This window comes from Bradyrhizobium sp. USDA 4451, from assembly GCF_054822585.1.
On the sequence record NZ_JBTRCH010000001.1, the window covers coordinates 2,386,102 to 2,501,444 of the forward strand.

The following is a 115,343-nucleotide window of genomic DNA, read 5'->3' on the forward strand; positions in this document are numbered from 1 at the left end:
TTGGCTGGTGTTCATGCTTGCCGCCTCTGCGCTCCCGGTCTTCGTTGGCATGACGATCGCCATGTTGGGCTTCCATACCGGTGCCGGCTTGCTCGGAGGCGTCGCAATTGGTCTCGTGGCAGGCGGACTAACCTTCGGTGTCACCCAGCTTGCGCTCGCTCTCGCGCTATGGGCTTGGGAAGCTCGGTGTGCCCCGGCTAGAATTATTCGGCGCGGGCCTTGCAACCAGCCTCGTTAACTGTGGGGATGTTTTTTTCTAGTTTGGTGGTTCGTCAGAGTGCGGCGCACGTTTCGTGACTATCATTTGCTTACGCATGCTCTGTCCTTCGATTGGCCTCTAATGCGGCAGCTGATAATCGTGGGGGCCGATCTCAATAGCCTCTCTGATCGGCTATGGTGCAACCTCGGCCGCGGCTCTCCTCGCGGACCTGGTCAGCACTACCGCACTTTCCGCTCATAAGATCGCGCTTCAGGTCGCCGTGATCTTGTTCATGATCTCTTTCGGGATCAGCATGGCAACGGCTGTGCGCGTTGGCCATGCGATAGGCCGCAACGACGGCTCCGCGGTCAAGCGAGCAGGCTTAGCCGCCCTCCCGCTAGGGCCGATCGACATTCAGGATTCCCAAGTGGCTTGATCGCTGATTCATAGAGTTCCGTGATTCGACACGGAGCGATGATGACGGCGAAGCGCTATGAGCTGACCGAGGGGCAATGGGCGAAGATTTCGCCACTGCTGCCGGGGAAAGCTGGCGACCTGGGACGTACGGCTGCGGATAATCGTGTGTTCGTCAACGGATGTTTGTGGGTTTTGCGGTCGGGCGCACACTGGAGCGACCTGCCGGAGCGGTACGGCAAGTGGAAAACGGTGCACCAGCGCTTCAGCCGCTGGTGCCATGCTGGCGTCTGGGAGCGTGTGTTTGCTGCTCTAACTGCCGATCGCGACAACCAGTATCTGATGATCGACAGCACTATCGTTCGCGCCCACCAGCAGGCGACGAGCGGAAAAGGGGGGCCAAAGATCAGGCGCTGGGGCGTTCCCGAGGCGGACTGACCACCAAGATCCACATGCTGGCCGATGCGCTCGGCCGTCCGCTCCGCTTCATCGTCACGGCTGGGCAGGTTAATGACATCACCCAGGCGCCCGCACTGCTCGATGGCCAGAGCGGCGATGCCGTGCTCGCCGACAAAGCCTATGACAGCAACGCCCTGCGTACGCTTATCGCGGAAATCGGCGCAACGGCGGTGATTCCGTCAAACCGTACCCGCAGGATCATCATTCCGCACGACGCCGACGCTTACAAACAGCGCAACCGCATCGAGCGCTGCTTCTGCCAGCTCAAACACTTCCGACGCTTGGCAACCCGTTATGACAGGCGCACCGCCAACTTTACCGGCTTCATCCATCTCGCAGCTGCGATGATCTGGATGCAATGAATGTCGATCGGTCCTAGATGTCGCGATCATTGCAGTGCTGACGCTTGCGGTGACCGTCGTGCGCTTCGAGATCGCCAAATTATTTATTGCTGGCTCGACTGGCAACAGCCAGGTGGCCCGTGACTTTGCGACCAAAGCCAACTGACGTGAGGTGACTGGTCGAAGGAGCAACTTGCACAAAGATACGACGCAGGATCTGCAAGGGGCCTCCCCCTTCGAACGCCCGCCAAATCGAGTCCCGAAGGGCGCCCCCTCTATTCAAGCGCATGTTTTCGTAGTCGACGATTGCTTGGACTCTGGCTATTTGAACTTTGATCTCAGCGACGGAGCTCGCGCTGCGAACTACGATGGAACCAACGTCAACATTCGCGAATTGGGTGCCGTTTGGTGGCGCCGAGCAAATCAGAATCAGAAGGCAACTCCCGACCTGGATTCCGAGACGCATCAATTCATCTCGTCCGAGTGGAAGTTCGGACTTGGCTCCGTTTGGCAAAGTGAATTTAGCGGCAAATGGGTAAATTCGCCGGGGGCAGATCAAAGGGCCACTTCTAAGACGTTCCAGCTTCGCATTGCTAGGTAATGCGGGATGCAGCCGCTTTATCGAAGCACAGCAAGCGATGCTCGTTGTTCTTCACTGTTGCGCAATCCATCATTCGCATATTGGCCTGCGGTGCATCGGCTGCCAAGGCCGGCAAAGCTGAAGATAACATGATTGCGGAGCAATAAAGGTGCGAGAACCATCTCTGCTTTGGGGTTGCCTGCCTACGGTTCATCTGCACTCATTTTTCACCAATAAGAAGGCATGGACGCTGCGGAAACTGCGCCCTGGCCAGTTCGCCCTGAAGCAGCGATGCCGTCCAGTCAAAGCGCTGTAGGCTTTCACTGTTCATCGATTAGGTTGGCTATAAGACTTATGGGTCGGGAGCCGCGCTTGCAGACCAATTCACTCAAACTTGTAGGACGCCTCTAAGAAGGTGCCCCATCGCTCCATGCTGTACTTCGCGAGTGCAGGGATCTGGATGAGCGTGCCTCGGCCGCTGCAGCCGCTGCAGTTGAATATGACATCGCTGTCGTTCTTGGTCCACATTGCCCAGTACCGAGCGCCGACGCCAATACTGAAATTTCTGCTGAGGAAGTACGACAGCGTTCCTTCGATCTGTACGCCTCCGCCGCCTTGCCCGCGCTGTTCGTAGAAAGTTGTTTCAGGACGGAGGAGATGGTTATCGCGACCGTTGAAGTCGGTCCATGGCAGGTAAGCAACATCTGCGCTCACGCGCCAGTCCTCAAACAGCATAGTCTCGGCGCTAAGGCCGACGCGCAGCGCATCCCAATTGGCATCTTGACTGCCGATGATTTGCTGGACCGGAACCCCGCATGGCCCGTACGGAAAGGCTGTCTGCACGCATCCGATCGAATCCGACTTTTGGCCGAAGTAAGTCCCACCGATAAATGCGCCCAGCTTGTAGGTGCTACCGCGCATAAAATCGTAACCGACATCGGCGGTGTAGTACATGAACCTTCCGTTGGCCTGATCTGACAGAGTGTTGCTATAGGCCATGTTGCCGATACTCGAATCCTCGTCGTTCATCCTTCCGTTGTTGAAGCGTCCGATGCCGATGTTGCCCTTCAGGAATATCCCCCAAGGACTATCCAGGCGTGCGAAGAGCTCGCCGGAAATGCCATCCAAGCCCTGATAGGTGAGCCTTGAATTGGGAATGCCGCTATCTCCGGGTATCGGCGGCGGATTCGTGTAGTCCCACTGAAATGTTCCCCGGCTGAGCCAGACCCGCGAGCCCCCTTCGAACGACCAGTCGCCCGTATCGACAACAGGCTTCATTTTGGAATCCGCTCGTCCCGGATAGGCCGATGCGTCGAACCATGCCGGCCCGCTCGTGTCGCCGCCGAAATGGTAATTCAATCCGATCTTTCCGATGTGATAGTTGCTGGACAAGCTGGTTGTGTTAGCGGCAATGATGGCAGGGGGCGGGAACTGCACCGTCGGCGGGGTCGCCAGACGCGTCCCATCGAAGCCCATGTAGTCGTACTCGAATTTGACAGACCAAGCAGGTGTAAGGGCTTGCTCGAGGCCGACTCCGACGGTCCAACCGAAACGACTATAATCGAACTGCGTTGTATGCTGAGGGAAGCCGGCAAAGCGCCCCTCGAATTCGTTGTTGTTGGCGATGTTGCCGCGGTTGTGTTGCCAGGCCATGCCTGCCTTGATGTAGCCCAGCGTTTGGCCTGTTAGGCCGAAGGCGTAACCCACACGAGCAGTCCCCGTGACAAAGGCGTTTGGACCTGCCTTGCACGTGGCGATAACAACGGCGCCCGAGAAGGCAAGGCAGCTGTTTGTGCCATCGGAGACAGCATGGCTCGCATCGAGTTCGGTGCCGAAAATCCACCTATCCGTTTGCCAGTTGTAGCCGACCTGGCCTCCGGCCAAGAATACGGGGGTGCTGACGACGTTACCATAGATCGATGGGCCGTAGGGATCACTGAAGGATGTCCGGCCATAACCTCCGCCGCCGTACACGCCAATGTACCCTCCGGTCCAGCTCCACAGCGCAGGCGGGAGCCTCGCCATCGGATCGAGATCCGCAGAATGAGCAACACCGCGTGCGGCAAGTGCAATTGCCGCGGCCCAAACAAGAACTCCAGATCGCATACCACCTCACGAACACGACGTGCGCACCATTTCAACGAACATCAAACAGCCGATGTCGTGATGTCGCTTCCATGCCGTTTATGGTCTGCAGAATCCATGCCAGTGATCGCGGTGGGACATTCCAGAATCGTTTACGCGGCAAAGCGTAAGACTGTATGTCTGCTCTGTCGGTGAGTTTGTTCACCTACACTGCGCGTCCAAGTGGGGCGCGGGGCGAAGTCGCGCCGGTCATCATCACAGGATGACGAGCAATGACAGATCTGTCAGGCTGACTACTTGTAGTGCTGGGGTTCCGGACAGATGTGTAATCAACCGGACACTGAACGATCTTTCCATCAGAGGCACGAGCAGCAGCGCAGATAGGTACTTCAGCCGAAGTGGAGCGAGAGTTCATGGCACCCCGCGATGCCGTCTTGCTTTAGGTCGCCACTAACGGATGAATTGTGTGTCAAGCTGGGCGATGCTGAGGTTGCGCCCATCGCTTTCCTCAGCAAAGCCCCGGGGGCCGGTGCCCTATGGCGTCCCGTAAGATCACGGAACGGCCTTCCATAGTCCCGGCGAGTTGCGCTAGGCTCTCACAGTCATGGCGAGAGAGCTTCAACGGACCGATAGGATAGAGCTGCCCGTTCTGCCGCGCCTGCGTCGCATACAGGCATCGCGCCGGGTGCGGCTCCAGCGGCTGCTATCTGATCCCAACATTGCTCAGAATGATCCGGGGCGGCATAGGTCCATCAAGGCTGCGCAGTATTGCATGTCCGTATCAATGCGCGCGGAGGCCGTTCTGCGCGGCCTGATCGGACCGCTAGGCATACCCGACCTATTTTCCCGGGCTGTAGGCAAGCCCCGGCGCGCTCTACGCTGCCAACCGCCGACCATGCGTTGCGACACACCTACATAATCGCTGCGACCGCGCTGGGCGCTCCGGACATTCTGTCCAGCATTCTGCTCGGGCATGCCGCGCTCGTATCAGCGGGCGCTACATCGGTGAGTTGGCCGTGCTGCGGTCGGCGGAGCTACGCGAGGCGCAAGAAAAGATCGGGCGGGAAAGGCGAGGGCCGCATGATGAGCCGCCGCAACGATCCACAGCACCACGCCTTGTGGGTCCGCACCACGGGTAAGTCACAGGGGCTCCGCATCTTCGATAGCGTGATCGTGCTGATCACAACGCTTTCCGCCGCTGCGAAGGCTTTGCGGCGGGTTTCCCAGTAGGCAACCTACGTCGGCGGACGAAGTCCCGGCGATGTCAGCCATTCGGTCATATATGCCGCTACTTATTCTGACGAGCCTTCCGCAAGGCCTCTTCACATTTGGCATCGGGCGGCAATTCTCTTGCCTCCGCGCGGAGACCCCTTCGCTTCCTGCTCTAATCGCTGTTCTAGTGGGACCGTTTGCACGAAACGGCGGCGACGCTTTGTCATCTGCGCGTCCCTCGTCTGATGCAGGCGGGAGCGCTTCTCAGTCTCTCAGTCACCGACGCCCACGAAGAAGTCTAGGCCGGCGATGAGTGCTGAGCCACCTTTGGCTCAGGCGCAGATGGTACTGGACGATTTCCTGCGCCATGTCCTAATGCTCACCAAGATCCAGATGCGGTCCGATACGTCGAACGGGTTTGGGTCTTTGGCAGCTTGATGAGAGGTGAGGAGGCAGTAGGAGACATCGATCTAGCGCTCGAAACGAGTCGGCGCCCAGAAGATCTCGCGGATTATGCTTTGATGAAGCGGCATCTCAAGGAGCTTCTGTCGCGCCGCGACGACGTTCCGACCAGCCGCGGCCTGGTCTGGTCGGCAGAAGCATGGATAGCGGAACGCGCTCTTTATGGATCACGGCGGCATCCACTCCTCGCCGGGGTCCAATCCGATGTCGGCGATATCGTCGACCTAGGTGTCTGGTCCCGGAGTGTGGGGGAATCAGTCAAACTGGTCCTTCATTCCGGGAGGACCTATGGGCCAGATACTCCATGGCAGCGCCACGACCACGCACGCGATCCGAGCGGCAATACAGCGATCGAAGGCTCCGCTCAAAGAGCTAGCCGCCCAGCACGGGCTCAACCAAAAGACGGTCGCCAAGTGGCGTAAGCGCACCTTTGTCCACGATGCGCCGATGGGGCCAAAGACCGTGCGCTCGACCGTGCTTTCTGCCGAGGAAGAGGCGATGGTCGTCGCCTTCCGCAAGCACACGCTCCTGCCTTTGGATGACTGTCTCTATGCGCTGCAGGCGGCGATCCCGCATCTCACGCGCTCGTCCTTGCACCGCTGCCTGCAACGTCACGGGATCAGCCGCTTACCCGAGATCGCCGGCGACAAGCCCGCCAGGCAACCCTTCAAGCGCTACGCCATTGGCTACTTCCACATCGATATCGCTGAGGTCCGCACCGAGGAAGGCAAACTCTATCTCTTCGTGGCGGTGGACCGGACCGCCAAATACGCCTTCGCCCGGCTGGTGAAGAAGGCCACGGGTGCAGCAGCCAGGGCCTTCCTCGAAGAACTGGTGGCGGCCGTCCCTTTCCGGATCCACACTGTACTAACCGACAACGGTATCCAGTTCGCCCTGCCTAAGAATCGTGATGGCGCCACTGCAAGCTGGCGCGGCCATCCCTTCGACCGGGTCTGCCTGGGACACGGCATCGAGCATCGCCTGACCAAGCCCAATCATCCTTGGACTAACGGTCAGGTCGAGAGAATGAACCGCACGCTCAAGGAGGCAATAGTCCGGCGATACCACTACGAGACCCACGAGCAATTGGAAGATCACCTCGCTGCCTTCCTTGATGCTTACAACTTCGCCAGACGCCTTAAGACCCTGCTTGGTCTCACGCCCTATGAAGCTATCTGCAAAGCATGGGCCGACGAACCAAACCGCTTCAGGATCGATCCCATCCACTTGAATGAACACCTAGGGGTTCCCTGCCGCCTCATCTACGACCGAGCGAGAGGCCGACAGGTTAACGATCCGATATTGTCTCGCCATCCTCAGTCCAATGGGCGCCAAAATAACTTGGCCCCACCTGCCGAGATGCCGGATTTTACTCCGAACGGTTTGCGCCCGATGGATGGTCGGTGGGTGGCGGGGTTCTCCAAATGGGGCGGTGTTTCTCCGTACGACATCTTTCGCGGTTGGACAGACGATGCACACAAGTTGTTCCCTCGCTACCCCGAGGGATTGCGCATTGTCGGGGACAATCGCGATTTTTCTAGCTATCCGTGGGTCCCAAACGTCTGACAATCGGAGGATTCGATGGTCGGGAAGCGGTCGCGCTGGTCAATGCTACGCCCTTAAAGGGCACCAGCATTGTACTCCGACGCAAAGTTGAACAGGGCTCCGACAATTGGATCCTGCACGGTTGGTTCGAACATGCGGAATTTTATCGAAGCCGCAAGCGGGTTGACTATTCAACGCTTCCTGACCTCGCAGCCGCAGCAGCTTTGATCCTCGCGGTCGACGCTGAAAGGATGCTGCGCCGAGCTGCTCAGGAGGCAGCTGGGGCGGGAATCCAAATATCGTCAGACGTGATCTCGACGAAGATATGAACGCGCGCTTCATCGACGCCGTGCATAACGACTTGCAAGCGCGCAGGATCAGAATCGAACCGGCGGGATGGAGTAGCCCACTGGCCTCCGTTGTCCGCGCTTAGTGCCTGTTTTCCATTCACAGTCCCGGCCCTCGGCATGAGTTGCATCGTGTCGAGACATGATGCATCCGTGCCACGTCCGCGTTTCACCGCGCGAGTACATCTGATTGGCAGCTTCGTTCCACGAGGCGACCCAAGTGTGGCAAGGCCGCCGCTTTTGGGCGAAGAGACCGACGTCTGATTCGCGCATAAAACTTCAATTGGGCGCGACCGACTGTGTTCTGAGTGAGCGTTGACGGTGCGCTGAGGCGGCCGTAGCTGGCGGCAGGCAGCCAGAAATGCTGGAGCTTTCTGGCTGCGGGCGGGATTTGTGAGGAATCGCAAGGGAATAGACACGAATTTCAGGTACAATCGGTTGCCAAAACGTTAAAGTGGACAATGCTGGCAAATGCAACCAGGCCGGCATTAATCAATTAGACTGAAGACCCATGTCGACCGCTCGTCACATTGTCAGTTTGCTGAAGAGCCACATTGCCGGTGACGGGGAGCGTTTCCTCGCCACCGCAATGCAGCTTGCCGCGCATGAGGCCCGGCAGGGTCATGGCAAGCTGGCGCAGGAACTGAAAGAGCTGATTGACCAGGCCAAGATAGCCGGCGCTGCACTGACCAAAACGGCGCGGCCAGTTCCCTTGGTCCAGCCGAAAGGCGAATTGGCCGGGCTGCTGCACGCCGGTTATCCGGACCTGCGTCTGACCGACATGGTTCTACCGAACGAATTGCGGCTTCGGCTCGATCGTGTGCTGATTGAACAAAGGCAGCAGCAGAACCTACGTGAGCACGGTCTGAAGCCGCGCCGCAAATTACTGCTTGTGGGACCGCCTGGCTCGGGCAAGACGATGACGGCGGCCGCCTTGGCCGGCGAACTCCACCTCCCATTGTTCACCATCGTCCTGGATGGTCTGATCACGAAGTTCATGGGCGAGACGGCTGGAAAGCTACGGCTCGTCTTCGACGCCATGCAGGCAACACGCGGGGTCTACTTCTTCGACGAGTTCGACGCGATCGGCGCCCGGCGCGGCGAGCGCCAAGACGTCGGCGAATTCGCCGTGTCTTGAACTCCTTCCTGCAATTCCTGGAGCAGGATGAAAGCCACGGCCTCGTCGTAGCTGCGACCAACCATCCCGAGCTGTTGGACAAGGCGCTCTTCCGTCGTTTCGACGATGTCATTGAATACGCGTTGCCTGACTCGGTCCTGACTCAGGCCTTGCTGCAGGCGCGCCTCGACCGTTTTGACACTCGCGGTGTCACCTGGAGCCAGGCCGTCGAGCAAGCGCACAATTTATCTCAGGCCCAAATTGTAAGAACAGCGGACGACGCGGCCAAAACGATACTCTTGCGGGGCGGGAAACGGATAACATCGGAGGCGCTCGTTCAAGCGCTGATGGAGCGCCGACGGGCCTCGCTGTCTGATTAGCGACAGCACAGGTCGTAATGGCAGACAATTTTCCTCGGGACCGACCCCATATCCGTCTTCGCGACAACGGTGTTCGAGAACCGTATCGGCGGCCCAAGCAGAAAATCGAACCGCCTGCAGTACCTGAACGCGATCGTGCGGGCCATGCAGCGGCATTGATCCAGTCTGTTGGACAGGCCATTCAGGCGGCTCGCGTGCAGATCGACGCTCGCGAACTCGACCTGGCGGTAGGGGGGCCAGGGTTTTATCTCGATATCGAATTGCCGGTTCGCGAGCGCATCGCTCTAGATCAGTTAGCCGATCGACGGCAGAAGATGGAAGTTGTCGCAGTTCATGAACCGGTAGGAGAAGGGGAGCCGCTGCGCGCTTCCGTTTTCGTTCCGCAACAAGCGGAGAACTACTATCTGCGGAAGGTCGAGGCCTATCGCGACTCTGACACCAAGAAAGGAAGGCCGCGAAACGAGCCGCTTGTGTCGCGGATTCAGACCGTGCGTCTGGCAACGGCACGATCACTGTACACCGACGAAGATGCGCTTTTCCCGCAGCAACCGAACGAACAGGTCTGGTGGGAGATTTGGCTGCGCAAAGGGCGCCGAGAGAATTTCGAGCGCATAGCCCAAGCGCTGGACATCACCCTGCGCGCACATGCTGTCAAGTTTCCCGAGCGAGAGGTCATGCTTGCGCTCGCTAGCGTGGCAACACTGGATCGGCTTGTTGCTCACAGTGATGTCGTGGCCGAGTTGCGACGCGCGAAGGATACGCCATCCTTCTTCATCGGCCTCGGGGGCGCCGAGCAGCGGGATTGGAGTGATGAACTGCTCGAACGCGTGGCGCCACCGGACAACGATGTCGCGGTTTGTTCTTGATAGCGGTGTGCGTCGAACTCATCCCTTGATCGAACCCGCTCTTGCCGCGGAAGACTGCCACACAATCAAGCCTACCTGGGGCTGCGATGACACCCCGGCGTGGCAAGGTCACGGGACGCGGATGGCCGGTGTCGGGCTCTATGGCGACCTTGTCCCTCTGCTCGTCGGAAGCGATCCGATTGCCTTGCCTTGCCTTGCCTTGCCTTACCGACTGGAGAGCGTTCGTATTCTGCCGCCCGAGGACGAGGCGAACGATCCTGAGCTCTATGGAGCGGTCACCGGAGAGGCGATTGCTCGCGCCGAGATCCAGGCGCCGACGCGGCGCCGGGCCATAGCTATGGCGGTTACCAGCGCAAACCCGGCGCGTGAGCGACCGACATCGTGGTCAGCGGCGGTCGACCAACTCTGCTTTGAGGAGGATCAGCGGCGTCTGATTATCCTGTCCGCGGGAAACATCGCCGAGGATCTGACGCCTGCTGATCACCTCACACGCAATGATCTCGAGGCTATCGACGATCCGGCACAGGCGTGGAATGCGCTGACGGTTGGTGCTTACACTGAGAAACTGGATATCATCGATCCTGAGTTCGCCGGCTACGCGCCGATCGCTCCGGCAGGCGAGCTATCGCCGCGTAGCAGGACTTCTGTTGTTTGGGACCGGCAATGGCCTGTGAAACCCGATGTCGTGTTCGAAGGTGGCAACCTCGCGGCAGGAGGGACGAGTGCAAAGTGCTGCTCGATATGGGCGGACGGTTCGACGCGTACTGCCGCTGCAAGACTTGAAGACGCTGCCAGAGGATCAGCAGAATCGCCTTCGCTCTGCTGGCAGCTTAACAGGTCGAGCGGGAAGCTTCAGACAGGTTCGCGGTACGATGCGACAGTCCCACGATATGGTCACCACATGCTGGAGAGGAACAGGCGACGCGCAGGAAGCCACGACAACGCGACCGCGGGCGAGCAGCCGAGCGGAACAGTTAGGCAACTCGGCATGAACTTTCCAGGCATCTTGAAACTCTGGTGCCAGCAGGATCGGTGCTCTCAACAGCTTGTAGAGCGACCGCCGACGATAACGTGCCCGACGCCCTCGCGCCCCAAGAGGATGCTGAAGCCGAAGTGAGAAGCATCGGGGAGACCTGGTAGGCGAACTAGGCGTTCCGGTGGATCAATATGAATGTGATAATCCGCCTCTCGCTGACGCTTTTGCCTACATTGCTGTGAAGCTACCGAGATCTGATGAAGAGAGCTTTGGTGAATACGTGCGCTACCGATCGACGGACGTCACTCGCACATAGACAACGTCGACTCCCAGCGGGTCGGTAATCGGTTCATCGCTGGGAGGAGGAATTTAATCGAAAGTCTGAGGTCGCTCGGAGCCGAAGATAACCAAGGGCTGAATCGATGAGCCAGTCAATGAAGCACTCGGTCACAGCCACTCACCATAGTACTTCAACCACACCAGTCGAATTCCGAGAACTGCGCTGGGCAATCGCCGCGTCTCAGCACCGGAGCTTGCGTCAAACAGCAGAGACGCTTCGAATCAAGCAGCCTACCCTTAGTCGTCGCCTAAGAAACCTCGAATACAAGTTAGGTGTCACGCTTTTCGAGCGCACAAAAGGCGCCACCCGCCCGACCGTCGAGGGGTACGAATTCCTCGATGCCGCTCGGCGCATAGTGGATGATACCGAAAGGATCGCGGCTCGCCTCAAGAGCCACTCGCGCGGCGAGAGCGGTCGATTGACCATCGGCATCCACACATCCCTCTCAGCTGGAAATTTACGAGCCACGCTCCTTGAGCACCGGCACCGTTTTCCGGGTGTCGAAACGCATCTCGTAGATGGAGCGAGCGATCATCCAATTTCCGACCTCACCAACTCAGCCATTGACGTCGCCTTCGTAGCCACGCCCAATGCGGGGGAGAACGAGAGGTCATTGTTGCTCTGGAGCGAGCGTATAGTCGCCGCGCTGCCAGCGAGCCATCGGCTGACAGGCCGTGATGTGGTTCACTGGGGCGAACTAATGGGCGAACCGATTCTGACGTCACAACGCGGCCCCGGACCGGAATTTCACAAGCTACTCATCAGCAAATTGAAATCTTACGATCCTTGCCCGTTGCTACGCCATGATCTGTCGCTCGACCGGCTTCTCACCCTGGTCAGCGTAGACTGGGGCATCTTGCTGGCATTGGAAAGCGCAACGGGCGCAGCCTATCCGGGTGTCATCTTCCGCGAGGTTCATGATGCCGACGGGCCGACGCGGCTGAACTTCCACGCACATTGGCGCCAGGCCAATTCGAATCCATCGCTGCGTTCCTTCCTCGATTTGCTTCGGGAGCGCTATCCCGACCTCTCGGCTAATCTGGAGACGAATTGAGGCGCATTTCGCCGTGTTTTCGCGAACGCATCTGCGCACTGGATCGGTCCAAATCAGCTGCTCGATCCTCCCGTGCGCTTCCGCATCGTCCTGGCCAAAGGCGGTTGCGATGGAGGCAGAGGAGACCGCTCTTGCCAGCGTGGGCCAGCGCCTTACGCATAAAGTGCACGCGCCAGCACCGAGAATCTCGCGCCGGCAATCGCTGTCGACGCCGACCGCGACGTTATCGCGACCGACGCGATTGCGCCCCTTTGGCGCACCTTTACGTAGGTGGTGTCGATCCACAGATAGGGCCAGTCGCTCTCGATCGGGCGAGCGAGGAATGCCTTCGCCTTGTCGTCGATCTCCGCTCACAGCCGCGAGACCTGGCGCTTGGAGATCCTGCTAATCCCCATGACCTGGACAATTCGTCCACCGAGCGGGTTTGAGACGCCTTGCACATAGGCTTCCTGCACCACGGCGATGAGCGCCTTCTCGGCCATCCGGCGCGGCTCTAAAAAGCCGGGGAAATAGGAACCCCTTGCGCAGCTTGGGGAGACGAAGCTCGACCGCGCCGGCGAGGATCTCCCAGGTCCGGTCGCGGTAGCCGTTGCGCGCAGCTTTACGCTACCGAGCAACACCATCACTGGGGGACAAGACCCGAGCCCGAGACTGAAGTGGACCGGATTGATCTGCCATCGAGGATCAACGACCACCTCACACCGTCCTTTGCGGCTGCTCCTCAATAAGCGGCAGTCGAGTCTCCCCTGGCGCTGCTGCCTCTCTCGGCCAGCTTTCACGGCCCGCGTTGTAGGCGACTGCAGCGGCTCATCACGCATCACTTTCATATCTCTGAGCGAGTGCATCAGCCTTGGCACCGCATTTGACAGCGCCGTTTGGACTGCAAGGCGATCCTCTCTCTGAGATCGCCCGGTAAGGTCTCACAGTCGAGGTCTATCGAAACTTCTAGTTCTATCCATCTGCTTTTACCCAGGGAGGTGCTGCTTAGCCCCTATACGCCTTTGCGACATGCCATTTCGGATGTTTTCCCCATCTGGAAACCCTACTCTCCGCGACATAGCCCCGGAACCTCAAAGCATGACCAATGACCGCATGAGCGCTATCCTTGCGCATCAATTTTCGCAAAATCCATCACACCGTCTCGGCCGTCCAAATCGAGCTCCCCTTGAACTCGCCCATGCAACCGATCTCGCATCAACCTGCTGCTCCTGCCTCTCGAACCAATCGCTGATTGAGCGCGGTACGCCATTGTGGCGGCCTGCCGTTCGCGACCGACACAACTCGGCGATCAGCGATCTGCTTCCCCTCGGCTCGCGTTACTATCGCCGCAGAATTGCCATCGGGACACTTACCGGAATCTGGCAGACTGAATAATTCGCGGTCAGCACTGCTCACGTTGTATTTCGTCGTCAAGTCAGGTCCTTGCGATCGAAGCTACAAAAAGTGGCAGGTGTCGGATATTGAAGGTCGTGCTATCTTCTGCGGGTTAATCACAACTTTACAGTTCAGAGAGGAAAGCAATGGCATCGACCGTAGCTGAAGACGAGAAACGCCGCACACAACAAGGGCCGCCGTTGGCCCAAGCATCGGCTGCTGGGCCAAGTGGCGCCGCCGAACACACTAAGGAGTCGACGACAGCCACGCGCGCTTCATTCGTGTTTCCAGAATGGCAGAAGTCGATCGAAGCAACGACAAACTTCTTCGCGGCGGCTTTGAAGGACAGTTTGAGGTTGACTGCTTCCTCTTTGCACGATCACGCCAATTTTCTAAGAGTCGTTGCCGAGGTAAAAACGCCCTCCGAGTTGCTAAAAAGCTATCTGGACTTGGCAGAGCGATCTTGGTCCAGATCGTTCAGTGAAGGCTCGAAGTTATTGGATAATCTCAAGATACAACAACATCAGCGGTGAGCAGTTGAATCAATGGATGTGATATGAGTGACGACGAGATTGGGGCGGTCGCCTGTACTTTCCCAAGATTGCCTGATCGGCCAGTTCTGATGGCAACGCGCCTTCAGAATAAAAACGGCATTTTCGAGCGTCGGTGGTCAGCTCGTTGTCGCCGGTTGCTGAAGATACGGATACGGTTGTTAAAGGCAGCAAAGCCCGGCTAAGCATTGGTGCGCGCGCAGAGTCCGCTCCGCGGCTGCAGGCGCATCTCGAAAGAACTCGGAACCGCGAGAAGGTCGCTGGCGGGTGTTTTTTTTAAGCGGTAAGCTGAGGCCATCAGTTGGCGTAGTTCAGAGGCGTAAGCGCGTCGATTCCGCTGCTTGGCCAACCGTTAGCGATACGTTGAAGTTGTACGGCGCGCCAATCGAACGGATTGACGTTGTTCATTTTCGCCGTCTGCAGCAGCGTTGCGACAGCCGCCCAGTTTTGCCCGCCGCCGTCGCGGCCAGCGAAGGGGCAAATTTGTTTCTCGTACTCGTTTGTGGCCTGATGGCCCTTTCGACAATAACAATATTGGAGTCGAGCTAAATGCGAGTGTCGGCCAGCAAGTGTTCGAAGATGGCACGGCGTGAGACGGCATAGCGGATCGCCTCGGCCAGTTTTGATTTGCCGGAGATCCGCCGCAAGGTCTGCTGCTAGAGATCGAAGAGATCTGCGACGATCGCGGCGGAGGCTTGTCGGCGCGTGGCGATGCTTGCGTCGGGGCTTGGACGGCGCACGGTCTTCTCGACTTGCCGAAGCTTCGTCATCCGCTCGACCAATGTGATGCCATCGTTGCCGCGATTAGATCGCGCGAGCTTGTTATAGGCGGCATAGCCGATGGAGCGGAACGGCATCGATTGTGCCAAAATGTGGGTGTTCAAACCACGGCCAGGAGGACGTACGTGGACAAGGTCCGTGGACGAGGTTAGCATCATTAGTTTGGTTGGGCCAAAGTTCCCGATTCACGGAGCTGGGTACGCCGAGACGGACGGCACCGTCGAGCGTTACGATCTCTTGGGCGGCAAGTGCTACATCTACAAGCGAAGTGCCGACAGCAGTTCTGGCAGGTCGCCGCGGGCGTCGCGAACCGCAGCCATCGGACCAGCACTAAACTCGAAGGAATTTCGAACGCGAACCAATTCGCCGCGGAATGGTACCTTCGAAGACGCCGCGGAACATTTTCTCCACGAATTTCAGTGCTGACCGAGGGGCGTCGCAGCCCCTCTACATCGCGGGTCGCGAACAACGCCGCAAGTATCTCATCTCATCACATTCGGCGACCAAACTGCTCCATCACCTTCGGCATGATCGCGGAATACCGCATCGATCGCATAAGAAGGAGAGTTATCGCTATCAGGGCGAAGAAGGGTTGCGACTTCATCATCTTCATGGCGAATATCAGCTTGGGACCTGATGATGCAAAGCGACTAGAGTACCACGATGTTTCGATCGTCAACGATCGCGAAGCAGGTGAGCGCATTCTGGAAATTGAAGTCCGCGGCAAGCGCGGCGTCTGCTACTGCAAGAGCATGCCTAGCATGCCGTTGCGCCCTTCCTGCGGCTCCGCACGCGAAACAAGGCCAAGCCGACCACCGCTTGTTCCCGAACAACCAGTATTTCCTCCTAATACCATCCTTGAAAAGCAGGAGCTTAAGTTCGACCGCGAGGGAAGCGCCGCGCGGCCTGCAGTCCGCGGCACACGTACGTCTGCTTGCGGCTGATGGAAGGTGCCGACAGAATCGCCGTACCAGCGTCGGGATACTGTTACTTCGCACATAAAAAATCAGCTGAGCGCAGCGGCAATCAACCTCAAACGTGTTTCCCGACATGAAGAGGAAGAAGGTCGCGCCAGCAGCGACGCAGGGTGCAAAGCGGCGCGCGCGACATGACCGAGGCGCTCGGCTCGCACGACTTTTGCGAGTCGCAGAAACTCACGTCACTCACAAGAACTCGGCGTGCAGATAACTAGGTTAGCCAAAGCAGAGCTGCGACGCCAACAAGCGAAGCAGTTTCCGCAGGCTTTCACGGTGCGTTGCGACGCACCATATACCTTGCATATCTGTCGTAGGTAGCGAGCGCTTTGCTGAGAGTGGCGTCCTCGAACGTGTGGAAACCATGACGCTCCCAGAATTGTTCTGAATCATTCACCGCTACCAATGAGACATTCGGAAAGCGGGCTTCCGTTGCGTGGGCAATGAGTTGGCGCACTGCGTCGGAAGCCGCACCATTGGCCCGTGCCGCCGGCAACAGGGCGATGTCATGGACATAGTAGGTTGACCCAGGTACCGGCAGTTTCTTCAAAAGGGCGTTGAGCGCGGGTGGCTGCCTAAATTGCCACGGGTGGCTGACGACGTAGCCAACAATTCCGGCACGTCGGCCCCTTGAGAACGAAGCATCCCTTGGGATAGAGCCGCAGACGTTCAGCAAAAACCTCCGCGTCTTCGCGATAGTTCAGGTGAACACGACCCGCGACACTGTTCACCCCCTGAAGATCCCGAGTTTCCATCGCACGCCAGGGCATCTACGTGTGCTTCCAATGAAATTCCAAGCGCCGAATAATCCATTAGCTTGCAACGCCTGTCCAGATCGACGTCCATTGAGGTGCCACGGCCGCGATCCAATCCTAACACCTTGGCGACAGGCACAGACCGGGTTATGAAGCCCTTGGCATGCGGGCGTGGCGAAGTTGGTAGATGCAACGGACTTAGGCTAAAACTTGAGTGCTCCCAGGGGAAACCCGGGATGCAGAACTGCTCAAATTCGAGGAATCCTTCGCTAGTAATCCCGAGCCAAGCCTCGCACAACCTTGGCAAACCACTCTCCTCCACCTAATCGAAGTTTTGATGCTCAAAGGCGCTGCGCCGGAGCAGTCCCTAGTCAAGCATCAAGGTTCTCAGGTACCAGTTCTTCATCGAGATCCGCCTCAATTCCGGCCACTCGTTACCGTTCGACGTGGCCCTGACAATCCCAACAAGGTTGCCCGGACGCGCCACGCCCAAGGTGGCAGGCGATTGGTTGATGCCGGACGATCAATGGGACCATCCTGAACTGAGTAATGCCGAGGCCATCAAGTTGATGGATGGATGGCTCGACCTGGAGATTCTCAAGCCTTACGACTATCGCATGGCCATCACGTACTTTATGATGGCCCAGGGCGACTTCAGCGACGAGTTACAGCTCCAGAAATTCGAGATAGGCAAAGACGCCTATTGGAAGCCATTTGTGGCTTATCTGTTTGGATTTGACGAGTCCTCAGTTCAACGCAAGTACGAGCTCGACGCTTCGATTACCTGGAAGAGCAGCGCAAGAAGTTGACGTGGTGGTCGCCACCGCACGGGAGGTCCGTGAGAGTGACGCGAACGTGGTCAAGTTGTCGATGAAATCAAGGCCATGGTCGCGAAACCAACAACCATCTACGAGAACTTCCGGCGTGTTTTTAACGGCTATTACGCGTGTTAAATCACGAAGGCATTTTCTATTTCTACGTCAACAAAGCGGCAACTTTGATTACACCATCGGCCTGGGCCTGCCCGGCCAAACCGGCAACACTTCCAGTCAGAAAGGGACGAGCTACAAAAAGCTGGTCTGCGCTCTCTTCGATTTGGCTCTGCTGAAGGTGTAGAGGACGTCGGTTTCTTTCACTTTGTGTACCACGATGGCATTTTCGAGGCTTTGGACGACGGAAAGAAGCTAGCGCTGTTGGAGATCGTGCGTGTCTGACTGCGACGAAGAAAACGCAATACATAATGACACTGATAGCTTCAGATCTCCCGCGCATCGAGGAGAAGTCTCCCCCACCTTCTCACCGGACGAAATCATACTCCGCCTTCACGACGACGGAGCCGATGGCCTCCTCTTCAAGATGGCGGAGTTCTAGCTTCGGAAGAGGTTCCGCCGCAGCGGGAGTGCCAGCATGAGCGGCTACCAGCGAGCACGTGCAAACCGTGAAGGAACTGTCTCGCGCAGCCTTGCGAATGGACGATTTCGCCCGAGACCGGCTCCTTGCAACTCACGCCTACACGTACAGTTAACAATGCAGCCTTCCGGTTGCACAGGATAGGAGCAAAGCGCCTCGCTCAGAGAACGATGATATTTATCGAGCCGCTGTGCGGGCTTTCGTGGTGTCGAAGTGGTTCAGCATTAGCTCACCCAAAACCGCCGGGTTGAGGATTGGGACTTCCTTGCCGTCGCGCAGCCTGCCGATTGCCATAAGTAGCTTGCGTATGTCATAGGTCGAATTGAAGACCTCCGGCACACCACGTTCAACGTTCAGGAGCGTGTAGACGGCCTCCATCGCCGTGCGAACCGAATATTCGGTCGTGAAGATGCAATCGCGCTCCGCCGACTCGGCGAATTGGCCGATAAAAGCAAAGTTAGCAGCCCCTGTGGGCACAACGTTTGGCCGGTCCCCCGCCTGCCGCGGCATGAAGAAAGAGGTGACATACGGCATCATCACCGGCACTGTCCTGGCGGCGGTTGCGGCGAGTTCTGGTATGTCCTCGACCGGCGCGCCGAGGTGATACAGCCATTCCTGGGTGATTTCCTCGCCTGTGCAATCTTGCATCGGTTTGTTGACGTAGTCTCCAGGTTCGTCGACAAAAAGTGAGTAGACCCAAACGACGACCTGATCGCTGGGCTGGTGCTTGAAATGCGGCTGGCGGTTTACGGTCCAACTGAGGAGCCAGCTCGAATCCTTCGCCGTAACGATGCCTCCTGTGACGACCTTGCCGCTGAACGGATCGCGTTTGGCGATCTTGCGGATATATCCCGGAATGCGCGCGTCCAGAGTCGTGACAGTCGCCGATTCCCATTTGGTAGCGGGGATATTACCTCCGAAGACGTCCGGGCGGCCGAAGGCCGCGTCCTTGGCCGCTATGCGGCGCCACAGATCCCATGCAGGCGCCGGGCCTTCATCGAGTTTGGAGGGCGTGTGATGGTCTCCCTTGTCCGAGTTCTCGGTGAGCGATCCGATCGTCATGAATACAAGATCATCGGCGCCAAGGGAGACGCGGCCCGCGACACCTTCCTCCAACCAGTAAATGGTGGTGGCCTGCTTGCGTCCGGCCTTTAGGTCGAAATCGACATCAGTAACTTCGACGTCGTAGCGGAAGTTGACGCCTTCCTCGAGCAGCCATTTGCACAGCGGTAGAACCAGGGATTCATACTGATTGTACTTAGTAAACTTTAGCGCGCTGAAATCCGGCAGGCCGCCGATATGGTGGACGAACCGATGCAGATAGAGCTTCATCTCAAGTGCGGAATGCCATTCCTCGAAAGCGAACATTGTGCGCCAATAGAGCCAGAAATTGCTGATAAAGAAATCCGTTCCGAATACTTCGTCGATCCGCTTATTTTGCATCTCCTCGCGGGAGGCCAGAAAGATAGAAATCATTTCCTTCTGCGCGGCTTCGTTCAACGTGAAGAGGCCATCGGTATGGGCATCCTGTCCCTGGTTCACCGTCACCCGCTGAAGTGAATAGTTTGGATCATCCTTGTTCAACCAGTAGAATTCGTCGAGTACGCTGGCCCCCTCGATTTCGAGCGACGGGATCGATCGGTACAAATCCCATAGACACTCGAAATGATCTTCCATTTCACGGCCACCCCGGATCACGAAACCTCGCTTCAGGTCGTGGCTACCGTCGAGCGCTCCGCCGGGTATCTTCAGCCGCTCCAGTATAGTGATCCGATCGCCACGCATATGGCCATCACGGATCAGAAAAGCCGCGCCTGAAAGCGCGGCCAGACCCGAACCAACAAACCACGCCGTCTTGTTATCCACACCTTTGGGTTTGCGAGGGCGCGCGAATGCTTCGTAATTGCCGCTACAGTAATACATGGCGACATTCCATCCGACTGGATTAATCGACTAACGAGATGGCTCAGCAAAAGATGTTCTCGGGCGCCAGGCATTTACGCGGGACGCCGATCGTCAGACCGCCGTCGACGACGATCTCGGAACCGGTAACGTAACTCGACTCGTCGCTGAGCAAAAACAGGACAGCCTGCGACACCTCTTGCGGCTCGGCTGGTCGGCCAAGCGGTATGGGGAAAAGCGAGGAATCGAAGCTCTCGGTCATTGGGCTGGCGATAAGGCCGGGATGGATCGAGTTGACGCGTACGCATGAGGCTACGGCCTCCAACGCAGCGGACTTGGTTATGCCTCGCACGCCGAACTTGGAAGCAACATAGGCATGAAGCCCGGCACTGCCCCGCAACCCCTCAACCGACGAGATGTTAACGATCGAACCTCCGCCCGCACGCCTGATGGCTGGCAGAGCCGCCTGCATTCCCAGAAATACACCGGTGAGATTGACAGCCAGGGTCTCATTCCACCGATCGAGCGGGAACTGCTCTAGGGGCGCAATGTTGGCGATCCCCGCATTGTTGACTAGGCCATGCAGCAGGCCGAAGCCAAGCTCCGCGCTTGCAATTGCCTTGGCCCAGTCCTCTGGCCGGGTAACGTCTTGATGGACGTAGACGGCCGAGCTGCCGAGTTCAGCGGCGAGAGCCTCTCCCTCGGTATGAAGAATATCAGTGATTACAACCTTGGCTCCCTCAGCCACCAGCAGGCGGGCATGAGCCGCCCCCATACCGCGAGCCGCGCCCGTTACAATGATGACTTTGTTATTCACACGTCCCATGAGGGGTCCTTGGTTGGTGCTGCGGATCAATGGCGATGCAACGTCTTCCAGGCGTCGAAGAGGACGCGGGAATCGTGCTGGCCCTTGTAGAAGGGCGAGACCGGACGTTGAATATCGAGCAAGCCGAACACGGCGGTCTGTGCCGCGCGCACTGAGTATTCGACCGTAAAAACAACGTCGTCGGGAATCTCGCAGAATTGACCGATAAAGGCCAGGTTGCTCGATCCGTTCGGGATGACCTTCGGTCGGTCGGTCTTCGCGCGCGGCATGAACTGCGCGGTGATGTAAGGCATCATTGCCATAACCACACGCGACGTTTTTAGAACGTGCGGGATGATCTCGTTGAATCGCAGGTGCGAAAGCAGTTCGACGAGGATTTCACGCCCCGTGCACTCCGACATCGGCTTATGCACGAAATTACCAGGGTTGTCCGGGAAGAGCCCGTAGCCCCACCACACCCAGACATTCTTCGGCTGTTCGTAATAGTGCGGTTGACGATTAAGGACGATAGTCAAGAGCCAATTGGAGTCCTTGATCGTCACCAGTCCGCCCTTGCCCGCCTTACTGCCGGAGAAGGCCTCAAGCCAGTCGAAGAAGCACGCGTCGTCCGCCGTGACAGTGAACGACTCCCATTTGGAGCGATCGATTTTGGAGACGAAAACCGTAGGGTTACCGAAGTCTCGGCTTTTGCCGGCCAGTAGCTCCCAAAGCTTCCACGAACCTCCGCTTCGCTCCGTCTTCAGCACTGGAACCGTGTCCATCGAACCGTAGCTGGTATCGGATGTCATTGAACCATTGGTCACAAACACCAGATCGCGTTTAGCCAGATCGATAGCGCGGTCCTTGCCACCCTGCCGATAGTGCAACCGCGTCGCAATCTTCTGCGGGCCTTCGATCACAACCTCAATATCGATCACTTCCGCCGCCATCTCGAACTGTACGCCGCCGGCCTTCAACCATGCGACGATCGGGCGCACTATGGCGTCAAACTGATTGAACTGCGTCCGGTAGATCCCCGCCATGGTGTCGATTGTCGAGAACAAATGCAGGAACCGCAGACAGTAGCGCTTGAACTCGGTCGCGCTATGCCAAGGCTTAAACGCGAAGGTTGTGGACCAAATGAACCAGAAGTTGCTCTGGAAGAAATGATATCCGAACCAGTCCTGGATCGTCCGGGAGTTAAGCAACGACTCTGGTGCCCCGCAAAGCGAGATCAAGTCTAGTCGGTCTCTCTCGCTGAACCCTAGATCGGAAACATCGACGATCTGACCGCCAGATACCAAGCGCGCCTTGTCGTTCCAGAAGAACTCCTGATGGAATTCCTTCAGTTCTTCCATTACCGATCTGGACGGATCAGCAATCGACGGAATGAACGATAGCAAATCGTAGGTGCAATTGAACTTCTCCTCGAACATGCGTCCGCCGCGCATGACATATCCGTCCTTTGGGTTACCATGTGCGTCAAGGCTTCCGCCGAATTGTTCGAGCTGCTCGAACAAGACGATATGCTGACCTAATAGCCCGCCCTCCTTGAGGAGGTAGACCGCAGTTGCCAAAGAGGCAATTCCCGTTCCGACCAAATAGGCACGGCGAGGAGCTGCCTCCGTCACCGGATCACGGCGGGAGACCGGGAAAGAAGAGCACATCAAGTTCTCCGGCACATAGCAGTTAGAGCATTCAGTAACCAGCCTGTGCAATCCGCGCGCCGATAGCGGCGCGTGCAAACAGTGATTGCAAAGCACGGCTCCTCAAGGTGTCCACCGCTACCGTTATCCGGATCTGGTAGATTTTAGCCGCAGTGCTGCCCGGAGCGCTGTGAATGAAGGACAATTTTCGAGCATCGTCACGTCAGGTTTCGGACCAGCGCCGTCATTGACCAGACAAGACAGAAGGCAACCGCACAGGACGCTTGGTACAGGTTAGAGCAACCGGTTCCGGTAACCGCACGTCACCGACTTTGATGACGACGCCCGTTGAAGTTCTCTCACCAGCACCCGATGAGGATCGATATGAGGCGCCCGCGCAATCCGACTACGGTGCGCCCCGTCTCATCACACAAATCGTGTCGCACTTGCATCACCTCTGGCCGAGCAGTTGCGTCAAGAGATTACGCCGTCAACCGCCATTCCTATACTGGCATCAACCGCTTGCCGGCACGTCCGGCAAATTCCGTTTTCTATCTCCCAAACGGCCTGCTTCGCGGCAAGATCAACGGGAGTATTCCATGACACGCAAAGGTAAACCGAAGAACTCCAGTCACAAAGCCTTCATCGTGACGGGCGAAGCCGAAACTGCATTTTGGACAAAGGTCGGCGGTGTCTGGCCTCACGACGACGGGAAGGGGCTTTAACGTCAAGCCGATAGTACTACTCGTCGGTGGCCGGCTCGGCTCGTCATTCCGTGAACGCAAGGATGTAAGTGCGTGATCGTCTTCCCTGGTCCGAATAGCTCTGTGCGATCGTAACCGGGGCAGCGAAGAGGCACGATGGCGCGTCAAACGAGGCCATTCCGGTGTGGAGCAATTTCCATGACCTCGCCCACGAGCTGACCGTAGTCTTGCGCGACAAGGTTCTTCAAATATTGACTGCTCTTGGGCCGATGTCGCTACCGCGCATTTCCGAACCCTCGACGCGGCTAAAGCCTATGATTCGGCTTCGCCTGCGAGGCGCCCCAAACCCTGAGAGCCTGGGCAGTGAGCTCGGCGCTCGCCAGCTCTCTCCAGGACCGCCCCACTTCGATCCAATTGCTTTTCCGCGCGGGTAAGGTGGCCAATGTTTTTCGTGCAATCGGTGCGAGATGCGCGGCTTCGGAATCCGGATCGCGGTTCGCATCTTCTAGGATTTTGAAAGCTGCCTGCTCGGATCGTGCCCACCCTGCCTCTGTGAACCTGCTCTCGCCAAAATACTCGAGGCATGTGCGGAACGTCAAAGCACGGCCGATAACCGTATGGTTGGGGAGTGCGGGTTCGTTCAGCCACTTCCGAAAATAGTCACACCACTCTTCGCTGCTGAAGTCGAGGAGACCGCTTCCTTCAAAGATCAAAAGTGCCGCCATGCCGGCGATCTCGTATCGCACCTGTTCATCCTGCTTCTCGAACCAGTCGCGGATTGTCTGCAAGGGCGTCATAGGCCGCGTCACGACTGATGTCACTGTCGAGTCGGTGCGATTAAACGAAACAACGTTTTCCAGCGGAGGCATGCGCGGCCAGGGCTTCCCTTTCGCGTCCCATAATACCCACCGCTCTGCGATCGCTTTTGCCTCTTCGGGCGATCTCGTTCGCCAAAGCTCCTTAAGCGCCTCGTCGACGTAGTACGAAACATCCGCCTGCACGCCACACGTACGCGCGATTGCCGCGAGGCGCCCAGCGTCAAGGAGCCGCGCCGCGAAATTGTTCTCTGCGTTCATTTTCCGAGGCCTTTCGCGCCCTTTCCAGCGCGTCCCGTTCATTTCGCTCTATGTGATCGAACCAGGAGCCCGGGGGGAATGTCGCTATGCGCCGGGCAAAGAACGACTGCGGCTCCCAAGCTTGTCCCTCGCGCTTCTCGAAGATGATGACACCTTTTCGGGTGAAGTAATCGGGCCCCGGAATATTGCAGTTCACCAAAAGGAGAACCCGCCATAGATCGCCTTTGGTAATCCGCGTCTCATTCACCTTCGGTAAATAATTCACGCCCACAGGTTCTACGATGGTGCAACGGCCATGCCTGAGCAGATCGCCTAGCTTGCCTTGGGGGGTGGTCACGAAGTTGAAGTTGGCCGGATCATGCAGAAAGCGAAGGTTCACGTCCTTTATGCCGTCCGTGACTTCAGCGGCAATCAGCGAGAGAGCGAAAGCGCGCCAGCCCAGTTCCAGCGGCTTCGCGTATGTCGAGGCGATCTCTGGCGTTCCCTCAGAAGAGAACCTCCAAGTTATGACGTACACTTCGTGTGATCGATTGTCGCGGTGCCTGGTCCACGAAAAGAAAACATATTCGCTTCGGTCGGCTCCTCGAGCGACGCCCCAGCTTCGAGGGACCAAGTGCGCTACTTTCGAGACCTTGGAGAGGATTTGTTCGACGGTCTCGCCGTTTTGCGCCCGCCAGGTTGATTTGACGTTATGCACGAGCGGGATGTCGTTGGCGCGAACACTGCTGTTTGTGACGGCTAGGTCAGCGCAGCAGATCAGCAGAAGGGCGAGACAGAACGAGAGCGCGCATTTTCCAGCCATTTCTCACCTGCTGCCCGGATCTACCTGTTCTCTCTGGGCGGGCTCAATCCTAGGGGGACCGCGACTTCGCTGTCCTCAGCACTGAAAGTTAGCGGCGACGTGACGACGCGCCCGTCGGTATCGGCCGAGCAGACGCCGCCCTATCCTCATGTCACGCGCCGCTAACCTCAGTGGCCAGCCACGGCCTCAAGTTGCGATGGTAGCCATGCCTGAGGGAGGGCCCGCAGGCACGCCCAAGGATCTGCATACTTCGTGCCAGCCGATGGTCGGCGGTTCGTTGTGTTTTTGTGTTAGCTTTAGCGACTTTCCGACATGGTCAGGTCCCGATCCCTGCACAGGCCTGTCCACAGCCGCGTCTTATCGACGTTGTCATCTGGGTAACTATCGGACGCGAACCCTCGCTGCCAACCCTCACATGATGAAAAGCGCGCTTCAGTTATCGTCCTCGGCGTTGTTTGAGTTGGCGCCGTGGCAGCAAAGTCGACGCCAAATTCCGGCCGAGCCTTTGGGTAGATGCGATTAAGGCTTCCAACGCGGCCGCCTGGCGCTTTAACGCGGCCACGCTGCGCTCCTGGAGCTTGAGTGCGACATCGGTCAGCTGGACGTGGCGGCTCTACGGCGGTAACGACACGGAGCCTCTCTTTGGACGCAGGTCGGTATGGAGCAGATCTTCAGCCTCAAACAAGCGGTTGACACGTTCCCGCGTTCGAACCTCTGCACGCGCATTCGCGAGAGACCGCGCCAGACAATACGATCTCGACGGGGACCCATCATAGGAAGCGTCGGTTCAGTGGCCGTCGTCTTCGTTCGATGATTTCGTTAGCTGGGCGCGCCAGCAAATGGATCGCTGACCCGTGCGACCGATACCTACGCAAGCTGGTAGGTGTGGGCCTTGTATTTCCGTGTCAGTTGCGGAGCATAGATCGCTGGTTTGTGGAGCGCACGCTCCGTTTAGTGCTGGAGCTGTGTAGTGCGCGGCGACCTCCCGTACATAGCTTGCGTCATTTTGCTGGGACTGGCTTCGCTGGCCGTCCCTGCGGCTGAAACATTCATGCAATGAGGTGACCGAGGCGATCCTTTCCGGAACGCAGCAATATGGATGGTTGGTTAGTAACAGTCGCCATCAAGGAAGACGACGACGAGTATAGGCACAGAACTTACGCGGTCGCAGACCAAAGGAAAGCCGTGAAGCTAGCCTTGAAAGATAGCGGCGCAAAGGCCGCAATGGTCAACTGCCGCGCTCGAAAATGGGATGTTGTAAACTCTGGGCCTAGGTGGTGTGGACTCTAAGGATTCCCTTTTTGGAGCAATCAGATTCAAGGCTGCTTTTGGGGAGGCCGCCTTGGGTGTGATGGACCCGTTTGGTATTGAGCGACGCGGCGTGGAAGCGGATGGCGCCGTTGATCATAGGGCGCCCCGATCAGAAGGGCTCGACCGGGCGCGACAACCGAATGTTCGTTGAAGGAGTGCTGTGGATCGTGCGTACGGGGTCTCCCTGGCGCGATCTCCCGGAGGTCTTCGGCGATTGGAACAGCGTGTTCCGGCGCTTCAGCCGATGGAGCACCAAGGGTGTTTGGTGGCGGATCTTCGAGGCGATGTCCGATGATCCGGACTTCGAATATCTGATCGTCGATTCCACCATCGTTCGGGCGCATCAGCACGCTGCCGGCGCCAAAAAAGGGGGCTGAAGATCAGGCGATCGGCCGCTCGCGCGGGGGCCTGTGCACCAAGATACATCTGGCCGTTCGAGGCTTGGGATGTCCGGTGCGGTTCACGCTGACCTCGGGTCAGAAGGGCGATGTACCGCAAGCCGCCGCATTGATCGAAGGCTTGTCCGCCGAGGTCGTCATGGCCGACGCCGCCTATGACGCCGATCACTTGCGCCAAGCCATCGCCGCCAAAGGCGCGCTCGCCGTCATTCCCAACAACCCGTCACGCGCGCTCAAATACCCGCTCGACAAGCATCTCTACGCCCAGCGTCATCTCGTCGAATGCTGCTTCTCAAAGCTCAAGCAGTTCCGACGTGTCGCAACCCGCTTCGAAAAAAAAACGGCCCGGAATTACCGGGCCGTCGTCACTCTCGCTGCCATTGTTCTATGGATGCGCTAGTGTCCACACCACCTAGAGCCCGGAGAGTTCATCGTTGTGCATGATGAAGAGATTGATCCGATCCCTGGGGCGGCCTCGGCGCGACTAGGGGCGCGTTCGATCTCGTTCAACCGCGTCGGATTGACGGCATGCATGTCCGGAAGCTCCCACGAGCAGTAAGCTGGCGTGCCGAGATAGCGCGCAATTTGCTTTCCTCCTCTTTCTGATCTTCTGGCACGCGGGTTGCTGAGCCATGCATGGCTTGGTCTCTGACTGACTGACCTCGTGAGGGCCAAGCCGCGCATCGCAACTCGCACGGTCGGCGGTCCCCGCCCTCCGTGCGCTTCTTCTGAAGGCGCGATGATCAGCCGAGCCGTGGCATCATGATCGTCTGGCTCAGGAATTGCTAGGAGACGTACGGGCTTGGCTGCTCATGCATTCGCGCTGCACCTTGCGAGCCGTCAAGCCTGCGCGGGTGGACCTACCTCCACCCGCGCTTCCTTCTCCGTCGCCCTTGAGGCCGCATTAACAGCACGCCGTGGAGATCATGGCATGACCCGTGACGAGGCTTTGAAGAACGCTATAGCAGCGCTCAGAGGGTGCTCGGAGGGAAGATCGGAACCGGCGCCGTACTCGCCGCGATTGCGGAGCTATGGCGACTGGTTCGCCACCTAGAAAACAGAAGCTCTCCTCATAGGCTAGAACTGAGATGGCAGCAAGGTGGATGGTTTCGGTCGGCGTCGTCAAAGACGGCAAGCTTCGATATGTGACTTATGCCGTCGCTATGGCTGATCAGGCGGAAGCCGTGAAGGCCTCATTGGATGTTGATCTGAGGCCGGCAAACTGGACCATTATTGGCTAGAGTTTTTCGCACCGATTCCCCGGCTGGGAGGAGCGAAGGACGATGAAGGCCTCGAGGTTTTCGGACGCCCAGAAGGCGTTCATCCTAAAGCAGGGCAGTGACGGGATTGCGGTGGCGGAGATCTGCCGCAGGGCCGGGATCAGCCAGGCGACCTACTTCAACTGGAAGAAGAAATACGACGGGCTGCTGCCGACCGAGATGCGACGGCTGAAGCAGCTCGAGAAGGAGAACGGCAAGCTGAAGAAGCTGGTGGCGGACCTGTCGCTCGACAAAGAGATGCTGCAGGACGTGATCCGCCGAAAGCTATGAAGCCTGGCCGGAAGCGCAAGCTGGTCGACGAGGTCTGTGGCGAGTGGCAGGTGTCGATCCGCAGGGCCTGTGACGCTCTCGAGTTTGACCGCTCGACCTATCACTACAAGTCCCGCCGCTCCGGCCAGGCTGCCCTCGAACAGAAGATCAAGGAGATCTGTCATGTCCGCGTTCGCTACGGCTACCGTCGTGTTCACGTCCTGCTCCGCCGCGAGGGTTGGCGTCATGGCCAGAACAAGACGCGCCGCATCTATCGCGAATTGGGCCTGCAATTACGCAACAAGACGCCCAAGCGCCGGGTCAAGGCCAAGCTGCGCGATGACCGCAGGCCGGCCACACGATCGAACGAGACCTGGGCAATGGACTTCGTCCATGACCAGCTGGCGACCGGACACAAGCTTCGCGTGCTTACCATCATCGATACCTTCTCCCGCTTCTCGCCGGCGCTGGCGCCACGGTTCACCTTCCGCGGCAGCGACGTCGCGGAGGTGCTGGAGAGGGCCTGCAAGGAAGTGGGCTTCCCGGCAACGATCCGGGTCGATCAAGGCAGCGAGTTCGTGTCGCGCGACCTTGATCTGTGGGCTTACCAGCGCGGCGTCACGCTGGACTTCTCGCGGCCCGGCAAACCAACCGACAACGCGTTCATCGAGGCCTTCAATGGCCGCTTCCGGGCCGAATGCCTCAACGCCCACTGGTTCCTGTCCCTTGCGGACGCCCAGCAAAAAGTGGAGGATTGGCACAGATACTACAATGAAGAACGGCCCCACGGGGCGATCGGCAATCGACCGCCGATTTTGCTGCAAAACCACGTCGGCGCAACCAGCCCGCCAACGTGACCAAGGCGCAAAACTCTAGTTCTGGGTGGTCCAAACTTCGGTCTCGCTGCAAAAACCACCGAGACTCTAACTCCCGCTGGATGAAAGTTCAGTGGCAGGTCAAGCGCTTATGAGATGTATACACATGTGCCATGTAGCAGAACTTTGACTTTGTTTTTTGATCTACGACAATGGTCCCCTATTCGGGCATGATTATCGGTTCCACAGGATCGTTGGCCGATGACAATCAATCGCCTGCTCGCCGGAAGTACCTATACGGAAAAGGAGCGGAAATCGCTTAATTGGGCTTACCGGCTCACGCTGGAATCGCTTGGGTTGGTCGAGCGGGGAGACCCACTTTGCGAATTTGTCGCGCTCAAGGTCATTGAGGTCCGCGCGCGCGGCGTAACGAACGCATCAGCCATCTCGCGGCTTGCAATCAAAGAGCTGAAGCTTAATTAGGCCGCTTCAGTTGACGCCCGTTCGTCCCATAGTCCCAGTCGATGCGGGTTTCCTTGTACCAGGCCAGCATGGCGTTACAGGTGAGTTTGGTGCCGTTGTCGGAGACGATCAGGCCGGGTTTGCCGCGCCGCGCGACAACCGTCGTCAGTTCCCGCGCCACACGCCGGCGGGAGATCGACGTCTCAGGAATGGCACCCAGACATTCCTTGGTGACATCGTCGACGATATTGAGGATGCGCGCCGGCCCGACCTAGTTCAATAGCGATCGGGACATCCCGCGGCCCTTCCACCTCCAAGAATTGGTAGTCGCACTTCGTGATGAGTGCGCCTAGAGTTAACTGGGGTGATCCAACTCGTTGGATTGCACACATGGTAACCGATTGCCTGGTCTTAATTGGTCACCTGGAGAGCGTCGGCCTTCAGAACGTAACGTTTGCGGTTACCATGCCTGCTGCGACCGACGCTATGAGGCTTCGCTCGATTTCGGGGACATCCGTTCTGAACTCGACGCCAGACACGGCGGACTTGCCTTGGCGATTTCCGCACTCAGTGAACGGGCACCCGAGGGATCTCGGCATCGAGGAAGCGAGATTTGTCAGATCTGTGACGATGATTGGCAGATCTGGCCGCCCAAGCTCCATTAGGCGCCACAAAGTTGGCTTGCAGTTCGGCCTCACTTGCGAACGGTGCACCGGATGAAGGCGATAGGCAGTCCGACACAAGCAGCTCCGTTCAAAATCTACGCTGATCGCATGATCGAGATCGGGACCAACACCATCAACGTTCTACAGATGGCGTCGACTTTGCGGCTCAGGCGCAGCTGCGAAGACCCATTTTTTGTCTGTCCCAGCTCATGGCTTCACTCAACCGACCCTAACCTCCACCCAAGACTCGTCGTTCGCAAATCGGCACACTCTAGCAGCCAAGAATGCGGTCAAAGAACCAATCGACGATCACCGCGGCGGTCGGATTTTCGAGTCCTTCGACATCGTTTAGATGTCGGTGATCGACGAGTTTCAGCAGCGGCCGCACCTCAGCGTCCATCTCAGCGAAGTGGCGCCAATTGTGCTCTTCGACGGCGGGGCTCACGCCGTGACGCACGCCAACGAAACTAGGTTCGGAAGGATCTGAAGCGGGGTTTGCGACTGTCCGGCCAGATGCAGAGCGGCATGGTCGCGTTCAACAGGGGGCTCGCTTCCAATCCCGCGGCGCTCTTCGGCGGTAGCACGGCGAGCGGTCTTGCGCGGGAACGCGCGACCGAAGGCATCAAGGATTCCCTCGAAACGAAGTACATCGCAGTCTCGCTGTATCGAGCGGATGAACTGCACACAGAGAAGGCGCAGTGGCGCAGTTCACCACGAGAGATGAACAACGGACGTGTAGGAGGACAACATGGGCGCGGTCAAGAACGTTATCGTCGTGGGCGGTGGTATTGGTGGCTTGGCAGCCGCCCATGCGCTTCGACGCATCGGCGTGTTTGTTCGAGTCATCGAAATGGGAGATAGGAGCGACCGGATCGGGACTGGCATCACCCTACTTGGGAATGCGCTACGAGCGCTCGCCGAATTGGAATTGGTGGAAGCGTGTCTGCAAGGCGGTCACGGGTGGGACGTCGTATCGATACGCGACGCCGCCGGAAACCCGCTGCATCAGCAGTTCTTGCCAAGAATTTGGGATCCGGATCGTCCAGCCGCGCTAGGAATCATGCGGCCGCGCCTCGGGCAGATCCTGGAGGAGGCCGCCAGGACGAGCGGCGCCGAGATCGCCTTCAATACGACTGTCACTCGGATTGATCAGGACGCTGAGGGCGCGACGGTGCAGCTCTCGCACGGCGAGACAGATCGCGCAGACTTGTTGATCGCGGCCGATGGCGTTTATTCCAAGACGCGCGAGCAAATCTTCGGCGGAGAGTTCAAGCCGCAATACGCCGGCCAAGGAGTGTGGCGTTACACTGTTTCTCGGACCGAAGCTATGGACGGCTTCATCCTCTATCGCCATCCGACGGGGAGAGTGGTTGGCGCGCTGCCGCTGTCGAAGGAGCTGTGTTACCTATTCTTCCTGGAAAACACGGATGAAAAGCTTCGTGTCGCTCAAGATCAGGTTTGCGATTATGTTCGAAACCTGCTCGCCCCATTTACGGCGCCCGAACTGATCCAAGCGGCCGACTTGGTCGGCGAGGGCAATCATATAAGCTACCGCCCGTTCGACATATTGATGATGCCTGCACCATGGCACCGCGGCCGCGTCGTATTGTTGGGTGACTCGGTTCACTCGCTGACACCGCAGATGACGTCGGGCGGCGCCATGGCGATCGAGGATGCTCTGGTCCTCGCTCAGGAACTCCATAGCAGCCACGACCTGGAAACCGCGCTCGCAAGGTACTGCGTTCGACGTGAGGAGAGGGTCAAGCGCATATACGACATCGGATACGCCATTTGTAACGAAGAGCGCAATCCGATGCATAGCCGAGAATATCAGATAGGTCTTCTTCGTGAAGGCTACGCATTCCTGTCTGCGCCTGCCTGATTCGAAAACGGCCGCCGAAGTCAATTGGAGAACAACCAAGATTATGAAAAAAATAGCTCCGAGTGGGCGCCGTGTTCCGGGCAAACGTGCTTCTGCCCACTCGCTCAGAGGCAGCGTCTATTTCGGCCGCAACTACCGATTAAATGATTTAATATTACAGAGTTTGAGAGGAGGACTGGGCGGCACAGCTCGCGCCGACGACGCCGCGCTTCTGACCTGAAGTGAAGACGCGGCGGGGATTTCGCGCGTCGTGGCCGCCGGTAGTCGTTGTCGACATAGACCCGCTCGATCGCGCAGCCGGATCCTGATGCTCCACGGACTCCAGCCCCAACGGCAAACGACGCTTGACGCTACAGCATCAACATCGGATCGGGCTCCTACCTATTCTGGGGGAGGCCGTCGCTCCCTGGCCCCTCATCCTCTATTCATCCTAGGACGCCCGAGCTAAAGACGGGCTGAGATCGGTGACGGCGCTAGAAGAGGAGCGCGGCGGCATGTTCGAACAACCACCCTTCCATTCATATTCAACCGCGGCTCGCATCTGTATTGACATTACGGTCTTAGGCGCTGCTCTGCTGGTCGGGATAATAGTGATTCACGTCGTGCCGTAAGGCGGCCTCAATGGTTAGTCGGTTTCCTCGCAAACATTGCAGGATTGTCGGGCGCATTTGCGATGTTGGCCGCACTCATATGTCTGGTCCCCCGTCGGCGCGCTCGCGTCGCTTGTTCTGATAAGAAAGATAGACTTGTCGATGGCATCGATTGGCTGCTGCTCGACGTGTTGCATAGGCAACGACAGCCTTCGCCCAGCTTCGCGCGCGGGCACCATAAACCTTCGTATCGTTCCATGTCCCTTTAGATGCCTGACGTTTCCCTACGTTCAATTGAGCCGCCGATCGCGATCGTCCTATTTTCAGGTAATGCGGTCGCGCCCCGCTATCGCTGCCCTCCTTGGGCATTCCTCCCTAGACTTGGGTCGCTTGCGGCAACGTAGGCGGCACTTCTTTTGTACGCGGTAAGGCGATGCTGTCAGGCGGCGCGATTCCGCCGAGCGTCGATTTCGCTGCTCCGCGAGCCATAAGCAATGCGCCGAAGCATTTTGGCGAGCCAGGCGAACGGTTCGACGTTATATGGCGTCGCACAGTCGAGCATCGGCATCAGTGACCGTCAAGAACCGCATTCCGCTCGACAACTACTACCTGCCCGGCGACCTCGAACGACAGATCCGGGCTTTCGTTGTAGAGCGTGGCAGGTTTGTCTTGGGCCCTGCTCAGTTACTATTCGACATTCGCTACGTGCTGCAGATGAAGCCGCGGTTTGGTCCTAAAGTCGAGGATTACCGCAAAGTCAGAGGCAGACCGGCATCCAAACGCTGCAGATATCCAGGGTCCGCGTTGGAATTCGCTAAAGTTGCTGAAGCCCAGCTTCGCTAGGGCGGCGTTGTCGGGCGGGCCATGCACCTATGCAAGCCGGTAGTTGTTGGGACTCGGATTGCCGTGTCAAGCTGCCGAACGCAACGCGCCGAATTGTGCAGGTTGATCGTGTTGCCGGAGTGCACGCTCCGTCCTCGCGTCTGGAGCTGTGTGGTCCTCGGCGACCTACCGTACCTAGGCTGCGTGATTTTCATGGGCCTGGTCTCCATCGACATCATAGTAGTCGCAATACTTATGCAATGAGGTGAAGACAGCGCCTACTTCGCGTTCCCGGAGCGCAGCAGGATGGACGGTTGGTTAGTGACTGCTGCTGTCTTCAAGGAAGATGGCGACGACGAAGAATTCAGACACGTAGTATACGTGGTTGCCGTCGCTGACCCGGCGGAAGCGGTGAGGATGACGATAGCCGACTGTGACGCAAGGGCCGGAATGCTTAACTGTCCGCTTCAAAAAGAGCAGCTGCAAAAGCTCGGTTTGGAGCCCGGCGAACTGATCGCGATACACGACGGCAATCATCCAATCCCCGCGCCCTCTCGGCGTCATTAGCCACGTCTGGTTTCGTTCAAACGGCGTCGGGTTGACTGCGTGCATGTCTGAAAGTCGCACGAGAAGTGCACCGGGATTGCGCCGTTTACTCTCCGGTCGTCTGGCACGCGCGTTGCTGAGCAGTCGATGGCTTGGCCGCTTATTGATTGACCCTCGTGAGGGCCAGGTCTGTTTGAGGTGCGACGGCGTGCGGGCGGTCGTCAGCAGTCGCCCGCACGCTTTTCCGTCGCGTCGGCCTCACTGTGCTCTGTCGATACCGCGCCGTTTGGCTCTACTTCTGCACGGTGCCGTGGCATGCGAGTTGTTGAGAGGCTTATCGGCTTGGCTGTTTATCTTCACGCAACACGGACCAAGCTTGTCGTAGCAAACTCCGCGCGGGCGGTCTCCAAATGCTCGCGCGTTCTTTCGGAGTCGCAGGCCGCGCGGCCGGCCATAGGGGGGCTGTGGAGATTGTTCCGTGACCCGTGATGAGGCTTTAAAGAACGCGATAGAGGCGCTGAAGGGATGGTCCGAAGGGAAGGCCGATACGAGCGTCGTACTTGCCGCGATTGCGGAGCTTATGGCGACCAGGCCGCCACCAAGGCCGCCTTCAAAACCCGAGCTTTCTTCATAAGGAATGTGTTGCAATGGACAGGCTGGAATTTATACCGGGTTTCGAGGCAGCTATTCGCTCCGCCGACCCTGAGAAGCTGGCCGCACTTCGGGAGATCGTCCGCCAGCAAGGAGGCCCGGACGAGTTCGCGAAGACGCGCACAGAGCTTGTACGCAAACATCCGCTTACACTCTTTAGGTCTTCAAGATCATCTGCGACGCGGCGCATCAGGAGCCTCGCTCATGAGAGGGCAAGCCGATGAAAGGTAAGCTCGACAATCGCGCTTTGTTCGTTGATGACTTGGTCAGGGTGGCTGCGAGCGATGACAGATAGCAATGACAACATCATCCCGGACGTCGGACCGCCTTCCATCGACCTGACCGGGATTTACATGACAGCGGTTCAATTGGCCGCGCACTTCAAGATTACACCTGCAACGATCGTCCGTTGGGCGGAACGGCCCAACTTTCCATGCGCGAGCACTTCCGCCGGAGAGGCAGCTTGGCTTGTGACAGACGTGCAAGAATGGAACCGCCAGCGTAAACGCGCATACCGCGCCGCGCTGCGCGCCCAAGAGAAGGCGGTCGAGACGGCCGTGGAGAGAGCTCGTCACCGCCAGCGCTTAATCGCCGCGTTTGCTCGCACATGTCCGCCGCAGGTCGAGCGATCGGCTGTTCCGCTGTCGGGCGCGCCTCTTTCGCGCAAGATGATCGTCCAAGCGGATGGTTCCCTTGCGCCTGCGCCCAGTGAGCAGCATGACCGGCGCACGATGCCCAAAAATAGCCGCTGATCGTACCAGATCGGCGACCACAGAGAGGGCGCACGCAGTTAATCGCATGCGCTACAGTCGATCCACAACCCAACGCCGCCCGCTTGAAATACATGCGGACGGCGTTGGCTCTAGCCCTAGGAGGGTGTATGCAAAATCCTGACTTGGACAAAGTATGGATGAGGGGGCGCGCCTTCGCCATCCGTATGACTCCGGTACTCCCCAATGAGTAGGGGAGCTGTGCCGCGAGGTCTAGGGTCGCGGGCGACTAAGTTACTCCGGCCTCAGCCCATGCCGGGGCGACCCGGACAATTTTAACCGAGTCGAGTGCGGTAATTGATGGAGCCGGCGCGGAGATCGCCCCGCATGTCGTTGGTGGCGTGAAGCTCCATGGCTAAGCGTTCGGCGTTTAGGACTTTAGGCGCCGATTCAGCGCTTCAGCAAAGCGTCGTTCGAAATCAGCCTTACGCTCCGCAATGGGGCGATCGAAAAAGTTGTCACGGACAACAATTCCGCGACCCTCGTCTGCGTCGATATGATCGATGTTGCAGTCCTTGAACGTGCAGCCGGTGAAGGCGAGCTGTTCGGCGCTGCTATCGAGCACGATGGTGCATTTCACGAAGGTGCAGCCATCAAAGCGGGCAAAATGAACCTGGCCGCGGAAATCAAATAATTCGGCGTGAAAGGTATCATTCCAGAATACGCGTTCTTCGTGGATATCGGTCACTGTTTCGCCTTTTAGCCCTTCGTGCCGCTGAGTTGCCTTCCGTCGAGCCCTTCGACACGCACCGTCAAATACCTTGAACCGACCGCGAAGCTGTGGGCCAGCTTGACGCTCCCGGACTCCTCGGCGAAGCGTGAGGTTCGCGACGGCTTCAAACTCTTCGGCAGCGAGATTGCGGCCGCGATTCCTGTTCAATTCGCTGAGCAGGTCTTTACGGTCACGCCTCATGTTTCTTTAGCCCGTCAGTCATTGCTCGTGCGCTTCAACGGCCTAGTTTGCACGTCGTTCTCACCGGAAGATTGTCGATCAGTGAGCGGCGCCTTGAAGAGCGTTTTGGTCGATCCTGCGCCATTCCAGATCGACATCGGGAAGATCTCTCGGAACCAATCTGGCAGTGAGGCTCCGCAATTGCTATGCCGCACGCCTGTATGCCTCCGACAAATCCAGGGCGACGCGATGATCGTTTTCCGAATGCAGTTGCTTCCGCCAAAACTTGGTAGGTTGAAGTTTGTTGGATAGCGCCCTTTGATAACCAATGATCCGATGGCCTGCAGGCCGAACCTGCAGGCCGAAAGGCAAGCCCAGGTTTGCCGGAAAAGGCGGAAAAGGCGCGGATTTCGGCGAAAGTTGCCTCGGGCTGTTGCGACAATGGAAGCGGTAGGACACACGATGCTCCGCACTCTCTTTCTGATCGCCTTAACGTTTGTCGTCACGACAAACTCGGATGCTCAAGGCACCGACGCCAATCCCATCTATCTTGACCAGGGTGTGGATTGGACCGCGGCAGCGAGAGCTGACTTCTATTCGCGCGATCAGGGCTCGCGTTTGATTACGTTGTCTTGGATGCAGGCGCTGAAGCAAAGGAACGGACAGCCATTCCTCGCGCATGGTTTGTCACGGTACGGCTATCTACCGAATCCTGCAAACACGGCCAATCTTCCCGTCGGCTTTCACGCTTCAGGCCCTCAAGACTTCCAGGTCGTCGGAATGATCTGCTCAGCCTGTTACACGCGCCAGATCGAAGCTGATGGCAAGGTGTATCGGGTGGATAGCGGTCCGGCGTTTGTAGACTTCTACGCATTGCTTGGCGATCTGGACAAGGCTGTGGGCGACGTGATTGCCAGTGACAGCTCGTTCGCTCCGTTTGCTGCAGCTGTCCTGCGGTCCACAGCGCCGGACGCGGCCGACGCTGCGGATCTTCGTCGGCAGGTCGGGGGGTGGTACTTGCGGTTTCACACGCTTATTGTGCGCGCGCTGCCCAAGACCGGCTGGGGAGTTGGCCGTCTGGACGCTGTGGGGATGATTTTCAACCGCATATCCGGACTGGACATAGGCCCGCCGCCCGACTTAATGATCCCAGGAAACATGAAAACCGCGGACGCTCCCGTGAGATACCCATTCCTCTGGAATTCGCCGCGGCAAGATAAGACGCAATGGCCTGGATTCGCAAAAAATGGAAATGACATCTTGGGGCTGGCTCGGAACGTTGGCGAGGTTCTGGGAGTATTCGCTACGTTCGAGCCGAAGCGTCAGGGTGTGATCATCAATTTCCTTGACAATAATTCCACCAATTTCGACGGCCTGAGCCAGCTTGAAAACCTGGTGAAGCGGATCGGCCCTCCGAAATGGCCCTGGACGATTGACGCTGCTTTAGCCGCGCGCGGCAAAGCGATTTTTGAAAGGGATTCCGCTGAAGGGGGGTAGCGGTTGCCACGGGATAGAAGACGGAGAGCAACGCTTTCCATTTGTAAAAACATGGCGAACTCCGGTCCAGAACGTTGGTACCGATACACGAGAATACGACATCCTCGCCTGGAAGGCGAATACGGGCGTGCTGAAGGGAGCGTACATTCCCTTCGCGACCGCCCCCCTCAAGGAGAACGATGAGATTCTTAACATTCTTGCGACCTCGGTCATTGGTTCGATCGCGGAACACCTGTTGGCCGGCGGCGCCCCTTCAACCAATGCACGGGTAGCAGCGGCGCCAGATCCGGGATCGTCGGACACACCGGAGTCTCTGGGGCTGGTGCGGCTACCGCCAACGCTGCAGGATCTGCTAACGGCTTTCGATACTGTCAGCACCTCGGAAGCAATCAAAAAGGCTAGGCGTCAGGGAGCAGAACGAGCGTCTCACGCTCAGCTGCCTCCGTGGGGCTCCTACGAGGCCAGTGTTCTGCAGGGTATTTGGGCCGCCGCACCTTATCTCCATAACGGATCGGTCCCGACGCTGGCGGAATTGCTCAAGCCATCAGGGCAGCGCAGATCGCAGTTTAGCGTCGGACGCAAATACGACATTGAAAACGTGGTCTTGCTGTCACCAAGGAGCCGCTGAGCGATACTCTATCCGTGACGGATTGCAGCAATATCAACTCTGGAAATAGCCGATGCGGCCACGAGTACGGGACAAGTTTGAGCGATCAGGACAAAAAGGCGTTGCTTGAATACCTCAAGACACTGTGACCCTCTTAGGCTCCCCTCTTTGACCGGACTTCCAACATGCTGCCGGTCCCACTATCGTTTGCGCAAAACGACCCTCATTCGCCGAGTTCTCGCTGTCGGCGCGAGCATTGGAATGGACATCTGATCCAGCGCAGCTGCTCAAGGTCGCACGAGTGGTGACCCAACTCCTGCCCTTCTGCCGTATGCGTCGCTTGTGTGTAAGAAAAGAGGTTCCACATGCTCCCAATCTCAACAGCGCATGACAAAGAGTGCGTTCGCTGTGGTTCTGGATTAGTCACCCTCGAGTGGCACGAGCGCGTCTCCGCGAATGAAGCTCAGGATCTTTGGCGCTGCTGGAACTGCAAACACCAGTTTGTCTCCGTCGTCACTTCAGATGAGAGAGAGCCCTTAGCGGCAGAGATTACAAGACCATTCTTTACGAGCCTGCTCGTCTAACCAATGACGCCCGAGCAGGTCGACCTTATCAGGACATCATTTGACGCGATGTGGCCGATCCGCCGCGACCTCGCCGACCTGTGCTACAACAGGTTCGTCGAACTAGCTCCAGATGCAAGACAAATGTTCGGCGGCGATACTGAGAAGCAGCGGATGAAGGTGCTGGATATGATCACAGCGCTGGTCGCCTCGCTCGACGAAAGACCGATGTTCCGATCGCTGATCGCGATTTCCGGTCACAAGCACGCCAGACTTGGCGTTCAGCCGTCGCACTTTGTCGCAATGGGCGAGGCGTTGATGTGGAGCTTTGAGCGAAAATTCGGCGCTTCTTTCACCCCTGAGCTGACAGAGACCTGGCAAGCACTTTACGCCACCGCCCAGAACGAGATGCTCCGCGCGACTGGCCAGCATAGTTCGTTTTGACATTGGCGGATGCGGCACCCAGAGGAGTACGTCACGGCACAATGTCAAACGCCATCCGGAACTGCCCCCTTTGCGTCATGAAGAACTGCCCCACCATCGGGTTCATGATGTCGGTTGCAGGTTTGCTCCGCCTCTGACGGGAGGAAGGGAGGCGGAGCCGACCGGAGGGCCGTCAGCGGCGGGCGGCTTGATGAGGCCGCTCTTTCGCTGGGCGCGGAGCCGGTAGCTGTCGCCGCGGATCGTCAGCACGTAGCTGTGGTGCAAGAGCCGGTCGAGGATCGCGGTGGCGACCACCGGATCGGCGAACACGGTGCCCCATTCGGAAACGCTGCGGTTCGACGTGATCAGCATGGCGCCGGTTTCGTAGCGGCGGCTGACCAGCTGGAAGAACAGATGCGCCGCGTCGGGCTCCAGCGGCAGGTAGCCGAGTTCGTCGACGATCAGCAGCTTTGGCTTCGCCAGCGCGAGCAGTTTCCCGTCCTGGCGCGGGTCGCCATGCGCCTTGGCGAGGCCAGCGACCAGCGTCGTCGCCGTGGTGAACTGCACCGTGTAACCGGCCAGGATCGCCTCTCGTCCGAGCGCGATCGACAAGTGCGTCTTACCGACGCCCGGCGGGCCCGAGCAGCAGGACGTTCTCGCCGTTGGCGATCCAACGTGACGCGGCCAGGTCGCGGATCTGCTTCGGATCGATCGACGGCTGCGCCTCGAAGTCGAAGCCTGCAAGCTCCTTCACGGCCGGGAAGTGTGCGAGTTTCAGCGCCATCTCGATGCGGCGATGATCCTTGCGCGCGATCTCGCGCTCGCACAGCAGGATCAGCGTCTCACGCGCCGACAGGTTCGCGCGCGCCGCCTCGTCGAGCAGGCTGTCGAGCTGGTCGCGGATGCCAGAGAGCTGCAATCGTGCCAGCATGGCGTCGAATGGATCGATCGGTACTTCGGTAGCCTTCTTTGTGCGCGCCATCAGAAGCTCCCTCCGATCGCTGCTTCGTATTCGGCAAGAGGACGCAACAACGAGGGCAGTGGAGACGACCCCGGCACTGTCGGTGTCGCGATTGCCGATCGGCAGACCGCGCCATTGCGACCGGCAACCCCGTCGAGGTGGGCGGAATCGACGATCCGCAGCCAGCGCCCCTCCGATTGCTTGTGGACCGCAACCTCGCGCATGCCATGGCGGATGCGCACCTCGCCGGCCGCAACCGTCACCGCCACGCGCTCGCCGATCAGCCGCCACGGCACCGAGTAGCTGTTCGTGTCGATCTCGACAGCACAATCGTTGCCGACGACGCGGGCCAGTTCGCGCAACGATCCGAACGACGGCTGCCCGCCGAGCGGCTTCAACCGGTGTGCCTTGCGCGGCGGCGATCAGGGTGAGACTCCAGCGACAATCAAGGGTTCTTCCGCATATTTGGTGCAGGGTGCGGGATTCACGGACGGTGCGAATAAGGTCATAAGGCTGGAATCGCAGTCGACGCCGTGATTCGCCTTGCACCAAGCATTCCGCTCGCTGATTTCGCCCGAGCTCTTAATTGTCCAGATACTTCCCCAAACTGACAGGGTGGTGCTCGTGGCTCGACCAAAAGCAGCGGTCTCGCTCTGTCCCTGTTGCAGTAACCAAACTCATCGGGTCCACAGCCATTACACGCGACGGTTAGCCGATCTGCCATGGCAGGGGCAGCTGGTCGAAATCCGTCTTCAGGCGCGACGGTTTCGGTGCGCGAATCCCAGATGCCTGCGCCGAATATTTACCGAGCGGCTACCAACGACAGTACGGCCGAGAGCGAGACGAACAATCCGTCTCGGCGAGAGCCAACTGGCGATCGGCTTTGCTGTGGGCGGAGAGCCCGGCTCGCGCCTATCGCACAAACTCGCTATGCCGGTAGCGGCGATACCTTGCTCCGGATGGTTCACTCGGCGCCCTTACCGGATTTTGCTGCTCCGACTGTCGTCGGCATCGACGATTGGGCTTGGCGTCGTGGCCAGCGATATGGAACGATCATCTGCGATCTGGAGCGCAATTGCGTGCTCGACCTGCTTCCGGATCGTAACGCCGGCAGTGTTGCTCGCTGGCTGAAGAGGTGGCCGGGGATCAAGATTGTGGCCCGTGATCGTGCGGGTCTTTATGCTGACGGCGCCCGCTGTGGTGCGCCCAATGCAGTTCAGGTCGCGGACCGTTGGCACTTACTTAACAGTTTGGGGGATGCTTTGCGTCATGCGATCGGTCGCCATCGTCACAACCTAGCCGCAGCGGTGCAAATCATGGCAGCCGGAAAGACTCCGATCACCGGCGTTTCCGCGTCAGCGCCGGGCCTTGCACAATTGCGAGCGGATAGACGAGCTGCACGACGCGAACGTTGGGATGAAATTTGTCGTCTCCGCGCGCAAGGTTGTGCGACATCCGGCATTGGCAAACTGCTCGGTGTCGACAGGCGCACTGTCCAGCGTTGGCTCGCCGCCGGCGGCGAGCCAGAGCATGCGCATCCTCTCGTCTGCCACGGAAAGGCGCCCGTGGGTGCGACCGGTGCTCGTGCTCTTGAGCCGACATTCCGCGGTCCGCTGAATTGGAAAGTCTCCAACGCGCGTATCGATGAATACTTGCGCGGAGTGAGACCGCTCACTGTGTCCGCAACTACTTGCCGATCGAATATTCGATTTCGACTTGCGACTCATTTACCCCTGCTTTGGGATCGCCGTGGCCAGTGGTTCGCGCAATTCCCCGAATACTAGCCAGCGTTCCCGTGCCGCCCGTGATGTACGAGACAGCCGTGTTGCTGAGCTTTCCCGGCCCGGCGCCATGAGCCAGCACAGTGCCGCGGGTGAAGAACTTGTCGCCGTTCTCGAAGACATAGACATTGTATATGCTGGCAGGACCATTATTGTCGACGTAGTCAGAGACGCCCCGCGTCCACGTTTCCTTGATCTTCAAACCATTGACGACAGGAGCGTTGGTCGGAAAGGTGCGATAAATTTCAAATGATCGCACCTGATGGCCCGCGACGTCGCCGACGTCGAGAAACTGCTGTTGTGTGTATTTGGCATTTTCCGCGCCCGCTTTGTAGGATACGCGCTGTGTCTGTTGGGCGAAGGCATCGCTGACCGGGGCAGCAACAGCGAGACATATCAGAGCCGATATCCTTAGATTAGCCGATATCCTTAGATTAGTAGCGCGTCGTTCCATGGTAACCTCCTGGACTAGCAACTGAACGCCTTTGTGACGTTCCGGCCTCGTGATTTGCCGCGCTATTTCGCGGCAACGCAAAACGCAAAGTCGTCCGTGCCCGCGACGCGTGCGTCAACGGGTTCGTTGTGCGGCCTAAGAACCGGCAGAGCACGTCGGCACGGCGACTATCTTCAACCTTCGTGTCAAAGCTTTTCCAAGTGGAAAGAGTGCGATCGACAGCAAAGCTACTGTACCTCAAGGATCATTTCGACTTCGACCGCGGCACGGCGCGGAAGCGCCGCCACGCCCAGTGAGGAGCGACCATGTTTACCAATCGATTCGCCGAACACCTCGATCATTAGGTCGGAATATCCATTGATCACCCTGGCTTGGTCACCAAAGTCATCGGCCGAGTTCACCATGCCGACCACTTTGACAACGCGCTTCACCCGATCGAGGCTACCCAGCGCCGCTCGCACCTTTGCCAGCATGATCAAGCCTGCTTGCCGGGCAGCCTCATAGCCTTGTTCGACGGTCAGATCCCGGCCGAGCTTACCCTTCGGCTCGGTGAGACACTGCCCGCCATGAACAGGAGATTGCCCACTTGAACCGCGTTGACGTAGCTGCCGACCGGCGCGGCTCAGCCGGCAGTGTGATGTTCTTCTCTCTCAAGCGCGCCTCCGCGCTCGACGAATTCTCTGCCTGCCACCCTCAAATGCGGACGCTAAGATCACCAAACAAAAGGCGACAACCCCCGCAAATTCCTTCATCGAGCGCTCCCGCACTTACCCGTGAACGTAAATCTCTAAGGTGGCCCTACCAGCAGTGATCCCGTAGTTCGCGTCTGTCTCAAGCGTGCCCAATCCATCCGTCTGCTAGTTCGTGCGCTCCTCGCAACCAAAATCACCTGCGTCGTTGCTGAAGCGCCGTGGCCGACCAGAGCCAGATGCGCACATGGGGCACTGGTCATCTGCGAGAGCAATTCCGGTTGTCATCGATCGGCGCGGGCGAAAGCGAGCCATCCGCCTGGACGATCATGCGGCGAGAGAGAGGCGCGCCAAGCGGTGGAACCGTCGATCGCCGGATCTGTGGCAGATAGGGGCGAGCAAACGCGGCGATTAAATTCTGGCGGAGCCGTGCCTTCTCGACGTCCGCCTCTACAGCTGCCTCTTTGGCACGAAGCGCAGTCCGGTATGCCCTTTGGCGTCGGCGGCGCCAATCGTGCACCGCGCTTGTCGGCCAATGCACTTCTCCATTTAGAGCCGTTGCACGCGGAAAATCGGGCTCTTGTGCCCAACGGACGATCGTCGCTGGCGACTTCCTGAAGTGCGCGGCTAACTGCACCGCGGTCATCTGGACCCCCATTAGGTTAGTCGGAGGCGACGCAAAGTTCGTGGTGGCAGCGTCCACAGCGGTGGTGTTGTCGGTCATTAAGTTGGCGTCCAAATGGTGAGATGCTGCTAAATTGCAATTAGCCACGCTGTCGACCAGTACTGCATGCCTTCGAGCGCTCCTGACGAAATGCAATCAAGTCGCGAGTGTTCTCCTAATCGAAGATGGAAGCGGGACCAGCGAACGCTTCGATCCAGATCAGGACGGGATCAACGCGCACCGCATCTTTATCGATCGCGACCCGCAATCCGCGGCACCGGTAGCGACGGCGAAAGGCGATCGCATCGCCATACCTCACATCTGTGACCTCCATTTTGCGACTACTCCGACAGATCCGTTAGCGGATATTTGTCACGGTCGTGCTGGCAGGTCGCCGGCCGTTCGACGTTGAAGGATAAGGCATTTCGGCCTGAGTAGACGACTGCTCAATTTGGTAGGTCCAATTTTAGGATTGAAAGCTGCCGATGCGCTTACGTCAGCCTGACTATCGATTTGACGACGCCTTATGCGGCAAGTCCTTGCGATGCCCGCGCCGACTCTGCTCGCAGCCTTCGCTCAACGTCATCACCCCGAGTTTGGATTCAGATGAAAGCGGGGGCAGCACTACAGCAGATAAGATGTCGTCACTTCGCCGCTATGCCTACAGGCTACGAGGTGTGAGTGACGACCAAGGTAATCAATGTCAAGGAAAAGCGAGTTGACCTCACGGTGTCGGCAAGCGACGGCAGAGAGGAGACCGGTCGCGAATGGTGATCGACCTTCGTTCGTCAACGAGCGCCTTGCGAAAAAGAGGAGCTTGCAACATAATGGTCGGCCTGACATTGCGGTCAGCGTTGACACAACGGGTGCCGGACCTGCTCTGAGGGAGCGGCAGCGTCTTGCGGTCGTAAAAGACAAATCGGGTGCGACCAGATGGCGAGAATAGTATGACTAGTCAGTGGCAGTATCAGGTTAGGTTCGATGTGAATGATTCTGCCGCGGCGGAATCGTTGCGCCGACAACATCGAGGTCCGATACTGGCGCGGCTGTTCGATATCCTCGCCAAGCGTGGCGCTGCGCTGAAATGCCAGTTCGACGCCTTTGCGGAGTATGTCGCCGCAGCAGAAGAGCACGGCGTCGAGAATTATCCGCTCTACCATTGGACAAAGGCGACGATCGAGAATCCGGCGAAGAAGGAAAAGTTCTTGAAGTCCTTTACGCTCTACGTGGACGGCCAGGAGGTTTATGCCAAGGAGATTGCTGACGCGCTGGAGGCGGACTTGCAACCGCTCGCCACGAGCGGACTCGTCACGAGAATATCCAAGTACGACACCAATCCTGCCAACAATCCCCAGCCGCAAAGTCACTTGCGCGCTGCACGCGCCCCGGACTAAGCGCTCTGGCATGTCCGCTCTTGCGTCGCTGTCCGGGAAGGAGTGGACATCGAACGCGTCTAGTCATAGGCGGTCATTCCGACCAAGACTAAGTGCCGCGCTTCACGTCCGCGTTGCGGTGGCGTGATCGAGGCGGCTGGCAAGTGGGACCTCTGCGGCTCCGGGGCGGCCGCGCAGGTGGGCCGCTATCGGGTGAGACTGGCGTTTGGCTCCGTCGCGTGATGCGGGGTTACCCGAACTACCACGCGATCCCCGGAAACCTGGAGCGGCTCGGCATGTTCCGCGCTGAGGTCTGCCGGGCCTGGCTGCGCTCGTTTCGTCGACGCAGCCAGCGCTCTCGCATGACCTGACGATTGAAGCGGCCGAGGGGTAGATGACCGGCAGGCCGACCGCCCGGGACCCTCTTATCGCCGCCAGTTTGGTTGTGTATCCGTTTTCCCTTTTGCGCATGATCGAGGATGACATTGAGGTGACCTATGAAACCAGTGCGCCAGTGGGGACGGAAATTCGGCAACGTGTTCTCTGACCGTATCCGCCAGCACGCTTCGGGTCTTGGCGACAAATGGACGCTGAATGAGGTCGTTATCTCGATCGTGGGCGAACAACATCGGCTCCGGGTTGGCTCCGGCGCGCTGGCGATCACAATGGCTTCGTTCTCGACGTTCTCAACGTCATGATTCAGCTGCCCGATACTTCTTCGCGGTATAAGCTCGAGCACATCTCAATCCGGAAAGTGTGACGAGCCAAGGCATCCACCTGCTCTGCGCTCAGCTCCGCCGTCGAATCGACATAGTCTCTTGACGACGGCTACTCATTAGGGAGCTTGGACCCTCCACAAAGAGCTGAACGAGCAACCCGGTCTCGATTGTCGGGCAGGAGCCTTGCCGACCCCGACCTTGATGCTTCATGATGCGACGGCTGGAGACACCAGCTTGACCGGCGCAGCCTCGACCTCCTGCCAAAACGTCGGGGCCACTGCGATAACGGTGGGTGGCGATTCCTGATTGCCAGCTCGGGTCAAGGGTCATGCGCAGATCGACGTTGGGCAGAATTACCGGTCCCAGCCCGGCATGGGGCGGCCAGTGAATCGGCGGGTAGCCGGTAAGGAGTACTAGAAGTAGTGTCGGGGCCGGCGGGAGCGCCGGCAGCTGGCTATAACTGCCCTGCAGCGAGGTGGCGACATCGAGCGGCGATTTAACGGCTTGGGTGATGTTGCCGAAACCTTGGACCCGCCTGTTCGTCGTGTCGACGACCAGATCCAGCTTGAAGATTATGCCTCCCGGGCGGCTTTCGCCAATCTGATAGCTGGCATGAAACAATCCGACCTGGTCTTTGGTTGTCGTATCCGGCATAGAACTATCCCTTCCCATTTTAGAGGATTGATCGGCTAATCAGCCGCGATCATTTGGCCGACTGCCGCACGTAGTCGTCAGCTTCTCCGCCGGGATCGCCTTCACCGGAATCAGGCGCGTGCTATTGCTGCCGGACACGACGATTTGCGGCATGGAGCGCCCGAATGATTAAGGTGACAGTCTATGCTTCCCGCCAGCTACGTGGCGTAGAGATTCTGCTGCGGCGGCATCTGCAGCGGTGGGGACGAAAGGGATCGTAAACGGGGAAACGGTATCCGCGGAAGCGGGCGAAACTGGAGCGCATGGCGGCGGTCCTGGAGTCGAGCGGGCGATATCGGATCCTCCGGCGCCTCGAGCCGCGGTCAGTCTATTGCTTGCCGGACGAGACGGCCCGGCTGCACCGAGGCATATTCCTCGATATCGAGACCACGGGTCTGGATCAGGCGCGCGACGAGATCATCGAGATCGGCATGGGACCGTTCGACTTCGCCTCGGACGGCCGCATTTTCTCCGTTCACGAAGCTTTCAGCCGCTTCCGCGATCCCGGACGCCACATACCCGCCGAGGTCACCGCCATCACGGCCATCACCGACGACATGGTCACGGGTGGTTCGATTGATCCCGCCGAAATCGAGGCGTTTTTGGGGCGAGGCCGTCGTCGTGATCGCGCACAACGCCGCCTTCGAACGGCGCTTCGCCGAGCGGTTGTGCGGTGCCTTTGCTCGCCTCGCCTGGGCCTGTTCCTGGTCGGAAATCAACTGGGCGGCGGAGGGCTTCGTCGATGGCACGCGACTCGGACAGCTTGCAGCCGCCTGCGGCTTCTTCCACGACGGACACCGTGCCGTGCACGACTGTCGCGCCGGCCTGGAGATCCTCTCTCGCATGCTACCTCGGAGCGGGCGCCGCGGCCTCGACGTTCTGCTCGAATCCGCTCGCGCGCCGCGGTGGCGCGTCCGGGCCATCGGAGCCCCGTTCGACCTCCGCGAAACCTTGAAACGGCGCGGTTACCGCTGGGATCCGGGCGAGAGCGGCGGGCTGCGCGCCTGGTTCATCGACGTCCCCGACGGGACGGTCGAGGGCGAACGCGGCTTCCTCATGCGGGAGATCTACCGCCGAGATGACGTCGAGATCGAGGCGCGCCGCATCGACGCGTTCGATCGGTACTCCGATCGTTGCTGACCGGGCGTCCACGTCCGTCGAGCGGCCCCGCGACAACGACAAGTCCGCGGCGCGCCAGCGCCATCTATGATGGTGCGAAACGTGACACGAAGCTTTTTGGCCGAACCGCGAAGCGCGAATAGCGCCGAATGGCGAAAGCACCGTTTCGAGAGCTCCCGCCTCAGCTACCTGCTAAATGGCCCCGGTTTCTTCCATCAGGCTCACAGGGCGGTCGACGACTGCCACGCCGCCGCTTGAGATTCTCGCGTTCGAGCTGCCGACGACCGGAACGTGTGCGCTCGCCGCCCTGCTGGAACGGGCTCGCAAAACGACCACGCGGCTATGGGCTGCGCAGCCGCCGTTCGAGCCCAAAGACGTCCTTAAGCGGCAAGGCTACAGCTGGAGCGACGGGAGCGATCCAAAGCTCTTCTCGTCTCCGCCAGTTGCGTGGCATGCCGCGATTTGAGGGCTATCGCAATTACCTCGCAAACTATCGATTGCTGCCGAGCCCGCACAAAGTCGAGCCCGCGCAAACAAGCCTACCAGATAAGGTAGTTGAAGCATTGCTGTTAGCACGGCAACCTCCAGCTCAGATTCAGCTTCAGGCGATTGGCGCCTTACTAACCCAGTGGTGAGCTGAACCGGGGATACGATCTCGCGCAGCGGGGACCGGAGTGCGGCTCCGAACAGATTGCACTCGCTAACAAATCAGCATCAGTAACTAACGGAGAGGATAGCCCAATGAGTCATGAAACGCTTGTGGATCTATCGCAAGACTTGCTGGTCATCACGGCGAGATTCCAGGAGCATCTCGAAGATGTGGCAGACCAGATCGACCTCGCGACGCGCTCTGGCGCACGAGAGCCGAGATCGCGGGCTAGGCGCGCATTGCGCGACGAGAACCTGACCCGTGCACGTCTCGATCGTGTAGCGCGCTCAGGGTTGCGGGCCGATCGTGCGGTGCGCTCGCTGCGCGACGAGGAGTTGCGTGCCGAGCTCGCCGATCGTGCGGCGCGCTCGCTGCGCGACGAGGAGTTGCGTGCCGAGCTCGCCGATCGTGCGGCGCGCTCGTTGCGCGATGAGGAGCTGCGGGCCGATCGTGCGGCGCGCTCGCTGCGCGACGAGGAGTTGCGTGCCGAGCTCGCCGATCGTGCGGCGCGCTCGTTGCGCGATGAGGAGCTGCGGGCCGATCGTGCGGCGCGCTCGCTGCGCGACGAGGAGTTGCGTGCCGAGCTCGCCGATCGTGCGGCGCGCTCGTTGCGCGATGAGGAGCTGCGGGCCGATCGTGCGGCGCGCTCGCTGCGCGACGAGGAGTTGCGTGCCGAGCTCGCCGATCGTGCGGCGCGCTCGTTGCGCGATGAGGAGCTGCGGGCCGATCGTGCGGCTCGCTCGCTGCGCGACGAGGAGTTGCGTGCCGAGCTCGCCGATCGTGCGGCGCGACTAGCGAGATGAGGAGCTGCGGTCCGATCGTGCGGCGCGCTCGCTGCGCGGCGGAGGAGAGTGTAACGGCCGTGCGTACAACGCGTGATCTGGGAACGGTGGCCGCCCGATTGTGAAGCGAGTCAGTCTCCTTCTGAAACCTTCACACCGCCAGAATCGACGTATCGGCTGTTGCTCGCATTCGAGGAGGGACACGATGGTTACCGTTTCTGGAGGTCACTGCACCACGGAAGAGTGGGTTGAATGAGGGCATCCTTCATAGGCATGACCTCAAGCAGTACGGCTACCGCGATGAAGTCATAGATGGAGCTCCTTCACTCGGTGCGACGGAGTTCCAAGTTTAGGAGCGACCATGAAGCCGTCCGTGGTTAGCAGAGCGTGGCTGGAGACCGCGCAACCGGTCGATAGCGTCGCTGCTCCGAGTGCAGAGGAGTTTTATCGACGATTTGTGCGGCCGGCGCTTCCCGTCGTCATCAAAGGCGCGGCATTAAGCTTGGGCGCTATAGAACGTTGGAGCTCCGGCTACTTAAAGGCAGCAGCAGGCCATAGGCGTGTGCCCATCGAATTCTCTCCGGATAAAGAGTTCGCTGTCCCAGAGCGGATTGGCAAAGATCAAACCCACTCGACCTTTGGGCGCTTCGTCGATTATCTGCTCTATGGCGACGCAGCAAGTCAAACGACCTATTATCTCGCCCAGATTGATACGTTGCGGTATCTCCCTGAACTTGTGGGTGATGTCGTTCGTCCGCCGTTCGCCCCACTCGCGAATATCATGAGGCCTCCATACTTATGGATGGGAATCGGCCGTAACGCCTCGAAGCTGCATTACGATTCCTACGACAACCTGTATGCAATGATACGCGGTCGTAAGCATATTACCTTGTTCCCGCCGACGGACCGCAGGAATCTCTACCCATATAACGACCATCCTAAGCATCGTCACTTCAGTCGTTTAAATCTTCGCCTGCCAGATATCGATCGGTTTCCGAGATTATTGAACGCGCGGCCTTTCGAATGCGTACTGTGTCGTGGCGATATTCTTTACATTCCCGAAGGGTGGTGGCACTATCTTCGATCACACGGACTTAACGTTGCGGTGAACTGGTGGTGGATAGAAGGGCATGCCTGAGGGTGCTGGCACAAGCCTTGTTGGCCACATAGTTGCGGCTGAAGCTCGCATCAGATCACTTGTGAGGGAGACTTTTGTCGACCGTTCCCCTGTTCTTTCGGGTTTGTCCGGGGGTGGGGAGGTGTGGCTCAAGTACGAGAATCTTCAGCACACGGGATCGTTCAAGGTCCGCGGCGCTCTCAACAAGATCCTGTCCCTCTCCAAAGATGATCTCGCCCGAGGAGTCATCGCCTCGTCAACGGGGAACCATGGACTTGGCGTCGCCTATAGCCTTTCCGCGCTGAAGGCTCGCGGGACCATTTTTCTGCCCGCGACTGCCTCTAAATCCAAGATCATCGCTCTTGAGCAGCACCAATCCGTCGAGCTGCAGTTTTTCGGCGCGGATGCGGTTGCCTCCGAAGCGCACGCGCGCGAAGTCGCGGTTGCGCAACATAGGACATACATCTCACCCTATAATGACTTAGACGTTATCGTGGGTCAGGGCACCATTGGCGTTGAACTTGAGCGGCAATGCCCCAAGCTAGACGCGGTGTTCGTATCGGTCGGTGGCGGCGGGCTTATCAGCGGCATCGCTAGTTATCTCAAGCCCCGCCATCCTGACCTCCGGATCGTCGGCTGCTGGCCTGAGAACTCCCCGGCACTGTATCTTGCGTTAAAGGCTGGAAAAATAGTGGACGTGTCGGAGACCCCTACATTGTCGGACGGTACTGCGGGCGGGATCGAAAGTGAGACCATCACTTTCAATTACGCCAGAGATCTCATAGACGAGTGCGTCCTGGTTCGGGAAAACGAAATCGTGGACGCTATTCGGCTCGTGCTCGCGGGCCACAAGATGGCAATCGAAGGAGCCGCAGGAGTAGCGATAGCCGGCTATCTGAAGACGGCGGAGCGATACGCTGGCCAGAACGTCGCCGTCGTGGTTTGCGGCGGTAACATTTCCCATGAGATGCTATGCTCAATCCTCTGCTAACAAGCCGGGACAGGTCCCGTCGCCTCGTTCGCCAGTGGGGCCGCGAAAGATGAAGCGGTGGTTCGAGCAGCAACGCTTTGCCCTGGTCCAACGGACAGACTGAAGGTCAAACCACGAACCTTAAGCTCGTCGGGCGCAAATGTAATGGCCGCGCGAAAATCGATCTCCTTCAAGCCAGATTGATCGGCGCAGAATGATCGGAGATGCACCAAAGTTGCGCCAGAGCCCCGGATTGCCGATCTGATCAACTCGGCAGCCGCAAGGGGAGCCGACCTGACCAAGCATTTGTTGGCCTTCAGCCGCCGGCAACCACTGCAGCCGCGCTCGACCGACGTCAACGAGCTGGTGGTCGATGCTGCGCGTCTGTTGCGTCCAACGCTGGGCGAAGACATCAAAATCGAATCGATGCTGGCGCACGATCTGGCACCGGCCCTGATCGATCCCAGCCAGCTCTCGACGGCGATCCTCAACCTCGCCCTGAATGCGCGCGACGCCATGCCCGCCGGCGGCAAGCTGACGTTGGAAACCAGGAATGCTGTGCTCGACGAGAATTATGCGCGCCTCAATGCCGAGGTCAGACCGGGTCAATATGTCATGCTGGCCGTGAGCGACACGGGAGTCGGAATGCCCGGCAACATACTCGACAAGGTGTTTGAGCCGTTCTTCACGACCAAGGACGCGGGGAAGGGATCCGGGCTAGGCTTGAGCATGGTCTACGGCTTCGTCAAGCAGTCGGATGGCCATATCAAGATTTCTAGCGAAGAGGGTTACGGCACGTCTGTGAAGCTCTATCTGCCGCAGGCCGCGGGGCCCCCGCAGGCTCCGGCCGTTGATGCCAGTGTGGCGGGAAGCGAAGGAGGCGACGAATCCATCCTGCTGGTCGAGGACGACGTGCTGGTCCGCGAATATGTCGTGACGCAGATCAGCCGCTTCGGCTATCACACGCTGGCCGCCCGCGATGCCGCCGAGGCGCTGGCCATCATTGACCGGGGCGAAAGCATTGATCTCCTGTTCACCGACGTGATGCTCTCGGGCGGGATGAACGGCCGTCAGTTGGCGACCGAAGCGCTCAAGCGGCGCCCCGCGCTCAAGGTACTCTATACCTCCGGTTATACGGAGAACGCGCTCGTCCATCATGGCCGGCTCGACCCCGGCGTGCTGCTCTTGCCGAAGCCTTACATCAGCGCCGACCTCGCGCGGATGCTCAGGATCGCGCTGACGTCGTGAGCAGGTAGGGCAGGTTTATCTAGGGCGGATGAGCTGGAGCATATTCGGATCAAGTTGCGCGGTATCCTGCGGCGACGAGATGGCTTAGACATTCATCCGGGCGTGAACGTATGGGCCGCCCCGCTGCAAGCGTCATGATGGATCGTTTGAACAGTCTACACAGACGTATCCGGCATGTCGGCCTCTGGCCACTGCGAAGATGGAGACCGGCCAGATCGTGGACAAAGGCGGCGGCGGAGAGCGGCGAGATCGACCTCCCGCCCAGTCTTGTAGCGCGAGCATTCGATTTCCAACCAAGGATCGCCTCCGCTGATGGCCTGGTCGATCGTGGGGGACGTCGATCGCCCCCCTCGGGCCACAGCCTCTCGTTCCAGGATTCGGTTGTCGGCCTGACTGATCAGCCTCTCGCCCTCAGCACGACGCGTCCTGTGCGTCCTGCGAATCGAACCATCCTAGGCTCACGACAGGGAACCGGCCGCTTACATGCGCTACAACAATGTCGACGTGCCGAAGGAGCATTTGCTCGGCCCTCAGGGCGGCGGATTTATCGTCGCCCAACCGAGTTATCGCGGCCGGCTGGTTCGAGAACGCCTTTGATCGAGCTCGATACGCTTACGATGAAGTTGAGCGACTTCCAGCCGAGCTTGGTCACCTTGCGGATCGCTTGGGCACCAAGTTGCCATGGTGAAGAGCGTATCCGCTCCGGAGTCCTTCAGCGTAACGATCTCGGAATCTACCGTCGAGTCCGAGGTTTCATAAGTGACTTTCCTTGACGATAATGGTCGATGCTTTTTCGCCGAGCCCGTCTTTGAGGCCCTTCACATAGTCGTTGCCGGCGTCATCGTTCTGGGAAAAAAGCGCCAAGTGAGCTGCTGCCGGTTTGATGGACACCGGGTTAAGCTAATCCCACCTTGCGCTCGAACTCAACCGGGCTGAGATAGCCGATGGTCGAGTGCCTGCGGGTCGTATTGTAGAATCTCTCGATGTAGTCGCGCGTGCCTCGTCTCTGGTGCTGTAGGTTTTGCTGGCGGTGCGTTCGGTCTTGAGCGAGGAGAAGAAGCTCTCCATCGCCGCATTGTCCCAGACGTTGCCGGAACGGCTCATGCTGCAGACGATGCCATGGTCGGCCATCAGGCTCTGGAACTGCTCGCTTGTGTATTGGCTGCCCTGATCCGAGTGGTGCAACAGCGCATCCGGCTCACCCCGCCGCCAGATCGCCATCAGCAGCGCATCGGTCACCAACTGAGCCGTCATGACGGCGTTCATCGACCACCCCACCACCTGGCGTGAGAACAGGTCGATCACCGCCGCCACATAAAGCCATCCCTCGGCTGTCCAGAGATAAGTGAAGTCGGCGATCCACTTCTGGTTCGGCCGCTCGGCAGCAAACTGTCGGTCCAGCAGGTTCGCCGGCACCGTCTCGAGCTGCCGATCGCCGCTGTCCTTCGGCAAGCGCCGCCGGCGCGGCCGTGCCCGCAGGCCCTGTAGGCGCATCAGTCGTTCGATCTGGTGCAGGCCACAGTCGGCCCGTCGGCAAGCAGATCACGCCACACTCGGCGCGCGCCATAGGTGCGGTCGCTGGCCATGAAGCTGGCCTTAACCTTGCCACCGAGCTCTTCGTCGCTGCGGGATGCGGGATTTGGCGCTGGGAGAGCGGTTCAGCCAGGCATGGAAGCCCGACCGCGACACCCCCAACGCATCGCATAGCCATGCCACCGGCCAGATCGCCCGGTACTTCGCGATGAAGCCGAACTTCATGTCGCTTCCTTCGCGAAGTAGGCAGCGGCCTTTTTTAGGATGTCCCGCTCGGCTTTCAGCTTGGCGACCTCACGCCGCAGCCGTTCGATCTCCTGCTGCTCAGGCTTCATTTGCCCGTGGCCGGGAAAGGCCTGCACCGGATCGGAGCCGAACTCCTTGACCCACTTGCGCAGAACATTCTCATGAACGTCCAGGTCGCGGCCAGCTTGCACCACCGACACCTTGCGTTCCCTGACCAGCTTGACCGCCTCGATCTTGAAAGCGACCGAACTTCCGTCTCTTCATCGCCCACCTCCGGCTTCATGAAACACCTAATCTTGGTGTCCATCAAACCGGCAGCAGCTCATACCCCCTAGCTCGGTCGGTGTCTGCCCAAAATCGAAGTCGATCCCCGGACCGTCATTGGATTCAGAAGCTAATGCGGCGGTTGCGCTCTATCCACCCTAAAGCCATAAGAGATGTGAGGCGACGCACGACCAAGAAACGGCCGACGTGACTGACCCCACACCAGCCAACATCGGCGCCCGATATTGCCCGCCGGGATGAGCTTCTCGCGAGAGATGATCGAACTCAGCCGGCGACGTTCAACGCCAAAATTGCGATGACCGCGGTTACGACTGCGACTGTCATGGTAGCCGTCTCGAAGCCGACCCCCAGTTTTTGTTCTCACTGAAGGCCCACCACAAAAGAGTCGATCCAAAAAGGATAGAGGCGCCGCCGTTAACGAAAGCGCGATGAGCGCGGATATCGACAACGTAAGAAGTAAGAACGGCTATTCCCAGGATCAGAAGCGCTGATCCTGTTATCGCCGTCAAAGCAAATGAGCCATCTTTTCTGAGTCCGAGCATCACTCCTACTCCCATGATTGATCAGATTGGCGACGCGTCCTGATACAACTTTGGGGGTATCTCCACTACGCCGAATGTAGAGAGCTTGACAGTCCAAAGCGTACGGTCGAGGCCGCCAATTATCTGGGCACTACCATCTAGCGAGGCGCCGCACCGAAAAGCTGCTCGCCGAACTATCTCTAATATGGTCCGCGAGAGGCAAACGCCGTCGCGTGCGGACATTTCGTCGAATGGGTTTTTCCGACGACCCCTGCGCGTAAACCTCGTCGCGTGCAGGCGTCGTACTCGTCTGCCAGCCTGCACTTCGATGGTCCGCGCGACCGCTGCGATCAGCATGGGATATCTTTGTCTTCGCCAATGGGTCAGATAGGCGTACCGTACGCATACGACGAAGACCGCCTGATTGACGCATGCGCGCGGGCACAGTGAGCTCTATGATCGGTTGGGTGATGGTCAGGCGGCCTGCTGACCGGCGGGCTTATCGGCCTGGCGCAGGAGCTTCCATTCCCAGGGCAGCAGTTCGTGCAGACGCGATGCGGGAAGATCGGCGATGCGGGCAAGGACGTCGGCGAGCCAGGCTTTCGGATCGACGTCGTTGAGACGACAGGTCGTGATCATCGTCAACATGATGGCGGCACGGTCGGCACCACGCTGGCTGCCGGCGAAGGTCCAGTTGCGCCTTCCCAAGGCGATGCCTCTCAATGCGCGCTCAGCACAATTGTTGGTCAAGCAGATCCTGCCATCGTCGAGGAAGCGGCCGAAGTCGTCCCAGCGCCTGAGCATGTAATTCATAGGCTTCAGGACCTCGGAGGAGCGAGAGAGGGTTTCGCGCTCGCGCAACAACCAGGCGTGCATGTCCCCGAGGAGCGGCTTGCTCTTTTCCTGGCGCACGGCGCGCCGCTCGTCGGCGCCGCGGCCGTTGATGGCGCGCTCGATCTCGAACAACGCATCGAGGCGTCTGACCGCCTCCAGCGCGATCGGAGAGACCGGTTTGCCCTTCTTACCTTCCCGGGCATTTTTCTCGATGTCAGCCAGCTCGAAGAAGCCCCGCCGCGCATGGGCAAAGCAAAACGCCGGCGTGATCGGCAGCACCTTCTTCTGCGGGTCGAACAGCGGCTCGAAGCCGTTGTAGCAATCGGCTTGCAGGATACCGGCGAAGACGGCCAGATGCTTCTGGGGATGCTCGCCTCGTCGGTCGCTCGAGGCGTAATAGACCGCCGCCGGCGGCGCAGGCCCGGCGAAGGGCCGGTCATCCCGCACATAAGTCCAGATCCGCCCGGTCGTGCACTTGCCCTTCGCCAGGATACGGATGGTGGTGTCATCGCCATGAAGGCGCTCGGCCGCGAGCACATGGCGTTCGATCAAGTGGAAGAGCGGCATGACGGCGAAGGTCCCGTGGCCGACCTGGTCGGCCAGCGTCGACAACGGCAGGTCGATCCCCTCGGCCTTGAAGCGCGCACTCTGGCGGTTGAGCGGGATATGCATGCCGAACTTGTCGAACAGGATCGTCGCCAGCAATTGTGGGCCGATGAAGCCGCGCGGCGTCGCGTGGAACGGCGCGGGCGGCTGGCTGATCTTCTCGCAATCGCGGCAGGTGAACTTCTCGCGTACCGTCTCGATCAGCTTGAAGCGGCGCGGGATCTCCTCCAGCGTCTTGGTCACATCCTCACCGATCTTCGCCAGCCGCGATCCACCGCAGCAGGCACAGGTCGTTGGAGCCTCAATGACGACGCGCTCGCGTTCGATGTCATCCGGCCATGGCTTGCGCACCGGCCGCTTGCGCATGAAGGGGCGAACGTTCTGCGTCTTCGCCGCTGCGGCCTGCGCGGCAAGCTCATCCTCGCTCGCTGTGGTGACGAGTTCTTCGAGCTCCAACTCCAGCTGCTCGAGCAGCCGTGCCGAGCGCTCGGAGCGCTGCCCGTACAGTTCGCGTTTGAGCTTCTCGATCCGCAGCTCGAGATGCGCGATCAGCGCCTCGTTGTCCGACAGCTCCGCCTGTGCACTGGCAGCCACCGCCTCGGCTCGCAGCCGCGCCTCACGCTCGGCCTGCAGCGCCGCCAGGGCACTCGCAAGGTCCGATGGAAGATCGTCCGGCTTCGATATCATGAAGCCATTGAATCAGATCACATAGCAGATTCAAACCGTAAAAGCGGCTATCCGACCCGCGTCGGCCGATGGGTTTCTTGAGGGTTACGCCAATCGATCCCGGACAGCAGATAGCTCAACTGCGCCGGCGAGATCGTTACCGATTCACCGGCAACCGATGGCCAGATGAACTTTCCTCTCTCGAGTCTTTTTGTGAACAAGCAGGCTCCCTGGCCATCGTGCCAGATCGCCTTCACAAGATCGCTGCGGCGACCGCGGAAGACGAACAGATGACCGCTGAGCGGGTCTTTGTGCAGCACCTCCTGCACTTGGAGTGCCAGCGACGGAAAGCCTCTGCGCATATCCGTGTAGCCTGTCGCGAGCCACACTCGCACATTCCCCGGTATCGCAATCATCGGCGTCCAAGCACATCGAGGACCCGCGCCAGCGCCTCCGGATCGACGTGCGCATCCACCCGGATGCACCGTCGGTTGCCGAGATCGATCTCTATCAATCCAGTACGCGCGGCTGCCACGGAGCGAACTCGGCCATCAACCGTAGGCAAAAGCTTCGGAGTTTCCTCAGCCGATGCCGCTACGGCGGCGATCTGCACCGGCGTAAAAGATGGTACAATTTGTTCCGATGTCCGTGCTTGTCGACGCCAGGTAAACACCAGGCTGGCCGCTACTCCGTTGCGACGCGCAACCTCAGTCACCTTCGCGCCCGGCGCCAACGTCTCCTCGACAATCCGTGCCTTGTCGTCCTGCGACCAGCGCCGCCGCCGCTCCAGCCCGCCCAAAACCTCGACCCGCATCGCCTGATGACCTTAAAGCTAGACTTAAGGTCACACGCTTCGCGAATTACCACCCGTCACGCAAGACGGCCCCTGTCGGATGCGTACGGCGTACCCGCCGTGCGCAATCTCTATTCGATAGCCATGAACCAAGCCGCGATCGCCTCCTATTCGGAGTCGTCTACGGGTTTGGTTGCATGCGAATTGCGATAATTGGAAAAAGCATGATCTGAAGGAGGAGGAGATTTTGATGCAAAAGTATTTTAGTCAGCACTTTCAGGGCTTGGTCCGAAGGTGTATCCGGAGCAGGTGGCGCCAGAATAATCTGTGCATCGCTATGGTGTTCTTATTCCCGCCTACACCAACTGCGGCGGCCTTACGGCACGACGTGAAGCATTATTATCCCGACCAGCAGAGCCGCACCTAAGACCGCAATGCCAATACAGATGCGAGCCGCAGTTGAGTAAGAATGGAGGTGTGGTTGTTCGACCATGCCGCGCTCCTCTTCAAGCATCTTTGCTGACTTCTTTAGCTCGGCCGCCCGAGGATGAATAGCGGATGAGTGGCTAGGTAGCGACGGCCCCCCAGAGTAGGTAGGAGCCTGATCCAATGTTGATGCTGTACCTTCAAACGTCGTTAGCCGTCACCGGCTGGTCGCCGTGGAGCATCAGGATCTGTCGATGTCTAAAAAGACTGCCAGCTTGCGCCCCGACGTTAGGAAGCGCATCGCCCAGATCGAAAGTATGACGCTGGTCCAGATTCAACGGGTCATGATGGATTGTGTGTCCGATCGTTCTGCTGGCAGGATGACGACATGTGAGGGCAATGCGCTGCGCCGAGCACTGAACAAACGGGTTAGCATCCTCAGACGAGAATTTGTCACGTAAGAGTCGCGAGCTGGTCAGGCAAGGCACTGACGTTGCACAGCCGTAGCACACGCATTTAGCTGGGGGAGCCTAGATAAATGAACTCTTCTAGGTGGGAGTTGCCAGGCAAGCGATTTACCCGATGGTCTAAGCTGGACGACCTGCGGGTAAACGAACTGTGGGAAGCCGGGCGAACGACGAAGGAGATTGCGAGCGAGCTAAAGCGCAGTGAGTCGGCAATCAGAGCCCGGGTCGCCACCCTTGCACGCCTAAAGAAACGACCCACGGTGGTGGATTAGGATGAAGAGGAGCGGCGTCTTTTATGTGGGCTCCCTTGCTCTCGGCGATCATTGCCGGCTAGTGACGACATGGGGCGAACTCGGCGCATCCGCCCCTTTGTGCGCCCCGCATTAGTCTGACTGAGTCACAAAACAGCCGGCTAGAATCAATGATGGTTGCAGCATGGACCATTAGCCGATGAGGCCGACATGAGCGCGCGTGGCACGAAGACGAGCGAGAAGCGATTTGAGGCGTATTTGGACGGGCTTGCCAGTGTCATCGGTCATGCTGATCGGAAGGCGCCGCTGCGCAACTATTGCGTCGGCCTGATGGCCTGTGGCGGTCGCAAGAGCGTGGAGCCGATGGCGGCGGTGACGGCTCCGGAGCGGACGGCGGCCCAGCATCACTCGCTGCTGCATTTCGTCGGCAGCGGCGCCTGGTCGGATGAGAAGGTGCGGGGCAAGGTACGCGAGATGGTCCTGCCGGCGATTGAACGCCAGGGCCCCATCGAAGCCTGGATCATCGATGACACCGGATTTCCCAAGCAGGGGCGACATTCGGTCGGAGTTGCACGGCAATATTGCGGGCAGCTCGGCAAGCAGGATAATTGCCAGGTGGCGGTGTCGCTGTCGATTGCCAACCACCACGCCAGCTTGCCTGTCGCTTACCGCCTTTCTCTTCCGAAGGAATGGACTGCGGACCGCGATCGGCGGCGCAAGGTGGGCATTCCCGCCGAAGTCGGCCAGACCAAGCCGGAGATCGCGCTGGAGCAGTTGCGGTGGGCCTGTGCGAGCGGCCTTCCACGCGGTGTCGTGCTGATGGACGCTGGCTATGGCAACAACAGCGACCTGCGCACCGAGATCACGGCGCTGGGATTGACCTATGTGGCGGTTCTTCTGTCGAGCACGACGGTATGGGCGCCCGGCACCGGTCCCTTGCCGCCGAAGCCATGGTCGGGCCGCGGCCGTCCACCAAAACTGATGCGCCGCAACCGTCAGCATCAGCCGACCACCGTCAATTCGCTCGCGATCGGACTGCCGGGCCAAGCTTGGCGCACCATAACGTGGCGGCAAGGAACGAACGAAAAACTGACCTCGCGCTTTGCCCGCGTGCGGGTTCGTGCCGCGCATCGTGATTATTGGCAAACCACCCGGCGATTGGAGGAATGGTTGCTGATCGAATGGCCGAAAGGCGAGGACCAGCCAACCAAATACTGGCTTTCGACATTGCCGGAAGATGTGGCATTCCGGACTCTCGTTGAGACGGCTAAATTGCGCTGGCGCATCGAACGTGACTATCAGGACCTCAAGCAGGAGGTCGGGCTCGGTCACTTCGAGGGACGCGGCTGGCGCGGCTTTCATCATCACGCAACGATGTGCATTGCGGCCTACGGATTCCTGATCTCCGAGCGGGAGACGATTCCCCCCTCAAGCGCTCGGCGCGCCCGGCCGATCCCGCTCAATCGCATTCCCGCAGATTACAGACCCCGCAGATCTGCCGCTGCGGACCCAACGTCACATTCCAAATTCGATCGCGACGATGCGACGACGGCTCGAACATGGGCTCGTCCAAATGCTGTCGAGATGTCCTTGTTGTGCGATCAAGTTCGACCACTACACAGATCATCGTTTGTGACGCAGTAAGATTAGGTAGGCGACATGAAAACAGCAGGTCCGAGCGGCGTCAGCTGCGGTCGCGTTCGCTTACCATCGCCGCTGCGATGTCATCGGCGTGTACGAACGCGAAACCAAAACGTGCAACGAGATTAGCGTCGCCGTATGCGGAACACGAGTGGACGGATACGACCACGACAGTGAATGCCAGGTCAGCGGTTTGTTACCATACTTATATCACCACGGCGCGAAGTCGCCTTGGATATTGAGCCCTGGGACGTCGGAGATATGGATCGGCTATGAGGACGACACGTCGTCCTTCTTCTCGGTGAAAATCATTAGCGGTCACGTTCAGGTATTTGATTGCCGCCTAGTCCTGAACTTCACATACACAATATGGTGGAGAACCGCGCAATCCGATAGCTGTTGATACCCCTCGGTTTGCTGAGCCGGGTGATTTCTACGGAGGACTTAGGCCGGAACGACGTCGAACTGGAGAGCTGCGAGGCGGCCGGCGACGCTGGAGCTGGCGTCCAGCGTCTCTCGTTTCCGGCGCTCCAATAGCTTGACGGCAGAAGCGCTTCTGGCCCAGATCGCCATCGCCAAATATGCCAATGGCGAGCCGCCTTACCGCCAGAAGTAGGCGAACACATTCACGCCGTTTCGCTCCCACAGAAGCTAATTCAACGGAATGTGCAATCGCCACGCGCTCGCCATCGACATCTCGACGTACAGGTAGGCGATGGCTTTCGATATCAGCAATCGCCTCCGTTCCGGCCCGGTGCGTGAACCGCACCAAGTTGCTGATTCAACTGTTGTGAACCCTTGGCATTCGCGGCGGAGGCGAATGAACGCCTCCCGGTTTTGGTAGTAGTCCAAATGAGTGCCAGCAGCTAGCGTCTCAACGATCCGTAGAACACTTCGGACCCCGAAGTTGCCGCGATATGCTAAAACGTTATTTCGAATCGAAGGACCCTAGAGTCCACCATAATGGCGGAGCCAATCTGGTCAGGCCCCGCGAATGACAGCTTAGAAGACAGAGAGGTTTGTCGTCGACCGCCCGGTTTAGAAAGCCGAGGCATATACGCACACACAATCACCTGCGAATGCGATACAAACCGCGGCGAACCGCGGAGGAGATCAGGTTATGGAGATCACCAATTTCGGACTCCCTGCCTTCATCGAGGACTTTCCGCCGAATAGTCCCGAATATGCCGACCTGAGCCATCGTTGGACCATCAACGTCAACGGCTGGATCCAGCAGGCGACTCCTGATCCAGCCTATTACTTCTACAATCCACTCTACACTGATATCCCTTTGGGCACGGAAGCAGTGTTGGTCGAATGGGTGGCGTTTCCGGGTCGACTTGACCAGTACTATTCCAAGACGCCGCCAGTCAGTCCACCGAACCCATACAATCTCCTCCAGACCCAGGTTTATGAACTGGCCGACACCGGCTATTACGATGCCGGTCGGAAAACGTTCGAGAACATTCCGGCGACGCTCTGTCCGCAGGCCGATTGGGGCGAAACGCTGAAGACGTTCGGACCATACGGCCCGCGCGGCTGGCTCGACGAATATTGCGAATGGTCGACGGTGCGCGATGGCGACGGCAATCTTGTCCGGGTCGATTTTGCCTGCGAAAACCCTGAGTACTGGAATACGATGTGGAAGGTGTCACAGGAGCGGGTGCGCGAGCTCTACGAACAGACGCTTAACCAAGGGGCGCCAGTCGTAAACCAGATCAAGGTCACGCTCGACGACCTTACCCTGTTGGATTCGAGTGGCAATCCCGTGATTGATCCTGACACCGGCGAGCGCGCGTACAATCCGCTCAACAAATGGAATTCGGGGCCGATTGCAACGCGCGGCGGCGCCGATCCGTATGGCGGGGTTATGCATCTCACCAGCACGCCGAATACCTTGCAGACCGAGCTCGGCCTCGCTGGCGCCGCCACGATGCAATACGTGCCGCCCCAGTTTCAAAGCGATCCGGCCAGTCGTAACAGCGATTCCCAGGCGCTGATCTGCTGCGGCAACTACGGCCAAGCATATCGCCACAGCGATCCAACCATCGGCCAGACCGTCAATCAGGTGGTAGGCGGGCAATATGCTGGCGTGCCACTGCGCGCCTGCCTCGCCAATCCGGTCGGGCTCTATATCCAGGTGCCGGATTCGTCGAGATTCGCCTTTGGGCCCAACATCGAGGTCGGCGTCGACGTGCCCGGCGACGCCAAACCAATCGACATTTACCAGATTCTGCGTGGCTCGGCCGAGGTCGTCGATCCGGTCAGTGGGGCACCGTTCCGCGGCAACATGGTGCTACATGCGGCCGTGCAGATTCCAGGGAACTGGCTCGCCATGAATCCGAATCTAACGCTGGCCGACATGCTGATTAACGGTCAGCCAATTCAATGGGCCGGTCAAATTGCGAACCAATTTAAGGTCGGCTTGTTCGCTCGGCCGCTGTCGGCGGACCGGGCGGCGCCGCTCGCCGATTGCTCCAGCACGACACCGACGCCCGGCGCGCCACTGCAGTGCGTGTGGGCGGGCTTGTGGGACGCAATGAGCGAAGTCAATGAGCCGTGTCCGACCGGCGCCAAGATGCCGCTCACCAGCAACAGCACCTTCATCGCGCCCTGGCTGCCGGCTGACGGTTCGGCGCAGAACCTCGTGCTGACCTGCAATCCGACCAGTGAGCCGGTCTCGGTACAGGTCCAGCTTGCCGACGGCTCGGGGCCGGATCCGAGCATTGCGGTTACCCTTCACAGCGCGACGCCAACCTTCTACGCGGTGCCGGGCAATTCGTATCCAGGCAATTACACGGCACTTGCTGTCACCGTAACGGTGCCGAGCGGCGCCACCACCGGCCTGCGCGGCATCCAGATCATCCAGACCATCAGCAAAACCGTACTGGCTCTTCCGGCCGCGGTCTACATCAGGGACTAGGGCCATGGCATACTGCTCGCGGACACTGGTCCTCGCCGCCGCTCTGTTCGCATTCGCGCGCGGCGGTCCGGCGCTGGCGCAGCCGACCGACGCCAATCCCTGCGGTGCCATCGGCGTGACCCAGGTGCAGCCGAAGGCGATACTGCCAACTTATTTCAGCGCCGCCTCGAAGAATCAGATCGCAGCAGACTGCTTCGCCTGGCAGGAGTTCATTTACCTCAACTGGAAGGCCGACCCGAAGGTTTCGGGGACGCCGGATGCGAATACCCCGTGGTCGAGTTTCGGCATGCCGGAAGATACCTCGGCGACGGTCTGGGAAAGCTTCCTCTCGGCGAGCCAGGCGTTCACGCAATCGGACGCACGCGCCAAATCGGCTTGGCATGACAAGCGTCCGTCAACGAAAATGCTGTTCAATGTGTCGAAGCTCGGAGACGCTGTGCTCGAAAACATCGGCCAGGCTGGCAATGGCAAATGGATCACCGACCAGCGCGGCGTTCCGGCGTTCTATGAGATCCTGTTGAACGAGGACGAGTACGCCTACATCACCACCAATGTGTTCGACGATTTGGATCTCACCACATTCGCCGGCCAGCGCGCCTGCGCCTCGCAGCAGGGCCAGAGCGGACGCGGCGGCTTCAATCTGCCAGCCGGAAATGCGCTAGGCAACACAGACGTCGACTGCAAGGGCAAGGTCACTACCTATGGCCAAGGCGTCGGCGCCATCGAGATCAAGGCCGCCTGGGTGGCGCTGCCCTCGGACGGTTCGCTCAACTACCGTTACAAGACGACGTTGGCTGAATACACCTTGCCTGGCGGAAAGCCTGTTCAGGCGACCATGGGCCTCGTCGGCCTGCATATCATCCACAAGGTGCCGGGCGCCAACCAGTTCGTTTGGGCAACCTTCGAGCAGATTGACAATGATCCCGATGACAACAATGGCAATCCGGTCGCGCCAACCTTGCCGCGCAATCCCAACCAGAAGCAATCTCCGGGCTATACGTTCTTCAATACGAACTGCAACCCGCAGACCGATATCTATTATCGCTGCAAGCCCAACACCCCGCCGGGCGACGCGTGCACAATTGGCAAGCCGCCGACGCCAGACTGCTTTCCCTATTCGGCGCCGATGCAGATCACCCGCATCACGCCGGTGGACTCGCAGGCGAATTCCGTCACTGATTATGCTTGGAAAATCCTGCCGGCGGATTCGGTGTTCAACTATTACCGTCTGATCGACGTGCAATGGCCGAACAGCCCGCAGCCAGTACCGCCGCAGAGCACTGTACCGCTCTCGACCGGCGACATCACGCCGTCGAGCGCCAGTCACATCGTCGCCAACACCACCCTTGAGACCTACTTGCAGACCCAGAAGTCATGCATGGATTGCCATCAATCCGCCAGGATAGGCAATCCAACGCAGCAAATATTTGCTAAAGTTGCCGGCCGCCGGGTGCGCCGCGTCCTGGTCGAGCCGCCAAAAGCGCGAATGGGTGCAACTGATAATCCGGATTACGCGTCCGATTATTCCTTCGTATTTACTGTGGAAACGAACCGATGAGCTGAGAGCAGTGTGATGCTGGGCTGCCGTCCGCTCCGGAGCCGTCACCGCCGCCATCGGCTCCACGCTCTTGCGACCGCCACAGGCCATCAGGCCGACGCAATAGTTGCGCAGCGGCGCCTTCCGATCAGCATGACCGATGACACTGGCAAGCCCTTCCAAATACGCCGCAAATCGCTTCTCGCTCGTCTTCGTGCCACGCCCGCTCATGTCGGCCTCATAGGCTAATGGTCCATGCTGCAACCATCATTGATTCTGGCCGGCGGTTTTGTGACTCAGTCAGACTAGAGCGTTTTCCGATCGCGTTGCGTCGTATCCAGCGGCGGCGAGATAGTTGGACATTCCTCGGGTGAGAAGCGTTTGAGAGCATTAGCGATTGCTTGCCGGAGATCAGGCATGGTGCGCGCGGCAGCGGAGCGCAACAGCGCCTTCAATTTAGAGAAGGGCTGACCTGCCACTGAACTTTCATCCAGCGGGAGTTAGAGTCTCGGTGTTTTTGGCCGCTACGCCTTCAAGAAACTCGATGATGAGGTCTTTGCCGAGTATTCCCTTGTGATCGAGGAATTTGATCAGTCCCACCAGGGTAATCTTCTGCACAAGCAGTAGCGCGAATGTTTCAATGTTTCGCTGTCCATCTTCAACTCCGAGCCGCGACAGGACAGTATCAGCCAGCACGGCGGTTTAGCTATCGGCGTCGTTCGCGAGAACCACTTCCCCGGAGGCCTGGACCGAAATGTCCTTGCTCCGCTTCGGCGGCAGGCGAGTTTGGCTCTATCCAGCCCGTTCCCGCGACGGGCCTCTGGTTTAAATTGGTCTGTACGTCAGGGAGCCCTATTGGGCTCCCTGAACTTCGCTAATAGGCCAGCGGATTGATGTGTCGCGACGGGGGATGAAGAAGCTTGTTGAGTTGGTTTCGGAGAAGGCGAGCTCTCAGTCGTTCGTCTTTCGTCTCCCGGTAGAGCTTCTCATCCTCCGCGTCATAACGACGGTTCTGTTGCAGAGCCAGAACGTATCCTGTTCGCAACCCCGCCGCAGCATCATCCCGCGCGGTCTTCGCTGTAGACGCAGCAGCCCACATCTTTTCTCCGATAGCGCGCTCGAGCTTTTCGGCGGCAGTCGCTGAGATGACACGAGCCAGCGCAGAACGCCGCGCGTGGATGCCAAAGAAACGCACACAACCATAGGCGCAGCGAAAGTTGTCTTTGGGCGACGCGAAAGCCGCCCGCTTGCGGAAAATGTTCATTGAAGATGTCCCTCATGATTGAAGTGATCTCCTATGAACCTCGCCACCCCTACTTCCTGACACTCGGCTTTATGCCCTGAATTCCCGCGATTGGCGGCTCAGGTCATGAGTGCAGCGCTGACGCTCGGTCCTCCAAACCAGCCAGCGAGCGCCTCAAACGTGCGGCATTTTGTCGATCGCGGCCGAGACACGTCGCCGCGCGATATCGCCAGCTGAATGCCCGGTCTCCCGATCGCGGCCGGCCTTGCCCGCGTTGACCTGACGCAGAGCGCCATGCGCCGCAAGGGGCAAGCCCTCGCGCAAGCGCGCCCTTCGGGTGCGGCCCCTGTCTCTCCGCGTCTCTCCGGTCACCGGCAAGGCCGAGCGCCGCCAGAACAGGAGAGACCATGAGCAACAATCGCTTCGATATTCATCAGCACATCACCGACCGCATCGTCGCTGCTATCGAGGCCGGGACCGACAAATGGCAAATGCCGTGGCATCGCGGCAGCGGCAGTCGCCGGCCCGTCAACGTGGCGTCCGGCAATCCCTACAACGGCGTGAACATTCTGGCATTGTGGATCGAGGCGCAGGTCCACGGCTACGGCTCGCATCTCTGGGGCACCTACCGACAATGGGCCGGCAAGGGCGCCATTGTCAGGAAGGGCCAGAAAGCCTCCTACGTCATTTTCTACCGGCAGATTGAGATCGAAGCCGACGATACCGATCAAAACGATCCCAGACGGCGGCTGGTCGCACGGGCAACGCCGGTATTCAACGCCGACCAGGTCGATGGCGACCGCACCGCTGAAGACAAGCCGCAAAGTGCGTTCCCACCCGTTGCTTCCGTCGACGGCTTTGTCGCCGCAACTGGCGCAATCGTGAGAAGCGGCGGTCGTCGCGCATGCTTTTTCCCCTCACGCGACGAGATCCATATGCCCGAAAGCTCCATGTTTACCGGTTCCGCGACGTCATCTGCAAGCGAGGCATACTACTCGACGCTGCTACATGAACTCGTTCACTGGATGGCACCGGCCCATCGCTGCAATCGCGACCTGTCCGGTCGCTTTGGTCGCGACTCCTACGCGATGGAGGAACTCATCGCCGAGCTTGGCGCAGCATTCCTCTGCAGTGAACTCAACGTCTGGGTTGAGCCACGCGCGGACCACGCGCAGTATCTGGCGCACTGGCTCTCCGTGCTTAGAGCCGATAAGCGGGCGATCTTCACAGCCGCTTCAAAGGCGTCCGAAGCCAATGCCTACCTTGCCAATCTGGCGACACCAATTGCCCAGCCGACGTGAGCGCTCAAACCGCGTGGCGCGCACTATCACCGAAGCAACGCGCCACGTTGCAGCGCACCAAGCCGACCAAGCCTCATCTCGATGAGTGGTCCTGTCTTTACGCCAGCGCCGCACCTGCTACTTTGGCCGGATCAAGCTACCGGCGCGCGTCGCAACGAGGAGGTCCTTTGCCGAACAAAAGCCGTGCTGACGAGGTGGCCCAAAGCGCCCGTATCTTGAAGGCATTCCGGTCGCTGCAGCATCCTGCCGACCGACGACGGGTAATCGAATTGGTTGAAGCCATGTCGACAGCCAACGACGCGCCGAGCACGCCGCATCCACCCGCCGGGCCAACGAGAGTCCTGAGCCTGCATCTTTGCCGTCTGCGCGTTTCTCACTTGTCTGACGCGCAGTGCGCCCTACTTGAGCGGGCACCAGACCTCTGCGAACTCGACGCTCCATGGTGTGGATTTGCTGCGAGGCATGGCGCTAACATAATAACCACAACAAGAGGGGCGATGCCATGATCCTCGTGCGGCTCGCTCGTTGCTTGGTGGCGTCGGATGCAGGTCTTCTTTGCATCCAACCTCTGTCTCAAATAACGAGAAGAAAAAGGGGCCGTACGAGCGACCCCTTCCTCCTATAACCGCGAGTGCGACGCCCCTCTTGTGAGTCGATTGGACATGCCCCTCAACCGCGCTACTAAAACGACTTAAGACAAACGCTTGCATTGCGATTTCGCGGCGTGTGTATCGCTACTCCTTCTTACGACGGAGACGCGGCTTCGGCCGCCCGGGCGAGGTCTTGAGAATGTCGGCACAGCCGGAGGGCTCGATAAAGAGCTCGGACGGCTCAACGCCGAGCGTTGCGGCAATACGATCGATGACATCAATCGTTGGGTTTTTCAATTGCCGCTCGAGACCCGCCAAGTAGGAACGGTTGATCCCGGCCGCGCGAGCCAACTCTTCTTGCGAAAGGCCCCTTTTTAGGCGGATCCGCCGGACGTTCCAGGCCAGTGTCGCGCGAGGTTTCATGGTCAAAACATTACCATGCGCTCGGCCGGTTAAAACACTGGCTATAGCCCACCATTTAAACCCCAGACCACATTCTTGCTACTTAGTGTCGACGACATCGAACATGGATGCCTGATCATGCATGTCATCCACCAGCGGCGAACCCGGCTCGACCGTGCGCTCAGATCTAAACGTTTGTATGTATTGGATAGATGCCTCAGATCGATTAGGAATATCAGCAGCCAAGGACAACTGCTGCGCAGCACGCCAGCCGCTGCGATAACTGTTTAAGTAAAAGTAATTCCTTGATCGCTGATGCGCACCGAACTTAGTCGCGAGAGCCGCAACCAGGCTATCTGATTTCAACTCAACCGACTGCGTTCCCAACCAGCGTTCGAAATTGACGTCGAAGATCCGCCTTGCACCTCGCTAGGCGCGAGGGCCAGCCGCGACCGGACTCGGCAGGAAGGTGCGGATTCTGGATGGAAGAACACCGACAGAGCCTTTCCGATGTCCGTTCATGTTGTCGCTGATAGCCATGCCAAGCTTGGCGCCATTTCCGGTATCCTGGCCCACGAACACAGCGTTACGGCCGAATAGCTCGCCAACGGCGCTACCGTAAGCGCGAATTTCTCCGCACCTTTTGCTTTTGAGTGCTCTGATGCATGAGGTGTCCACCAAAATAGGTGGACACCTTGTGATGGCAGCGGACGATCAGAAACTGCGGGTCAGACTTGTTGGCCGGAACGGTCGCCGGCGCTACGAGGCGGCATCGAAAGAGCGTCTTGTCACGGCCTGCCTTGAGCCTGGGGTTTCGGTATCGAGGCTTGCACTCGAACATGGGGTCAACGCGAACCTGCTTCGGAAGTGGATCAAGAAGCACACCGCGACCAGGTCGCTGCCGCCGTCCTCACGCCCGGCGTTCATCCCGGTTCAGCTTGAGGGGGCCGCCGATCGAGCCCTGTCGCGGCAAGACAGCGTGGCGACGGTGGATTTGCCGGCGACTTGCGATGAAGTGCGTGGTTCGGAACCCAAAGGGACTCCAGCTTTTTGTTCTCCGGCCAAAGTGAGCGTGTCGCTGCCGAACGGCGTGAAGCTCGCGCTGGAATGCGGCGATGTGGATGCATTGACGGCGATCATCGGAGCACTGGGCCATGTTCAGACTGGGCGGTGACCTGCAGGTCTATCTGCACCGTGAGCCGATCGACTTCCGGGCTGGCATCAACAGCCTTGCGGTCCTGGTCCAGGAGACGATGGCGCTCGATCCATTCACGCCGGCGGTTTTTGCGTTCTGCAATCGCCGTTGCGACCGGATGAAGTTGCTGTTCTTCGACCGGTCCGGCTTTGTGCTGGTCCTGAAGCGGCTGACCGAGGACAAGTTCCGATGGCCGCGCCGCCAGGAGGCGGTCGTCCGGCTTACGACCGAGCAATTGCACTGGATCCTTGATGGCATCGATATCGATGCGATGGTCCGCCATCCGGTGCGGCACTATCAGGTTGCCGGCTGAGCTCTCGAGTTGAGCGGTTGACGCGTCGGTACGGTTCAGATTCAAGAATCCGATGAATCGAACCGGCGATCCGAGTGTTGAAGTGCTGTTGGCGCGCATTGCTGCGCTGCAGGCGGAGAACCATCAACTCGCCGACCGCGTCGTCAAACTCGAGGAAGAACTGGCGCTGGCACGCCTGCATCGTTTTGCGCCACGCAGCGAAAAGCCGCGTGAGCGCGTCGAGTATGACCTGCCCGACGATCAGAAGGCGTGTCCTTGCTGCCGCGGCCAGATGCATCGCATGGGCGAGGCTGTCACCGAGCAACTTCATATCGAGGTGAAGGCGAAGGTTTTACAGAACGTACGCTTCAAATATGCGTGCCGCCATTGCGATCGCACCGGAATCAACGCCCCTGTCGTGACCGCGCCGATGCCGACGCAGCCGCTGCCGGGCAGCGTTGCCACGGCCTCAACGCTGGCGTTCGCGCTGGTTCATAAATATGTCGATGGCACGCCGCTCTACCGCCTGGCGCAGGCCTTCGAACGCGCCGGCGTTCCGGTCAGCCGCGGCGCTTTGGGTCGCTGGGTGATCGGCTCGAGCGAGAAACATCTCTCCCGCATCTATGACGCCCTGAAGCTGCGGCTCAGATCGCAGCCTCTCATCCATGGCGACGAGACGACGGTTCAGGTCCTCAAGGAGAAGGACAAAAAGGCCACCAGCACATCGTATATGTGGGCTTATCGCAGCGGCAAGGGCAGTCACGAGCCCATCGTTCTTCTGGATTATCAGCCGGGCCGCGGCCAAATCCACCCCCAGGCCTTCCTCGGCGATTACCGCGGCATCGTGATGAGTGACGGCTATACCGCATGGCGCACGCTGGAACGGGCCACCCACATCGGATGCATGGCCCACTCCCGGCGGCGCTTTGTCGATGCCCTCAGGGCGAGGAAGAAGGGCGGCGGTCCGCCCGAGCAGGCGCTGCGGTTCTTCGACCAGCTCTACCGGGTTGAAAGGCAGGCGCGGGACGGAATACCGGAGAAGGGTGAAACACAGGCCGACTGCATTCGCCGCTTCCGCCAGCAACATAGTGTTCCCACCCTCAATGCTCTCAAGGTATGGCTCGATGACATGGCCCCGAAGGGTCTTGCCTGACAGCAAGCTCGGCGACGCCGTATCCTACACCCGAAACCAATGGGAATATCTGACGCGCTACACCGGGGACGGCTGCATGCTGATCGACAACAATCTTCTGGAGCGCGACATCAGGGTTTTTGCAACTGGCAGGAAGAGCTGGTTGTTCAGCGATACCGTGGACGGAGCCAAGGCCAGTGCCGTCGTCTACAGCCTGATGCTGACCTGCCGCGCCTCACGTGTCGAGCCGTTAGCGTGGTTGCGCCACGTCCTCACCGAATTGCCTCAGCGCGCCGGCGACGCCGATATTACCGACCTGCTGCCCTTCAACTTCCACAAAGCCGCCACTACCTGAACGGCCCGGTATCGCCCGATACTAGGGCAATCCTTCAAAACCGCCGGCGTCAACGTGCGGGGAAAATCGCGCTTACGCGCTACCGTTCCCACCGCCAACGAAGCGGTGGTTGTTAACGTCGATTTGCGCGTCGTCGAGAACATTGAAACCCTGAAGGGCAGGCTGGCGATCATGTTGCGCGCGCCCAAGCGTGTCTTTGTTGTCGACCAACCCACACGGCTCGCGACGGTCCAAGCCTATGCGCTTGGCGCAACACACGTACTTGTGAGTCCAATCAAGCCGAGGCAACTCCTTGAGAAGCTCTCCACCCGAAACGCTCTGCCGGGCGATTCAACCAAGGTACTTTTGGGCGGCGAAAAGATCGCTTCTGAAGGAGCTGATTGTCTTTCAGCGATGTTTCGAGCTGCCGCGGGCGGCCTTACGATCGACGTGGCGGAGACACGTCGCGCCGGCACTGCGATAGCCGACGTCACCGAGCACGGTCTTGCGAAATGGCTGACGGTCGTTCGTCGTCACCACGAAGGTACGTATCAGCACTGCCTTCTGGTGACGGCATTGCGGTGGACTTTGGCTTAGATCTTGGCATGGTCAGGCAAGACATTGATCGCCTGCATGCCGCGGCGATCTTCCACGATATCGGAAAAGCAACGATACCACTTGCGGTGCTCGACAAGCCCGGCAAACTCGATGACCGTGAGCGATCCCTGATCGAAACCCATCCCGCGGCTGGGTACGAGATGCTCTTGGGAACCGCCGAGGTCTCGCAGGAAATCCTCGATGCGGTACGGCATCACCATGAATATCTCGACGGCAGCGGCTATCCGGACGGTCTCTCCGCCGAGAATATTCCCGACATTGTCCGCATCCTGACGATTTCCGATATCTTGCGGCGGTGATCGAGCACCGACCGTATCGGGCGACCATGTCTCGCGATACCGCTTACGAGGTCCTGGTCGGCATGAAGGGCAAACTGGAGAGCCCGCTGGTTGATGCGTTCCGGCATGTGGCGCTCAGCTGATGACTCCCGACTTCTCTCTACACTCGCGATGCCACGAGCGCGATTCGAACACGGGATCCTGATGGGGACGAAATCGGAATTCGATCACGAATGCCAAGCACAGGCGATTGAAGCCAGGTGACTACGTTTGCTGGCAAGGCACTCCTGATATGGACCTTGGCGTCGTCAGCAGTGTGGGTCGCTTTGGCGTTGTCATCCGGTGGGCGAACGGTCAACAAACCTCGCCGCTCTTCAACGACATGCGGCTGGTGAGCCAGACAGACCTCAATGGCCGCGTCAATCAAGGATAATGCTCAAAACGCTAGATAATAAGGTCCGCCGCGCCACGGCCCACACCTAGCCCCGAGGTTACTTGTTCGCTGGCTCCGTTGATAATGTGCTTGGTCGCATCGGTCGACCAATTCCGGAGATGCAGTTGAGAATGCCGATCTCCGCGACGTGGATCTTCGCGGTGGTCGGCCCGTGTCGCAAGCCGTTTCGGTTCGAAGTAGCCATTCTGCAAAGCAGCTCCCAAACTTTAGTTCGGTCGCGACCTGCCATGTCTGGTTCGGCGCCTTAAGTCGCAAGTCCGACCCACGCGAGCACGATCTTTATGAGCTTCGTGCTAAGCCTATGTTTTCCTTTCCGCTCGAATACAACTTCGCTTCACTTGCGATGGCACACCGCTTGCTGAACGAGCGAAGTGATCCGGTTCGTGCTGTCATCCCAGCCCGCAATCGCGACCCAACGCTCAGATAGGCCGGCCCCGGAGCCAAGTGTGCTCGACGACCGGCCGCAGAAACTTAACGCATCAGAATTGAGAGGAACGTCATGGCTACCCCGAGAACGTCGTGCGCTCCGCTTTCTTTCTTTTCCCGCCTGGATTCACCGACGCAGGCGGCTCCTCGCAGAGCCATTTGATCGGACAAGTGTTGGTCCTTGGCTGCAGCGGCGACTTCCTCAAGCAGACCGAAAGGTTGGCCGCGACGGTTCCCCGATTTGCGGGCGGACGCCCCAGTGAAACGCAAGCAAGATATAACCTCGGCCCATGCATGTGGTCGGGGGCTGACGTGTGTCCCGCCTCGTGATGCGACCTCGACACGTAGCGGGCCCTTACGGAATGCGTGGATTGGATCCAATTCGGAGCGCGCGTTCGATTGGAGGCCCTCCTCAAATATGGAAGGGAAGAATAATCATGTCGGGTTGCTGACGTCGCCCTCTTCAACCAGGCGGGGGCGATCAACACAAAAATTCATGTACTGCCGGTGCCTGTGCCGAACTTTTATACCAACATTTCAGGGCGACCAGCTTGCCCAGTGCCAACTAAGCGGAGATGCCGGATTTCGGCAACATTGCGCCATTGGGCGCGCTTACAACGAAGCTGCGCCGCATTTTCTCTAGCAGGTTCTGAATATTAGCCGCCTACAAGATTTGGCAGGTCCTAGCTCAATTCGCTTTTGTATATAGTTGAACTCTCTCACGCATTTCGGCGCGGGGACCACGGCAGATTACGGAGGCCACATGGCACACAAGAAACTCGTCAATCAAAGTGGGCTGACACTTACGGTGTTGCTCATCACGCGCGTCGGCTCAGAGCCGAACCAGTCCGGGCCGATCGTCCCAGCGGCGCTACCGGTGGGCGGGAAGCAGACGATTGAGTACGGTAATGCGCAGAATCCTTTTCTCAATGGGCTTGTGATCTCCTCATCGTCCGATGGTGCGTTTTCGAATGGGTCTCAGATCGTGACGACTCGAGGCAGCAGCTGGGATAACATACTGAACACGCACGATACGCTTACTTTTAGCGGAGCGGGTGGACTGAACGTGGTGGGTTCGAACACATAACCCGTCACGGCGCCAGCGCCGCGACGGAAATTGGCCGCTCGTAGATGATAAGTTGATGCGGGCGCTCCGCCGTACCGCTCAAGGGGGGGCAGCTGATGGACCAAAAAGGTGAAGCTCATGACCTCTGCGCTCGTCAGCTTCGGCGGAGACGAATCAGTGATGCCTTCACCTTGTAAAGCGAGATCCGTGAAGGAAGGCCCGAAGTACATGAAAGGACCTCGTGGAGTCATCTTGGAATGACGGTATAGCATATGAGTACCAATCTCGCAGTGCATGGCCCGCCCAAAACGTTGCGGCTGGTCACAGAGGCCTATACGAGCCTGCTCATCATCGGCTTCGCCCTGCTGCCCACTCAGTTCATCGCTTATCTTTATTTCCAGCAAGATCCCGCGCTGAAGTTTGAGGATCACCTCTTCCACGAGTTCGCCATCGCCATCGCCACCCTCGAGGGGCTGTTCGTCACATATGTGACCTGGCGTTGCTACCGGTCTTCAGGCGAGCCTCTGTTGCGTTGGCTGACGCTTGGTTTTCTGGCGTTCGCACTGATCTATTCGCTACACGGTGCCTTCACCGGGATGGCACACCACAATATTTGGCTGTTTCTGCTCTATGGGCCGGCTTCGCGTCTAGCAATGTCGATTTTGCTCTTGGTCGGGCTGCTCAGCTACAATCAGCCGTCAGACGAGTTCGAGAAGCGTTCGGACGCGCGCGCATGGTTGATGTGGATTGGCCTGTTCTTGGCTACGGACATCGGTGTCGCACTGATCGCCTATTCTTCATATGCGGGGCACCCAGCGGTCCGCTTGTCCATGGAGGGCGGCGCATTGCTATTCAGTGTGCTGAATGTCTTGGTCATGCTCATGCGACGGATTCACTCGCCGCTGATGCTTGTTTTTGGCGTTTCCGTCGCGTGGTTCGCGCTATCGTCGCTCGCATTCATTCTAGCGGCGCCATGGAATCATATGTGGTGGCTGGCCCACGCGATCTTTGCTGGCGGGTTCTTTTTGCTCAGCTACGGAGTTGTCCGGGCTTTCCGAACGACGCAATCGTTCGCGACCATCTATAGCCAGGAAGAAATGACGGCCCGCCTAGCTCAATCGATGGCCGATACTCAAAAGGCGCTCCAGCAAGTGCAGCTGAGCAATCAAAGGTTGGAGCGGCTTGCCGCCACCGATCCGCTGACTGGTGCCGGGAATCGGCGCCACTTCATCGAGCATATCGGCGCCGAGATCGCGCGGGCCAAGCGGACCGGTGCCCCATTGTCTCTGCTATCGCTCGATCTGGACCATTTCAAAGATATCAATGACTCACGCGGCCACAGCGTCGGCGATGAAGTCCTGCGCATATTCGTACGAAAGTGTCTGGAGGCGATTCGGCCTTACGACTCCATCGCGCGCGTGGGTGGCGAAGAATTCATGGTGTTGCTTCCGGGGGCGACGCTCGACGCGGCTAGCGCGGTAGCCGAGCGCGTTCGGTCCGCGATCGAGCGTACTGCATTCGACGTCGGAGCCGAACCGCCGGTTGGCGTCACTATCAGTGTTGGAGTTTCGGAGTTCGGGCGCGATGGCGACACGCTCGACCAATTCTTGAACGTCGCCGACCAGCGGCTCTATCGCGCAAAATTTGAAGGTCGCAACCGTGTTGTAGTCGCTTAGGTTATCGTGGACCGTGCACTTCGTCTCAATCCGCCTTGGCCCTACGCCGGTTCTCGCTGTCATTTCTCCGAGAAAGAGCCTCGCCCCCACTAACAAGCATTCGGTCATGGTCCAGCAATTGAAATGTTTGCAGGTGAGTTCGCACCGCAACGGGTTGCTGCCGGGAGCTGCCATGTCGTTGCGTTTCAACTGCGCTAGATCGCCTTCGCTCCGTCGATCGCTCAGTTGCCGATCACCTCACGCTGCGAAGGTCAGCGTCCCGGGTGCGCGCCCGCGGTCATCGATCGGCTCGCCAGGCAATTGGGAGGAGGTCCGGCTCCGAAGCACTACTGGCAGAAACCCAGTCGCACTGATCGCTGCCGCACGTGAACTGGTGTTCGCCCATGCGTTCTCCAGGTGTTCAAGGTCTCGAAGCGGCATATCGAGGACGTAACTTGTTACTTCGGCCGCGTTAACAACGTGCGCACTTCCTGGTCCCTTGAGCACGACTTTGCCGGGAGGGCTTCGCGTCGCCGATATCGCATCACAGCTCGCGATGACGTAATTGAAGCTCGGCACTCGACGCCCAACATCTGGTCCGGTCAAGATTCTTGCTGCGGGCGAGAACCTCACTGGGCCGTGCATCAGGTTTGACTAAGATGAGATTGTCGACATCACGATCGCGCCTATTGCGCTTCGTTTGGCGTAGTTCTGCCACGAGGGATTTCATTGCTCTCTTCAGTGGCCTCGTTCTCGCTTCAGTCTTAGCGCACCTCTATGGGCTTGTCCCTCGCTTGATCCGGTTGGGGCTGGGCTTAGAGTCTGCACTCGACGACATCGTATTCACCATATTCGTTGCGTTCTTACTCAGCGTCTCGCTAGCAATCTTTAGTGTTCGGCGGTATCGACAACTCGTCCGCGAAACTGAAGCACGAATCATTGCAGAAGGAGAAGCCTGCGATTTTGGGCGACACGATCCGTTGACCGGCTTGCCGAACCGCCGCTTGTTCGATGAGGAACTTGATCTGTGCCTTGGCTTCGCCACCGACACGCATCAAGTCGCCATTCTGATGCTTGGCCTCGACGGCTTCAAGCGAATCAAGGACGCGCACGGCCACGCAGCGGGGGACAAGGCACTCGGCGAATTTGCCAAGAGGCTTGCCGACATCTTGCGCAAGGACGGCGTCCTAGCGAGGATTGGAGGCGATGAATTCGGGATCGTCCTGCCAAACATTAGCTCCCTAGAAGATCCCGCCAATCTGGCGCGCCGTATCGTAGCGTCCGCCGCCGACACTTTCGCGATTGAGACTGGCGCAGCCGAGCTTGGTGTTGGAATTGGCATCGCGATCGCTCCGCTTGACGGCATTAATCGCGACGAATTGGTCAGGAGCGCAGAACGCGCGCTTTATCGCGCGCAAGGCGATGGCAGATCGCGTGTTCGCTTTTTCGAGCCAGACATGGACGCGCATCTCGAGCGGCGCGTTCAAATCGAGCGCGAGCTTCGTAGCGCTGTCGCGGCGGACATCATCGAGCCGCACTATCAGCCGCTGGTTTCACTCGCAAATAATCGCATTATCGGGTTCGAGGCCTTGGCGCGTTGGGAAAACAGGACGTTTGGGAATATCCCGGCCGACGTGTTTATTCCGATTGCAGAAGAAACGGGTCTCATCAACGCACTTGGAGATCAGCTTCTTCGCCGCGCCTGTCTTGACGCAAACGCGTGGCCGAAGACGTTTTCGCTTGCCTTCAACATTTCGCCTGTTCAATTGCGAGATTGCGCGCTTCGGGAGCGCATTCTAGCAGCTCTTGCTCAAACCGGTTTGAGTCCATGCCGCCTCGAGATTGAAATTACCGAGAGCGCGTTCGTAGAAAAAACCGGCGCTGCGAAGGCCGTGATCGACGAACTTCGTCAAGCCGGCATCCGCGTCGCGCTCGATGATTTCGGAACGGGTTATGCTACGCTCAGCCAGCTGCTTTCGTTTCGTCTTGACAAGATCAAGATCGACCGCAGCTTTGTGTCGAATCTCGACAATAGTACCGACAGCCGGGTGATCGTTCGTGCTATACTTAACCTTGCTAAAGGATTTGGTTTGACGACGACGGCCGAGGGGATCGAAGACGAAGGCCAGTTGGTCTATCTGGCGGCTAATGGTTGTACAGAAGGACAAGGCTATCTATTCAGTGGTGCCGTTCCAGCCGCGGGTATTCCCGCGCTGCTTGATCGAGAGGCTGGCCGCAGAGCGGTCACTGATGATGGAGCAGGAAGTCTGCTTGCCTGAGTCGACGTGCTGAGTTCTTGAGGAGCGTCCGCCACAAGTGGGTTGCAAAGAAGTCACGCTTGTCCCCAGAACACCTGGAACGTGCTCGGGGGGCTTAATCAAAAAGGGGGCGTTAGATTCGCGACGCTGCATTGCATACAGCATCCGAAATTGCATTGTTGCTATGGGTAAGCGCATTCTCTTGGGCAGGCGGCAGCTTTTAAGAAATCAGATCGGCCCGATCAGTGGGCGGGTGGCTCACCTTTTTCAACAACTCGCGTGAACGCGCAGGGGCTCCGCGTGCGGTCCTATTTCCTCAGGTCGCACGAGCGGCCAAGCCTGATCTTCGACCACTCTCTTCGCCCCGCCGGTGTGCAGATGCGCAATGGTGGAGGACTACAGTCAGACATCTGTCGTTCGGACATCGTCTAACGCGCCCGATACCCCTCCGGTTGAAGTGCCGGAGCTCAATGTTTCAGTCTGGTTCCTGACCGCCAAGCACTGTCGCACGCGCACCCGCTAAACACACTGCCATTGGCACCCGGTTGTGCCGCCAGGCGGAACCCTCCCGACGGGGCCATCTATAATCAGTGACGCCCGCGAGGCCGTATCACTGATAACGTACAGAGTCGGACGGCTTCTTCTAGAATGAAGGAGCTTTGAATGAACGATGGGAATGCCATGGGTCAGGTTATCCAAATTGATGAGGCCCGGATTCGAGATCACCTGGGCGAGATGGTCCGCGGGACGGTGGAAGAGACCCTGAACGCGATGCTGGAGGCCGAAGCGGACCAGCTGTGCGGGGCTGGGCGGTATGAGCCAGCCCGGCGCGGCAGGACACGAGGGCAGGCAGCTACGAGCGAACGCTGCACACCAAGGCGGGCGATGTCAATCTGCAGGTCCCCAAGCTACGGCGGCAAACCTTCGAGACGGCGATTATCGAGCGCTACCGGAGGCGGGAGAGCTCGGTCGAGGAGGCGCTGATCGAGATGTATCTGGCCGGGATTTCGGTTCGGCGGGTCGAAGACATCACGGAGGCGCTGTGGGGCACCCGGGTCAGCCCGAGCACAGTGTCGAACCTGAACAAGAAGATCTATACCAAGATCGAGGCGTGGCGGAATCGCAGGATCGAAGGCGAGCATCCGTATCTCTACCTCGACGGCATCGTGATGAAGCGCAGCTGGGCTGGTGAGGTTCGCAATGTCTCGCTGCTGGTGGCCTCGGCGGTCAATGCCGAGGGGTTCCGGGAGATCCTCGGCATCTGTGAGGGCGCCAAGGAGGACAAATCCGGCTGGTCATCGTTTCTGCGGCATCTCGTCGATCGCGGTCTCAGGGGCGTGCAGTTGGTTGTTTCCGATGGGTGCCGAGGTCTTGTCGAAAAGCGTTGCGGATTATCTGCCGGAGGCCCGCTATCAACGCTGCGTGGTGCATTTTTATCGCAATGTCTTCAGCCACGTGCCGTCGACCCGGGTCCGCGAGGTGAGCCACATGCTCAAGGCCATTCATGCCCAGGAGAGCCGCGCCGCGGCCGACGAGAAAGCCAGGAGCGTCATCGCGGATCTGCGGGCAAGCCGTATGGCCAAAGCTGCTGATCTCGTCGAGCAGGCGGTTCACGAGACGCTCGCCTACTATGCCTTTCCGGACATCCATTGGCGGAAGATTCGAACGAACAATCCGCTCGAGCGCCTCATGAAGGAGATCCGGCGACGAACCCGTGTCGTCGGCGCCTTCCCCGACGGTCAATCCTGTCTCAACTTGGCGGCGGCCCGGCTGCGGCACATTGCCGGAACGGCGTGGTCGACCAAATGCTACATGAACATGCGACCGCTCTATCAGCCACAACTCTCTGAAGCCGGAGCCGTCGCCTGATCAAAAGTGCGAAAGATTCTAGACAGTACCGTATCACTCAACACCAAACGAACTAGTAGACAAGGCTCCCAATGCGAAACCTAATCTGACTTGCGGTCTCGCGGGAGGACATGACGTAGACTGTCCGATTTCTGACATGCTGTCCGTCTGGTCCGCTTACTCAGAAAATTTACTTTACTGATCAAGCCCTCGCAAATTGGCACAAGGTTTGAAGGAAAGGGGCATCGGCCGCAGTCTCTCGCGGAGACCGAGGCTGCAACACCGCGTCTTCGGCTATGGCCATTTTTTCGCAATGATACGAGCTACCACATGGAGTCGGTCTCAATTGCACGTCACAAAGCCTGCCCTCAATGTGGCTCCGCATTGGTCCACCTTGAGTGGCATGAACGCGTCTGTGCGCGGGAGGTCCAGTATCTTTGGCGCTGCTGGAACTGTAGGAACGAATTCGTCACCGTTGTCAATTCTGACGAGAAGGATCCCCCTGTCGCTGAGATCACGAAGCTATTCTTTACCAGCCTGTTAGTCTGATCAATGACGCCTGAGCCGCTGGCACTCGTATTAGAGCGGCACTTGGCTTGCCAATCCAGAGTGGGGGCGGAGGGTCGGTTAGAGGAGGACGTTTCGACCTCAAGCTGGTCAGTCTATGTTTGCGCCGGGCTGGCAATACGTCTGTGCGACCTTCCCATCATAGACGTAGTTGGAATGTCCTTATGAAGCTCCTACGTGCAATCGTCGGCTTGGCCATGTTGACAGTGGGATTGTACGTTGTCATCGGTGAACACTTCGCTGGAACATCGGCGGACGCAACGCTCAATGCTCGACTCAACATCGTTCGCGCCCCAATCGAAGGAAAAGTAACGCTTGCGACAAAGAGCATCGGTGCGCGCATTAGCCCCGGAGAGCTCGTAGCAGAAATCAACGACCAACGCTTTGATATCGCGAGGCTACTCGAGCTCGATCGCGATCGCGCAAACCTGCATATCGAGCTCAACCGCCTTCTTGGCCAGCGAGAGGCCTTGTCGGCATCCAGGTCTCGCTTCGATACTCAAGCTACTGAATACCAGCGTGGCAGGGTTCGGCAGATCGAGGCCCGAATTGCTGAAACCAAAGCAGCGCAAGACGCTGCGGCCGCGCGCCTTCGTCAAGCTGACGCAGAATTCAAGCGAGCAAACGAACTGAGCACGCGTGGTGTACAGACGGCGGCGAATCTGGATCGCGCTCGCGCAACTTACGACGTCGCGCAACAAGAACTGGAGAGTGCGCAGCAGCGAGTAAATTACCTAGAGACGGAACTCACGTCCGCTCGCGACGGCGTCTTCATCGGGGAGTCGTATAACGACGCTCCCTCCTCGGCTCAACGTATCAGAGAGCTCCAGCAGCGACTGGCCGAACTAAATGTCGACAACGAACAGGTGAAAGCGCGTATTGTCCAGCTCGATCGGCAAATCGATGCCGAGCGTCTTCGTGTCAATAGTCTGAGCTTCGCTACGCTTAATGCCACCGTCGTTGGTCTAGTCTGGGACATATTAATAGACGATGGCCAATATGCGCGGCGCGGCCAGGATCTTGTCAAGGTCGTCGACTGCAATACGCTTATCGTCACCGCGGGCGTCAGCGAATCTCTATACGATAGTCTTTCGGTGGGAACGGCCGTCCAATTTCGGTTGTTTGGAGATGATCGCATTTTCAATGGGACCATAACCCGCCTTGGGGGATCCGGTGCAGCTTCACTCTACACCAATCTTGCGGTGGGTCCGAGTGCACAACATCTCCAGCGCTTTGATGTCACCGTGACTATTTCAGACCTCGCAACAGAGCCAGATCTCAGCTGCGCAATTGGGCGTACTGGACGCGTTATCTTCACAAGTGGCCCAATCGCTCAATTCCGCCGGTTTTTTACGCGGTACGGATTCTGATGCTTCTGCTGTCACCAATCGCTGCTGCCTTCGCAGGCGCCGCTTTCATAGTTGGCCTCTGCTTTACTGTCTTTCCGTTGCTTAATCCGATGAAGTGGTATTGGCGCACTCTCGTCCTAGGGACGGCTGCTTTACTGTCTTGGCGTTATACGACTTGGCGCTTCAGCGAAACGCTGGCGCCGCTCGACTGGACTGCTGACGCGTTGTTCAGTTGGGGATTTGCCGTGCTCGAAGCTCTGACCGTGCTGTCGTCTACCATCGCATTTTTTATATTGTCGCGGGTGAAAGACCGGACGGCCGAAGCAGACCAGTACTCCGAATGGTGGCTGCCGGGAGAAGCGCCGCACGTTGATGTCTTCATCACGACTTACAACGAGCCCTCGGAAGTACTCGAGCGCACGATCGTTGGTGCGACGGAAATCCGCTATCCACGCCTTCGGATTTTCGTTCTCGACGACGGTGCCAGAAACTGGGTGCGGCAACTTTGCGAACTGCACGAAATCGGATACCTCGCTCGCGCGAATAAAGAGCACGCTAAGGCAGGGAACATCAACCATGCACTTCGCGCGCGCGCTCGAGATCCCGCACCGCCAGCCTTTGTTGCTGTACTTGATGCCGATTTCGTTCCCCATGCGGACTTCATCGAGCGGACGCTAGCGTTGTTTCACGAGCCAAGCGTGGCGCTCGTGCAAACCCCGCAGCACTTCTTCAATCCCGACCCGATCCAACACAACCTGGGAATAAGCACCGCATATCCGGATGAGCAACGTCATTTCTTTGACAACGTTGAGCCGGCGCGGGATGCTTGGGGCATCGCCATCTGCTGCGGAACCTCATCCGTAATGCGGGTCCAGGCCCTCGAGCAGATTGGCTGGATTCCGACACAAAGCGTAACCGAGGACTTCCTGCTCACGCTTAAGCTCGCGGAAAACGGCTGGCAAACAGTGTACCTTAACGAGCCCTTAAGTGAAGGCTTGGCTCCCGAAGGGCTGAAAGAATATATCACTCAGCGTGGACGGTGGTGCCTTGGTTTGATGCAGATCGTCCGCAACGCCTATAGCCCCTTTGGCATGCGCAGCCTTGGTCTGATGCATCGAATCGGCATCGTTGATTCCTTGCTCTACTGGATCAGTACCTTTCCCTTCCGGCTTGCCAGCCTGATTCTCCCTCTCTTGTACTGGTGGTTCGGCATCACCATCGTGAATGCGTCATTGGTGGACATCATCAAATATTACGTACCGTACTACCTGATGGTTCTGATGTCCCTGAACTGGCTTTCAAAGGGGTTGTTTGTCCCGCTTCTCAACGATACGGCTCAGCTGATTGCGGCCTGGCCCATCAGCCAGGCGGCTGCTCTCGGGTTGCTGACCGGAGGATCGCATAAATTCTCGGTGACGGCCAAAGGCGGCGACCGAACCAAAGTAGTTGTTCAATGGTCTTTGATGCGACCATTTTTACTCCTGCTCGGACTGACGATCGGCGGCCTGATCGTGCCACTGAACTCCGATTTCGTCTTCAATACGTCTGCGACAGCCGGCGACGGCACGGCTGTCGTGATGTTCTGGACGGTTTACAACATTCTGGTGTTGCTCGTGGCAGTCGTGGTGTGCATCGAACGACCGCGATACGATCGACCTCAGCGCCAGATCCCAGAACCGATCACCCTGGTGATCCAAGGTGAGAAGCACCGCGGATGGCTTCTTAATCTGGGCCGAGGGGGCGCGCGAATCAGTGGTCCGTCCGGACTATCCACCGGAGCAGCAGGGAAGCTCAACCTGCCTGGAATTAGCGGAGTAGACGCGCATGTTGCTGCGACAACGCGTGACGGCTATCGACTTAAGTTCTCTCCAACTCCCGCGCAAAGGGCGAAACTTATCAAGAAGCTTCATACCGAATCCGCCATGCCAGGAGCCGATCGAGGGAACATCTGGCAAATGATCCGGGAGTTGGCGCGAGCTCTAACGAGGTGAGGAGCGCGAGATGCCTAAAAGACCGAGCCTACTTTCCTTGGTGTTCTTTGGAGGCGCCTTGCTCATATTGGTCCCTGCGATGGTGACCGCAACGGTCTACACGGCTTTGCTACAGCAGCGGGGAGAGCAGCTGCAATTCGACGCGTTAAGGATTCGCGGCGAGTTAAGCTCCGCGCTGCTGGCACGCCGGCTCTATGGCGTCTGGATGGATGTAGCTCGGTCCGCTCAGCTCATTGACCTAACGGATCTTAAAAATGCACGGGAACAAATAGACTTCTTGAGCCGCCTTGATGCGCGCTACACTTGGCTCGGCGTGGCGGATATCGAAGGGACCATTCTTGTGGCTAAAGACGGCATGCTCGAAGGAGTGAGGCGTTGCACAGCGACCCTGGTTTAGGCGGGGCCTTGTCTCGCCGACGGCTATCGATGTCCATGCTGCTCAATTATTGGCCACCCAGTTGCCCGCAGCTCGTGAGCCATATCGGTTTATCGACCTGGCTGCGCCGTTGCACCACGCCGGCTCCGTTGCCGGAGTCATCGGCGCTCATCTTGACTGGAAATGGGTCGCAGAAGGCATGGACTCGTTACAGGTACCCGGCATTGACGTGCTGCTGCTTTCGGGTGATCGAACCATCCTATTTGGTCCGCCGGATCTCATCAACAAGCCGCTTAACATCGGCTCCGCGCTTGCAGCTAGCCGCGTCACGACTGCGTCTCTACGCGAGCGCTGGCCTAATGGTAGGGACTACTTCACGGTGATCGTTCCGACGATCGGCTTCGCGAACCTTCCAAGCTTTGGCTGGTCTCTTCTGGTTCGGCAGAGTGCCGACGAGGCGCTTGCGTCCACCCGTGATTTGATACGATCGTTCTGGATTAGTTTCGGTGCTTGCGCCGCTGCCACACTGGCGCTGCTCTTAGGTGCGGCTCAGTGGCTGAGGACGCCTATCGGCCGGCTCTCAAATACAGCGGAAGCCCTCGTACACGACGCGTCCGCGCGCCCGCCATACCCGGAAACACGATTTAATGAAGCGGCGAGGCTCAGTGACGCTCTAGCTCGAATTCAGTCGAAGCTGATGGGCCACTCGGGTCACAATTGGACCCAATCACTGGATGGAGACGACTAGCTGAATGACGAGAGACTGTTCTGACAAATCGAAGTTTTGTATCGAAAAAGGATTTCTGGTTCATCGCAGCCACCGGTATCATAGACGAAACAGAACTCCGATCGACAAGGGGCGGAGAATAAACGCTAAGGGATATCCGGCGTCACATCCGCTTACTTCGGCCGGATGGTACGGTCTCTATACCACCGATTGGAGGGGAGGCATACGATCCGGTGAAGGCCGCCTTGCCGGGTGAGCGTGTTATTGAGAACTATCCTGATGGACATGGTTGGACACCCCATTATGGCTGGCAGAGCATAAATTAGCAGGATGGGTTGGACTGTCATTAAGGTGGTCCACGCCCTATTGCGCTTGGGGTATTGGCGGTGCTGGTGCCATGGACCACGCTCGCTATCGTCGCAACGCCGCGCGCATTCCTATTTCATACTGGCACGGAGTGGCAAGCTTCGTCGCCCGATACATAGCGACGCTCGTGATGATCGTGATCGTGGCCCCCATCGCCGCCGTAGGCTCGATGATGGCGGCCCGGCTCATCGCGCGGCGAAAGCTGAGTCGATTTGACACTGAAGCCTGCGAGCCCCGATGCTTGCCAAAAGAACTGGTCATCCAGTATGCTGCAACGGATGCGTAGTCTGCGCGCATTCATAGCTCGATGAGGCCACGCTCGGCAGCAATGCGGCGAGTGCTGACTTCAAGGTAGAGACCCGCACGTGTCGCTTGCTCACGAGCCCAAGGGCTTTGCCCTAGTAGCCGTTGGAGCCGTGACCTACGCCATTCCTCCACGCGACGAAGTCGTCCAAGGGACCGCCGGCTCCACTACAACACAGAGCCGCTTCTTCCTAGTCACTTCGGCTGCTCGCAATGCTCAACTGCCCGTTCGAGGCCGGGATGTTGCAAACTGTGGGCTTAGAGCTCGGAGAGCTGATCGTTATGCACAAAGACGAGATTGATCCGATTAATGCGCGACATCGGCGTCATTAGCGGCATGTCCGATCCCGTTCAACCGCGTCGGATTGACGACATGCATGTCCGAAATCCCACAAGCGGTTAGCTGGCGTGCTCTGATAGCGCGCCGCTTCTCCCCCTCGTCTTTCTCGAGTGATCTGGCACGTGGGCTGCTGAGCCTGGTATGGCTTGGTCACCTATCGAATGACCCTCGTGAGGGCCAAATCTTGTTAGCGGCGCCACGGTGTGCGGGCGATCCAGCAGCCGTCCGCATGCTTTCGGGGCGCGTTGGCCTTAGCCGCTGTACCTTGATTGCTCGCTGTTTGTATCGACTCCTGCACAGCGACCGTGTGGCATGCGAATTGCTGAGAGGCTTACGGCTCGGTTGTTTTATCCTCACGCAACCCCAGACAGCCAAGCTTGACGATCCAACTTAGCGCGGATGGATCCTCCCGATCCCCGCGCGCTTTTTTTGTATCGGTAGGTCGCGCGGTTCGCAATGCCGCCTCGGGCCGGAAGCGGTCGCGCAGCGAGGCAAGATCGGGTAACTTGTCCGGCGTCCAGATCCATCGCGATCGCCTCGGCGAGTTCTGCTTCGCATGCGCGCTCGCGAGCCAGCGCCAGAAGCTCGACCGTCACTTGCAGGCGCGCCGGTCATCACCATGCTCCCGCAAGGTCTCGAACAGACGTTTGTAAGCTGCGCGCGGGAAGAGTTGGTCGCGATAAACGAGATTTAGGAGCGCCATCGGCTTGCGCCGCAGGGCATGGATGACGTCGGTAATCCACGACATGACCGCCCGATCTCTCGGACGCAGGCCGACCGCGCCGCAGCGTCAAGGCCGGTGTGGCGCCAAGGGAGCATTCGAGCCGGTCGTCGAAGATGCGCACACGCAGGCGATGGCCGATCAATCTTGAAGGCACGGTGTAGAACTCGCGCCGCAGGATGAAGCACCTGACGACGTCACCGAGATCACTTTCTCGTGCGGCCTTTTGGCAGCGGCGCCAACGCCTCCGTCTCGAGCGCGATCGACTTGGCGAGGTGGCGTTGCATCGGCCGACAATCTCGTCGACAAAAGCCCGGTACGCATCGAGACTGGCGAAGTCGCGCGTCCCCGCAGCAATAGCGCTTCTTCCAGTGCCCGCTTGAGATGGCCGTGCGCGCTTTCGATCGAGTCGTATTCTCATGCGCGATGCCCGCATTGTTGCGCGTTGGCCATGCCATAGTGACCCATCAGTCCGGAGTAGCGCTGCGTCAGATCCTCCTGTGCGTCGGCGGCCCCGATGCCGGACTGGTACCATTACTGCTGCGCAGAGTTATGCTGACGGCCGCCTGGAAATTCGATACTTGGATGCGCGCTCCGCGGACGAGGTCGGGACGAGGCAGCGCGCGCTAAGGCCGCTGACCCGGCAACCGCAGAATGACTCAATTTGAAATTTGGCACCCCGAAAGCCGACGGAAGACCATCGCGTGATCATGGTCCTGTGTCATGGCACTCCATCCGTACTGCTGCCCCGCCGGTCACCCTTCGTAACCGCTTGTTCTGGAGTTGCGCAGAATCGGCTATGGCATACCATCTCACCCTTGTAGTTGGCCAGCGTTTGAACCAATTGCGACGCTGCACGCTCCTTCCAGTCCTCTGCGATCAGATCCGAGGTGCCGAGCGACCCGAGCGACAGCTCCACCAATTCGACAGCGCGCTCCTTGTTGTCGATTGCATAATAATATTGAGCGACCGCCTCATACGAGCATGTTTTCATGCCGCTACAGCCGGGAGGGTTGAGCTTGAGGATACGTTCCGCCAGGTCTTTCCCGATAGCGAGGCGCTCGGCCGATGGAAAATCGGAGTTATCCTTCGATGGATCGAATAGTTCGCCCATGGCGAAGGCCATCCAGACTTCCGAGTTTCTGTCGATCGCTTCGCGGACCAGCTGACGCATCACCGGCGGTCCCTGGACGTCATGCATTTTGTGAAGCAAGAGATCCGCCTCTCGCGTCCGTAAGGTGACATCGTCAGGCGTTGCACGAAGAGCCAGCTCGATGACGGAGAGCGCAGCAGGCCAGTTCCCGGCCTTCACGGCTGACGTGAGCTCGTCCAGCATTGCAAATCTGCGTGCAAGCTGTCATTTTGAAGCGATCCGGTGCCTTTCTTCTATCCTGGCTTCGTCACCGCCAGTTGCCGTCGAGAACCCTGGGCAATAGATCATCGAGGCGAGACAGGATCAGCGCAAGAGAGAGGTGGCTTGGCGGTCAATTTCACGGAGTTCCTCCTTTCGTCGCGAGCACCCGGGTGCGCGAGGCGTGTCTGTCAAATCGGCTTCAACCACGAGCTCCCGCGGGGGGAACAACAAACCTGCTTGATCCAGTAGTGGTCGTGGTCGAATAGCTCGGCCATTTGGCTTTGCCCTAACATATCCGAGCGGGCGGCTCTCCCGCACCCGGATCTTCCCAAGAGTAACCCGCGTCATATCCGCGCCCATTCGCGTCCTCTTCCCTCGTCAGAATGATCGGCATTGCTCAGGATGAACGCGCTTGACCTCTGCGTTCGGATCGCGGGTCAAGAAGTCGAACACATCGATGGTAACTTTTGCCTTCCATTTTCACTCCCTCCATCCACAAGGACAACAAGTAGTAGGCGATCGACTTGATTACCAGCTTGATCCCTGAAGAATGATCATCAGGAAGGGCCGGAGACTATGACTGCCTTCGTCCGGGGCCGGTCCAGCGAAAGGCCTCCTGCCGCCGTCCATGCGCTGAGGTCTCTCCAATCCTGCCGGCTAAGTGGAAGCCTGAGAAAGAAAAGTGCCGGATTGCAATCGAGGGCTGCCATGACGTCGTAGGGCGTAAAGTCTCGCTTGCCACACAACTCGGCAAGCCTTTTCCTGAGCTCTGACCTTAACTGCAACGGGTTGGGTTGCCGTGGCAACATCGATGCTTCTTGCAGTTCCGCTGCGCGCTTCACGCAGGCATCCTCACGTTCGAAAATCTGCTTTACGCGCGCCGCGGAAATGCCGAAAGACCTTCCAATCGAGCTTAAGCTTTCACCATTCTGGCGGCGTTCCAGAATCGCCTGGTTACGAGGGCTAGGTCTTCGTTTCGGAGAGGCCATGGTTCACCTAACTGAACAGGATGCAAGCGAGGCGATCAATAAAGCGGGCTGCGCAAGCCAGAGGCCCAAACATAGGCCATTGCGCAAGCTGTCGCTCCTGACAGGAATGATAGGTCATCTAGCCTAGGCGACGCAGAAGTTTGCGCCAGAATAAAGTCTCGAAGACTTGCAAAATCGCAAATATGATTCTGCGTGGGCGAGGGTTCCGCATCGTCCGGGGCAACCTGACGAGCAACTGCAGACGGCTCCGCGGCTATCAAACGGAGCCAAGCTAAGGTTGCCAATGGGCGTTCCGCGCGAGGCTGCGCGAAGGCTATTCTCTCAAGAACCGATTCCGTCGGTCAAGACAGCCGAGGCCAGCGCCCCAATTATCAAGCGGTCCGCTTATGCCGCGTCTAACGCTGCGGCCGCCAGGAATTCAGCTCATTTCGCGAGGCCGCGGCTCTTCCCGTAGCGCTCGGTCATCACTGGAAACGGCGATGCCGCCAACGCAGTTGTACGGTCATCGCTGATCACACCGATGTTGCTACTGCAACGATTTAAAGGTGCGGCGGATAGGTTCTTGATCCGCGGCATCGTCGTCTCAATGACCCGATCGGTTTGATGAGAAGTCGAGGCGGGGGTAACTCCCCGACCCATGGCCATGCGGGTTCCGAACGTGAATGAAGTAGGCCTTCAACGTGTCTCCCTCCCATGGGACAAGGCCGTCCGTTCTGATGGCTAACAAGATTGTCAATGTAATTGGGCGCCACGCTCGCGGCCCGTCGACCAGCCCTTGTCGTCGGATATGATCTTGATTGTGCTCTCGAGCGCCTTCGCCGCATGAAAGGCTTCATCATGGTGCTGCACGTCGGCGTGCTCGATTGCTTCCTTCAGTTCGCGATCGACGTCTGCCCATTTGCATCTCGCATTAACGCCTAGCAGGGCATCCGCGATGCGCGTCTTGGTCAGCTCGTCTCGCGCAAAAGTAGGATCCCGTCGTGATAGTGCATCCCCATCCGGGCCTGCCGGAATCGACTGTTCAGCGCGTGCGACCTTGGTGATTGCCTCTGGGGCAGCTCGGCTGAGTTCGCGAGCACGCTCTTCCGCCGAACGGAAGAGCAGCTCGACTAAGCTGAGACGCACTTTCAGAGAGGTGTCTGTGGTCCCATGACAATCCTTCCATAGTTCATACACCTCGGTCAGGAATTCAAGCTGCGTCCCAGGACGGCGCGTCGTAGAGACACTCGCGTCTGTTTCGCGTGCGAGCGCGTCGTGCGCGCTTGAAGAAGTCATTGTTGAGCTACAAAGGCTCAACAAGGTCGCAAGATGATGTGTGCAATCTGAACGAAAAGTTGGTGAATCTCAGCGGCCCGGCAGATCGCCCCATTAGATCTGGTGAGGGTAACGGCGAAAAAACACGTCCTCGATCATGATGTTTCCCCCTTAACGGGGCCATTTCCACGCAGGTTTTGAAGTTCGTTTAGAAAAATTGTGCCGACATCGACGGCTTGCTTCGCGGTCGCCGGGTCGACGTCCATACCGTGCGCGGCCTCGTTCATGACTCTCAGTGAGTCCAGAAGCTGCGCGGTGCTGGCGGAGGCGAGGCTGCGACGATGCAGTTCGCGCAGCATGTTGCTGAGGCCAGTCGGTCGAGTCGGAGCAAAGCCGTGGTCGTCCATAAAGTCGTGCAGGGCTCTCTCGATCTCCATGCGCATTTTGACGAGAGACATGAGCGGAAATTCACGAGCGAACTCCTCCACAGTCGGCAGGTCTTGCTGAAGCTGGGGCGGCAGTGCAGGTGAGAGCTGATATTGCGCTACACCCATCGGCTTGCTCGCGTCGCGTAGAGCATATTCGACGATCACCTCGTTACGGCCCTTACAGAGGATGATGCCGATCGTCGCCTGATCGTCGCGGTGCCGGAGTTGATCGTCAACTGCCGAGAGGTAAAAGTTCATCTTCCCTGCGAATTCGGGCTTGAAGTCGTCGATCTTCAGTTCGATTACCACGAAGCAGCGCAATCGAAGGTGATAAAAGAGTAGATCAAGATAGTAGTCCTGGCCGGCGACCTCGAGATGATACTGGCTGCCGACGAAGGCAAAGCCCTTACCAAGTTCGAGGATGAGCGACCGGAGGTGCTCGATCAGCCCACGTTCGAGGTCACGCTCGAGCATCTCGGGGCCGAGCGATAGAAAGTCGAAAGTGTAGGAGTCTTTCAGGATCTGCTGGACGAGCTCCGATTGCTCGGCTGGCAGAGTCCGCGAGAAATTTGTGAGCGCGCTGCCCTGGCGCGCGAACAGGTTGCTATCGATCTGATGGATGAGGACGTTGCGGCTCCATCCGTGTTCAATCGCTTGGTGGGCGTACCAAGCGCGCTCCTCGGGCGCCTTGACTGCATCCAGCAGGCGGACGTTATGGCCCTAAGGCAAAAGTGCAACAACCTGTTGCACAAATCCGCCATCCGGCCACGCCTCCGCGAAGGCGCGCATATACTTCAGGTTTCGGGCCGAGAGCCCGGTCATCTCAGGGAAGGCTCGGCCCAGGTCGTCGGCTAGACGATCGATGACCTTGGCGCCCCATCCCGCCCGGTCCTGTCGCGCGAGGATATCGCGTCCGATGTTCCAATAAAGCAGGATCAGCTCACGGTTCACCGAAAGAGCGGCACGATGCCGCGCCTCCGCGATCTTCCGTTTAACGTCGCTGACGAACGCCGAATAGCTTTGGGCGTCAATTTCGGTCGTTGGCTTGGCCGCTTTTCGGGCCGAGAGGGATTTGGAAGGTCGCTTGCTCACGCGGCCACCTTCAAGCGCTTCTTCGCCAGCATGGCGCGCACGAACTTGTCCCACTTTGCCATTCCCGCGCGCTTCTCGGGCATGTAATGCCAGCGATCATAGTTCTTGGAACTGACGTCCTGGAGCGCATGATTTTGCAGACGATCTCGAATTTCTTTGGACACGCCCGCCTTGCCGGCCAGCGTCTTGAAGGTTCGTCGAAGGTCCCGATTTGTTGCGTAGGGGATCACGCCGCGGTCCCGCTGACGCCAAACGAAGCTATAGAGCGTACCGTGGCTTACGGGCTTGGATGGGTCCTTCGCTGAGGGAAAGAACCAGCCGTACTTATTTGGCTTGATCGACTCAATCAATTCGGCGGCGGTCGACGGCACTGGAACAGCGTGCGGCTGAAGGTTTTTGGTCTTCGACCAATCGATGATCTTCTCCGGCGCATCCCATTGATCGACATGCAGGCGCGCGATTTCTTCGACGCGTTGACCAGTCAGCATGATCAGCTGCACGGCGCGAGGATAGGAGGGATGAACCGGCGTATCGGGGCATTCCAGCCAGCGATAGAGTTGCACGAACTCTTCTTCGTTGAGCCAGCGCGTGCCCTGAACCTTAGGTTCGGTCGGAATTTCCGAGGCCGGATTGAATGGGATACGGAAGCGGCGCGGGGATGTATTCCGATAATCGTTGTCCGATTTCATCCCCCAACTATAAGCCGCGTGGATGTAACATCGCACGTGATCGGCCATCGAGCGGGCGCCACGCTCGTAAATCGGCCGGATAAGCTCGACGATCTCCTCAGATTCGATCTCGCGCGCGAGCCGGTTGCGTCCGAGCGTATCGGCGATCTTGTTGAGGCCCTTCTCCGTCTCCTTCCAGGACGGCTTCCCGGCGGCCTTCAGCGACCCGACGTAGCCTTCGAACAGATCAGCGACGGTGCCGGGGCGGGTGTCTGTTGCGATCTTGATGCTCCGGCCCTTCTGGATCACATCGGCGTAGTCACGCTTGAAGACCTCGCGCGCCTGGGCCAAGGACGTTGACGGATAGGCGCCGAGCTTCTTTTTAGCGCGTTTACCGTCGCGCCATTGCTGCGCCATCCACTCAGCGGTCACCCGCTTGGGCATCGGTTTGAGGACAAGGACGAGACGGCCGGTGCCGCGACCTTCACCATCTGCGAGGTTTTCTTGTTTCCGGCTGAGTTCGACGCGTTTCATCGCATGTCGGATCGCGGTGTCGGTCAGGCTTGGCATGGCGTCTCTACTGTTCCGCAACTGGGATCGGTCGGGGAGAAACGGGGATCGTTTACTGGGATCGGAAAACCGTTTTCTATCCCTCTAACCGCTCCCAATTTGCCATGAACACCCTCACCACGCAATGCGAGGAAAGAACTAATTTTATAGGTGTTTCAGAGGGATCAAGCGTGATCTAGCGTGATCGAATAGGGGTAGTGGGGTGGTTGTGCACCAGGATCAGTGCGGTGGCGGACAGTTCCAGCGCGCGCTTGATCACCTCGCGGGGGTAGACCGGGGTGTGATCGACGGTGCCGGTCTGCTGCACCTCGTCGGCGATCAGCTGGTTGCGCTTGTCGAGGAACAGCAGGCGGAACTGCTCCTTGTCGGCGAACGCCATGCCGGTGCGGCAATAGGTGATGACGTCGTTCCACGACGACAGCGCGATGTTACGCCTGATCTCGCCCTTGGCGATGCGCCCCGCGGCGGCGGCGAGCAGCTTGATCTGGTTGATCGAGGCATCCTTGACGCCGTCGACCTCGCGCAGCCGCGCCACCGGCGCATGCACCACCTCGGCGAACGAGCCGAACTTCTTCAAGAGAGCCTTGGCCAACGGCTTGGTGTCGCGGCGAGGGATGGCGGCGAACAGCGCCATCTCCAGCAGCTCATAATCGGTCAGCGCGTCCGGCCCCCGCCGCATAGAAGCGCTCGCGCAGCCGTTCGCGATGGCCGTGATAATGCGGCGTCTCGTCGGCTTCGTCCTGGCTGGCGTCGGGTTTGGCGGGCATCGGGCACAACCATGCCGTGCCTGCCGCGATTTGCAAGGGGCGACGCAACTTCCCGGTTTGCCACAATGCGACGGGCGAATTACCGTCGGCCGCAACATTCGGGATCGAAAAGAGCGTTTTCGAGCGAAGTGGATACCGGTTCGCGTAAAGAAAACGCGTCAAAACTAAGAGGAGGGCGGCGTGACATCGTTCAAGGTGATCCGCGCACGCGCCGAGAAGCGCAAGGGCGGGCCGAAGGCGCTGGAGAAGCTGCTGCGGCCGCCGGCTGGCGCCAAGGCGCTGGCCAAGCTCGGCGACGACCGCGTGCTGGCCGAGATGACGAAGCGCGTGTTCTGCGCCGGCTTTGCCTGGAGCGTGATCGACGCCAAATGGCCGGGCTTCGAGGAGGCGTTCTTGGGCTTTCAACCCGCCAAGCTCGCCTTCAAATCAGATGAATTCTGGGAGAAGCTGACCAGCGACGCCAGGATCGTGCGCAACGGCGCCAAGATCATGTCGGTGCGCGACAATGGCCGCTTCGTGCAGGAGATCGCGCGCGAGCACGGCAGCTTCGGCAAGTTCCTGAGCGCCTGGCCGTCATCGGATGAGGTCGGATTGCTGGACCTGCTGACCAAGCGCGGCAGCCGGCTCGGCGGCAACACCGGGCAGATGCTGCTGCGCTTCCTCGGCTGGGACGGTTTCGTCACCTCGCGCGACGTCGTCGCCTGCCTGCGCGATGCCGGCCTCGATATCGCCGAGGAGGTCAAGTCGAAGCGCGATCTTGCCAAGGTGCAGGCGCAATTCAATGCCTGGGCCGAGGAGACCGGGCTGTCCTATCTGCATCTGTCCCGGATCTGCGCGATGTCGGTCGGCGAGAACCACACGCCGGAGGAGATCGTCGCGCGGACGCGGAGCGACTATTGATTTTTCGCACCGCACAAAGACGTGAATTGATTTAGGGAACGATCCTTTCCTAAAAGAGGCAATGACGGCCATGGTCCAGCGATTGCAGCAGATGGCGCGCCCGCGCGGGCGGCCGCGGGAATTCGACCTGGACCAGGCGCTCGACAAGGCCATCAGGGTGTTTCGCGAACAGGGCTACAACGCCACCTCGATCGAGGACCTGACCGGCGCGATGGGGCTGGCGTCCGGTAGCATCTACAAGGCGTTCAAGGACAAGCGCGCGGTCTTCCTGGCGGCGCTCGATCGCTACATGCGGCTGCGCAACGATCAGATTGCCTCGATTGCCCGAACGCGAGGGTCGGCGCGCGAGCGGCTGCGTGCGGTGCTCGGCTTCTATGTCGATTCGGCCAAGGGCATCGAAGGCCGGCGCGGCTGCATGGTCGTCGCCAGCGCGGTCGAGCTCGCCATCGCCGACCGCGAGGTCGCCGCGCGGGTCGGCGCGACGCTGGCGCGCAACGAGGCGTTCCTGGCCGATCTGATCCGGCAGGGGCAGGCCGACGGATCGATCTCGAGCCGGGTCGATCCGGAGGACACGGCACGGATGATGGTCTGCCTCACGCAGGGCCTGCGCGTGGTCGGAAAATCCGGGCGCGCGCCGGCGGACACCGCCGCCGCCGTCGATATCGCGATGAAGCTGCTGGCATGACCATCCGTCGCGCTTCGTGGCTATTTAGGAAATGAATGTTCCCGAAATGGAGTTCCTATGACGACAATCACCTCCGACGCCGGCCCGGAGCCGGACTCGGTCTCGACCTGGCTGACTTTCCTGCTGGCATTGTCCTGCGGACTGGTTGTCGCCAACATCTACTACGCCCAGCCGCTTGCCGGGCCGATCGCCGCGGACCTCGGCCTGTCGCCGGAACATGCCGGCCTGCTCGTGACCATGACTCAGCTCGGCTACGGCGCGGGTCTTTTGTTGATCGTTCCGCTCGGCGACCTGATCGAGAATCGCCGGCTGGTCTCCACCGTGATCGCGCTCGCGCGGCGGTCGCGCTGGCTGCGGCTGCGCTGTCGAGGCATCCGCTGCCGTTCCTCGCCGCTGCGCTGTCGGTCGGCTTCTCGTCGGTCGCCGTGCAGATCCTGATTCCCTATGCCGGCCATCTGGCGCCCGCGCGCATCCGGGGCCAGGTTGTCGGCAATGTCACCAGCGGTCTGATGATCGGGGTGATGCTGGCGCGTCCGGCGTCAAGCTTCATCGCGTCGATCTCGTCCTGGCACATGGTCTACTGGCTCTCGGCCGCCTTGATGGTGTCGCTTGCGATCCTACTGCGATTGACGCTGCCGACGCGGGTGCCGCAAGCGCGCCTGAGCTACGGTGCGCTGCTGCGCTCCATGGTGCACCTCGCCCGCAATACGCCGGTTCTGAAGCGCCGCGCGCTCTACCAGGCCAGCCTGTTTGGGGCGTTCAGCCTGTTCTGGACCACCGTACCGCTGGTTCTTGCCGGGCCTGCTTTCCGATTCACCCAGTCGGGCATCGCGCTGTTTGCGCTGGTCGGCGCGGCTGGTGTCGTCTCGGCGCCGCTTGCGGGGCGCGTCGCAGATCGCGGCTGGACGCGTCCGGCCACGGCAGCGGCGCTGCTGCTGGCGAGTATCGGCTTCGCGCTCACCATGATCGTTGAACCGGGTTCGACCCTGTCGCTGGCGCTGTTTGTCGCCGCGGCGATCGCGATCGATTTTGGCGTGCAGGCCAATGTCGTGCTCGGCTTCCGCGCGCTGTTCGTACTCGGCGCGGAGACGCGGAGCCGCCTCAACGGGCTTTATATGGCGACGTTCTTCCTCGCCGGTGCGCTCGGCTCGGGCATCGGAGGCTGGGCTTATGCCTCGGGTGGATGGTGGCTTGCGGCCGCAATCGGCGGCGTGCTGCCGCTCTGTGCGCTCGCTTATCTTGCAACAGAAAGCAAATAGGACTTGCGGGTCGCTGCCGGCTAAGGCGACGACCCGTTACACCTGAACCCGATCAAACCTGCACCCACGGCTTCTCGCCATGGCGCTCGGACAGCGTGAAGATCTCGACGCCGCCGGCGGTGACACCGACCGAGTGCTCGAACTGCGCCGACAACGAGCGGTCGCGGGTCACCGCGGTCCAGCCGTCGGACAGGATCTTCACATGCGGCTTGCCGAGATTGATCATCGGCTCGATGGTGAAGAACATGCCGGGCTTGAGCGGCGCGCCTTCGCCGGGGCGGCCGATATGGATGATGTTTGGCTCGTCGTGGAACAGGCGGCCGAGGCCGTGGCCGCAGAAGTCGCGCACCACGCTCATGCCCTGCGGCTCGACGAAGCTCTGGATGGCGTGGCCGATATCGCCGGTGGTGGCGCCGGGCTTCACCGCGGCGATGCCGCGCATCATCGCCTCATAGGTCACCTCGATCAGCCGCTCGGCCTTCCGCGCGATGGCGCCGATCGCATACATCCGGCTCGAGTCGCCGTACCAGCCATCGACGATGAAGGTGACATCGACATTGACGATGTCGCCTTCCTTCAGCGGGCGGTCGCCCGGCATGCCGTGGCAGACCACGTGATTGATCGAGGTGCAGGTCGAGTAGCGATAGCCGCGATACATCAGCGTCGCCGGATAGGCGCCGTGGTCGAAGGCGAACTTGCGGACGAACTCGTCGATGACGGAGGTCGGGATGCCCGGCTTGACGATGTCGGTCAGCGCATCGAGGCACTTCGACACCAGGGCGCCGGCCTTGCGCATGCCGGCAAAGCCGCTCGGCCCGTGCAGCTTGATCTGGCCGGTCTTGCGAAGCGAGGTGTCGGTGGCGTCGATATAGCTCATGGGCGGGATGTTTCTGCGGGCAAGGGGCTGATTTCAGGCTCTAATTTAATGATCGGCGCGCCCGGCGCAAGCCGAGCCTGGGCATGGGGACAATGTCCAAACCGCCTGATTTCCCGGCGAATTCCGAAAAAAGGCGTCGGCCGGCCGTCCGAAAGATCGTGCAAACGCTAGCTGGTGACCTCGACCACGCTTTCGACCGGCAGCGCCCCGCCGCGGATGCGGAGTTCCCGCACCGGATAGGGGACCTTGATGCCGTCCTGCTTGAAGGCATCCCATAGCGCCAGCATGACGTCGCTCTTCACATTGTCCATGCCGTCGGGGTCGGCGATCCAGAAGGTCAAAGAGAACTTCATTCCGGCCTCGGCGAACTCGGTCAGGATGCAGTTCGGCGTCCGGCCCTTGGTGGCGCGCGGATGGGCTGCGGCGGTTGCGATCCCGAGCTTGCAGACCTGCCGCGGATTGGCATCGTAATTGGTGGCGAAGGCGATCTTCACCAGCGTGTTCTTGTCGGTGTAGGTCCAGTTGGTGACCTTCTGCGTCACCAGATCCTCGTTCGGGATCAGGAACTCGCGGCCGTCGCCGGCGGCCACCGAGATGTAGCGGGTCTTCATCGCGCTGATGCGGCCCGAATTGTCCCCGATCGTGACCAGGTCGCCGGGCTTCACCGATTTGTCGACCAGGAGGATCAGCCCGCTGACGAAATTGGCGACGATCTTCTGCAAGCCGAGGCCGATGCCGACGCCGGCCGCGCCGGTGAACACCGCAAGCGCGGACAGGTTGATGCCGACCGCGCCGAGCGCGATCACGATCGCCAGCACCATCAGCCCGATGCGGATGATCTTGACCAGCAGCACCTGGATCGACGGTGTCAGGTCGGTGGCGCGGTTGATCCGGCTCTCGGCGAAATTGCCGGCGAGGTTGGTCAGCCACAGCGCCACGATCAGGAGCGCGCCGGCCTTGAGCAGCAATAGCGGGGTCAGGCGGAGGCCACCGACCACCACCGCGTAGGAGTCCAGCATGTCGGCCGCCCAATCGAGCTGGCCGATGATGCTGAGCGCCGCCACCACCCAGGCCGAGATCGACACCGTCTTCACGATGAAGGCGTTGTCGATCACCGAGGTGACGAGCCGGATCACCAGCCAGGCCAGCGCCAGCTTGGCGGAGACCGCGATCAGGTAGCTGCGGCTCGGCCAGGTCGCGTGCCACATCACGATGCGCGAGATCACCATCAGTACCGCGAACACAGCCGTGGAGGCGCTCGCCACCACCACGCGGACGAAATGCCGGAGCGGCAGCGGCCAGCGCATCGCCAGCGACGCCATGTTGACCCGTGCATGGATCGCGGTATCGGCGGCGTAGGCGAGGCCCGCGGCGGCGAGGATGATGCCGAATTGCAGATAGAACCAGGGCGAGGCGACCTCGGCGCCGACCGAGCGCGCCGCCAATTGAATCGATTCCAGGACGTCCTTCCAGCTCATGTCCATCGGCAAAGTCTCAACTCGAGGCGCGGGTCAGGCAAATGTGATTCGAAGCTGCGCACAGAATCCCACATTGGCGCGCACGCGACCATCGATACACCACAGTGTCGGGGCGACCTAGCATTGTGTCTCTCTCACGGTCCATCCGTCATTCCGGGGCGCGACGGAGTCGCGAACCCGGAATCTAGAGGTCGTGGATCGAGATTCCCCGGTGCGCAATTGCGCACCTGAGGTTCTCGCTTCGCGAGCCCCGGAATGACACCGACTGAATCGCAAACACCGGAAGCTCACGGGACCGGGCACATTGCCGCTCATGGCAGAAATCGGTTGGCGTCCCAGTGTGGCGACGATAAGGATGCAATTGCAAGTATTTGAGACCTCCCAAGTCCTTGAGACCTCCAAAGGCGCATGGCATCCCTCGACTCCGTCAGTATAGCGATCCTGCTCGGCGCCGTGCTGGTGATGGCTGGCATCCTCTCGAGCCTGCTGGCGTTGCGGTTCGGCGCCCCCCTGCTACTGGTGTTCTTGCTGGTCGGCATGCTGGCGGGCGACGCCGGGCCCGGCCACCTCCAGTTCGACGACGTCCGCACCACCTATCTGGTCGGCTCGGTGGCGCTGGCGCTGATCCTGTTCGACGGCGGACTGAAGACGCGGTTTGCCAGCATCCGCACCGTGCTGGCGCCCTCGATGATGCTGGCGACCGCCGGCGTGCTGTTGACCGCGCTGATCACGGCGCCAGTCGCCCGCTATGTGCTCGACCTCAACTGGACCGAGTCGCTCCTGGTCGGCGCCGTCGTGGCCTCGACCGATGCCGCGGCGGTGTTCCTGCTGGTGCACACCCAGGGCCTGCGCCTGCGCCCGCGCGTCGGCGCCACGCTGGAGGCGGAGTCCGGCACCAACGATCCGTTCGCGATCTTCCTCACCTTGATGCTGGTCGAGTTCATCTCGATCGGCCAGAGCTCGGCCTCGCATATCGCACTGGAGTTCATCCAGGAGGCGGTGCTGGGCGCCATCATCGGGGTGATCGGCGGCCGGCTGGTGGTGATTGCGCTGAATTACGTGGCGCTGCCGCAGGGGCTGCATGCGCCGTTCGTCACCACAGCCGCGCTGGTGATCTTTGGCGGCTCGCAGATCGTGCATGCCTCGGGGTTCCTCGCGGTCTATCTCGCCGGTATCATCATCGGCAACCGGCCGACCCGCGCCCATAATTCGGTGGTGACGTTCCTCGACGCCGCGACCTGGCTGGCGCAGATCGTGATGTTCGTGCTGCTCGGCCTCTTGGTCTCGCCGCATCGGCTGCTCTCCAGCGCCGGCGGCGCGGTGCTGGTCGCGTTCGCGCTGATGCTGGTGGCGCGGCCGCTGGCGGTGCTGATTTGCCTCGCACCGTTCAAGTTCAACTGGCGGGAGAAGGTCTTCATCGCCTGGACCGGCTTGCGCGGCGCGGTCGCGATCTTCCTCGCCTCGATCCCGATGCTGGTCGGCCTGTCGAAGGCCTATCTCTATTTCGACGTCGCCTTCGTCGTCGTCATCATCTCGCTGCTGTTGCAGGGCTGGACGCTGGCGCCGGCGGCGCGGAAGCTGCATGTCGCGCTGCCGCGCACCGAGCGCGGCCCGCGCCGCGTCGAGCTCGATCTGCCCGGCCAGCTCGAGCAACAGCTGGTCGGCTATCCGGTACGGCCGAAGAGCCTGTATTTCCGCCGCGGCCTGATCCCGTCCTGGTCGAAGCCGACCCTGGTGATCCGCGACGAGCGGATCCTGACGCCTGTCGAAGCCGATCCGGTCGCGCCCGGCGACTACATCTATCTGCTGGCGCCGCCGGAGCGCGCCGAGGCGCTCGATCGCTTCTTCGTCGATATGGCGCCGTCGAGCGCGCCCGATCCGCATCTGCTCGGTGACTTCATGGTGTCGGCCGAGCATACGCTGGGCGAGCTCGCCGAGATCTACGGCGTCAAGGTCGACGAGCAGCAGGCCAAGCTGACGCTGGCGGACTATTTCGACATCAATCTCGACCGCGCGCCGAAGGAAGGCGCCGAGCTTGCGCTCGATGAGATCGTGCTGGTGGCGCGCAGCATCAGCGGCGGCCGCGTCAATGTCGTCGGCCTGCGCCTGCCCGAGGAAGAGGAGAAGGTCGCGCAGCAAACGCGGATGCAGATCGTGCGGCGCAAGCTCGCCGATATCTGGGCGTCGGTGGCAGGGGTCTGAGCCGGCCTCACTGCTTGCGCAGGAAGTTCGAATCCGGGGCGAATTTCTTGATCATGTCGGACAGGCCGTCGTCGGGCGGCGGGCCGGGGTCCTTCGCAGCCGGCTCGTCCTTGAACTTCTTCTGGCCGGAGATCTCGGCCAGCGCCGCGAGCAGCGTTTCGTCGAGATTGTCGGATGCTGTCTTGGCAGGTTCCATCTTGGCAGGCGCCGTGTTGGCGGGCGGAGGTAGCGCCGGCGGCGGTGACGCCGTGGTAGCGGGCTTCGGCGGGGAGGGGATCTCGGGCTCGGGCTTCGCCGACGGCATTGGCACCGGTGGAGGCTTGGATGCGTCCGCCCGCCGGGCTGCGGCCTCGCTGACGGCCGCGATCAGCGATGCTTCGAGGTCAGCGGGAGTTTCAGGCGGCATTGGCGGCGGTGCAGCCGGTATCGGCGGTGGCACGGCGGACACCGGCGGCGATGGCGCGTCCGGCTTCACGTCCCGGGCTGCGCGCCCAAACAGCGGTTCGCGCTGGCTCGCCGTCGCCGGACGGCTGTCGGTGGCCTTGCCGGGCTCCTTGTTCGATTCCCTGGCCGACTTGAAGAGACCGGCGCGTTCGGCGGCAACCCTGGCGGAAGCCTCCTCGACCGCACCGAGCAGGGACGCTTCCAGCGCATCGGCGGGATTGCCCGGCGGAGTCGCCGGCCTGGCGGCGGGGGCGGCCGCCGGCTTTGGCTCGGGCCGCTCCGGCCGCGGTGCTTCGACCGGCGCGGGCGGAGGAGCCGTCTGGCCGTCGCGAGCGCGCGCGATGATGCCGTCGACGATCGCTCCGAGGCGGCTCTTGTCGGGGGCGGCGAGATAGCTGGCGGCCAGCTCATCGACATATTGCGGGCCGTAATCGGCGAGCACCTTGGCGAGCTGGGCCAGATCGGGGTCGCTCTCGACCAGCCGGCGCCAGGTCTGCCGGTCGTAGGGCGCGTCCCCCTTATTGTCGGGCCAGGCCACCCGGCGCGGTTGGCGCTGCGGTCCGGTGTCCTGGCCGGTGACGGGGTCGAAGGTCGGCGGCTGCAGCCCGGCGCTGAGGCGGGGCGGGGTAAATCCGCCGGCGCCGGCCGGCACCGGGTCGTCGGCCTCGCGCCGGCGCCGCTCGGCGACCTGGAGCGAGATCAGGCCAATGCCCATCAGCAGGAAGCCGAGCGCAGCCCACGAAATCGTGGCGCACAACAGTCCGCCGATCAGCAGCAATACCCAGCCAGTCAGTCGCACGATGCACCTTTCCCCACGCCCGATCGGGAGGTCCCGACGCGGGCCTAGCAGGCAAGATGGGCTATCTTATGCCGACTTTCGGAAAAACGGCCAGCTGAGCGTTTTCGAGCGGAGTGGGCCTAGGCGCCCGACGTCAACACCTTGACACCGCCGAATGCGGTCACCTGGCCCCGGCGCAGCATCACGATCTGGGTGGCGAGCTGGCGCAACTCGGCGGCGTCGTGGCTGACATAGACCATGGGCACGCCGGCCTCGTCGCGCAGCCGGACCAGATAGGGCAGGATCTCGAGCTTGCGGCTTTCGTCGAGCGCGCCGAGCGGCTCGTCCAGCAGCAACAGCCGCGGTTTGGACAGCAGCGCCCGGCCGAGCGCGACGCGCTGCCGCTCGCCGCCGGAGAGCTTGCCGGGACGGCGGTCGAGCAGGGCGCCGATGTCGAGCAGATCGACGACGCGCTTGTGCTGCGCGCGATCCTCGATGAGGCCGTTCATGCGGCGGCCGTAGTCGAGGTTCTGGCGGATATCGAGATGCGGAAACAGCCGCGCGTCCTGGAACACGTAGCCGATCCGGCGGCGCCAGGTCGGGACGTGGATGCCGGCGGCGGTATCGTCGACGGTCTCGCCGTCGATCACGATGGTGCCGCGATCGGGACGCACCAGCCCGGCGATGGTGTTGATCAGCGAGGTCTTGCCGGAGCCGGATGCGCCGAACAGGCCGGTGACGCGGCCCTCGCTGGTGAACGATGCCGCGAGCGAGAACTCGCCGAGCTGCTTTTTGATGTCGACGCGCAGCATCGCTATTGCCCGTGCAAGCGCGCAGTAGCACGGCGTGCGAACACTTCCGCGGCGATCAGTGCGCCGACCGCGAGCACGATCGAGATGATCACGAGCCGCGCCGCGGCCGTGTCGCCGTCCGGCGTCTGGATCAGCGAATAGATCGCCGACGAGATGGTCTGGGTCTCGCCGGGGATGTTGGAGACGAAGGTGATGGTGGCACCGAACTCGCCGATCGCCTTGGCAAAGCCGAGCACCATGCCGGCCAGCACGCCCGGCAGCGCCAGCGGCAGCGTCACCGTCGCGAACACCCGCCAGGGGGCGGCGCCGAGCGTCTCGGCCGCCTGCTCGAGGCGGCGGTCGACCGCTTCGATCGAGAGCCGGATCGGCCGCACCAGCAGCGGAAACGACATCACGCCGCAGGCGAGCGCCGCACCGGTCCAGCGGAATGCGAACACGATGCCGAGATGATCGGCGAGCCAGCCGCCGACCAGCCCGCGCTTGCCGAAGGTCAAAAGCAGCAGATAGCCGGTGACGACCGGCGGCAGCACCAGCGGCAGATGCACGGCGGCATCGAGCAGCGACTTGCCCCAGAAATCGCGCCGCGCCAGCAGCCAGGCGAGCGCGATCCCGAACGGGGTCGCCACCAGCGTTGCAATGACCGCGACCCGCAGCGACAGCAGGATCGCCGTCCATTCGGTCGGCGAGATCTCGAACATCAGGTCGTCGGGCTGACCAGGAACTTGAAGCCGTACTTCTCGACGATCGTCTTCGCCGCGGACGAGCGCAGGAAGGCGAGATACGCGGTGGTCTCGGGTTTTGCGGTCGTGGTCGCCGCAACCGGATAGATGATGGCCGGATGGGTGTCGGCCGGGAAGGTGCCGACGATCTTGACGCCGGGCTCGACCTTGGCGTCGGTCGAATAGACGATGCCGAGCACGGCCTCGCCGCGCGCCACCAGCGTCAGCGCCGCGCGCACGCTCTCGGCCATCGCGAATTTCGGCTCCGCAGCCTGCCAGGCACCGAGCTTCTCCAGCGCGGCCTTGGCGTATTTGCCGACCGGCACCGCCTTGACGTCGCCGGTTGCGATCTTGCCGTCGCCGGCGAGCTTGGCGAGATCGAAGCCCGGGCCGATGTTGACGTTGTCGATCTTGGAATCCTTCGGCGCGATCAGCACGATCGAGTTGCCGAGCAGGTTGACCCGGGTCGGCTCGTTGATGGTCTTCTGCTTGATCGCATAGTCCATCCAATCGGTGTCGGCGGACACGAAGACGTCAGCTGGCGCGCCCTGCTCGATCTGTTTTGCCAGTGCCGAGCTCGCGGCATAGCTGGCGCTGATCTTGACGCCGGTCTTGGCGGTGTAGGCTGCATCGATCTCGTCGAGCGCGTTCTTCATCGAGGCCGCGGCGAACACGGTGAGCGTCTTGTCCTCGGCCTTCGCGGGCGACTGGATCGCGCCGAACAGGATGATGAAGGCAGTGAGAAGTCCGGCGAGCCTTGAAATTGCAAGCCTTGAAACTGAAAGTCGTGACATGGAAAGCGCTCCGAGCAAATTCGCGCGCGAACATGCACGCGCAAATCAGGCGTTGAGTGGGGTCTGGCCTGCGACGGACGGAAGCGCTGTTCCGCTGGTCCCCGACGGACTTACGGTCCTCGGGGATATCGCACTGCAAACATAGCAGGCCGGGGCTTACGGTAAAGGCGACTGTTTGTCTAACCGATCCTGCCTATTGATCCGCCGGCTGGATCGCGATCGACAGCGAATTCTCCTTTGCACCGCTGACCTGCAGCACGAAGGGGCTGGCGGCCAGGTCGTACTTCATGGTCTTGCGGATGCCGTCGCAATCGGTCGCGCCGCTGAACGCCTTCGGCTTCAGGAAATGGCCGTCCTGCACCAGGTCGACCCAGGCGCCGGCCGAGAGGCTGACGGTATAGAGCCCGGCCTTCGGCGCAGCCTTGAAGCTGGTGAACCCGGCGAAGGTGCCGTCCTTCGGCGCGCGCTCCGGCGGCGACGGCAATTTGGCATCGGCGGGCGCAACCAGCGCCAGCGTGATGGCGGTCGACGGCAATGCGGTCTGCTCGCTGCCCGAGGCAAGCCTGGCACGATCGGGCGCGGTGAGCGCTGTGCGGGCGCGGTCGATCGACCATTTGAACTTGTCGCAGCCGCTCGGCTCCTCCGCCGCGAAAGCGGGAACTGAGACGAGCAGCAGCGATGCGGCGAGGAGCGATGTGCGCATGTTTGGTCCAATGCAATTGTGGCGGATGAAAGTGATCAGCGGCCCCGATCGATCGCTCGCGCGCGCTTACGGCACGCCGACCTCAGATCATAACGCAGTTCGCGCCGGCCGGCATAGCCGCCTGACGAAGATGTTATTGCCTTGGATGTTATGGTTTGGCGTCTGGTGCATTGAGCACCGTCTTGCAGGCCGCCGGCATCTGCGCCAGCGTCATCGGCGGGCGCGGTTTCGGCGGCTTCGGCGGCGGCTTCGGATGCAGCACCGAATCCTTGAACCAGAACGCGAGGTCGGACGGCTTGCAGCCTTCGCCTTCCGCTTGCGGTTTCTGTGCCTCGCAGGCCGGGCTGCCGGGCGGACAGCGCATGCGGATGTGGAAGTGGTAGTCGTGGCCCCACCACGGCCGGACCTTCGACAGCCAGCTGCGGTCGCCCTTGGCCTCGCGGCACAGCGCCTTCTTGATCGCCGGGTTGACGAAGATGCGCTGCACCGCCGGCTCCCGCGCGGCGTCGCGGAGAACCAGCACATGACCCGGCGTGAAGACGCGCGGATCGACATCGAGCCGGTCATCGCGCACCATCATCACCGCCGACATCTCCTCGCGGTCCTCGCGCGGCAGTTTGCGATCCGGCATCGGCGTCAGCCAGATGTCGGCGTCGAGCCCGATCTGGTGACTGGCATGACCGGACAGGGCCGGGCCGCCGCGCGGCTGGCCGATATCGCCGACCAGGATGCCGGGCCAGCCGGCGTCCCTGTGCGCATTGGCCGCAAGCCGCTTCAACAGCGCGATCATGTCGGGGTGACCCCAGTAGCGGTTGCGCGACAGGCGCATCACCTGCCAGGTATCGCCGTTGAGCGGCATCTGCGCCGCGCCGGCGAGACAGCCCTTGGTGTAACCGCCGATCGATTGCGTCGGCATCGCCGCCGGCAGCACCTTGCGCGCGAACAGCTGCTTCGCCCCGATCTTTGGATCGTTGGGGTTAGCGAGCGGCGGCAATGGCTGCGGATTGAGCGAGCCCTTGTCCTGCGCCCGCGCGGAGACGGTGCAGGCGGCGAGGGCTAGGATCAGGAGCGGGATCAGACGCAGGCGGGGTGTCATTCGGATCACTCTGTCCGGGCAAGGCTAACATGGATTCGCGCGCGACGAACCGCGCGCTCATCCCAATTGCTTGATCGCCCACAGGGCGGATTGCCGCCGCGATTGCTGCGTCGACACTGGCACTCTCTCCGGCGCGCGCCGACGTCGCCGTTCACATCGATAAATCGTCCCAGCATCGAGATCACCAACTAGCTCGTCGCGCCTTTACCTCGCGATAACCCTGTCCCACGCTGGCAAACATTGATGCGCGTCCGCGCATTCGCTGTGCAGTCCCGCGCCGGTTTACGCTTCCTTCACCATGCTCCGGCGCTTCCACGCAGCAAATCGGCGCAGCTTGCCGCCTGCACGGCCGGCGCAAGGCGCGCGATGCGCGGATTCGCCTGCAAAGCAGGCATGACCGGCGATTCTCATCCAGCGCGGCTCTTCGCCAAGACGCCGCCAAGGGATGGCCAAGAGATACCAATTTTTCAGAGACTTATCGCAGAAATGCCGCCGAACTGGAATGCGCGTGGGGCGTGCGATGCCGATGATGCGGCCGAAGAAGATCAAGAAACCAAAACAGGCCAGATTGTCAGGCCCGCCGGGCCGCCAGCCCAAGCCGATGCTGAGAGTGTCGGGCAGTTCGCGCCGCGCCGCTGCCGAGATCGGTGAGCTGGTGCGCCAGCGCGCGCAGGCCGAGGCCGCGATCGCCGACGCGCGCAAGTCCAATGCGCGGCTGCGCGAGGCGGTCGACATCCTGCCGCAAGGCATCGTCTTCCTGGACTCCGAAGGCCGCTATCTGCTCTGGAACAAGAAATACGCGGAAATCTACAAGCGCAGCTCCGACCTGTTCGAGCACGGTGCGCGTCTCGAGGATACCATCCGCGTCGGCGTCGCGCGCGGCGACTATCCCGAGGCCATCGGGCGCGAGGAAGAGTGGATCGCCGAACGGCTCAGGAAGATGTACCAGCCGGGCGAGCGGCACGAGCAGGTGCTGGCCGATGGCCGCGTGGTGCTGATCGAGGAGCGCTTGACCTCGGATGGCGGCATCGTCGGGCTGCGCGTCGACATCACCGAGCTGAAGCAGCGCGAGGCCTCGTTCCGCCTGCTGTTCGACGGCAATCCGGTGCCGATGATCCTGTGCGCGCTCGATGGCGAGCGGATCCTTGCGGTCAACGACGCCGCGATCGCGCATTATGGTTATGTGCGTGCCGAATTCGAGAAGATGACGATCAGGAGCCTGCAGGCGTTCGATGCCGAGCTGCCCTGGGCCGCCGGCCGCAGCAGCGACGAGCAGGCCGCGCGGACCTGGAAGCATGTGCGTGCCGACGGCACGCTGATCGATCTGGCGATCTATTCGCGCCAGCTGATGCATGGCGACCAGCCGGCGATGCTGCTGGCGCTGATGGACATCACCGAGCGCAAGCGCGCCGAGGCGCGGCTCGCCTTCATGGCCCAGCACGACAGCCTGACCGGCCTGCCGAACCGCAATCTGCTGCGCCAGCAGATGGAGGACATGCTACAGCACACCCGCCGCTCGACCGACAAGGTCGCGGTGCTGATGCTCGGCCTCGACAATTTCAAGGCGGTCAACGACACGCTCGGCCACGGCATCGGCGACAAGCTGCTGCGCGCCGTCGCCAAGCGGCTGCGCTCGACGCTGCGCGAGGAAGACGCGCTGGCCCGCCTCAACTCCGATGAGTTCACCATCGTGCAGGGCGGCGTGATGCGTCCCGAGGACGCCGTGCTGCTGGCGCGGCGGATTCTCGATGCGATCGGCGAGCCCTATCTGCTCGATGGGCATTCGGTGGTGGTCGGTGCCAGCATCGGGATTGCGATGTCGCCCGGCGACGGCGAGGATTCCGAAAAGCTGCTGAAGAGTGCCGACATGGCCCTGTCGCGCGCGAAGAGCGAATTCCGCGGCACCTTCTCGTTCTTCGAGGCGGAGATGGATGCGCGGGCGCAGAGCCGCCGCAAGATCGAGATCGATCTGCGCGATGCGATCCAGAACGAAGGCCTGCAACCCTATTACCAGCCGCTGGTCGATCTTGCGAGCGGGCGCATCACCGGCTTCGAGGCGCTGGTGCGCTGGCCGCATCCGGAGCGCGGCATGATCTCGCCGGGCGAATTCATCCCGGTGGCCGAGGAGACCGGCCTGATCAATCCACTGGGTTCGCTGATGCTGCATCGCGCCTGCATGGACGCGGCGCAATGGCCCGATGACGTGCGCGTCGCGGTCAATCTGTCGCCGCTGCAATTCCGCACCGGCAATCTGCTGGCGCTGGTCACCGACGCGCTGCGGCAATCCGGCCTGCCGGCGCGGCGGCTCGAGCTCGAGATCACCGAGACGCTACTGCTCGAGAAGAGCAGCCAGGTGCTGGCGACGCTGCATGCGCTGCGCGCGCTCGGGGTGCGGATGTCGATGGACGATTTCGGCACCGGCTATTCGAGCCTCAGCTATCTGCGCAGCTTCCCGTTCGACAAGATCAAGATCGACCAGTCCTTCGTGCGCGACCTCGGCGCCAACCCGGACGCGCAGGCGATCGTGCGCTCGATCGTCAGCCTCGGCGTCGGGCTCGGCGTCACCATCACCGCCGAGGGCGTCGAGACCGAGGCGGAGCTGAGCTGCCTGCGCGCCGAAGGTTGCCACGAGGGTCAGGGCTTTCTGTTCAGCCGCGCGCGGCCGAATGGCGAGGTCATCAGTCTCTTGAAGGCGCAGCGGGTGGCGACGGCGCTGGTGGCGTAGGAATCACGGCGCAATCACCGTCATTGCGAGGAGCGAAGCGACGAAGCAATCCATCGTCCCGCATACGCGGAAGCATGGATTGCTTCGCTTCGCTCGCATGACGGTGGACTAGCTGGCCGCGCCGGCCTTGCGCCGCAAATGATAGGTCAGCGCCAACCCGACGCAGTGGCGCAGCGCGGCCTCCGGCAGCTTGCCGGCGACATCGAGCAGGATGGCGCGGTTGCCGCTGTAGCTCAGCTCGGGATAGAGCTCGCGGAAGGTCTCGACCAGATTGGTCTGGCAGTGGAAGTAGACCGCGACCTGGTCGGTCGCAGGTTTCACCTGATCGATCCGGATCGTGCTGCCGCTGCCGGTCTCCGGCGTCAGATAGCTCGGCTGCCCCCATTTCAGCGTCTCTTGCAGCGCGCCGACGCCCTTGGTCGCCTTCGCGGTCTCGAAGATCAGCCGCCGCAGCGCCAGCAGCCTGGTCTTGACGGGGGCAGGGTAGGCGTCGAACAGCGCATCCGCCGATCTTGCCGTCGGTCGTCGTGTCGCCTTGCTGGGCGATCTTGCCGGCTTGCGCATCGCGGGCTCCGCGGGGAGGACGTGTCGCGCCTGTCTACCACAACGCCTTGAAGGTCAGATAGACCGCCATCAACGACACGAAGAAGATCATGGCGCTGCGCAGCCGCGCGCGATCGATGCGGTTGGCGGCGCGGGCGCCGAGATCGGTGCCGGCGAGCAGGCCTGCGGTCACGCCTGCCAGCACCGGCCAGGATGCGAGCGCGCCCTCGTTCCAATAGATCCAGGCCGACGGGATCGTGGTCGGGATCAGCGACATCACGAGGCCCGCCATCTGCGCCTGATGCTGCGGCACCCCGAGCACGGCGCTCAGTCCGACCACGGTCGCCAGTCCGCCGCCGATGCCGAGAAAGCCCGACGACAGGCCCGCCAGCAGCCCGACGATGAGCAACGCCGGCGAGGATATCTCGCGCGCAGCACGGTCCGCTTCATGCTCCTTCTTGTCGCGCCCGCCGCGCAGGATCAGCATCGCGTCGAGCGCGACGAGATAAGCCACGTAGGTCCAGCGCAGCGCGGGCTCGGCGACATGGTTGGCGGCGAGCGCACCGGCCGCGCCGCCGGCGACGAAGCCGACAGTCAGCAGAACGATCCAGAGCAGCGGCGTGCGGTAGCCGCTCTGCCAATAGCGCCTGATGCCGGTGAGGCTGGTCGGCGGCACCTGTGCGACCAGCGAGATGCCCTGCGCGACATGCTGGCCGGCGCCGAGCAGCAACACCGAGAACACCACCAGTCCGCCGCCGGGGCTGACGCCGAGCAGGCCTGCGGTCAGGCCGCCGGCAAAGCCGGTGACGATGCCGAGCAGGAGGTCGTGGATCATCGCCGCGTCCCCGTCAGCGCTTGGCGGCAAGGCCGGCGAGGAAGATGTCGAAGGCGTGCATGGCCTCCGCGGTCGAGACGGTCTCGCTCCACAACCGTTGCAGCACGATGCCCTGGAACATCGCGACCATCGCCCGTGCCGCGCCGCGCGGCTGCACATTGCGATCGATCGCGCCGCTCTTCTGGCCGCGCCGCAGCAGGTCCACGATCATGGCGATCGGCTGGCGGATGCCGCTCGTCACCTGGTCGCGCACCACGTCGTCGCGCAGCGCCTCCGCCCAGAGCTGCAAGGCGACGCGGCGAGCGCGCAGGCCTTCCTCCTTCTGCAAATCGCCGAGAAAGCCGCGGGCGATCGCCCGCAGGCTCTGCAACACGTCGTCCGATTGGTCCTTCACCGCGAGCAGCGCGCTGTCGCGGCCATGGCGGCCTTCGCCGATCGCCTGGATCAGTTCCTCCTTGCCGGCAAAATGCCCGTAGATGCAGCCGGCGCTGAGCCCGGATTGCTTGATCACGTCCTGGATCGTGGTCTGGTGAAATCCCTGGCGCGCAAAGCAGATCTCCGCGGCCTGCAATATCTCCTCGCGGCGGATCGCAAGTGTTTCGGGCTTCACCTTCGGCATGGTCGGTCCTTGTGTTCGCCGCCAGGCGGGGGGGCCGGCTTGACGATCATCGCCCGTCATTATAAAGAACGAGTATTCGTTTTGTAAAGAAAGGATCAATCGGCATGATCGGTTTTGCAAAGCTGCTGTGGCATCCGGGCGCGGGCGAGATCGCCCATGTCGAGCTGCCGTCGATCGGCGCGCGCATCGCGTTCCTGCTCGCGTCGTTCGCGATCGTGCTGCTGTTCGAGGCTGCGTTTCCGCTGTTCGGCTACGCGCGCGGTGACCGGATGCGCAACATCGGCCGCAACGCTGCCATCACCGTGATCTTCCTCGGCGTCAACCTGGTGCTCAGCCCGCTGTCGCCATTGGCCCTGCAATGGACGCTCGATGCGAAATTCGGCCTATCGCACTGGCTCGGCCTGTCACCGCTGAACCAGCTGCTGCTCGGTCTCATCGGGCTCGACCTGTTCGCCTATTTCGCTCACGTCTCGATGCACAAGCTCAGCTGGATGTGGCGCTTTCACCGCATGCACCATGCCGATCGCTTCGTCGACGTCACCACCGCCTTCCGCGAGCATCCCGGCGAGACGCTGTGGCGGATCGGCTGGCACATCGCCCGGCGTGATCGTGTTCGGTACGCCGGCCTGGGTGCTGGTCAGCTATCTGACGCTGTCGGCGCTCAACGCCCAGTTCGAGCACGCCAACATCCGCCTGCCGGAGCGGCTCGACCGCTGGCTGCGGCTCGTCTTCGTGACGCCGAACATGCACAAGATGCATCATTCGCGTCACCAGCCGGAGACCGACAGCAATTATTCCAATTTGCTCTCGATCTGGGACCGGATCGGCGGCACCTACAACCGCGGCCCGCGGTTCGCGGAGCTGCGCTACGGCCTCGACGGTTTCGACGATGCCGAGAAGCAGTCGCTGCCCGGGCTGCTGAAGATGCCGTTCATGGCCAAGTGGGGACAGTCCGAAGCAGGGCCGGACAACAAGCAGCGCGCGTCGATCGATCGCTCGGCGCCGCCGCCCGTGCTGCCCTGGCCGTGATCACGCTCCAGTACTGCTGCGCCATAAGCCGAGGCGTACGCTTCCTGACCCGTCATCCTGAGGTGCGAGCTCTTGCGAGCCTCGAAGGGTGCACGGCCCCGCTGGTGGCCATCGACCCTTCGAGGGCCGCTGAAGAAGCGGCCACCTCAGGGTGACGGATGACGGGTTAAGGTGCCTTACGACGCGCTAGAACTAAGCCGCGTTGCGCAGGCCGGCGAGGAAGGTATCGACGCTGTGCGACAGCGCCGAGGCGTGATCGCCGAGCTCGCCGGAGGTCTCCAGCACATTGCCGGTGAGGGCGCGCGATTGGCCGGCGGCCTGGCTCGCGCCCGCGATATTGCTCGAGACTTCGCGGGTCCCGGAGGAGGCCTGCTGCACGCTGCGGGCGATCTCCCGCGTCGCCGAATCCTGCTGCTCGACGGCGGCCGCGATCGCGGTCGCGATGCCCGAGATCTCGCGAATGGTGCCGCTGATGTCGCCGATCGCGCTGACGCAATTGCCGGTGGCGGACTGGATCGCGCCGACCTGGCCGGCGATCTCGTCGGTCGCCTTCGCGGTCTGGCTCGCCAGTTCCTTCACCTCGGCGGCGACCACGGCGAAGCCACGGCCGGCCTCGCCGGCGCGGGCGGCCTCGATGGTGGCGTTGAGCGCCAGGAGATTGGTCTGGCTGGCGATCGCGCTGATCAGGCGCAGCACGTCGCCGATCTTCTCGGCCGACGCGGCAAGGCTCGTCACCATCTCGGTGGTTTCCGTCGCCTTGGCCACGGCATTGTCGGCGACGCGGCTCGAATGGGTGACCTGGCGGCCGATCTCGGTGATTGACGAGGCCAGCTCTTCCGTCGCGGCCGCGACCGCATTGACGCTGGCCGACGCCTCTTCGGATGCGGCGGCGGCCGCCGAGGTCCGTTCCGAGGTGCCGTTGACGCTGGTGGCGATCTCGCCCGCGACGCGCTGCATCGCGCTCGACGACTGCGCGACGGCCGCGACCATGCCCTTGACGTCGGCCTCGAACCGGTCGGCCATCTGGCGCTGCAAGGCCTGCTTGTCGGCCGCCGCCTTCACCTTGTCGGCCTCCTGCGCGTCGCGCAGCGAGGAGGTTTCGATCATGCTGCGGCGGAACACGTCGACCGCCCGCGCCATGGTGCCGAGTTCGTCGCGGCGCTCGCTGCCGGGGATCGTGACGCTGGTGTCGCCGCTCGACAGCCGGTTCATCACCGCGGTGATCGCGGCCAGCGGCCGCGACAGGCCGCGGCCGAGCAGGAACGCGAGCAGCACGGCAGCCGCCAGGATCGCGACCACGCCGAGGATCAGGTTGCGCTGCGCGCTCGCGGCCGCCGCCGCATAGTCGCTGGTATCCTTGATGATCTCGAGCACCGCGACCGGCTGGCCGGCATAGTTCTTGATCTGGCCGAGATAGAGCTCCACGGCGTGGCCGTCGAGCGTGGCGTCGCGCAGCACGACTGCGCCGTTCATCACGCTCTTGAGCTCGTCCGGGGTCGCGACCGCGGCGTCGCCGAAGGTGGACGACAGCCGCTTGAAGCTCTGGCCGTCGAACGAGTGCACGGCGAGGTCGATGCCGAAGCGCTTCTTGGCGCGGTCGACGAATTCCTTGCCGAAGGCGACGCCGATGTCGACATTGCCCAGCGTCTTGCCGTCATGCACGACCGGGGTCATGCCGAAGATCGAAAGCGCCTCGCGGCCGGGCTCGACGCCGACGATCGGCTTGCCGGCCTTGATCGATTCCACCACCGTGGTGCGCCGTGTGGAGGCGTCGTCGCCGAAGGTCTTCGGCACGTGGACCCGGTAGAAGCTGGTCGCCGGAGCCTGCCAGAACGAAATCAGCGGGATGCCCTGCGCCTTGATTGCGGCCCAGGGGGCGCCGAGCAGCTTGCCGAGGCCGTCGCGGTCGCCCTTGGCGATGGCGTCCTCGACCGGCGGCAGCGCGGCGATCACGGCGGAGACCGCGAGCGCGGTGCGACCTTCATAGTCGATCGCCGCGATCACGCTGTCATATTGCAGCTTGAGCTGCTGATCGAGCGCGAGCCGGGTCAGCGCCCGTTGCTGGCTGATGGAGAAGCCGCCGAGGATCGCGCAGGCGACTGCGACGGTTAGTGAAATCGCCAGAATCAGGCGGGCGGCAATCGATCGAAGCGTGAACATGGGACGAGCGGAACTCCAGGCATTAGCGCCGGCCGCACAATCCCAGAAAAAGCTTAACAACCGTATGTTGCGCTGCCAAAAAATCGTGCCGGGAGAATCGTTGCCAGCCTACTTCCGTACCTTGCGTCATGGGTGGGCGAGGTACGACCCGGCTGCCTGCCCAGCGATTGCCGTTTGGCCATGCCGCGGCTAATCTTTCGATTT

At 60.3% G+C, this 115,343-nt stretch carries 88 protein-coding genes and 23 pseudogenes; 61 read left to right on the plus strand and 50 right to left on the minus strand.

Annotation, left to right across the window (positions count from 1 at the left end; translation table 11 throughout):
- Positions 1-386: 386 nt before the first annotated feature.
- Positions 387-635 (plus strand): MATE family efflux transporter, encoded by a 249-nt coding sequence (locus ACVMB0_RS11020; protein WP_461349631.1) that lies wholly within the window; start codon positions 387-389, stop codon positions 633-635.
- A 41-nt stretch (positions 636-676) separates the two neighbouring features.
- A pseudogene (locus ACVMB0_RS11025) lies at positions 677-1,434 on the plus strand (IS5 family transposase).
- Positions 1,435-2,377: 943 nt separating this feature from the next.
- On the opposite strand, the gene ACVMB0_RS11030 reads toward ACVMB0_RS11025, so the two are convergent.
- The gene (locus ACVMB0_RS11030) at positions 2,378-4,099 is read right to left on the minus strand and encodes an outer membrane protein (protein WP_456854766.1); all 1,722 of its coding nucleotides are present in this window, start codon (positions 4,097-4,099) and stop codon (positions 2,378-2,380) included.
- Between the two features lie 1,059 nt (positions 4,100-5,158).
- Here ACVMB0_RS11030 and ACVMB0_RS11035 point away from each other — a divergent pair.
- From ACVMB0_RS11035 to ACVMB0_RS11060, 6 genes and pseudogenes are all read left to right on the plus strand, one after another.
- Positions 5,159-5,308 carry a hypothetical protein gene (locus tag ACVMB0_RS11035; protein WP_456854767.1) on the plus strand — a complete coding sequence of 50 codons (150 nt, stop codon included), beginning with the start codon at positions 5,159-5,161 and terminating at the stop codon, positions 5,306-5,308.
- Between the two features lie 732 nt (positions 5,309-6,040).
- Positions 6,041-6,979 (plus strand): annotated as a pseudogene (locus ACVMB0_RS11040) (IS481 family transposase); the annotation flags it as partial.
- A 1,176-nt stretch (positions 6,980-8,155) separates the two neighbouring features.
- Positions 8,156-9,141, plus strand: a pseudogene (locus ACVMB0_RS11045) (AAA family ATPase).
- A gap of 17 nt (positions 9,142-9,158) precedes the next feature.
- Positions 9,159-10,007, plus strand: coding sequence for a hypothetical protein (locus ACVMB0_RS11050; RefSeq protein WP_461346236.1), 849 nt, complete (start codon positions 9,159-9,161; stop codon positions 10,005-10,007).
- Positions 9,952-11,124, plus strand: coding sequence for a S8 family peptidase (locus ACVMB0_RS11055; protein ID WP_461346237.1), 1,173 nt, complete (start codon positions 9,952-9,954; stop codon positions 11,122-11,124). Before ACVMB0_RS11050 ends, ACVMB0_RS11055 begins: the two co-directional genes overlap by 56 nt.
- A 293-nt stretch (positions 11,125-11,417) precedes the next feature.
- Positions 11,418-12,377: a LysR family transcriptional regulator gene (locus ACVMB0_RS11060; protein WP_461346238.1), complete on the plus strand. Its 960-nt coding sequence runs from the start codon at positions 11,418-11,420 to the stop codon at positions 12,375-12,377.
- 152 nt (positions 12,378-12,529) lie between these two features.
- Here ACVMB0_RS11060 and ACVMB0_RS11065 read toward each other — a convergent pair.
- Positions 12,530-12,859, minus strand: a pseudogene (locus ACVMB0_RS11065) (transposase).
- A pseudogene (locus ACVMB0_RS11070) lies at positions 12,762-12,968 on the minus strand (hypothetical protein); the annotation flags it as partial. The pseudogenes ACVMB0_RS11065 and ACVMB0_RS11070, both read right to left, overlap by 98 nt.
- 929 nt (positions 12,969-13,897) lie before the next feature.
- Between ACVMB0_RS11070 and ACVMB0_RS11075 the strand changes: the two are divergent.
- Positions 13,898-14,284 (plus strand): hypothetical protein, encoded by a 387-nt coding sequence (locus ACVMB0_RS11075; protein ID WP_461346239.1) that lies wholly within the window; start codon positions 13,898-13,900, stop codon positions 14,282-14,284.
- Positions 14,285-14,599: 315 nt separating this feature from the next.
- Here ACVMB0_RS11075 and ACVMB0_RS11080 read toward each other — a convergent pair.
- Positions 14,600-15,141: pseudogene (locus tag ACVMB0_RS11080) on the minus strand (IS66 family transposase); the annotation flags it as partial.
- Between the two features lie 360 nt (positions 15,142-15,501).
- Here ACVMB0_RS11080 and ACVMB0_RS11085 point away from each other — a divergent pair.
- Positions 15,502-16,026 carry a hypothetical protein gene (locus ACVMB0_RS11085; RefSeq protein ID WP_461346240.1) on the plus strand — a complete coding sequence of 175 codons (525 nt, stop codon included), beginning with the start codon at positions 15,502-15,504 and terminating at the stop codon, positions 16,024-16,026.
- 301 nt (positions 16,027-16,327) lie between these two features.
- Here the strand turns inward: ACVMB0_RS11085 and ACVMB0_RS11090 are convergent, their stop codons facing one another.
- The gene (locus ACVMB0_RS11090; protein ID WP_461346241.1) at positions 16,328-16,732 is read right to left on the minus strand and encodes a GNAT family N-acetyltransferase; all 405 of its coding nucleotides are present in this window, start codon (positions 16,730-16,732) and stop codon (positions 16,328-16,330) included.
- 525 nt (positions 16,733-17,257) lie between these two features.
- Between ACVMB0_RS11090 and ACVMB0_RS11095 the strand changes: the two genes are divergently transcribed.
- Both ACVMB0_RS11095 and ACVMB0_RS11100 read left to right on the plus strand, forming a co-directional pair.
- A complete protein-coding gene (locus ACVMB0_RS11095; protein ID WP_461346242.1) occupies positions 17,258-17,620 on the plus strand; it encodes a hypothetical protein in 363 nt (120 codons plus the stop codon).
- A 1-nt stretch (position 17,621) separates the two neighbouring features.
- Entirely contained in the window at positions 17,622-17,927 is a 306-nt protein-coding gene (locus ACVMB0_RS11100; RefSeq protein WP_461346243.1) for a hypothetical protein, read from the plus strand.
- Between the two features lie 471 nt (positions 17,928-18,398).
- On the opposite strand, the gene ACVMB0_RS11105 is transcribed toward ACVMB0_RS11100, so the two are convergent.
- From ACVMB0_RS11105 to ACVMB0_RS11125, 5 genes are all read right to left on the minus strand, one after another.
- A complete protein-coding gene (locus ACVMB0_RS11105) occupies positions 18,399-20,144 on the minus strand; it encodes an oleate hydratase (RefSeq protein ID WP_456854940.1) in 1,746 nt (581 codons plus the stop codon).
- Positions 20,145-20,187: 43 nt separating this feature from the next.
- Entirely contained in the window at positions 20,188-20,949 is a 762-nt protein-coding gene (locus ACVMB0_RS11110) for a glucose 1-dehydrogenase (protein ID WP_461346244.1), read from the minus strand.
- A 26-nt stretch (positions 20,950-20,975) separates the two neighbouring features.
- Complete coding sequence (locus ACVMB0_RS11115; protein WP_456854944.1) at positions 20,976-22,595, minus strand: oleate hydratase; 1,620 nt, start codon at positions 22,593-22,595, stop codon at positions 20,976-20,978.
- 988 nt (positions 22,596-23,583) lie between these two features.
- Complete coding sequence (locus ACVMB0_RS11120) at positions 23,584-24,354, minus strand: hypothetical protein (protein ID WP_461346245.1); 771 nt, start codon at positions 24,352-24,354, stop codon at positions 23,584-23,586.
- Positions 24,317-25,156, minus strand: coding sequence for a nodulate formation efficiency C protein (locus ACVMB0_RS11125; RefSeq protein ID WP_461346246.1), 840 nt, complete (start codon positions 25,154-25,156; stop codon positions 24,317-24,319). The genes ACVMB0_RS11120 and ACVMB0_RS11125 overlap by 38 nt, the downstream gene beginning before the upstream one ends.
- Before the next feature lie 1,342 nt (positions 25,157-26,498).
- Here ACVMB0_RS11125 and ACVMB0_RS11130 point away from each other — a divergent pair.
- The 5 genes and pseudogenes from ACVMB0_RS11130 (at position 26,499) to ACVMB0_RS11150 (ending at position 29,692) form a co-directional block, all read left to right on the plus strand.
- Positions 26,499-27,265: pseudogene (locus tag ACVMB0_RS11130) on the plus strand (IS5 family transposase).
- Positions 27,266-27,968: 703 nt separating this feature from the next.
- Positions 27,969-28,106, plus strand: a complete 138-nt coding sequence (locus tag ACVMB0_RS11135; RefSeq protein WP_461346247.1) for a hypothetical protein — start codon at positions 27,969-27,971, stop codon at positions 28,104-28,106.
- A 42-nt stretch (positions 28,107-28,148) separates the two neighbouring features.
- Positions 28,149-28,301: pseudogene (locus ACVMB0_RS11140) on the plus strand (transposase); the annotation flags it as partial.
- A complete protein-coding gene (locus ACVMB0_RS11145) occupies positions 28,280-29,251 on the plus strand; it encodes an IS3 family transposase (protein WP_461349632.1) in 972 nt (323 codons plus the stop codon). The pseudogene ACVMB0_RS11140 and the gene ACVMB0_RS11145, both read left to right, overlap by 22 nt.
- 219 nt (positions 29,252-29,470) lie before the next feature.
- Positions 29,471-29,692, plus strand: a complete 222-nt coding sequence (locus ACVMB0_RS11150) for a hypothetical protein (RefSeq protein ID WP_461346248.1) — start codon at positions 29,471-29,473, stop codon at positions 29,690-29,692.
- Positions 29,693-29,696: 4 nt separating this feature from the next.
- Here ACVMB0_RS11150 and ACVMB0_RS11155 read toward each other — a convergent pair.
- Positions 29,697-29,930: pseudogene (locus ACVMB0_RS11155) on the minus strand (DDE-type integrase/transposase/recombinase); the annotation flags it as partial.
- Positions 29,931-30,607: 677 nt separating this feature from the next.
- The gene (locus ACVMB0_RS11160) at positions 30,608-30,781 is read right to left on the minus strand and encodes a 6-carboxytetrahydropterin synthase (RefSeq protein ID WP_461346249.1); all 174 of its coding nucleotides are present in this window, start codon (positions 30,779-30,781) and stop codon (positions 30,608-30,610) included.
- Between the two features lie 80 nt (positions 30,782-30,861).
- Here ACVMB0_RS11160 and ACVMB0_RS11165 point away from each other — a divergent pair, with 80 nt between their 5' ends.
- The 3 genes from ACVMB0_RS11165 to ACVMB0_RS11175 all read left to right on the plus strand — a co-directional run bounded on the left by ACVMB0_RS11165 (position 30,862) and on the right by ACVMB0_RS11175 (position 33,651).
- The gene (locus ACVMB0_RS11165) at positions 30,862-31,197 is read left to right on the plus strand and encodes a hypothetical protein (RefSeq protein ID WP_461346250.1); all 336 of its coding nucleotides are present in this window, start codon (positions 30,862-30,864) and stop codon (positions 31,195-31,197) included.
- Positions 31,085-32,218, plus strand: a complete 1,134-nt coding sequence (locus ACVMB0_RS11170; protein WP_461346251.1) for an FAD-dependent oxidoreductase — start codon at positions 31,085-31,087, stop codon at positions 32,216-32,218. Before ACVMB0_RS11165 ends, ACVMB0_RS11170 begins: the two co-directional genes overlap by 113 nt.
- A gap of 1,160 nt (positions 32,219-33,378) precedes the next feature.
- The gene (locus tag ACVMB0_RS11175; RefSeq protein ID WP_461349791.1) at positions 33,379-33,651 is read left to right on the plus strand and encodes a hypothetical protein; all 273 of its coding nucleotides are present in this window, start codon (positions 33,379-33,381) and stop codon (positions 33,649-33,651) included.
- Between the two features lie 297 nt (positions 33,652-33,948).
- Here the strand turns inward: ACVMB0_RS11175 and ACVMB0_RS11180 are convergent, their stop codons facing one another.
- Complete coding sequence (locus tag ACVMB0_RS11180) at positions 33,949-34,242, minus strand: hypothetical protein (protein ID WP_461346252.1); 294 nt, start codon at positions 34,240-34,242, stop codon at positions 33,949-33,951.
- An 869-nt stretch (positions 34,243-35,111) separates the two neighbouring features.
- On the opposite strand from ACVMB0_RS11180, the gene ACVMB0_RS11185 reads away from it, so the two are divergent.
- Positions 35,112-35,579 carry a helix-turn-helix transcriptional regulator gene (locus ACVMB0_RS11185; RefSeq protein WP_461346253.1) on the plus strand — a complete coding sequence of 156 codons (468 nt, stop codon included), beginning with the start codon at positions 35,112-35,114 and terminating at the stop codon, positions 35,577-35,579.
- Positions 35,580-35,967: 388 nt separating this feature from the next.
- On the opposite strand, the gene ACVMB0_RS11190 is transcribed toward ACVMB0_RS11185, so the two are convergent.
- Positions 35,968-36,510, minus strand: coding sequence for a hypothetical protein (locus ACVMB0_RS11190; protein ID WP_461346254.1), 543 nt, complete (start codon positions 36,508-36,510; stop codon positions 35,968-35,970).
- Between the two features lie 441 nt (positions 36,511-36,951).
- On the opposite strand from ACVMB0_RS11190, the gene ACVMB0_RS11195 reads away from it, so the two are divergent.
- The 3 genes from ACVMB0_RS11195 (at position 36,952) to ACVMB0_RS11205 (ending at position 39,600) form a co-directional block, all read left to right on the plus strand.
- Entirely contained in the window at positions 36,952-37,986 is a 1,035-nt protein-coding gene (locus ACVMB0_RS11195; protein ID WP_461346255.1) for a di-heme-cytochrome C peroxidase, read from the plus strand.
- Entirely contained in the window at positions 37,958-38,614 is a 657-nt protein-coding gene (locus tag ACVMB0_RS11200; RefSeq protein WP_461346256.1) for a c-type cytochrome, read from the plus strand. The genes ACVMB0_RS11195 and ACVMB0_RS11200 overlap by 29 nt, the downstream gene beginning before the upstream one ends.
- 566 nt (positions 38,615-39,180) lie before the next feature.
- Positions 39,181-39,600 carry a globin domain-containing protein gene (locus tag ACVMB0_RS11205; RefSeq protein WP_461346257.1) on the plus strand — a complete coding sequence of 140 codons (420 nt, stop codon included), beginning with the start codon at positions 39,181-39,183 and terminating at the stop codon, positions 39,598-39,600.
- 102 nt (positions 39,601-39,702) lie between these two features.
- Here the strand turns inward: ACVMB0_RS11205 and istB are convergent.
- Both istB and ACVMB0_RS11215 read right to left on the minus strand, forming a co-directional pair.
- A pseudogene (istB, locus tag ACVMB0_RS11210) lies at positions 39,703-40,561 on the minus strand (IS21-like element helper ATPase IstB).
- Entirely contained in the window at positions 40,561-40,938 is a 378-nt protein-coding gene (locus tag ACVMB0_RS11215; protein WP_461346258.1) for a Mu transposase domain-containing protein, read from the minus strand. Before ACVMB0_RS11215 ends, istB begins: the two are co-directional and overlap by 1 nt.
- A gap of 226 nt (positions 40,939-41,164) precedes the next feature.
- Between ACVMB0_RS11215 and ACVMB0_RS11220 the strand changes: the two genes are divergently transcribed.
- Together ACVMB0_RS11220 and ACVMB0_RS11225 are read left to right on the plus strand one after the other, a co-directional pair.
- Positions 41,165-41,671 (plus strand): transposase family protein, encoded by a 507-nt coding sequence (locus ACVMB0_RS11220; protein WP_461349633.1) that lies wholly within the window; start codon positions 41,165-41,167, stop codon positions 41,669-41,671.
- Positions 41,557-41,823: pseudogene (locus tag ACVMB0_RS11225) on the plus strand (ISL3 family transposase); the annotation flags it as partial. The gene ACVMB0_RS11220 and the pseudogene ACVMB0_RS11225, both read left to right, overlap by 115 nt.
- Positions 41,824-41,895: 72 nt before the next feature.
- Here the strand turns inward: ACVMB0_RS11225 and ACVMB0_RS11230 are convergent.
- The 4 genes from ACVMB0_RS11230 to ACVMB0_RS11245 form a co-directional block, all read right to left on the minus strand.
- On the minus strand, positions 41,896-42,072 hold the full coding sequence (locus ACVMB0_RS11230; protein WP_461349792.1) for a hypothetical protein: 177 nt from the start codon (positions 42,070-42,072) through the stop codon (positions 41,896-41,898).
- A 154-nt stretch (positions 42,073-42,226) separates the two neighbouring features.
- Complete coding sequence (locus ACVMB0_RS11235; protein ID WP_461346259.1) at positions 42,227-42,775, minus strand: hypothetical protein; 549 nt, start codon at positions 42,773-42,775, stop codon at positions 42,227-42,229.
- A gap of 227 nt (positions 42,776-43,002) precedes the next feature.
- Positions 43,003-43,401: a RidA family protein gene (locus ACVMB0_RS11240; protein WP_461349634.1), complete on the minus strand. Its 399-nt coding sequence runs from the start codon at positions 43,399-43,401 to the stop codon at positions 43,003-43,005.
- A gap of 902 nt (positions 43,402-44,303) precedes the next feature.
- Positions 44,304-44,462 (minus strand): hypothetical protein, encoded by a 159-nt coding sequence (locus ACVMB0_RS11245; RefSeq protein WP_461346260.1) that lies wholly within the window; start codon positions 44,460-44,462, stop codon positions 44,304-44,306.
- A 613-nt stretch (positions 44,463-45,075) separates the two neighbouring features.
- On the opposite strand from ACVMB0_RS11245, the gene ACVMB0_RS11250 reads away from it, so the two are divergent.
- Both ACVMB0_RS11250 and ACVMB0_RS11255 read left to right on the plus strand, forming a co-directional pair.
- Positions 45,076-45,522 carry a hypothetical protein gene (locus ACVMB0_RS11250; RefSeq protein WP_461346261.1) on the plus strand — a complete coding sequence of 149 codons (447 nt, stop codon included), beginning with the start codon at positions 45,076-45,078 and terminating at the stop codon, positions 45,520-45,522.
- A 386-nt stretch (positions 45,523-45,908) separates the two neighbouring features.
- Positions 45,909-46,189 (plus strand): annotated as a pseudogene (locus ACVMB0_RS11255) (IS6 family transposase); the annotation flags it as partial.
- A gap of 100 nt (positions 46,190-46,289) precedes the next feature.
- Here the strand turns inward: ACVMB0_RS11255 and ACVMB0_RS11260 are convergent.
- Entirely contained in the window at positions 46,290-46,874 is a 585-nt protein-coding gene (locus ACVMB0_RS11260) for a DUF1842 domain-containing protein (protein WP_461346262.1), read from the minus strand.
- 302 nt (positions 46,875-47,176) lie between these two features.
- Between ACVMB0_RS11260 and ACVMB0_RS11265 the strand changes: the two are divergent.
- The 7 genes and pseudogenes from ACVMB0_RS11265 to ACVMB0_RS11295 form a co-directional block, all read left to right on the plus strand.
- Positions 47,177-47,425: pseudogene (locus ACVMB0_RS11265) on the plus strand (3'-5' exonuclease); the annotation flags it as partial.
- Positions 47,426-47,534: 109 nt separating this feature from the next.
- Positions 47,535-48,053, plus strand: a complete 519-nt coding sequence (locus ACVMB0_RS11270) for a 3'-5' exonuclease (RefSeq protein WP_461346263.1) — start codon at positions 47,535-47,537, stop codon at positions 48,051-48,053.
- 867 nt (positions 48,054-48,920) lie between these two features.
- Complete coding sequence (locus ACVMB0_RS11275; RefSeq protein WP_461346264.1) at positions 48,921-49,484, plus strand: hypothetical protein; 564 nt, start codon at positions 48,921-48,923, stop codon at positions 49,482-49,484.
- Between the two features lie 340 nt (positions 49,485-49,824).
- Positions 49,825-50,601, plus strand: a complete 777-nt coding sequence (locus ACVMB0_RS11280) for a cupin-like domain-containing protein (protein WP_461346265.1) — start codon at positions 49,825-49,827, stop codon at positions 50,599-50,601.
- Positions 50,594-51,571 carry a threonine/serine dehydratase gene (locus ACVMB0_RS11285; RefSeq protein WP_461346266.1) on the plus strand — a complete coding sequence of 326 codons (978 nt, stop codon included), beginning with the start codon at positions 50,594-50,596 and terminating at the stop codon, positions 51,569-51,571. Before ACVMB0_RS11280 ends, ACVMB0_RS11285 begins: the two co-directional genes overlap by 8 nt.
- Positions 51,572-51,589: 18 nt before the next feature.
- Positions 51,590-51,768 (plus strand): annotated as a pseudogene (locus ACVMB0_RS11290) (ISL3 family transposase); the annotation flags it as partial.
- A 34-nt stretch (positions 51,769-51,802) separates the two neighbouring features.
- A pseudogene (locus tag ACVMB0_RS11295) lies at positions 51,803-52,798 on the plus strand (ATP-binding protein); the annotation flags it as partial.
- Positions 52,799-53,551: 753 nt separating this feature from the next.
- On the opposite strand, the gene ACVMB0_RS11300 reads toward ACVMB0_RS11295, so the two are convergent.
- From ACVMB0_RS11300 to tnpA (ACVMB0_RS11320), 5 genes and pseudogenes are all read right to left on the minus strand, one after another.
- Positions 53,552-53,689: a hypothetical protein gene (locus ACVMB0_RS11300; protein ID WP_461346267.1), complete on the minus strand. Its 138-nt coding sequence runs from the start codon at positions 53,687-53,689 to the stop codon at positions 53,552-53,554.
- 4 nt (positions 53,690-53,693) lie between these two features.
- A pseudogene (locus ACVMB0_RS11305) lies at positions 53,694-54,841 on the minus strand (IS3 family transposase).
- A gap of 1,016 nt (positions 54,842-55,857) precedes the next feature.
- Positions 55,858-57,510, minus strand: coding sequence for an IS66 family transposase (tnpC, locus tag ACVMB0_RS11310; protein WP_461346268.1), 1,653 nt, complete (start codon positions 57,508-57,510; stop codon positions 55,858-55,860).
- 47 nt (positions 57,511-57,557) lie between these two features.
- A complete protein-coding gene (gene tnpB / locus ACVMB0_RS11315) occupies positions 57,558-57,878 on the minus strand; it encodes an IS66 family insertion sequence element accessory protein TnpB (RefSeq protein ID WP_430642467.1) in 321 nt (106 codons plus the stop codon).
- Positions 57,879-57,901: 23 nt separating this feature from the next.
- Positions 57,902-58,303, minus strand: a complete 402-nt coding sequence (tnpA, locus tag ACVMB0_RS11320; protein ID WP_253624599.1) for an IS66-like element accessory protein TnpA — start codon at positions 58,301-58,303, stop codon at positions 57,902-57,904.
- 659 nt (positions 58,304-58,962) lie between these two features.
- Here tnpA (ACVMB0_RS11320) and ACVMB0_RS11325 point away from each other — a divergent pair.
- The 4 genes from ACVMB0_RS11325 (at position 58,963) to ACVMB0_RS11340 (ending at position 65,548) form a co-directional block, all read left to right on the plus strand.
- Positions 58,963-59,169, plus strand: coding sequence for a hypothetical protein (locus ACVMB0_RS11325; protein WP_461346269.1), 207 nt, complete (start codon positions 58,963-58,965; stop codon positions 59,167-59,169).
- Between the two features lie 467 nt (positions 59,170-59,636).
- On the plus strand, positions 59,637-61,070 hold the full coding sequence (locus ACVMB0_RS11330; protein ID WP_461346270.1) for an IS701 family transposase: 1,434 nt from the start codon (positions 59,637-59,639) through the stop codon (positions 61,068-61,070).
- Between the two features lie 1,117 nt (positions 61,071-62,187).
- Entirely contained in the window at positions 62,188-63,990 is a 1,803-nt protein-coding gene (locus ACVMB0_RS11335; protein ID WP_461346271.1) for a hypothetical protein, read from the plus strand.
- A 4-nt stretch (positions 63,991-63,994) separates the two neighbouring features.
- Positions 63,995-65,548, plus strand: coding sequence for a hypothetical protein (locus tag ACVMB0_RS11340; RefSeq protein ID WP_461346272.1), 1,554 nt, complete (start codon positions 63,995-63,997; stop codon positions 65,546-65,548).
- 9 nt (positions 65,549-65,557) lie between these two features.
- Here ACVMB0_RS11340 and ACVMB0_RS11345 read toward each other — a convergent pair.
- The 3 genes and pseudogenes from ACVMB0_RS11345 to ACVMB0_RS11355 all read right to left on the minus strand — a co-directional run.
- A pseudogene (locus ACVMB0_RS11345) lies at positions 65,558-65,758 on the minus strand (transposase); the annotation flags it as partial.
- Between the two features lie 255 nt (positions 65,759-66,013).
- Positions 66,014-66,223: a hypothetical protein gene (locus ACVMB0_RS11350; RefSeq protein ID WP_461346273.1), complete on the minus strand. Its 210-nt coding sequence runs from the start codon at positions 66,221-66,223 to the stop codon at positions 66,014-66,016.
- Positions 66,224-66,401: 178 nt separating this feature from the next.
- A complete protein-coding gene (locus tag ACVMB0_RS11355) occupies positions 66,402-66,791 on the minus strand; it encodes a hypothetical protein (protein ID WP_461346274.1) in 390 nt (129 codons plus the stop codon).
- A 386-nt stretch (positions 66,792-67,177) separates the two neighbouring features.
- Here ACVMB0_RS11355 and ACVMB0_RS11360 point away from each other — a divergent pair, with 386 nt between their 5' ends.
- Positions 67,178-68,071 (plus strand): ArdC family protein, encoded by an 894-nt coding sequence (locus tag ACVMB0_RS11360; RefSeq protein WP_461346275.1) that lies wholly within the window; start codon positions 67,178-67,180, stop codon positions 68,069-68,071.
- Between the two features lie 734 nt (positions 68,072-68,805).
- On the opposite strand, the gene ACVMB0_RS11365 is transcribed toward ACVMB0_RS11360, so the two are convergent.
- Entirely contained in the window at positions 68,806-69,084 is a 279-nt protein-coding gene (locus ACVMB0_RS11365) for a helix-turn-helix domain-containing protein (RefSeq protein ID WP_461346276.1), read from the minus strand.
- Between the two features lie 679 nt (positions 69,085-69,763).
- Between ACVMB0_RS11365 and tnpA (ACVMB0_RS11370) the strand changes: the two genes are divergently transcribed.
- From tnpA (ACVMB0_RS11370) to ACVMB0_RS11435, 14 genes and pseudogenes are all read left to right on the plus strand, one after another.
- Positions 69,764-70,237 (plus strand): IS66-like element accessory protein TnpA, encoded by a 474-nt coding sequence (gene tnpA / locus ACVMB0_RS11370; protein ID WP_461349635.1) that lies wholly within the window; start codon positions 69,764-69,766, stop codon positions 70,235-70,237.
- Entirely contained in the window at positions 70,218-70,571 is a 354-nt protein-coding gene (gene tnpB / locus ACVMB0_RS11375) for an IS66 family insertion sequence element accessory protein TnpB (protein ID WP_028344496.1), read from the plus strand. Before tnpA (ACVMB0_RS11370) ends, tnpB (ACVMB0_RS11375) begins: the two co-directional genes overlap by 20 nt.
- Before the next feature lie 52 nt (positions 70,572-70,623).
- A pseudogene (gene tnpC / locus ACVMB0_RS11380) lies at positions 70,624-72,037 on the plus strand (IS66 family transposase).
- A 105-nt stretch (positions 72,038-72,142) separates the two neighbouring features.
- Entirely contained in the window at positions 72,143-72,613 is a 471-nt protein-coding gene (locus tag ACVMB0_RS11385; RefSeq protein ID WP_461346277.1) for a hypothetical protein, read from the plus strand.
- 8 nt (positions 72,614-72,621) lie between these two features.
- Positions 72,622-72,933, plus strand: a complete 312-nt coding sequence (locus ACVMB0_RS11390; protein WP_461346278.1) for an HD-GYP domain-containing protein — start codon at positions 72,622-72,624, stop codon at positions 72,931-72,933.
- Positions 72,934-74,555: 1,622 nt separating this feature from the next.
- Positions 74,556-74,879: a hypothetical protein gene (locus ACVMB0_RS11395; protein ID WP_461346279.1), complete on the plus strand. Its 324-nt coding sequence runs from the start codon at positions 74,556-74,558 to the stop codon at positions 74,877-74,879.
- 251 nt (positions 74,880-75,130) lie between these two features.
- The gene (locus tag ACVMB0_RS11400) at positions 75,131-76,534 is read left to right on the plus strand and encodes a sensor domain-containing diguanylate cyclase (RefSeq protein WP_461346280.1); all 1,404 of its coding nucleotides are present in this window, start codon (positions 75,131-75,133) and stop codon (positions 76,532-76,534) included.
- 773 nt (positions 76,535-77,307) lie between these two features.
- Entirely contained in the window at positions 77,308-78,792 is a 1,485-nt protein-coding gene (locus tag ACVMB0_RS11405) for a putative bifunctional diguanylate cyclase/phosphodiesterase (protein WP_461346281.1), read from the plus strand.
- Between the two features lie 660 nt (positions 78,793-79,452).
- Positions 79,453-80,640, plus strand: a pseudogene (locus tag ACVMB0_RS11410) (IS256 family transposase).
- 710 nt (positions 80,641-81,350) lie between these two features.
- Complete coding sequence (locus ACVMB0_RS11415; RefSeq protein ID WP_461346282.1) at positions 81,351-82,556, plus strand: HlyD family secretion protein; 1,206 nt, start codon at positions 81,351-81,353, stop codon at positions 82,554-82,556.
- Positions 82,556-84,526, plus strand: coding sequence for a glycosyltransferase family 2 protein (locus ACVMB0_RS11420; RefSeq protein ID WP_456709233.1), 1,971 nt, complete (start codon positions 82,556-82,558; stop codon positions 84,524-84,526). Before ACVMB0_RS11415 ends, ACVMB0_RS11420 begins: the two co-directional genes overlap by 1 nt.
- A gap of 10 nt (positions 84,527-84,536) precedes the next feature.
- The gene (locus tag ACVMB0_RS11425; RefSeq protein ID WP_461346283.1) at positions 84,537-84,923 is read left to right on the plus strand and encodes a hypothetical protein; all 387 of its coding nucleotides are present in this window, start codon (positions 84,537-84,539) and stop codon (positions 84,921-84,923) included.
- Positions 84,924-84,972: 49 nt separating this feature from the next.
- Positions 84,973-85,650 (plus strand): hypothetical protein, encoded by a 678-nt coding sequence (locus ACVMB0_RS11430; RefSeq protein WP_461346284.1) that lies wholly within the window; start codon positions 84,973-84,975, stop codon positions 85,648-85,650.
- Positions 85,651-86,026: 376 nt separating this feature from the next.
- Positions 86,027-86,281: a hypothetical protein gene (locus ACVMB0_RS11435; RefSeq protein ID WP_461346285.1), complete on the plus strand. Its 255-nt coding sequence runs from the start codon at positions 86,027-86,029 to the stop codon at positions 86,279-86,281.
- Between the two features lie 949 nt (positions 86,282-87,230).
- Here ACVMB0_RS11435 and ACVMB0_RS11440 read toward each other — a convergent pair.
- From ACVMB0_RS11440 to ACVMB0_RS11470, 7 genes and pseudogenes are all read right to left on the minus strand, one after another.
- Positions 87,231-87,386, minus strand: a complete 156-nt coding sequence (locus ACVMB0_RS11440; RefSeq protein WP_461346286.1) for a hypothetical protein — start codon at positions 87,384-87,386, stop codon at positions 87,231-87,233.
- Positions 87,387-88,080: 694 nt separating this feature from the next.
- Complete coding sequence (locus tag ACVMB0_RS11445) at positions 88,081-88,695, minus strand: hypothetical protein (protein WP_461346287.1); 615 nt, start codon at positions 88,693-88,695, stop codon at positions 88,081-88,083.
- A gap of 1,739 nt (positions 88,696-90,434) precedes the next feature.
- Entirely contained in the window at positions 90,435-90,977 is a 543-nt protein-coding gene (locus ACVMB0_RS11450) for a hypothetical protein (protein WP_461346288.1), read from the minus strand.
- 134 nt (positions 90,978-91,111) lie between these two features.
- A complete protein-coding gene (locus tag ACVMB0_RS11455; RefSeq protein WP_461349636.1) occupies positions 91,112-92,005 on the minus strand; it encodes a PDDEXK nuclease domain-containing protein in 894 nt (297 codons plus the stop codon).
- Positions 91,985-92,530 (minus strand): annotated as a pseudogene (locus tag ACVMB0_RS11460) (DUF1016 N-terminal domain-containing protein); the annotation flags it as partial. The pseudogene ACVMB0_RS11460 and the gene ACVMB0_RS11455, both read right to left, overlap by 21 nt.
- Entirely contained in the window at positions 92,473-93,714 is a 1,242-nt protein-coding gene (locus ACVMB0_RS11465) for a tyrosine-type recombinase/integrase (protein ID WP_461346289.1), read from the minus strand. The gene ACVMB0_RS11465 and the pseudogene ACVMB0_RS11460, both read right to left, overlap by 58 nt.
- A gap of 164 nt (positions 93,715-93,878) precedes the next feature.
- Positions 93,879-94,481: pseudogene (locus tag ACVMB0_RS11470) on the minus strand (JAB domain-containing protein).
- 180 nt (positions 94,482-94,661) lie between these two features.
- On the opposite strand from ACVMB0_RS11470, the gene ACVMB0_RS11475 reads away from it, so the two are divergent.
- The 3 genes and pseudogenes from ACVMB0_RS11475 (at position 94,662) to ACVMB0_RS11485 (ending at position 97,325) form a co-directional block, all read left to right on the plus strand.
- Complete coding sequence (locus tag ACVMB0_RS11475; RefSeq protein ID WP_461346290.1) at positions 94,662-95,381, plus strand: DNA-3-methyladenine glycosylase I; 720 nt, start codon at positions 94,662-94,664, stop codon at positions 95,379-95,381.
- Between the two features lie 70 nt (positions 95,382-95,451).
- The gene (locus ACVMB0_RS11480) at positions 95,452-96,066 is read left to right on the plus strand and encodes a TetR/AcrR family transcriptional regulator (RefSeq protein WP_461346291.1); all 615 of its coding nucleotides are present in this window, start codon (positions 95,452-95,454) and stop codon (positions 96,064-96,066) included.
- Positions 96,067-96,123: 57 nt separating this feature from the next.
- Positions 96,124-97,325 (plus strand): annotated as a pseudogene (locus tag ACVMB0_RS11485) (MFS transporter).
- Between the two features lie 52 nt (positions 97,326-97,377).
- Here ACVMB0_RS11485 and map read toward each other — a convergent pair.
- Together map and ACVMB0_RS11495 are read right to left on the minus strand one after the other, a co-directional pair.
- A complete protein-coding gene (map, locus tag ACVMB0_RS11490) occupies positions 97,378-98,202 on the minus strand; it encodes a type I methionyl aminopeptidase (RefSeq protein ID WP_461346292.1) in 825 nt (274 codons plus the stop codon).
- Between the two features lie 167 nt (positions 98,203-98,369).
- Positions 98,370-99,686 (minus strand): mechanosensitive ion channel family protein, encoded by a 1,317-nt coding sequence (locus ACVMB0_RS11495; protein ID WP_456750831.1) that lies wholly within the window; start codon positions 99,684-99,686, stop codon positions 98,370-98,372.
- Between the two features lie 402 nt (positions 99,687-100,088).
- On the opposite strand from ACVMB0_RS11495, the gene ACVMB0_RS11500 reads away from it, so the two are divergent.
- Positions 100,089-101,882 carry a potassium/proton antiporter gene (locus ACVMB0_RS11500; protein ID WP_461346293.1) on the plus strand — a complete coding sequence of 598 codons (1,794 nt, stop codon included), beginning with the start codon at positions 100,089-100,091 and terminating at the stop codon, positions 101,880-101,882.
- Positions 101,883-101,889: 7 nt separating this feature from the next.
- On the opposite strand, the gene ACVMB0_RS11505 is transcribed toward ACVMB0_RS11500, so the two are convergent.
- The 6 genes from ACVMB0_RS11505 to mepA all read right to left on the minus strand — a co-directional run bounded on the left by ACVMB0_RS11505 (position 101,890) and on the right by mepA (position 107,228).
- Complete coding sequence (locus ACVMB0_RS11505; RefSeq protein ID WP_461346294.1) at positions 101,890-103,125, minus strand: hypothetical protein; 1,236 nt, start codon at positions 103,123-103,125, stop codon at positions 101,890-101,892.
- Between the two features lie 119 nt (positions 103,126-103,244).
- Positions 103,245-103,916, minus strand: a complete 672-nt coding sequence (modC, locus tag ACVMB0_RS11510; RefSeq protein WP_461346295.1) for a molybdenum ABC transporter ATP-binding protein — start codon at positions 103,914-103,916, stop codon at positions 103,245-103,247.
- 2 nt (positions 103,917-103,918) lie between these two features.
- Positions 103,919-104,614 carry a molybdate ABC transporter permease subunit gene (gene modB, locus ACVMB0_RS11515; protein ID WP_456750827.1) on the minus strand — a complete coding sequence of 232 codons (696 nt, stop codon included), beginning with the start codon at positions 104,612-104,614 and terminating at the stop codon, positions 103,919-103,921.
- The gene (gene modA / locus ACVMB0_RS11520) at positions 104,614-105,429 is read right to left on the minus strand and encodes a molybdate ABC transporter substrate-binding protein (protein ID WP_461346296.1); all 816 of its coding nucleotides are present in this window, start codon (positions 105,427-105,429) and stop codon (positions 104,614-104,616) included. The genes modB and modA overlap by 1 nt, the downstream gene beginning before the upstream one ends.
- A gap of 193 nt (positions 105,430-105,622) precedes the next feature.
- Positions 105,623-106,132 carry a hypothetical protein gene (locus ACVMB0_RS11525; RefSeq protein WP_456750826.1) on the minus strand — a complete coding sequence of 170 codons (510 nt, stop codon included), beginning with the start codon at positions 106,130-106,132 and terminating at the stop codon, positions 105,623-105,625.
- 148 nt (positions 106,133-106,280) lie between these two features.
- A complete protein-coding gene (gene mepA, locus ACVMB0_RS11530) occupies positions 106,281-107,228 on the minus strand; it encodes a penicillin-insensitive murein endopeptidase (RefSeq protein ID WP_461346297.1) in 948 nt (315 codons plus the stop codon).
- Between the two features lie 520 nt (positions 107,229-107,748).
- On the opposite strand from mepA, the gene ACVMB0_RS11535 reads away from it, so the two are divergent.
- Positions 107,749-109,953 (plus strand): putative bifunctional diguanylate cyclase/phosphodiesterase, encoded by a 2,205-nt coding sequence (locus ACVMB0_RS11535; protein ID WP_461349637.1) that lies wholly within the window; start codon positions 107,749-107,751, stop codon positions 109,951-109,953.
- Positions 109,954-110,061: 108 nt separating this feature from the next.
- Here the strand turns inward: ACVMB0_RS11535 and ACVMB0_RS11540 are convergent, their stop codons facing one another.
- The 4 genes from ACVMB0_RS11540 to ACVMB0_RS11555 form a co-directional block, all read right to left on the minus strand.
- The gene (locus tag ACVMB0_RS11540; protein ID WP_461346298.1) at positions 110,062-110,517 is read right to left on the minus strand and encodes a DUF1801 domain-containing protein; all 456 of its coding nucleotides are present in this window, start codon (positions 110,515-110,517) and stop codon (positions 110,062-110,064) included.
- A 34-nt stretch (positions 110,518-110,551) separates the two neighbouring features.
- Positions 110,552-111,331 (minus strand): sulfite exporter TauE/SafE family protein, encoded by a 780-nt coding sequence (locus ACVMB0_RS11545; protein ID WP_461346299.1) that lies wholly within the window; start codon positions 111,329-111,331, stop codon positions 110,552-110,554.
- A 13-nt stretch (positions 111,332-111,344) separates the two neighbouring features.
- Positions 111,345-111,950, minus strand: coding sequence for a TetR/AcrR family transcriptional regulator (locus tag ACVMB0_RS11550; protein WP_461346300.1), 606 nt, complete (start codon positions 111,948-111,950; stop codon positions 111,345-111,347).
- Between the two features lie 95 nt (positions 111,951-112,045).
- The gene (locus ACVMB0_RS11555) at positions 112,046-112,309 is read right to left on the minus strand and encodes a hypothetical protein (protein ID WP_461346301.1); all 264 of its coding nucleotides are present in this window, start codon (positions 112,307-112,309) and stop codon (positions 112,046-112,048) included.
- A gap of 114 nt (positions 112,310-112,423) precedes the next feature.
- Between ACVMB0_RS11555 and ACVMB0_RS11560 the strand changes: the two are divergent.
- Together ACVMB0_RS11560 and ACVMB0_RS11565 are read left to right on the plus strand one after the other, a co-directional pair.
- A pseudogene (locus ACVMB0_RS11560) lies at positions 112,424-112,471 on the plus strand (hypothetical protein); the annotation flags it as partial.
- An 88-nt stretch (positions 112,472-112,559) separates the two neighbouring features.
- Complete coding sequence (locus ACVMB0_RS11565; protein ID WP_461346302.1) at positions 112,560-112,979, plus strand: sterol desaturase family protein; 420 nt, start codon at positions 112,560-112,562, stop codon at positions 112,977-112,979.
- A 192-nt stretch (positions 112,980-113,171) separates the two neighbouring features.
- On the opposite strand, the gene ACVMB0_RS11570 is transcribed toward ACVMB0_RS11565, so the two are convergent.
- Positions 113,172-115,139, minus strand: a complete 1,968-nt coding sequence (locus tag ACVMB0_RS11570) for a methyl-accepting chemotaxis protein (protein ID WP_461346303.1) — start codon at positions 115,137-115,139, stop codon at positions 113,172-113,174.
- Positions 115,140-115,343: the final 204 nt, after the last annotated feature.

Bases quoted from the DNA above. Each gene is read 5' to 3' on its own strand.
- ACVMB0_RS11030 (WP_456854766.1), bottom strand. From the start codon at position 4,099: ATGCGATCTGGAGTTCTTGTTTGGGCCGCGGCAATTGCACTTGCCGCA.
- ACVMB0_RS11035 (WP_456854767.1), top strand. From the start codon at position 5,159: ATGATGAGCCGCCGCAACGATCCACAGCACCACGCCTTGTGGGTCCGC.
- ACVMB0_RS11050 (WP_461346236.1), top strand. From the start codon at position 9,159: ATGGCAGACAATTTTCCTCGGGACCGACCCCATATCCGTCTTCGCGAC.
- ACVMB0_RS11055 (WP_461346237.1), top strand. From the start codon at position 9,952: ATGAACTGCTCGAACGCGTGGCGCCACCGGACAACGATGTCGCGGTTT.
- ACVMB0_RS11060 (WP_461346238.1), top strand. From the start codon at position 11,418: ATGAAGCACTCGGTCACAGCCACTCACCATAGTACTTCAACCACACCA.
- ACVMB0_RS11075 (WP_461346239.1), top strand. From the start codon at position 13,898: ATGGCATCGACCGTAGCTGAAGACGAGAAACGCCGCACACAACAAGGG.
- ACVMB0_RS11105 (WP_456854940.1), bottom strand. From the start codon at position 20,144: ATGTATTACTGTAGCGGCAATTACGAAGCATTCGCGCGCCCTCGCAAA.
- ACVMB0_RS11110 (WP_461346244.1), bottom strand. From the start codon at position 20,949: ATGGGACGTGTGAATAACAAAGTCATCATTGTAACGGGCGCGGCTCGC.
- ACVMB0_RS11115 (WP_456854944.1), bottom strand. From the start codon at position 22,595: ATGTGCTCTTCTTTCCCGGTCTCCCGCCGTGATCCGGTGACGGAGGCA.
- ACVMB0_RS11120 (WP_461346245.1), bottom strand. From the start codon at position 24,354: ATGAACGCAGAGAACAATTTCGCGGCGCGGCTCCTTGACGCTGGGCGC.
- ACVMB0_RS11125 (WP_461346246.1), bottom strand. From the start codon at position 25,156: ATGGCTGGAAAATGCGCGCTCTCGTTCTGTCTCGCCCTTCTGCTGATC.
- ACVMB0_RS11135 (WP_461346247.1), top strand. From the start codon at position 27,969: ATGGTTTCGGTCGGCGTCGTCAAAGACGGCAAGCTTCGATATGTGACT.
- ACVMB0_RS11150 (WP_461346248.1), top strand. From the start codon at position 29,471: ATGACAATCAATCGCCTGCTCGCCGGAAGTACCTATACGGAAAAGGAG.
- ACVMB0_RS11165 (WP_461346250.1), top strand. From the start codon at position 30,862: ATGGTCGCGTTCAACAGGGGGCTCGCTTCCAATCCCGCGGCGCTCTTC.
- ACVMB0_RS11170 (WP_461346251.1), top strand. From the start codon at position 31,085: ATGGGCGCGGTCAAGAACGTTATCGTCGTGGGCGGTGGTATTGGTGGC.
- ACVMB0_RS11180 (WP_461346252.1), bottom strand. From the start codon at position 34,242: ATGCACGCAGTCAACCCGACGCCGTTTGAACGAAACCAGACGTGGCTA.
- ACVMB0_RS11185 (WP_461346253.1), top strand. From the start codon at position 35,112: ATGACAGATAGCAATGACAACATCATCCCGGACGTCGGACCGCCTTCC.
- ACVMB0_RS11190 (WP_461346254.1), bottom strand. From the start codon at position 36,510: ATGAGGCGTGACCGTAAAGACCTGCTCAGCGAATTGAACAGGAATCGC.
- ACVMB0_RS11195 (WP_461346255.1), top strand. From the start codon at position 36,952: ATGCTCCGCACTCTCTTTCTGATCGCCTTAACGTTTGTCGTCACGACA.
- ACVMB0_RS11205 (WP_461346257.1), top strand. From the start codon at position 39,181: ATGACGCCCGAGCAGGTCGACCTTATCAGGACATCATTTGACGCGATG.
- ACVMB0_RS11230 (WP_461349792.1), bottom strand. From the start codon at position 42,072: ATGCTCTGGCTCGCCGCCGGCGGCGAGCCAACGCTGGACAGTGCGCCT.
- ACVMB0_RS11235 (WP_461346259.1), bottom strand. From the start codon at position 42,775: ATGGAACGACGCGCTACTAATCTAAGGATATCGGCTAATCTAAGGATA.
- ACVMB0_RS11245 (WP_461346260.1), bottom strand. From the start codon at position 44,462: ATGGAGGTCACAGATGTGAGGTATGGCGATGCGATCGCCTTTCGCCGT.
- ACVMB0_RS11250 (WP_461346261.1), top strand. From the start codon at position 45,076: ATGACTAGTCAGTGGCAGTATCAGGTTAGGTTCGATGTGAATGATTCT.
- ACVMB0_RS11260 (WP_461346262.1), bottom strand. From the start codon at position 46,874: ATGCCGGATACGACAACCAAAGACCAGGTCGGATTGTTTCATGCCAGC.
- ACVMB0_RS11280 (WP_461346265.1), top strand. From the start codon at position 49,825: ATGAAGCCGTCCGTGGTTAGCAGAGCGTGGCTGGAGACCGCGCAACCG.
- ACVMB0_RS11285 (WP_461346266.1), top strand. From the start codon at position 50,594: ATGCCTGAGGGTGCTGGCACAAGCCTTGTTGGCCACATAGTTGCGGCT.
- tnpC (WP_461346268.1), bottom strand. From the start codon at position 57,510: ATGATATCGAAGCCGGACGATCTTCCATCGGACCTTGCGAGTGCCCTG.
- tnpA (WP_253624599.1), bottom strand. From the start codon at position 58,303: ATGCGGGTCGAGGTTTTGGGCGGGCTGGAGCGGCGGCGGCGCTGGTCG.
- ACVMB0_RS11325 (WP_461346269.1), top strand. From the start codon at position 58,963: ATGTCTAAAAAGACTGCCAGCTTGCGCCCCGACGTTAGGAAGCGCATC.
- ACVMB0_RS11330 (WP_461346270.1), top strand. From the start codon at position 59,637: ATGAGCGCGCGTGGCACGAAGACGAGCGAGAAGCGATTTGAGGCGTAT.
- ACVMB0_RS11335 (WP_461346271.1), top strand. From the start codon at position 62,188: ATGGAGATCACCAATTTCGGACTCCCTGCCTTCATCGAGGACTTTCCG.
- ACVMB0_RS11340 (WP_461346272.1), top strand. From the start codon at position 63,995: ATGGCATACTGCTCGCGGACACTGGTCCTCGCCGCCGCTCTGTTCGCA.
- ACVMB0_RS11355 (WP_461346274.1), bottom strand. From the start codon at position 66,791: ATGAACATTTTCCGCAAGCGGGCGGCTTTCGCGTCGCCCAAAGACAAC.
- ACVMB0_RS11360 (WP_461346275.1), top strand. From the start codon at position 67,178: ATGAGCAACAATCGCTTCGATATTCATCAGCACATCACCGACCGCATC.
- ACVMB0_RS11365 (WP_461346276.1), bottom strand. From the start codon at position 69,084: ATGAAACCTCGCGCGACACTGGCCTGGAACGTCCGGCGGATCCGCCTA.
- tnpA (WP_461349635.1), top strand. From the start codon at position 69,764: ATGGCAGCGGACGATCAGAAACTGCGGGTCAGACTTGTTGGCCGGAAC.
- tnpB (WP_028344496.1), top strand. From the start codon at position 70,218: ATGTTCAGACTGGGCGGTGACCTGCAGGTCTATCTGCACCGTGAGCCG.
- ACVMB0_RS11390 (WP_461346278.1), top strand. From the start codon at position 72,622: ATGGTCAGGCAAGACATTGATCGCCTGCATGCCGCGGCGATCTTCCAC.
- ACVMB0_RS11395 (WP_461346279.1), top strand. From the start codon at position 74,556: ATGGCACACAAGAAACTCGTCAATCAAAGTGGGCTGACACTTACGGTG.
- ACVMB0_RS11400 (WP_461346280.1), top strand. From the start codon at position 75,131: ATGAGTACCAATCTCGCAGTGCATGGCCCGCCCAAAACGTTGCGGCTG.
- ACVMB0_RS11415 (WP_461346282.1), top strand. From the start codon at position 81,351: ATGAAGCTCCTACGTGCAATCGTCGGCTTGGCCATGTTGACAGTGGGA.
- ACVMB0_RS11420 (WP_456709233.1), top strand. From the start codon at position 82,556: ATGCTTCTGCTGTCACCAATCGCTGCTGCCTTCGCAGGCGCCGCTTTC.
- ACVMB0_RS11425 (WP_461346283.1), top strand. From the start codon at position 84,537: ATGCCTAAAAGACCGAGCCTACTTTCCTTGGTGTTCTTTGGAGGCGCC.
- ACVMB0_RS11435 (WP_461346285.1), top strand. From the start codon at position 86,027: ATGGACCACGCTCGCTATCGTCGCAACGCCGCGCGCATTCCTATTTCA.
- ACVMB0_RS11440 (WP_461346286.1), bottom strand. From the start codon at position 87,386: ATGTCGTGGATTACCGACGTCATCCATGCCCTGCGGCGCAAGCCGATG.
- ACVMB0_RS11445 (WP_461346287.1), bottom strand. From the start codon at position 88,695: ATGCTGGACGAGCTCACGTCAGCCGTGAAGGCCGGGAACTGGCCTGCT.
- ACVMB0_RS11450 (WP_461346288.1), bottom strand. From the start codon at position 90,977: ATGACTTCTTCAAGCGCGCACGACGCGCTCGCACGCGAAACAGACGCG.
- ACVMB0_RS11465 (WP_461346289.1), bottom strand. From the start codon at position 93,714: ATGCCAAGCCTGACCGACACCGCGATCCGACATGCGATGAAACGCGTC.
- ACVMB0_RS11480 (WP_461346291.1), top strand. From the start codon at position 95,452: ATGGTCCAGCGATTGCAGCAGATGGCGCGCCCGCGCGGGCGGCCGCGG.
- map (WP_461346292.1), bottom strand. From the start codon at position 98,202: ATGAGCTATATCGACGCCACCGACACCTCGCTTCGCAAGACCGGCCAG.
- ACVMB0_RS11495 (WP_456750831.1), bottom strand. From the start codon at position 99,686: ATGGACATGAGCTGGAAGGACGTCCTGGAATCGATTCAATTGGCGGCG.
- ACVMB0_RS11500 (WP_461346293.1), top strand. From the start codon at position 100,089: ATGGCATCCCTCGACTCCGTCAGTATAGCGATCCTGCTCGGCGCCGTG.
- modC (WP_461346295.1), bottom strand. From the start codon at position 103,916: ATGCTGCGCGTCGACATCAAAAAGCAGCTCGGCGAGTTCTCGCTCGCG.
- modB (WP_456750827.1), bottom strand. From the start codon at position 104,614: ATGTTCGAGATCTCGCCGACCGAATGGACGGCGATCCTGCTGTCGCTG.
- modA (WP_461346296.1), bottom strand. From the start codon at position 105,429: ATGTCACGACTTTCAGTTTCAAGGCTTGCAATTTCAAGGCTCGCCGGA.
- ACVMB0_RS11525 (WP_456750826.1), bottom strand. From the start codon at position 106,132: ATGCGCACATCGCTCCTCGCCGCATCGCTGCTGCTCGTCTCAGTTCCC.
- mepA (WP_461346297.1), bottom strand. From the start codon at position 107,228: ATGACACCCCGCCTGCGTCTGATCCCGCTCCTGATCCTAGCCCTCGCC.
- ACVMB0_RS11535 (WP_461349637.1), top strand. From the start codon at position 107,749: ATGCCGATGATGCGGCCGAAGAAGATCAAGAAACCAAAACAGGCCAGA.
- ACVMB0_RS11540 (WP_461346298.1), bottom strand. From the start codon at position 110,517: ATGCGCAAGCCGGCAAGATCGCCCAGCAAGGCGACACGACGACCGACG.
- ACVMB0_RS11545 (WP_461346299.1), bottom strand. From the start codon at position 111,331: ATGATCCACGACCTCCTGCTCGGCATCGTCACCGGCTTTGCCGGCGGC.
- ACVMB0_RS11550 (WP_461346300.1), bottom strand. From the start codon at position 111,950: ATGCCGAAGGTGAAGCCCGAAACACTTGCGATCCGCCGCGAGGAGATA.
- ACVMB0_RS11570 (WP_461346303.1), bottom strand. From the start codon at position 115,139: ATGTTCACGCTTCGATCGATTGCCGCCCGCCTGATTCTGGCGATTTCA.